The sequence below is a fragment of the Pantoea sp. EABMAA-21 genome (assembly GCF_030053335.1).
Classification (GTDB): domain Bacteria; phylum Pseudomonadota; class Gammaproteobacteria; order Enterobacterales; family Enterobacteriaceae; genus Pantoea; species Pantoea communis.
Window position 1 is genome coordinate 400,445 of sequence record NZ_JASGBX010000001.1, and the last position, 115,343, is coordinate 515,787.

106 protein-coding genes, 1 tRNA gene and 6 pseudogenes (2 of these 113 running past the window's edge) are annotated in these 115,343 nt (G+C 52.3%); 55 read left to right on the plus strand and 58 right to left on the minus strand.

The genetic code is table 11. The annotated features are described in order from the left end of the window. From QMZ65_RS01855 to QMZ65_RS01880, 6 genes are all read right to left on the minus strand, one after another. Window positions 1–520: the 5' portion of an ABC transporter ATP-binding protein gene (locus QMZ65_RS01855; protein WP_097116989.1), read on the minus strand. It extends 500 nt beyond the left edge of the window; only the first 520 of its 1,020 coding nucleotides appear in the window; its start codon is at window positions 518–520; the stop codon falls past the left edge of the window. Window positions 521–531: 11 nt separating this feature from the next. Then, window positions 532–1,440: an oligopeptide ABC transporter permease OppC gene (oppC, locus tag QMZ65_RS01860; RefSeq protein WP_034828835.1), complete on the minus strand. Its 909-nt coding sequence runs from the start codon at window positions 1,438–1,440 to the stop codon at window positions 532–534. Between the two features lie 15 nt (window positions 1,441–1,455). Then, window positions 1,456–2,376 carry an oligopeptide ABC transporter permease OppB gene (gene oppB / locus QMZ65_RS01865; RefSeq protein ID WP_034828832.1) on the minus strand — a complete coding sequence of 307 codons (921 nt, stop codon included), beginning with the start codon at window positions 2,374–2,376 and terminating at the stop codon, window positions 1,456–1,458. Window positions 2,377–2,457: 81 nt separating this feature from the next. Further along, complete coding sequence (oppA, locus tag QMZ65_RS01870; RefSeq protein ID WP_283215276.1) at window positions 2,458–4,095, minus strand: oligopeptide ABC transporter substrate-binding protein OppA; 1,638 nt, start codon at window positions 4,093–4,095, stop codon at window positions 2,458–2,460. Between the two features lie 159 nt (window positions 4,096–4,254). Beyond that, entirely contained in the window at window positions 4,255–5,889 is a 1,635-nt protein-coding gene (locus QMZ65_RS01875) for an ABC transporter substrate-binding protein (protein ID WP_283215277.1), read from the minus strand. A gap of 574 nt (window positions 5,890–6,463) precedes the next feature. Beyond that, window positions 6,464–7,111, minus strand: coding sequence for a YchE family NAAT transporter (locus QMZ65_RS01880; protein WP_058959822.1), 648 nt, complete (start codon window positions 7,109–7,111; stop codon window positions 6,464–6,466). Between the two features lie 444 nt (window positions 7,112–7,555). On the opposite strand from QMZ65_RS01880, the gene adhE reads away from it, so the two are divergent. Further along, window positions 7,556–10,234, plus strand: a complete 2,679-nt coding sequence (gene adhE / locus QMZ65_RS01885) for a bifunctional acetaldehyde-CoA/alcohol dehydrogenase (protein WP_283215278.1) — start codon at window positions 7,556–7,558, stop codon at window positions 10,232–10,234. A gap of 51 nt (window positions 10,235–10,285) precedes the next feature. Here the strand turns inward: adhE and tdk are convergent, their stop codons facing one another. Continuing rightward, on the minus strand, window positions 10,286–10,906 hold the full coding sequence (gene tdk / locus QMZ65_RS01890) for a thymidine kinase (RefSeq protein WP_034828884.1): 621 nt from the start codon (window positions 10,904–10,906) through the stop codon (window positions 10,286–10,288). Between the two features lie 417 nt (window positions 10,907–11,323). Here tdk and hns point away from each other — a divergent pair, with 417 nt between their 5' ends. Then, the gene (hns, locus tag QMZ65_RS01895; RefSeq protein ID WP_283215279.1) at window positions 11,324–11,731 is read left to right on the plus strand and encodes a histone-like nucleoid-structuring protein H-NS; all 408 of its coding nucleotides are present in this window, start codon (window positions 11,324–11,326) and stop codon (window positions 11,729–11,731) included. A 96-nt stretch (window positions 11,732–11,827) separates the two neighbouring features. On the opposite strand, the gene QMZ65_RS01900 is transcribed toward hns, so the two are convergent. The 5 genes from QMZ65_RS01900 to rssA all read right to left on the minus strand — a co-directional run bounded on the left by QMZ65_RS01900 (window position 11,828) and on the right by rssA (window position 17,340). Beyond that, window positions 11,828–12,835: an NAD-dependent epimerase gene (locus tag QMZ65_RS01900; protein WP_058959823.1), complete on the minus strand. Its 1,008-nt coding sequence runs from the start codon at window positions 12,833–12,835 to the stop codon at window positions 11,828–11,830. Window positions 12,836–12,849: 14 nt separating this feature from the next. Next, window positions 12,850–14,190, minus strand: a complete 1,341-nt coding sequence (locus QMZ65_RS01905) for a UDP-glucose dehydrogenase family protein (protein WP_034828819.1) — start codon at window positions 14,188–14,190, stop codon at window positions 12,850–12,852. A gap of 23 nt (window positions 14,191–14,213) precedes the next feature. Continuing rightward, window positions 14,214–15,122, minus strand: a complete 909-nt coding sequence (gene galU / locus QMZ65_RS01910; RefSeq protein ID WP_034828817.1) for a UTP--glucose-1-phosphate uridylyltransferase GalU — start codon at window positions 15,120–15,122, stop codon at window positions 14,214–14,216. 193 nt (window positions 15,123–15,315) lie between these two features. Continuing rightward, window positions 15,316–16,332 carry a two-component system response regulator RssB gene (gene rssB / locus QMZ65_RS01915; RefSeq protein WP_034828815.1) on the minus strand — a complete coding sequence of 339 codons (1,017 nt, stop codon included), beginning with the start codon at window positions 16,330–16,332 and terminating at the stop codon, window positions 15,316–15,318. Window positions 16,333–16,434: 102 nt separating this feature from the next. After that, window positions 16,435–17,340, minus strand: coding sequence for a patatin-like phospholipase RssA (rssA, locus tag QMZ65_RS01920; RefSeq protein WP_283215280.1), 906 nt, complete (start codon window positions 17,338–17,340; stop codon window positions 16,435–16,437). Between the two features lie 96 nt (window positions 17,341–17,436). Between rssA and QMZ65_RS01925 the strand changes: the two genes are divergently transcribed. The 4 genes from QMZ65_RS01925 (at window position 17,437) to xthA (ending at window position 19,949) form a co-directional block, all read left to right on the plus strand. Continuing rightward, window positions 17,437–17,892 carry a YchJ family protein gene (locus QMZ65_RS01925; protein WP_058959826.1) on the plus strand — a complete coding sequence of 152 codons (456 nt, stop codon included), beginning with the start codon at window positions 17,437–17,439 and terminating at the stop codon, window positions 17,890–17,892. Window positions 17,893–17,949: 57 nt separating this feature from the next. Further along, window positions 17,950–18,798, plus strand: coding sequence for a formyltetrahydrofolate deformylase (gene purU, locus QMZ65_RS01930; RefSeq protein ID WP_034828882.1), 849 nt, complete (start codon window positions 17,950–17,952; stop codon window positions 18,796–18,798). 143 nt (window positions 18,799–18,941) lie between these two features. Then, window positions 18,942–19,026 (plus strand) — tRNA-Tyr (locus QMZ65_RS01935). A 110-nt stretch (window positions 19,027–19,136) separates the two neighbouring features. Continuing rightward, window positions 19,137–19,949: an exodeoxyribonuclease III gene (gene xthA, locus QMZ65_RS01940; protein ID WP_034828809.1), complete on the plus strand. Its 813-nt coding sequence runs from the start codon at window positions 19,137–19,139 to the stop codon at window positions 19,947–19,949. Between the two features lie 33 nt (window positions 19,950–19,982). Here xthA and QMZ65_RS01945 read toward each other — a convergent pair whose 3' ends face one another. The 4 genes from QMZ65_RS01945 to QMZ65_RS01960 all read right to left on the minus strand — a co-directional run bounded on the left by QMZ65_RS01945 (window position 19,983) and on the right by QMZ65_RS01960 (window position 23,972). After that, window positions 19,983–20,237 carry a YnjH family protein gene (locus tag QMZ65_RS01945; RefSeq protein ID WP_236699723.1) on the minus strand — a complete coding sequence of 85 codons (255 nt, stop codon included), beginning with the start codon at window positions 20,235–20,237 and terminating at the stop codon, window positions 19,983–19,985. A 41-nt stretch (window positions 20,238–20,278) separates the two neighbouring features. Then, window positions 20,279–22,201, minus strand: coding sequence for a DNA topoisomerase III (locus QMZ65_RS01950; RefSeq protein ID WP_283215281.1), 1,923 nt, complete (start codon window positions 22,199–22,201; stop codon window positions 20,279–20,281). Window positions 22,202–22,223: 22 nt separating this feature from the next. Beyond that, complete coding sequence (gene selD, locus QMZ65_RS01955; RefSeq protein ID WP_283215282.1) at window positions 22,224–23,267, minus strand: selenide, water dikinase SelD; 1,044 nt, start codon at window positions 23,265–23,267, stop codon at window positions 22,224–22,226. A gap of 153 nt (window positions 23,268–23,420) precedes the next feature. Then, complete coding sequence (locus QMZ65_RS01960; protein ID WP_034828801.1) at window positions 23,421–23,972, minus strand: NAD(P)H nitroreductase; 552 nt, start codon at window positions 23,970–23,972, stop codon at window positions 23,421–23,423. A 169-nt stretch (window positions 23,973–24,141) separates the two neighbouring features. On the opposite strand from QMZ65_RS01960, the gene sppA reads away from it, so the two are divergent. From sppA to pncA, 3 genes are all read left to right on the plus strand, one after another. Then, window positions 24,142–26,001, plus strand: coding sequence for a signal peptide peptidase SppA (sppA, locus tag QMZ65_RS01965; RefSeq protein WP_283215283.1), 1,860 nt, complete (start codon window positions 24,142–24,144; stop codon window positions 25,999–26,001). A gap of 85 nt (window positions 26,002–26,086) precedes the next feature. Continuing rightward, window positions 26,087–27,100: an asparaginase gene (gene ansA, locus QMZ65_RS01970; RefSeq protein WP_034828797.1), complete on the plus strand. Its 1,014-nt coding sequence runs from the start codon at window positions 26,087–26,089 to the stop codon at window positions 27,098–27,100. A 16-nt stretch (window positions 27,101–27,116) separates the two neighbouring features. Then, window positions 27,117–27,725 carry a bifunctional nicotinamidase/pyrazinamidase gene (gene pncA / locus QMZ65_RS01975; protein WP_034828795.1) on the plus strand — a complete coding sequence of 203 codons (609 nt, stop codon included), beginning with the start codon at window positions 27,117–27,119 and terminating at the stop codon, window positions 27,723–27,725. Window positions 27,726–27,760: 35 nt separating this feature from the next. Here the strand turns inward: pncA and QMZ65_RS01980 are convergent, their stop codons facing one another. Beyond that, window positions 27,761–28,042, minus strand: coding sequence for a YeaC family protein (locus tag QMZ65_RS01980; RefSeq protein WP_045816085.1), 282 nt, complete (start codon window positions 28,040–28,042; stop codon window positions 27,761–27,763). Window positions 28,043–28,044: 2 nt separating this feature from the next. Then, entirely contained in the window at window positions 28,045–28,455 is a 411-nt protein-coding gene (gene msrB / locus QMZ65_RS01985; RefSeq protein WP_034828790.1) for a peptide-methionine (R)-S-oxide reductase MsrB, read from the minus strand. Between the two features lie 338 nt (window positions 28,456–28,793). On the opposite strand from msrB, the gene gapA reads away from it, so the two are divergent. Both gapA and QMZ65_RS01995 read left to right on the plus strand, forming a co-directional pair. Further along, window positions 28,794–29,792, plus strand: a complete 999-nt coding sequence (gene gapA, locus QMZ65_RS01990) for a glyceraldehyde-3-phosphate dehydrogenase (protein ID WP_034828788.1) — start codon at window positions 28,794–28,796, stop codon at window positions 29,790–29,792. Window positions 29,793–29,865: 73 nt separating this feature from the next. Next, window positions 29,866–30,741, plus strand: a complete 876-nt coding sequence (locus tag QMZ65_RS01995) for a D-hexose-6-phosphate mutarotase (protein WP_211728429.1) — start codon at window positions 29,866–29,868, stop codon at window positions 30,739–30,741. A gap of 21 nt (window positions 30,742–30,762) precedes the next feature. Here the strand turns inward: QMZ65_RS01995 and QMZ65_RS02000 are convergent, their stop codons facing one another. Next, window positions 30,763–31,611, minus strand: coding sequence for an aldo/keto reductase (locus QMZ65_RS02000; RefSeq protein WP_097116973.1), 849 nt, complete (start codon window positions 31,609–31,611; stop codon window positions 30,763–30,765). An 84-nt stretch (window positions 31,612–31,695) separates the two neighbouring features. Beyond that, a complete protein-coding gene (locus tag QMZ65_RS02005; RefSeq protein WP_058959835.1) occupies window positions 31,696–32,445 on the minus strand; it encodes a MipA/OmpV family protein in 750 nt (249 codons plus the stop codon). Window positions 32,446–32,852: 407 nt separating this feature from the next. Between QMZ65_RS02005 and yeaG the strand changes: the two genes are divergently transcribed. The 6 genes from yeaG to QMZ65_RS02035 all read left to right on the plus strand — a co-directional run bounded on the left by yeaG (window position 32,853) and on the right by QMZ65_RS02035 (window position 41,581). Then, entirely contained in the window at window positions 32,853–34,787 is a 1,935-nt protein-coding gene (gene yeaG / locus QMZ65_RS02010; protein ID WP_034828773.1) for a protein kinase YeaG, read from the plus strand. A 91-nt stretch (window positions 34,788–34,878) separates the two neighbouring features. Continuing rightward, entirely contained in the window at window positions 34,879–36,156 is a 1,278-nt protein-coding gene (locus QMZ65_RS02015) for a YeaH/YhbH family protein (RefSeq protein WP_034828771.1), read from the plus strand. 230 nt (window positions 36,157–36,386) lie between these two features. After that, window positions 36,387–38,114 carry a potassium/proton antiporter gene (locus QMZ65_RS02020; protein WP_283215284.1) on the plus strand — a complete coding sequence of 576 codons (1,728 nt, stop codon included), beginning with the start codon at window positions 36,387–36,389 and terminating at the stop codon, window positions 38,112–38,114. A gap of 77 nt (window positions 38,115–38,191) precedes the next feature. Next, entirely contained in the window at window positions 38,192–38,425 is a 234-nt protein-coding gene (locus tag QMZ65_RS02025) for a DUF1480 family protein (protein ID WP_034828766.1), read from the plus strand. 377 nt (window positions 38,426–38,802) lie between these two features. Then, the gene (wbaP, locus tag QMZ65_RS02030; RefSeq protein ID WP_058959838.1) at window positions 38,803–40,269 is read left to right on the plus strand and encodes an undecaprenyl-phosphate galactose phosphotransferase WbaP; all 1,467 of its coding nucleotides are present in this window, start codon (window positions 38,803–38,805) and stop codon (window positions 40,267–40,269) included. Between the two features lie 118 nt (window positions 40,270–40,387). Beyond that, window positions 40,388–41,581, plus strand: a complete 1,194-nt coding sequence (locus QMZ65_RS02035) for a multidrug effflux MFS transporter (protein ID WP_211728428.1) — start codon at window positions 40,388–40,390, stop codon at window positions 41,579–41,581. Here the strand turns inward: QMZ65_RS02035 and dadX are convergent. Next, window positions 41,574–42,644 carry a catabolic alanine racemase DadX gene (gene dadX, locus QMZ65_RS02040; protein WP_283215285.1) on the minus strand — a complete coding sequence of 357 codons (1,071 nt, stop codon included), beginning with the start codon at window positions 42,642–42,644 and terminating at the stop codon, window positions 41,574–41,576. The two genes, QMZ65_RS02035 and dadX, sit on opposite strands and share 8 nt — an antisense overlap. Window positions 42,645–42,665: 21 nt before the next feature. Next, window positions 42,666–43,967, minus strand: a complete 1,302-nt coding sequence (locus QMZ65_RS02045) for a D-amino acid dehydrogenase (protein ID WP_034828758.1) — start codon at window positions 43,965–43,967, stop codon at window positions 42,666–42,668. 501 nt (window positions 43,968–44,468) lie between these two features. On the opposite strand from QMZ65_RS02045, the gene QMZ65_RS02050 reads away from it, so the two are divergent. Next, the gene (locus QMZ65_RS02050; protein WP_097116914.1) at window positions 44,469–46,004 is read left to right on the plus strand and encodes a SpoVR family protein; all 1,536 of its coding nucleotides are present in this window, start codon (window positions 44,469–44,471) and stop codon (window positions 46,002–46,004) included. A 37-nt stretch (window positions 46,005–46,041) separates the two neighbouring features. On the opposite strand, the gene fadR is transcribed toward QMZ65_RS02050, so the two are convergent. Next, on the minus strand, window positions 46,042–46,761 hold the full coding sequence (fadR, locus tag QMZ65_RS02055; protein ID WP_034828755.1) for a fatty acid metabolism transcriptional regulator FadR: 720 nt from the start codon (window positions 46,759–46,761) through the stop codon (window positions 46,042–46,044). A 316-nt stretch (window positions 46,762–47,077) separates the two neighbouring features. Here fadR and dsbB point away from each other — a divergent pair, with 316 nt between their 5' ends. Next, window positions 47,078–47,611, plus strand: a complete 534-nt coding sequence (dsbB, locus tag QMZ65_RS02060; protein WP_034828752.1) for a disulfide bond formation protein DsbB — start codon at window positions 47,078–47,080, stop codon at window positions 47,609–47,611. A gap of 39 nt (window positions 47,612–47,650) precedes the next feature. Here the strand turns inward: dsbB and ycgN are convergent, their stop codons facing one another. The 3 genes from ycgN to QMZ65_RS02075 form a co-directional block, all read right to left on the minus strand. Next, window positions 47,651–48,097, minus strand: coding sequence for a cysteine cluster protein YcgN (gene ycgN / locus QMZ65_RS02065; RefSeq protein ID WP_034828749.1), 447 nt, complete (start codon window positions 48,095–48,097; stop codon window positions 47,651–47,653). 65 nt (window positions 48,098–48,162) lie between these two features. Continuing rightward, window positions 48,163–48,822, minus strand: coding sequence for a fumarylacetoacetate hydrolase family protein (locus QMZ65_RS02070; RefSeq protein ID WP_283215286.1), 660 nt, complete (start codon window positions 48,820–48,822; stop codon window positions 48,163–48,165). Between the two features lie 267 nt (window positions 48,823–49,089). Next, on the minus strand, window positions 49,090–49,365 hold the full coding sequence (locus QMZ65_RS02075; protein ID WP_058959843.1) for a YcgL domain-containing protein: 276 nt from the start codon (window positions 49,363–49,365) through the stop codon (window positions 49,090–49,092). A 153-nt stretch (window positions 49,366–49,518) separates the two neighbouring features. Between QMZ65_RS02075 and minC the strand changes: the two genes are divergently transcribed. From minC to minE, 3 genes are read left to right on the plus strand one after another with little or no spacing between them, the layout of a single operon-like run. Next, window positions 49,519–50,229: a septum site-determining protein MinC gene (minC, locus tag QMZ65_RS02080; protein WP_034828744.1), complete on the plus strand. Its 711-nt coding sequence runs from the start codon at window positions 49,519–49,521 to the stop codon at window positions 50,227–50,229. Window positions 50,230–50,262: 33 nt separating this feature from the next. Then, a complete protein-coding gene (minD, locus tag QMZ65_RS02085; protein WP_034828743.1) occupies window positions 50,263–51,075 on the plus strand; it encodes a septum site-determining protein MinD in 813 nt (270 codons plus the stop codon). A 3-nt stretch (window positions 51,076–51,078) separates the two neighbouring features. Further along, the gene (minE, locus tag QMZ65_RS02090) at window positions 51,079–51,354 is read left to right on the plus strand and encodes a cell division topological specificity factor MinE (protein WP_034828741.1); all 276 of its coding nucleotides are present in this window, start codon (window positions 51,079–51,081) and stop codon (window positions 51,352–51,354) included. Between the two features lie 54 nt (window positions 51,355–51,408). On the opposite strand, the gene rnd is transcribed toward minE, so the two are convergent. From rnd to yoaA, 5 genes are all read right to left on the minus strand, one after another. Next, window positions 51,409–52,530, minus strand: coding sequence for a ribonuclease D (gene rnd / locus QMZ65_RS02095; protein WP_283215287.1), 1,122 nt, complete (start codon window positions 52,528–52,530; stop codon window positions 51,409–51,411). A 98-nt stretch (window positions 52,531–52,628) separates the two neighbouring features. Further along, complete coding sequence (gene fadD, locus QMZ65_RS02100) at window positions 52,629–54,305, minus strand: long-chain-fatty-acid--CoA ligase FadD (protein ID WP_283215288.1); 1,677 nt, start codon at window positions 54,303–54,305, stop codon at window positions 52,629–52,631. A 207-nt stretch (window positions 54,306–54,512) separates the two neighbouring features. Further along, the gene (locus QMZ65_RS02105) at window positions 54,513–55,109 is read right to left on the minus strand and encodes a Slp family lipoprotein (RefSeq protein WP_283215289.1); all 597 of its coding nucleotides are present in this window, start codon (window positions 55,107–55,109) and stop codon (window positions 54,513–54,515) included. Window positions 55,110–55,168: 59 nt separating this feature from the next. Beyond that, window positions 55,169–55,867: a tRNA (adenosine(37)-N6)-threonylcarbamoyltransferase complex dimerization subunit type 1 TsaB gene (gene tsaB, locus QMZ65_RS02110; RefSeq protein ID WP_283215290.1), complete on the minus strand. Its 699-nt coding sequence runs from the start codon at window positions 55,865–55,867 to the stop codon at window positions 55,169–55,171. A gap of 52 nt (window positions 55,868–55,919) precedes the next feature. Beyond that, a complete protein-coding gene (gene yoaA / locus QMZ65_RS02115) occupies window positions 55,920–57,830 on the minus strand; it encodes a DNA repair helicase YoaA (RefSeq protein ID WP_283215291.1) in 1,911 nt (636 codons plus the stop codon). 123 nt (window positions 57,831–57,953) lie between these two features. Between yoaA and QMZ65_RS02120 the strand changes: the two genes are divergently transcribed. Further along, a complete protein-coding gene (locus QMZ65_RS02120) occupies window positions 57,954–58,298 on the plus strand; it encodes a RidA family protein (protein WP_097116882.1) in 345 nt (114 codons plus the stop codon). Window positions 58,299–58,310: 12 nt separating this feature from the next. Here the strand turns inward: QMZ65_RS02120 and QMZ65_RS02125 are convergent, their stop codons facing one another. Next, window positions 58,311–58,496 carry a YoaH family protein gene (locus tag QMZ65_RS02125; RefSeq protein WP_034828730.1) on the minus strand — a complete coding sequence of 62 codons (186 nt, stop codon included), beginning with the start codon at window positions 58,494–58,496 and terminating at the stop codon, window positions 58,311–58,313. Between the two features lie 110 nt (window positions 58,497–58,606). Between QMZ65_RS02125 and pabB the strand changes: the two genes are divergently transcribed. From pabB to pdeD, 4 genes are all read left to right on the plus strand, one after another. Next, window positions 58,607–59,965 carry an aminodeoxychorismate synthase component 1 gene (gene pabB, locus QMZ65_RS02130; protein WP_283215292.1) on the plus strand — a complete coding sequence of 453 codons (1,359 nt, stop codon included), beginning with the start codon at window positions 58,607–58,609 and terminating at the stop codon, window positions 59,963–59,965. After that, a complete protein-coding gene (locus tag QMZ65_RS02135; protein WP_097116881.1) occupies window positions 59,966–60,535 on the plus strand; it encodes a CoA pyrophosphatase in 570 nt (189 codons plus the stop codon). A 191-nt stretch (window positions 60,536–60,726) separates the two neighbouring features. After that, window positions 60,727–62,091, plus strand: a complete 1,365-nt coding sequence (locus QMZ65_RS02140) for an L-serine ammonia-lyase (RefSeq protein ID WP_058962469.1) — start codon at window positions 60,727–60,729, stop codon at window positions 62,089–62,091. Window positions 62,092–62,310: 219 nt separating this feature from the next. Beyond that, a complete protein-coding gene (gene pdeD, locus QMZ65_RS02145; RefSeq protein ID WP_097116880.1) occupies window positions 62,311–63,873 on the plus strand; it encodes a cyclic di-3',5'-guanosine monophosphate phosphodiesterase PdeD in 1,563 nt (520 codons plus the stop codon). Between the two features lie 460 nt (window positions 63,874–64,333). Here the strand turns inward: pdeD and QMZ65_RS02150 are convergent, their stop codons facing one another. Next, window positions 64,334–65,899 carry a TerC family protein gene (locus QMZ65_RS02150; RefSeq protein WP_283215293.1) on the minus strand — a complete coding sequence of 522 codons (1,566 nt, stop codon included), beginning with the start codon at window positions 65,897–65,899 and terminating at the stop codon, window positions 64,334–64,336. 511 nt (window positions 65,900–66,410) lie between these two features. Between QMZ65_RS02150 and manX the strand changes: the two genes are divergently transcribed. The 4 genes from manX (at window position 66,411) to QMZ65_RS02170 (ending at window position 69,645) form a co-directional block, all read left to right on the plus strand. Further along, window positions 66,411–67,376 (plus strand): PTS mannose transporter subunit IIAB, encoded by a 966-nt coding sequence (manX, locus tag QMZ65_RS02155; RefSeq protein WP_160833635.1) that lies wholly within the window; start codon window positions 66,411–66,413, stop codon window positions 67,374–67,376. 57 nt (window positions 67,377–67,433) lie between these two features. Next, window positions 67,434–68,234, plus strand: coding sequence for a PTS mannose/fructose/sorbose transporter subunit IIC (locus QMZ65_RS02160; protein ID WP_034828717.1), 801 nt, complete (start codon window positions 67,434–67,436; stop codon window positions 68,232–68,234). Between the two features lie 14 nt (window positions 68,235–68,248). Next, on the plus strand, window positions 68,249–69,094 hold the full coding sequence (locus tag QMZ65_RS02165) for a PTS mannose transporter subunit IID (RefSeq protein ID WP_038646579.1): 846 nt from the start codon (window positions 68,249–68,251) through the stop codon (window positions 69,092–69,094). A gap of 92 nt (window positions 69,095–69,186) precedes the next feature. Further along, window positions 69,187–69,645, plus strand: coding sequence for a DUF986 family protein (locus QMZ65_RS02170; RefSeq protein ID WP_058960161.1), 459 nt, complete (start codon window positions 69,187–69,189; stop codon window positions 69,643–69,645). Here the strand turns inward: QMZ65_RS02170 and rlmA are convergent. The 5 genes from rlmA to QMZ65_RS02195 all read right to left on the minus strand — a co-directional run bounded on the left by rlmA (window position 69,642) and on the right by QMZ65_RS02195 (window position 72,787). Further along, complete coding sequence (gene rlmA, locus QMZ65_RS02175) at window positions 69,642–70,448, minus strand: 23S rRNA (guanine(745)-N(1))-methyltransferase (protein WP_160833636.1); 807 nt, start codon at window positions 70,446–70,448, stop codon at window positions 69,642–69,644. The two genes, QMZ65_RS02170 and rlmA, sit on opposite strands and share 4 nt — an antisense overlap. Before the next feature lie 139 nt (window positions 70,449–70,587). Next, window positions 70,588–70,797 (minus strand): transcription antiterminator/RNA stability regulator CspE, encoded by a 210-nt coding sequence (gene cspE, locus QMZ65_RS02180; RefSeq protein ID WP_034828712.1) that lies wholly within the window; start codon window positions 70,795–70,797, stop codon window positions 70,588–70,590. 83 nt (window positions 70,798–70,880) lie between these two features. After that, entirely contained in the window at window positions 70,881–70,955 is a 75-nt protein-coding gene (locus tag QMZ65_RS02185; protein WP_128599124.1) for a DUF2627 domain-containing protein, read from the minus strand. Window positions 70,956–71,482: 527 nt separating this feature from the next. Next, window positions 71,483–72,493 carry an MBL fold metallo-hydrolase gene (locus tag QMZ65_RS02190; RefSeq protein WP_283215294.1) on the minus strand — a complete coding sequence of 337 codons (1,011 nt, stop codon included), beginning with the start codon at window positions 72,491–72,493 and terminating at the stop codon, window positions 71,483–71,485. 18 nt (window positions 72,494–72,511) lie between these two features. Next, window positions 72,512–72,787 carry a YebO family protein gene (locus QMZ65_RS02195; RefSeq protein ID WP_034828707.1) on the minus strand — a complete coding sequence of 92 codons (276 nt, stop codon included), beginning with the start codon at window positions 72,785–72,787 and terminating at the stop codon, window positions 72,512–72,514. A 218-nt stretch (window positions 72,788–73,005) separates the two neighbouring features. Here QMZ65_RS02195 and QMZ65_RS02200 point away from each other — a divergent pair, with 218 nt between their 5' ends. Further along, a complete protein-coding gene (locus QMZ65_RS02200) occupies window positions 73,006–73,242 on the plus strand; it encodes a YobH family protein (RefSeq protein WP_034828706.1) in 237 nt (78 codons plus the stop codon). Window positions 73,243–73,278: 36 nt separating this feature from the next. Here the strand turns inward: QMZ65_RS02200 and kdgR are convergent, their stop codons facing one another. Further along, complete coding sequence (gene kdgR, locus QMZ65_RS02205) at window positions 73,279–74,070, minus strand: DNA-binding transcriptional regulator KdgR (protein ID WP_034828705.1); 792 nt, start codon at window positions 74,068–74,070, stop codon at window positions 73,279–73,281. A 193-nt stretch (window positions 74,071–74,263) separates the two neighbouring features. On the opposite strand from kdgR, the gene QMZ65_RS02210 reads away from it, so the two are divergent. Next, window positions 74,264–75,646, plus strand: a complete 1,383-nt coding sequence (locus QMZ65_RS02210) for an MFS transporter (protein ID WP_283215295.1) — start codon at window positions 74,264–74,266, stop codon at window positions 75,644–75,646. Between the two features lie 52 nt (window positions 75,647–75,698). On the opposite strand, the gene htpX is transcribed toward QMZ65_RS02210, so the two are convergent. The 4 genes from htpX to msrC all read right to left on the minus strand — a co-directional run bounded on the left by htpX (window position 75,699) and on the right by msrC (window position 80,135). Continuing rightward, on the minus strand, window positions 75,699–76,580 hold the full coding sequence (gene htpX, locus QMZ65_RS02215; RefSeq protein WP_038646563.1) for a protease HtpX: 882 nt from the start codon (window positions 76,578–76,580) through the stop codon (window positions 75,699–75,701). 218 nt (window positions 76,581–76,798) lie between these two features. Then, window positions 76,799–78,838 (minus strand): carboxy terminal-processing peptidase, encoded by a 2,040-nt coding sequence (gene prc, locus QMZ65_RS02220; protein WP_034828701.1) that lies wholly within the window; start codon window positions 78,836–78,838, stop codon window positions 76,799–76,801. A 19-nt stretch (window positions 78,839–78,857) separates the two neighbouring features. Then, a complete protein-coding gene (gene proQ, locus QMZ65_RS02225) occupies window positions 78,858–79,538 on the minus strand; it encodes an RNA chaperone ProQ (protein ID WP_034828699.1) in 681 nt (226 codons plus the stop codon). Window positions 79,539–79,634: 96 nt separating this feature from the next. Further along, window positions 79,635–80,135 (minus strand): free L-methionine (R)-S-oxide reductase MsrC, encoded by a 501-nt coding sequence (gene msrC, locus QMZ65_RS02230; protein ID WP_038646557.1) that lies wholly within the window; start codon window positions 80,133–80,135, stop codon window positions 79,635–79,637. A gap of 217 nt (window positions 80,136–80,352) precedes the next feature. Between msrC and yebS the strand changes: the two genes are divergently transcribed. From yebS to rsmF, 3 genes are all read left to right on the plus strand, one after another. Next, window positions 80,353–81,597, plus strand: coding sequence for a membrane integrity lipid transport subunit YebS (gene yebS, locus QMZ65_RS02235; protein WP_097116874.1), 1,245 nt, complete (start codon window positions 80,353–80,355; stop codon window positions 81,595–81,597). Continuing rightward, window positions 81,566–84,199 carry a PqiB family protein gene (locus tag QMZ65_RS02240; RefSeq protein WP_283215296.1) on the plus strand — a complete coding sequence of 878 codons (2,634 nt, stop codon included), beginning with the start codon at window positions 81,566–81,568 and terminating at the stop codon, window positions 84,197–84,199. The genes yebS and QMZ65_RS02240 overlap by 32 nt, the downstream gene beginning before the upstream one ends. Window positions 84,200–84,274: 75 nt before the next feature. Beyond that, on the plus strand, window positions 84,275–85,699 hold the full coding sequence (gene rsmF, locus QMZ65_RS02245; RefSeq protein WP_283215297.1) for a 16S rRNA (cytosine(1407)-C(5))-methyltransferase RsmF: 1,425 nt from the start codon (window positions 84,275–84,277) through the stop codon (window positions 85,697–85,699). 2 nt (window positions 85,700–85,701) lie between these two features. Here rsmF and QMZ65_RS02250 read toward each other — a convergent pair whose 3' ends face one another. Further along, window positions 85,702–86,349: a metallophosphoesterase gene (locus QMZ65_RS02250; RefSeq protein ID WP_034828689.1), complete on the minus strand. Its 648-nt coding sequence runs from the start codon at window positions 86,347–86,349 to the stop codon at window positions 85,702–85,704. Window positions 86,350–86,600: 251 nt separating this feature from the next. Between QMZ65_RS02250 and QMZ65_RS02255 the strand changes: the two genes are divergently transcribed. The 3 genes from QMZ65_RS02255 to QMZ65_RS02265 all read left to right on the plus strand — a co-directional run bounded on the left by QMZ65_RS02255 (window position 86,601) and on the right by QMZ65_RS02265 (window position 88,189). Beyond that, on the plus strand, window positions 86,601–87,332 hold the full coding sequence (locus QMZ65_RS02255; RefSeq protein WP_283215298.1) for a class I SAM-dependent methyltransferase: 732 nt from the start codon (window positions 86,601–86,603) through the stop codon (window positions 87,330–87,332). A gap of 189 nt (window positions 87,333–87,521) precedes the next feature. After that, window positions 87,522–87,848, plus strand: a complete 327-nt coding sequence (locus QMZ65_RS02260; protein ID WP_283215299.1) for a DUF3761 domain-containing protein — start codon at window positions 87,522–87,524, stop codon at window positions 87,846–87,848. Window positions 87,849–87,910: 62 nt separating this feature from the next. Next, window positions 87,911–88,189, plus strand: coding sequence for a DUF6388 family protein (locus tag QMZ65_RS02265; protein ID WP_166932302.1), 279 nt, complete (start codon window positions 87,911–87,913; stop codon window positions 88,187–88,189). Window positions 88,190–88,231: 42 nt separating this feature from the next. On the opposite strand, the gene QMZ65_RS02270 is transcribed toward QMZ65_RS02265, so the two are convergent. Together QMZ65_RS02270 and QMZ65_RS02275 are read right to left on the minus strand one after the other, a co-directional pair. After that, complete coding sequence (locus tag QMZ65_RS02270; protein ID WP_166932300.1) at window positions 88,232–88,399, minus strand: hypothetical protein; 168 nt, start codon at window positions 88,397–88,399, stop codon at window positions 88,232–88,234. Between the two features lie 108 nt (window positions 88,400–88,507). Beyond that, a complete protein-coding gene (locus tag QMZ65_RS02275) occupies window positions 88,508–88,834 on the minus strand; it encodes a hypothetical protein (RefSeq protein ID WP_283215300.1) in 327 nt (108 codons plus the stop codon). A gap of 1,995 nt (window positions 88,835–90,829) precedes the next feature. Here QMZ65_RS02275 and QMZ65_RS02280 point away from each other — a divergent pair. Together QMZ65_RS02280 and QMZ65_RS02285 are read left to right on the plus strand one after the other, a co-directional pair. Continuing rightward, entirely contained in the window at window positions 90,830–91,885 is a 1,056-nt protein-coding gene (locus tag QMZ65_RS02280) for a DUF262 domain-containing protein (RefSeq protein ID WP_283215301.1), read from the plus strand. A gap of 1 nt (window position 91,886) precedes the next feature. Next, on the plus strand, window positions 91,887–92,813 hold the full coding sequence (locus QMZ65_RS02285) for a hypothetical protein (RefSeq protein ID WP_283215302.1): 927 nt from the start codon (window positions 91,887–91,889) through the stop codon (window positions 92,811–92,813). Window positions 92,814–92,854: 41 nt separating this feature from the next. On the opposite strand, the pseudogene QMZ65_RS02290 reads toward QMZ65_RS02285, so the two are convergent. Then, window positions 92,855–93,195 (minus strand): annotated as a pseudogene (locus QMZ65_RS02290) (phage portal protein); the annotation flags it as partial. Window positions 93,196–93,258: 63 nt separating this feature from the next. On the opposite strand from QMZ65_RS02290, the pseudogene QMZ65_RS02295 reads away from it, so the two are divergent. The 7 genes and pseudogenes from QMZ65_RS02295 to QMZ65_RS25315 all read left to right on the plus strand — a co-directional run. Further along, window positions 93,259–93,683 (plus strand): annotated as a pseudogene (locus QMZ65_RS02295) (phage tail protein). 38 nt (window positions 93,684–93,721) lie between these two features. Beyond that, a pseudogene (locus tag QMZ65_RS02300) lies at window positions 93,722–94,162 on the plus strand (phage virion morphogenesis protein). Between the two features lie 35 nt (window positions 94,163–94,197). Further along, complete coding sequence (locus QMZ65_RS02305) at window positions 94,198–95,145, plus strand: DUF4062 domain-containing protein (protein WP_283215303.1); 948 nt, start codon at window positions 94,198–94,200, stop codon at window positions 95,143–95,145. A gap of 92 nt (window positions 95,146–95,237) precedes the next feature. Then, window positions 95,238–95,852, plus strand: a pseudogene (locus QMZ65_RS02310) (phage baseplate assembly protein V). Continuing rightward, window positions 95,825–96,175 (plus strand): GPW/gp25 family protein, encoded by a 351-nt coding sequence (locus QMZ65_RS02315; RefSeq protein WP_283215421.1) that lies wholly within the window; start codon window positions 95,825–95,827, stop codon window positions 96,173–96,175. The pseudogene QMZ65_RS02310 and the gene QMZ65_RS02315 overlap by 28 nt, the downstream one beginning before the upstream one ends. Before the next feature lie 4 nt (window positions 96,176–96,179). After that, window positions 96,180–96,803: pseudogene (locus tag QMZ65_RS02320) on the plus strand (baseplate J/gp47 family protein); the annotation flags it as partial. 23 nt (window positions 96,804–96,826) lie between these two features. Beyond that, window positions 96,827–97,278: pseudogene (locus QMZ65_RS25315) on the plus strand (tyrosine-type recombinase/integrase); the annotation flags it as partial. A gap of 311 nt (window positions 97,279–97,589) precedes the next feature. On the opposite strand, the gene QMZ65_RS02335 reads toward QMZ65_RS25315, so the two are convergent. From QMZ65_RS02335 to copC, 3 genes are read right to left on the minus strand one after another with little or no spacing between them, the layout of a single operon-like run. Beyond that, window positions 97,590–97,937 carry a YebY family protein gene (locus tag QMZ65_RS02335; RefSeq protein WP_034828876.1) on the minus strand — a complete coding sequence of 116 codons (348 nt, stop codon included), beginning with the start codon at window positions 97,935–97,937 and terminating at the stop codon, window positions 97,590–97,592. A gap of 28 nt (window positions 97,938–97,965) precedes the next feature. Beyond that, the gene (gene copD, locus QMZ65_RS02340) at window positions 97,966–98,847 is read right to left on the minus strand and encodes a copper homeostasis membrane protein CopD (protein WP_283215306.1); all 882 of its coding nucleotides are present in this window, start codon (window positions 98,845–98,847) and stop codon (window positions 97,966–97,968) included. A gap of 3 nt (window positions 98,848–98,850) precedes the next feature. After that, complete coding sequence (gene copC / locus QMZ65_RS02345) at window positions 98,851–99,228, minus strand: copper homeostasis periplasmic binding protein CopC (RefSeq protein ID WP_097116865.1); 378 nt, start codon at window positions 99,226–99,228, stop codon at window positions 98,851–98,853. Between the two features lie 153 nt (window positions 99,229–99,381). On the opposite strand from copC, the gene QMZ65_RS02350 reads away from it, so the two are divergent. Continuing rightward, window positions 99,382–99,612: a DNA polymerase III subunit theta gene (locus QMZ65_RS02350; RefSeq protein ID WP_097116864.1), complete on the plus strand. Its 231-nt coding sequence runs from the start codon at window positions 99,382–99,384 to the stop codon at window positions 99,610–99,612. 7 nt (window positions 99,613–99,619) lie between these two features. Beyond that, on the plus strand, window positions 99,620–100,288 hold the full coding sequence (gene exoX / locus QMZ65_RS02355) for an exodeoxyribonuclease X (protein WP_038646533.1): 669 nt from the start codon (window positions 99,620–99,622) through the stop codon (window positions 100,286–100,288). Here exoX and QMZ65_RS02360 read toward each other — a convergent pair. Beyond that, entirely contained in the window at window positions 100,282–102,345 is a 2,064-nt protein-coding gene (locus QMZ65_RS02360) for a prolyl oligopeptidase family serine peptidase (RefSeq protein ID WP_211728418.1), read from the minus strand. The genes exoX and QMZ65_RS02360 overlap by 7 nt on opposite strands. A 127-nt stretch (window positions 102,346–102,472) precedes the next feature. Beyond that, on the minus strand, window positions 102,473–102,985 hold the full coding sequence (locus QMZ65_RS02365; protein WP_176505730.1) for a phenolic acid decarboxylase: 513 nt from the start codon (window positions 102,983–102,985) through the stop codon (window positions 102,473–102,475). Window positions 102,986–103,077: 92 nt separating this feature from the next. Between QMZ65_RS02365 and QMZ65_RS02370 the strand changes: the two genes are divergently transcribed. Further along, window positions 103,078–103,950, plus strand: coding sequence for a LysR family transcriptional regulator (locus QMZ65_RS02370; protein WP_097116861.1), 873 nt, complete (start codon window positions 103,078–103,080; stop codon window positions 103,948–103,950). A 17-nt stretch (window positions 103,951–103,967) separates the two neighbouring features. On the opposite strand, the gene QMZ65_RS02375 is transcribed toward QMZ65_RS02370, so the two are convergent. Further along, window positions 103,968–104,609, minus strand: a complete 642-nt coding sequence (locus tag QMZ65_RS02375) for a tellurite resistance TerB family protein (protein WP_058960179.1) — start codon at window positions 104,607–104,609, stop codon at window positions 103,968–103,970. A gap of 161 nt (window positions 104,610–104,770) precedes the next feature. On the opposite strand from QMZ65_RS02375, the gene purT reads away from it, so the two are divergent. Continuing rightward, window positions 104,771–105,949, plus strand: a complete 1,179-nt coding sequence (purT, locus tag QMZ65_RS02380; protein ID WP_097116859.1) for a formate-dependent phosphoribosylglycinamide formyltransferase — start codon at window positions 104,771–104,773, stop codon at window positions 105,947–105,949. Between the two features lie 81 nt (window positions 105,950–106,030). On the opposite strand, the gene QMZ65_RS02385 is transcribed toward purT, so the two are convergent. Together QMZ65_RS02385 and zwf are read right to left on the minus strand one after the other, a co-directional pair. Further along, window positions 106,031–106,669, minus strand: a complete 639-nt coding sequence (locus QMZ65_RS02385) for a bifunctional 4-hydroxy-2-oxoglutarate aldolase/2-dehydro-3-deoxy-phosphogluconate aldolase (RefSeq protein ID WP_034828669.1) — start codon at window positions 106,667–106,669, stop codon at window positions 106,031–106,033. Between the two features lie 185 nt (window positions 106,670–106,854). Beyond that, the gene (gene zwf, locus QMZ65_RS02390; RefSeq protein WP_034828667.1) at window positions 106,855–108,330 is read right to left on the minus strand and encodes a glucose-6-phosphate dehydrogenase; all 1,476 of its coding nucleotides are present in this window, start codon (window positions 108,328–108,330) and stop codon (window positions 106,855–106,857) included. A 373-nt stretch (window positions 108,331–108,703) separates the two neighbouring features. On the opposite strand from zwf, the gene QMZ65_RS02395 reads away from it, so the two are divergent. From QMZ65_RS02395 to QMZ65_RS02405, 3 genes are all read left to right on the plus strand, one after another. After that, window positions 108,704–109,549 (plus strand): MurR/RpiR family transcriptional regulator, encoded by an 846-nt coding sequence (locus tag QMZ65_RS02395; protein WP_097117252.1) that lies wholly within the window; start codon window positions 108,704–108,706, stop codon window positions 109,547–109,549. A 117-nt stretch (window positions 109,550–109,666) separates the two neighbouring features. Further along, window positions 109,667–111,109, plus strand: a complete 1,443-nt coding sequence (gene pyk / locus QMZ65_RS02400) for a pyruvate kinase (protein WP_038646525.1) — start codon at window positions 109,667–109,669, stop codon at window positions 111,107–111,109. A gap of 92 nt (window positions 111,110–111,201) precedes the next feature. After that, window positions 111,202–112,437: an MFS transporter gene (locus QMZ65_RS02405; protein WP_283215307.1), complete on the plus strand. Its 1,236-nt coding sequence runs from the start codon at window positions 111,202–111,204 to the stop codon at window positions 112,435–112,437. A gap of 25 nt (window positions 112,438–112,462) precedes the next feature. Here QMZ65_RS02405 and lpxM read toward each other — a convergent pair whose 3' ends face one another. The 3 genes from lpxM to znuA form a co-directional block, all read right to left on the minus strand. Continuing rightward, a complete protein-coding gene (lpxM, locus tag QMZ65_RS02410; protein WP_058960183.1) occupies window positions 112,463–113,440 on the minus strand; it encodes a lauroyl-Kdo(2)-lipid IV(A) myristoyltransferase in 978 nt (325 codons plus the stop codon). Between the two features lie 127 nt (window positions 113,441–113,567). Beyond that, entirely contained in the window at window positions 113,568–114,896 is a 1,329-nt protein-coding gene (mepM, locus tag QMZ65_RS02415) for a murein DD-endopeptidase MepM (RefSeq protein WP_034828661.1), read from the minus strand. A 14-nt stretch (window positions 114,897–114,910) separates the two neighbouring features. Next, on the minus strand, window positions 114,911–115,343 hold the 3' end of the coding sequence (znuA, locus tag QMZ65_RS02420) for a zinc ABC transporter substrate-binding protein ZnuA (RefSeq protein ID WP_058960184.1). Its footprint extends 539 nt past the window's final position; only the last 433 of its 972 coding nucleotides appear in the window; the start codon falls outside the window, past its right edge — the gene reads right to left on this strand; the stop codon is at window positions 114,911–114,913.

The window sequence follows — 115,343 nt, forward strand, 5'->3', positions numbered from 1 at the left end:
TGCCGCCAGAGAATTCATGCGGGAACATCTTCATGCGCTTGCGCGCTTCCGGCATTTTCACCGCATCCAGCATACGCACGGATTCTTCAAACGCCTGCGCGCTGCTCATGCCTTTGTGCAGCTTCAGCACTTCCATCAGCTGCTCGCCGACGCGCATGTACGGATTGAGCGAGGTCATCGGGTCCTGGAAAATCATCGCAATCTGCTCTGCGCGCAGCTTGTTCAGTTTGTTCTCCGGCAGGTTAAGGATCTCTTCACCGTTGAATTTTGCCGAACCGCCAATGCGACCGTTTTTTGCCAGCAGGCCCATCAGGGCGAAAGCGGTTTGCGACTTGCCCGATCCCGATTCGCCGACGATACCCAGGGTTTCGCCGGCACGAAGTGAAAAGTTAAGATCGTTGACTGCGGTGACATCACCATCGTGGGTGCCAAAGGTGACGCGCAGGTCTTTAACGTCCAGCAGCAGGTTACTGTTTCCCGCACGTGCAGCCATTGCTGGCTGAAATTCATGTATGGTCATCGGGAAACTCCTTAACGATCTTTCGGGTCGAGGGCATCACGCAGGCCATCGCCGATAAAGTTGAAACAGAACAGCGTGACCACGAGGAAACCCGCCGGGAACATCAACAACCAGGGCGAGACTTCCATGGAGTTGGCGCCGTCACTCAGGAGTGCGCCCCAACTGCTCAGTGGCTCTTGCGTACCCAACCCGAGGAAACTGAGGAAGGATTCAAACAGAATCATGCTGGGCACCAGCAATGAGGCATAGACCACCACCACACCCAGCACGTTCGGTACGATGTGACGCAGCACGATATTGAAGGTCGACACCCCACCCACTTGCGCCGCTTCAATAAACTCTTTGCGCTTCAGGCCCAGCGTCTGACCGCGCACAATACGCGCCATATCCAGCCACGACACCATGCCGATCGCCACAAAGATCAGCAGGATGTTACGACCAAAGAAGGTCACCAGCAGGATCACGAAGAACATGAACGGGAAGGAGTTGAGGATTTCCAGAATACGCATCATCACGGAGTCGATTTTACCGCCGAGATAGCCCGCCAGTGAACCATACAGCGTGCCCACCAGCACCGCGATCAACGCGGAGGCAATGCCGACCATCAACGAGATACGACCGCCAATCGCCACGCGCACCAGCAAGTCACGTCCCGATGAGTCGGTACCAAACCAGTGGCCTGATACCGTATCCGGAGCGGCTGACATCATGGCCCAGTCGGTGTCATCATATTTAAACTGCGACAACACCGGCGCTAATATCACGAACAGGGTAATCGCTAACAGCACCAGCAAACTGATCAGCGCAGCGCGGTTATGGATGAAGCGGCGACGCGCATCCTGCCACAGGCTGCGCCCTTCGACTTCCAGTTTTTCACTGAAGGCATCCAGAGCTTCGCTGTTTTTCTTACTTAACATCATGGGCGAACTCCACCATCAGTAACGGATTTTCGGATCGATGACGGCATACAGCACATCCACGATCGCATTGAACAGAATGGTCAGCACGCCGACCAAAATGGTCAGACTCATCACCAAAGAATAGTCACGGTTCAGGGCACCGTTAACAAACAGCTGGCCGATACCCGGCAGACCGTAAATCGATTCGATCACCATTGAACCGGTGATGATGCCGACGAATGCCGGCCCCATATACGAGAGCACGGGTAACATGGCAGGTTTCAATGCATGACGCAGTACGATACGGCGCAGCGGCAACCCTTTGGCGCGCGCGGTGCGAATAAAGTTGGAGTGCATCACTTCAATCATCGAACCACGCGTAATACGCGCGATGCTGGCGATATAGGCCAGAGACAGCGCCACCATCGGCAGCAGCATGTAATTCCACTGCCCACCGTTCCAGCCACCGCCCGGCAGCCAGCGCAAGGTAATCGCAAAAATCAGCACCAGCAGCGGTGCGACGACAAAGCTGGGTATCACGACGCCCGTCATGGCGACCCCCATTACCGCGTAATCCCACAAACTGTTCTGTTTGAGCGCGGCAATGACTCCTGCCGTCACGCCAAGGATCACTGCAAGGAAGAAGGCGGCGAGGCCGAGTTTGGCCGAAACCGGGAAGGCATGGCCGACCAGATAGTTAACGGAATAATCTTTGTACTTGAACGATGGACCAAAATCGCCGTGCGCCAGCTGCACTAAGTAACTGACGTACTGTTTGCCGATCGGATCGTTCAAATGATATTTGGCTTCGATGTTCGCCATCACTTCAGGCGAGAGCGTGCGCTCGCCGGTAAACGGACTGCCGGGTGCCAGTCGCATCATAAAGAAAGAGATGGTGATCAGGATGAAGAGCGTCGGGATCGCTTCCAGAAGCCGACGCAGGATGAATTTTAACATTGCCGTACCTACCAGGCTGTTGCTTCACAAAGTCAAAAAGGCGGCGCTACAGCGCCGCCACTGTCGATAGCCTGAGTGCTATTAATGTTTAATGATATACAGGTTTTTATCGAGGGTTTTATCCAGCGGATCATTACCGGTGTAACCGCCCACGTACGGTTTCACCAGACGCGCATTCACGTAGTAGTAAACCGGCACGATGGTGCTGTCTTTATCCAGAATCTGCTCAGCTTTCTGGTAATCCGCGACACGGGCTTTATCGTCCACCGCTTTCACCGCGTCGTGGATCACTTTATCGAAGTCTGCGCTCTTATAGTGCGAGGTGTTACTGCTGCTATCAGACAGCATGATGTTCAGGAACGAGGTTGGCTCGTTATAATCTGCACACCAGGCCGCACGAGAAACATCAAAGTTGCCCTGATGACGGGTATCCAGGAAGGTTTTCCACTCCTGGTTCTCCAGCTTGATGTTCACGCCAATGTTCTTTTTCCAGATCGAAGACGCGGCGATAGCCAGTTTCTTATGCAGATCTGAGGTGTTGTACAGCAGGTTGAAGGTCAGTGGCTTATCAGCCGTGTAACCTGCTTCAGCCAGCAGTTTTTTCGCTTCTTCGTTACGCTTGTTCTGATCCCATTTGAACCAGTCTGGCGGCAGCAATTCCATGCCGTCGGTGGCTGGCGGGGTAAAGCTGTACGCCGGTAACTGCCCCTGCGCCAGCACCTTATTCACCATGATGTCGCGATCCAGACCCAGTTTCAGCGCAGTACGCACGCGCGGATCGGTGAATGGCGCTTTCTGGTTGTTGATTTCATAGTAGTAGGTGCAGAGATACGGCTTCACCATCAACTCTTTGCCGTTATCACGCTGCAGTTTTTTGAACAGCTCGATCGGCATGTTGTTATAGGTGATGTCACTGCCGTTCTCAGAGAAGTAACGGTTCACGTCACTGACTTCTGAGTTGATCGGCAGGAAGGTCACTTTGTTCAGTACGGTGTGCGCGTTATCCCAATATTCCGGGTTACGTACGAGGGTGACACGTTCGTTGATGACGTGTGATTCCAGTTTAAACGCACCGTTGCCCACCCAGTTTTGTGGCTGCGTCCACTGATCGCCAAACTTATCGATAGCAGGCTTATATACCGGTGACATCACGGAGTTGATCAGCAGCTTGTAGAAATAAGGTACCGGCTCGCTGAGGGTCACTTCCAGCGTATGGTCATCAATGGCTTTCACACCCAGATCGGTGATCGGTTTATTACCGGCGATGATGTCATCAACATTCAGGATGTGGCCGTATTGCGGATAGCTGGCGTAAGGAGAAGCGGTTTTAGGATCCACTAAACGCTCCCAGCTATAGACGAAATCTTGTGCCGTGACTGGCTCGCCATTGGACCATTTGGCATTTTTGCGCAGATGGAAAGTCCAGACTTTAAAATCTTTGTTTTCCCAGCTTTCTGCCACGCCCGGAATCGGTTTGCCATCGCTGTCGCTAATGATCAGACCTTCGTAGAGATCGCGTGCGATGTTGTCTTCCGGCACGCCTTCAATTTTATGCGGGTCAAGCGATTGCACTTCATCGCCATTACCACGTACCAGCTCCTGTTTTGCTGCCAATTCAACGCCTGCTGGCACTGCGGCCAAAGCAGCATTCCCTGCCAGTGCGCTGATTGCTGCAAGAACGCCTGCAGCAATCAGGCTTTTTTTCGTGATGTTGTTCATTACTTAGCTCCAGTTTTATTATCGTCACCGGGTCAGTGAACTGCCCGGCGTACCCCGTTTCCGGGAGATCTCTGCCTGTCTGAACAGAGACCACTACCACCCTTCAGGGTTTACCACGTTAATGTGCCGTCCGACTGTAGCGCCGGTTCCACACATTACTCAATGTTTCTTTATGTAATAGTATTTCAATGCCAGCATATCCTGCGGATCTTTACCGGTAAAACCGCCTACCCAGGGTTTCACCAGACGCACGCTGACCCGATAGTAAACCGGCACGATGGGTGAGTCCGTATCCAGCTGCGCTTCCGCCTGCTGATACAATGCGGCACGGTGTGTGTTATCGGCAGCCGTCAGAGTTTGCGCCATCAATTTATCGAAGGCATCGCTGTGATAGAACGCGGTGTTAATCGAGGAACCACTCAGCAGCATATTGAGGAAGGTTGAGGGCTCGTTATAGTCCGAGCACCAGGTAGCGCGCACCACATCGTATTGCGCCTGATGACGCGTCTCCAGCAGCGTTTTCCACTCTTGATTTTGTAGCGTCACCTCGGCACCGAGGTTCTTTTGCCACATCGAGGCGGCGGCGATAGCCTGCCGTTTATTCTGCTCAGAGGTGTTATACAACAACGTGAAACGCAGCGGGTGCTGAGCATTAAAACCGGCATCGGCCAGCAGTTGTTTGGCACTGGCGTTACGTTCGGCCTGGGTTTGCTTCGACCAGGCAGGGGCTTCAGGCGAGATGCCGTGCGTAAATGGCGGCGTCAGCGCATAGGCGGGGATCTGCCCCTGCCCCATGATCTTGTCGGCGATGATGTCACGATCAAGCGTCAGCTTCAGGGCTGTACGGACTCTTGCATCATCGAACGGCGCCTTTTTGTTGTTCATTTCATAGTAGAAGGTGCAGAGTAAAGGGCTGACTTTGACCTGATTACCTAAATCCTGCTGCAACTTCTTGAATAAATCCGGTGGCACCACGCTGTTGGTCATATCTGTGCCACCGCTGCGATAGCGATTGATATCACTGTTCTCGGAGCTAATCGGCAGAAAAACGCCCTCATCAATCACGCTTCGCGCGTTATCCCAATATTGCGGGTTACGCTTCAGAACGATCTTTTCATTCACTACCCAGTCAGCTAGCGTGTAGGCACCATTTCCCACATAGTTCTGCGGTTGGGTCCACTGCTCGCCGAATTTTTCAATCGCCGCGCGGTACACCGGCTTCATCGCGGTATGGGCCAGCATGTCGACAAAATAGGGAACAGGCTCAGTGAGTGTCACTTCGAGGTGATGCGCATCAATCGCTTTCACGCCCAGTGAATCCGGCGAGGCTTTGCCCGCCAATATGGCGTCGATGTTGGCGATATGGGCAGCTTGCAGATAACTGGCATAGGGTGAAGTTGTTTTCGGATCGGCCAGACGCTGCCAGCTGTAAACGAAATCTTGCGCGGTGACGGGTTCACCGTTGCTCCAGCGCGCATCTTCACGCAGGGTGAAGGTCCAGATACGCCCCTGCTGGTTGCTCCACTGCTTTGCAACGCCAGGCACAATCTGACCATTGTTATCGGTCTCGACCAGCCCCTCTAACAAATTGCGGATGACATTAGATTCGGGAACCCCTTCCGTTTTTTGCGGATCGAGCGAGGACACTTCACTACCGTTATTGATGACAATGCGCTGTGTTGCAGATAATTGCGTCCCTGCCGGGATGTCAGCCGCCTGACTATGAGAGATAAAACCTACCAGACAAAGCGCCAGAGACGTACGCGCAACTTTTTTCGCTACCATGCTCTTCATCAACAAATATCAACCTTAAATAAAACCTGATAGCGAGTAAGCAAGAAGCGTACACATTTGTCGCGAACAGGAAAAAAATTTGTGATGAGCCGAAAATTATCAGAACCGATGCCCGCACGCCAAAGCTAAACAGCAAAAATGTTAGCTAATTCTCTTTTATCATGTAGATCGCGACAGGAGAAGTGTTAATTTTCATACTGAAATATTATTCAACCATATGTTTTATAAGCAATAAGTCAATATTTCGTCGATTTTATCGCCAATAAAGCCCTGTAATCCGCTATTTTACTGTTAATGCTGCCAAACTCTCAGCTAACAATATGAAACGTTATTTGAGGTGATATAACTTCCGAATAGTTACTGATTAAAATGAATATGGCAGTGAAATATACTGTGATAATTATCACATATATTTGTTGATGAACTGGCGCGGGTAGGAAAAGTAGTAGCAAAAGTGATGATAGTCAGATCAAATTAAGCCAGGCGAATAACCTCACCCTATTGGTGCAAAATACTAGCCCATTGCACCAATATGGATCACAAAAGTTATTTTTTAACTGAAAACACCGACAAATTAATTCAGCAAACCCGGAAATATCGCCTTCATCCCGGTGACAACAAACTCAATCCCCAGTGCCATTAGAAGCAATCCCATGATTCGGGTAATCACGTTAATGCCTGTTTGTCCTAAAACGCGCACCATTAAAGGGGCAGCTCTAAACAATAACCAACAGCAGAGCGCGAAAATCGCAATGGCGATAGTGAAACCGAGCAGGTTTATCCAGCTGTGGTAACGCGTGCTCCAGACGATAGTCGAACTGATCGCACCCGGGCCGGCCATCAAGGGCAAGGCCAGTGGCACCACACCAATACTTTCACGAATCGCGGTCTCTGACTTTTCCTGCTTGTTTTGCTTATCCTCGCCCAACTTGCCGCTGATCATCGACATCGCGATGGTTACCACCAGAATCCCCCCGGCGATACGGAATGAGTCAATGGAGATGCCGAAGAGATGGAGAATAGCGTCCCCGAGGAACAGCGAGGTCCAGAGAATGATCGCTACAGCCAGATTTGCCGTGAAGTTGGTTTTATTCCGCTCAGCGACCGCCTGATAGCTGGTCATGCTGATAAACACGGGGATGATCCCCACGGGATTGACCAGGGCAAATAAGCCGACAAAAAACTTAACGTAGCCGGAAAAATCAAGTAGCACGGGGTTCACGGTGAGCTCCACGAAGGTAGTGTTTCAAATCGCGCTTAATGTAGTGCATAAGCCGGAGGGAAAACCAGTAGGTTAAGCGGAAATATATGCTGCTATTTCCCCTTACTTCCAGTTTATTCCTCTGCGAACGATGGCTCGTCGCCCACCTCACGTCATCTCCATCAACTAAAACCGCTTAATGAGTTACTTTAGTTGCTAAAGTGGGTGCTGAAAGGTGTCAGCTTGGCTCCGGATTGATCCACATCAAAATTTGCCTACCTCATCAGGGGTAATCTTACCCCATCGAAACTATTGATACAGGCGTCAGCATCTTATCCTGGAAACCCTTTTAGTAAGCAACGGAAATCTACTCGCCACTCTGAACAACGTATAAGCATAGCGCGACTATACTTTCCGACTCAGGCTTGCTTACTAAAAGAGTTTAACTTCCTTCAGGAGAGCACTATGGCCGTTACAAATGTTGCCGAACTTAATGCACTGGTTGAGCGTGTTAAAAAGGCACAGCGTGAATACGCCAACTTTAGTCAGGAACAAGTTGATACCATTTTCCGCGCTGCTGCACTCGCCGCTGCTGATGCCCGCATCCCTCTCGCCAAAATGGCCGTCGCCGAGTCCGGCATGGGCATCGTTGAAGATAAAGTGATCAAAAACCACTTCGCTTCTGAATATATCTACAACGCCTATAAAGATGAGAAAACCTGTGGTGTGCTGGATACAGATGACACCTTCGGTACTATCACCATCGCTGAGCCAATTGGCCTGATTTGCGGTATCGTCCCAACCACTAACCCGACCTCTACCGCCATCTTTAAAGCGCTGATCAGCTTAAAAACCCGTAACGGTATCATTTTCTCACCACATCCACGTGCCAAAGATGCCACCAACAAAGCAGCCGACATTGTGTTGCAAGCTGCCATTGCGGCTGGTGCGCCGAAAGACATCATTGGCTGGATTGATGTCCCTTCAGTAGAGCTGTCCAACCAGCTGATGCACCACCCTGATATCAACCTGATTCTGGCCACCGGTGGCCCAGGCATGGTAAAAGCCGCATACAGTTCCGGTAAACCGGCGATTGGTGTCGGTGCCGGTAATACGCCAGTGGTTATCGATGAAACCGCCGATATCAAACGCGCAGTCGCTTCTATCCTGATGTCCAAAACCTTCGATAACGGCGTCATTTGTGCGTCAGAGCAGTCTGTCATCGTGGTGGACTCGGTCTACGATGCGGTTCGCGAGCGTTTCGCCAGCCACGGCGGCTATCTGCTGCAGGGCAAAGAGTTGAAAGCCATTCAGGATATCATTCTGAAAAATGGTGCACTGAATGCCGCTATCGTGGGTCAGCCTGCGGCAAAAATTGCTGAACTGGCGGGTATTAGCGTCCCTGCGACCACCAAAATTCTCATCGGTGAAGTGAAGCTGGTGGATGAATCTGAACCCTTTGCCCACGAAAAACTGTCGCCAACTCTGGCGATGTATCGTGCGAAAGATTATTACGATGCGGTGGATAAAGCAGAGAAACTGGTGGCTATGGGCGGTATCGGCCATACCTCTTGCCTGTACACTGACCAGGACAACCAACACGAGCGCGTGCACTTCTTTGGCGACAAAATGAAGACCGCCCGTATTCTGATTAACACACCAGCTTCGCAAGGCGGTATTGGCGACTTGTATAACTTCAAACTTGCGCCATCGTTGACGCTGGGCTGTGGTTCCTGGGGCGGTAACTCAATTTCTGAGAACGTCGGACCTAAACACCTGATCAACAAGAAAACCGTGGCCAAGCGAGCTGAAAATATGTTGTGGCATAAACTTCCGAAGTCTATCTACTTCCGTCGTGGTTCACTGCCGATTGCCCTGGAGGAAGTCGCCACCGACGGTGCTAAGCGCGCCTTTATCGTCACTGACCGCTTCCTGTTTAATAATGGCTATGCCGATCAAGTCACTCACGTGTTAAAAGCGCACGGCATCGAAACTGAAGTGTTCTTTGAGGTGGAAGCGGACCCAACACTCAGCATCGTACGTAAAGGTGCTGAGCAGATGAACAGCTTCAAACCCGATGTGATTATCGCCCTGGGCGGCGGTTCCCCGATGGATGCCGCGAAAATCATGTGGGTGATGTACGAACATCCTGAAACCCACTTCGAAGAACTGGCGCTGCGTTTCATGGATATCCGTAAACGTATCTACAAGTTCCCGAAAATGGGCGTGAAAGCGCGCATGGTGGCCATCACCACCACTTCCGGTACCGGTTCTGAAGTTACACCATTTGCGGTAGTGACTGACGATGCCACAGGCCAGAAATATCCTTTAGCGGATTATGCACTGACGCCTGATATGGCGATTGTGGATGCCAATCTGGTGATGGATATGCCTCGCTCACTCTGTGCGTTTGGTGGTCTGGATGCGGTAACTCACTCGCTGGAAGCCTATGTCTCTGTGCTGGCTAATGAGTACTCTGATGGCCAGGCGCTGCAGGCGCTGAAACTGCTAAAAGAGAACCTGCCGGCCAGCTATCGTGAGGGGGCGAAGAATCCAGTGGCGCGTGAACGTGTGCATAATGCGGCTACAATCGCCGGTATCGCCTTCGCCAACGCCTTCCTCGGTGTGTGTCACTCCATGGCGCATAAGCTGGGCTCGGAGTTCCATATTCCGCACGGTTTGGCCAACGCCCTGCTGATTTGCAACGTCATCCGTTACAACGCGAATGACAACCCAACCAAGCAGACAGCTTTCAGCCAGTACGATCGCCCACAGGCACGTCGTCGCTACGCTGAAATTGCCGACCATCTTGGATTGAGTGCACAGGGTGACCGCACTGCCCAGAAAATTGAAAAACTGCTGGCATGGCTGGAAGAGATGAAAACTCAACTCGGTATCCCAACCTCTATCCGTGAAGCTGGCGTGCAGGAAGCCGATTTCCTGGCGAAAGTCGATAAGCTGGCAGACGACGCGTTTGATGACCAGTGTACCGGTGCGAATCCGCGTTATCCGCTGATTGCTGAATTGAAGCAAATCATGCTGGATACCTTCTATGGCCGCGAATTCTCTGAAGCTGAAGGCCCAGTGGCTGAAGCCGCCGATGATAAAACGGTGAAAATCGAGAAAAAAACCAAAAAAGCCTAACCGGCTAAAAACAAAAAACCCGCTGCGGCGGGTTTTTTTATCGCTAAATAATCAAGCGTGCGGAGATTGCGCACCATAGATAGCTTTTAACGATCCTTCATCAATCGCCTGTTTATAGTGTTTACGGCAGACAGAAATATATCGCTCATTGCCGCCAATCACCACCTGCTCTCCTTCGCTGAACGGTTTACCGTTGGCATCAAGGCGCAATACCATGCTGGCTTTACGACCGCAATGGCAGATGGTTTTAAGCTCAACCAGTTTATCTGCCCATGCCAGTAAATATTGACTGCCGGTAAAGAGCTCGCCGCGAAAATCTGTGCGTAATCCATAACACAATACGGGAATATCCATATTGTCGACCACATCCGATAACGCCCTGACTTGCTCACGTGTCAGGAACTGACTCTCATCCACCAGCACACAATGAACCGGTTGCTTCGCATGCTCCCTGGCTATTTCCTGATTTAATTGTGTCGCAGCGTTATATAAAAATGCAGGAGACGAAAGACCAATCCGCGAGCTTACCTTGCCCGCACCAAAGCGGTCATCAATCTCGGCGGTATACACCAGAGTGCGCATGCCGCGCTCCTGATAGTTATAGGAGGACTGAAGCAAAGCAGTGGATTTACCTGCGTTCATCGCGGAGTAATAAAAATAAAGTTGGGCCATATGCAGAATCTCATCGCAGCACAAATCTGATGGCGCGCAGTCTACCATAAACAAGTAAACCTGTAGCGATGCATTATTTTTATCATTTGCTCAAATTAACGACAATGGCAGGTACGTGATTCATCATCGATGTTAAAACAGCACTTTTTGGCAAAGGACAATCTATGCTGAGAATTTATTCAGCATTATTACTGCCAAAGTGTAAGGATTAGCACAACGTCACGGTGGCAAACGCGGATAATCAAGGCTTCAGATCTAAGCGCTAACGGTAAATATATTTGTAAACCGTAATACAATGTGATTTCTGGTTTTTACTTAACGTTTTACTTTTTAATCTGACTATTGCAGTTATTTTCTAGCCCCACTATTATGAGTCGGCAGAACAACTCCCATTTATTATATTTTGAGATTAGGACAATGAGCGAAGCACTTAAAATTCTTAATAATATCCGTACATTGCGCGCGCAAGCTCGGGAATGCACTCTGGAAACACTGGAAGAGATGCTGGAAAAACTCGAGGTTGTGGTCAATGAGCGTCGTGAAGAAGAAACTCACGCGCAGGCTGAAAATGCTGAACGTAACCGCAAACTTGAACAATACCGTGAGATGCTGATTGCAGATGGTATCGATCCAAACGAATTGTTACAGGCACTTTCTGAGACCAAAGCACCGGGAAAAACCAAGCGTGCTGCACGTCCTGCCAAGTATTCTTACGTTGATGAAAATGGTGAAAACCGTACCTGGACTGGTCAGGGTCGTACACCAGCCGTGATTATAAAAGCGATTGAAGAACAAGGTAAACAACTGGACGATTTCCTGCTGTAATTTTCCAGTGCTTCGAATTGTGAATAGCGCTAACGTGAGTTCACTTTACACCGGGTAAGAAAAAGGAAGCCGCTGGCTTCCTTTTTTAATGCGTCTTTATTGCTGATAAAAGCGACGATACCAATCAACAAAGTTCTGCACGCCCTGCTCAACCCTGGTTTGCGGACGGAACTGAATCGCATCATATAATGGCTGAGTATCCGCACTGGTATTGAGCACATCTCCCGGCTGCATCGGCAGCATATTTTTCTTCGCTTCAATGCCCAACGCTTTTTCCAGTGACTCGATATAGGTCATCAGGCTGGTCGGCTGGCTGTTGCCGATATTGTAAACCCGGTATGGCGCAGAACTGGTGGCCGGCGATCCCGCTTCCACGGTCCAGTTTTCATCAGCCTGCGGAATCACATCCTGCATACGCACGATAGCTTCTGCAATATCATCAATGTAAGTAAAATCTCGGGTCATTTGCCCACGGTTATAGACGTCAATTTGCTCACCGGCCAGCATTGCGCGGGTGAATTTGAATAACGCCATATCCGGACGTCCCCACGGACCGTAAACAGTAAAGAAGCGCAGACCGGTGGTGGGCAACTGGTACAAATGGGAATAAGTATGCGACATCAATTCGTTGGCTTTTTTGGTGGCCGCATACAGAGAAATAGGATGATCAACAGAGTCATCCGTTGAGAAAGGCATTTTTCGGTTTAGCCCATATACTGAGCTGGATGACGCATACAACAGGTGGCCAACTTTATGATGGCGGCACCCTTCGAGAATATTGAGGTGGCCAATGAGATTGGCATCGGCGTAAGCGTGTGGGTTATCAATTGAATAACGAACGCCCGCTTGCGCACCCAGATGGATCACGCGATCAAATGCATGATCTTCGAATAATGAAGAAATGGCCTGGCGATCTGCCAGGTCCATTTTCAGGAAAATAAACTCGGGATGCTGGAGGATCTGGTCTAAGCGCGCTTGTTTCAGGCTGACATCGTAATAGTCATTCAGGTTATCGATACCGACGACCTGGTGACCGGCGGCCAGCAAACGCTGACTCACGTGAAATCCAATAAAACCTGCCGCACCGGTAACCAAAAACTTCATACATCCCTCATTTATTACACAATTTGAATTGATGCTCCGCGGCCGATAGCGTAATACGTAAAGCCGCGTTTGCTGATACGCTCCGGATCATACAGGTTACGACCATCAAAAATCACGGGTTGTTTTAACGCGGTTTTGATAACGTCGAAATCTGGCGCACGGAAGTTCTGCCATTCAGTACAAATCACCAGGCCATCAGCACCTTGCAACGCCGCTTCTTTGGTACCGGTCAGCTTCAGGTCGTCGCGGTGGCCATAAATACGCTGCGCTTCTTCCATTGCTTCCGGGTCAAATGCCTGAATGGTCGCACCCGCTTCCCATAGCGTTTCCATCAGCACACGGCTGGAGGCTTCACGCATATCGTCGGTGTTAGGTTTGAACGCAAGACCCCAGAGAGCAAAGGTTTTGCCACGCAGATCGTCGCCAAAATGACGCTTGATGAAGCTCGGCAATTTGTTCTTCTGTGAATCATTCACATCTTCTACCGCCTGCAACAGACGCGGTGTGTAACCAATCGACTCAGCAGTACGAATCAGCGCCTGCACGTCTTTCGGGAAGCACGAACCACCGTAGCCACAGCCAGGGTAGATGAAGTGATAACCAATGCGAGAATCTGAACCAATCCCCTGACGGACTTTCTCAACGTCGGCTCCCAGACGTTCTGCCAGGTTAGAGATTTCGTTCATGAAGCTGATTTTGGTCGCCAGCATGCAGTTCGCTGCGTACTTGGTCAGCTCTGCACTGCGGATATCCATCAGAATCATGCGATCGTGATTGCGGTTGAATGGCTCATAAAGCTCACGCAACAACTCAACCACGTCGTCGTTATCAGTGCCCACCACGATGCGCTCAGGACGCATGCAGTCGTTTACTGCAGCCCCTTCCTTAAGGAATTCAGGGTTAGAAACCACATCAAACGGGATGTTCACATCACGTTTTTGCAGCGTCTCGGCCATTACTGCACGCACACGATCAGCCGTTCCGACAGGGACGGTAGATTTATCGATCACCACTTTATGATCGTTCATGTGCGCTGCAATTGTCCGCGCAACCGCAGTCACATATTTCAGATCGGCAGAACCGTCTTCATCCGGCGGCGTACCCACAGCAATAAATTGCATGACACCGTGGTTAACACCCTCTTCTGCATTGGTGCTGAACTTCAGGCGACCCGCTTCATAGTTAGACATCACCAGCGGCGTCAAACCCGGTTCGAAAATCGGAATATGGCCTTTTTTCAGGTTTTCGACTTTCTTTTCATCGACATCAATACAGAGAACGTCATGTCCGACTTCGGCTAACACCGCAGCCTGAACCAGACCGACATAGCCGATACCAAATACAGTGACTTTCATTGAATTATCCTGTGTTTAATGAATTACTTTTTGTTGCCTACAGCGCCTTCCAGCCATTGAGTAAAGTCTTTACCCAGTACTGGATGACGAACGCCATACTCAACGAAAGCCTGCATATAACCCAGTTTGTTACCGCAGTCATGGCTTACACCGGTCAGGTGATAGGCTTCAACGGTCTCTTTTTCCATCAGCATGGCGATGGAGTCAGTCAGCTGAACTTCGCCGCCAGCACCTGGAGGGGTTTTTGCCAGCAGTGGCCAGATATCAGCAGACAGCACGTAACGACCCACAACTGCGAGGTTAGAAGGCGCTTCAGAAGCTTTAGGCTTTTCAACCACACCCACCATTGGCGCGCTCTGGCCTGGCGCCAGGTCAGCACCTTTGCAGTCAACGACACCGTAAGCGGTCACATCAGCAACCGGCTCTACCATGATCTGGCTGCGGCCGCTTTCTTCGTAACGCGCCAGCATTTCTGCCAGGTTGTCTTTGGTTGGGTCAGATTCGTACTCATCGATGATCACATCTGGCAGAATCACGGCAACCGGCTCATCACCGACCAGCGGATGTGCACACATCACTGCGTGGCCAAGGCCTTTCGCAATACCCTGACGCACCTGCATGATGGTCACGTGTGGAGGACAGATAGACTGGATTTCATCCAACAACTGACGCTTAACGCGTTTTTCCAGCATGGATTCCAGCTCAAAACTGGTATCAAAATGGTTTTCGATGGCGTTTTTAGAAGAGTGCGTAACCAACACGATTTCGTTAATGCCCGCAGCAATACACTCATTCACGACATATTGGATCAGCGGCTTATCGACCAGCGGTAACATCTCTTTTGGAATAGCTTTAGTAGCAGGCAGCATACGCGTACCCAGACCTGCAACCGGGATTACCGCTTTTTTTACTTTAGACTTATAGGCAGACATCTAAATACCTCTCTTAATAGGCCGTTCAAGTTAATACTTGATATGTCGGTTTAAAAACGAAATGAGTATATCAGTTACTATCAGACGGATTTATCCTGGATGGAGCTAATCCGCGGAATTTAAGACTATTACCCAAGTGTAAAGCTTACCCCTGGCCCTGTCTCCAGCCCGCAAAAAATATAAATCCAATCGCTTATTCTTCAGCCGATAACATCAGCCGTAGCCTGCCACCCGCGCCCCACACATGGCACTGCCAGGCATCAGCGCGTTGACTGATCTGATTGAGGTGCGTACTGCCCATAGTACCAAGCGGCACGCCATTACTGAGTTGAATCTGATGGGTGTTAATGTGCAATGTGGCGTTGAGGCCAGCGGAGACCAGAATCAGGTTTTTCAACTGACGGTGGTAGTACCCCACCAGCAAGGGGAACTGGCCACTGAGATTGGCCTGGCGTAACAGCATATTGACCTGGCGCAGCAGGCCGTTTAACTCCGGCAAGCGCTGCTTCTGTCCGGAAAGTTGTTCCTGTAACAGACCATTAAACAGCGCGCGCAACAGTAAGGCGGCCAACACGCCATTATCGCCTGCTCGGGTCACATCAAGACAGTAAAAGGCCAGATCCTTGTCGGACAACGCGGCAATATCCAGCACCAGCCCTGGCTGTTCGGCCATGGTCAGTTGGCGATAGTTAATGCGGCAATTGGCGATGGTTTGCTGAACCGGAGGTTGCAACTGCTTCAGTAACTTAGACGCAGCTAAAGGATCGCGAACCAGTGCATCCCAATCCTGAAACAGCTGTTCATCTTCCTCAACTTTGGAAGTGAACATTGAAGGATAAAGGCACTCATAAACAGCTTCACGAAAACGTTCGAGGTTTCTGAGCGGCTTAAGCAGAACATCCTGAACCCCAAGGCGCAGGACATGCGCAATATCAGCCATGTTCTGCGTGGCGGAGATGATCAAGATTGGCACGCTATTACCGCGGCTGCGGATACGTTCGACGAACTGAAGCCCCCCCATGCGCGGCATCTCCAGATCGCAAATCACCAGATCCACGGCTTGAGCCGACAGCAAGGTTAAGCCATCGAGGCCATCTCCCGCTTCCAGCGTGCTGGCTCCCAGCCCCACCAACATAGTGTCTAACATCGAACGGAAAACGACCTCATCTTCGACAATGAGTATCTTTTTGCCGATTAGTGGTTTTTCCATTCTCTCCCCCTGCGTACCAGATATTTCAATAGTGGTTCATAAAACGCAGTTGCGCCTTTCAGAATTGACTGAAGTCGCACTGCCTGAGAATGAACAACCTGATTATCTGCCTCGGACCAGCGGTAATAGTTCATCCATTTTTTTCTCGACGGCGGCTTTACCTGCCGCAATGGCTTCTTGTGCACGATGAAAATCCAGTGTGGATATCTGCGGACAAAACGGTTGAATCAGCACATCCGGTGGATCGCCCGCCATACGATTACGTTTAAGGCGGTTTTCCAGAATCTGGATGGATGTGGACATGATCTCCATGGCGCCCGGCGTTTGATTGGCCCGGCGGTGCGTCAGACCCAGTATGCGCTGGCGCAATTTTTTGCCCCAGCTTAATGCCTCAGCCGCAGCCTCTTCTTCGCCGCTCTGAGGTGTCACCGATAATAAATCCTGCTGCATTAAATGCGCGTCATGCTGTAAATCCACCGCGATGACAATGTCGGCGCCAAGGGCTCGTGTCAGAGATATCGGCACCGGATTGACCACGGCACCATCCACCAGCCAGTAACCATTGTAGCCAACAGGTGGTAATAAGCCTGGCATACTACAGGACGCACGTACTGCCTGATGCAAATCGCCTTCGGTTAACCACAACTCACGGCCGGTACTTAAATTCGAGGCCACCACGCCAAAGGGTTTATTGCACCCCTCAATCAATTCATTGGGGATCAACTGACGGATGTGGCTGAACACGCGGTCACCGCGCAGCAAACCACCACGCTGCCACGACAGATCCATCAGACGGATTACATCCCAGTAGCGGAATGCGCTGACCCACTTTTCCATCACTCCCAGCCGATTATTGACGTACGCCGATCCCACCAGCGCGCCGACAGAGCAGCCTGCAACCACATCTATTTCAATGCCGGCACGCTCCAGCGCATTAATCACACCAATGTGCGCCCAACCTTTGGCGGCACCTGAACCCAGGGCCAGCCCGATCCTCACCTTTCTCATCGCACCTCGTGATTAGTCTGGTACGTAGCATCCCGCTCAGCAGTCGGCTACCATAGCGCACACTTTAATTAACTTTAATCACTCACAGGAGATGACGTGTCTGAAAAGTGCCCCTGCTGCAGCGGAAAGCAGTATAGCTTATGTTGCCAGCCCTTTCTGAGCGGTCAGGCATTCCCTGCCAGCGCTGAACAATTAATGCGTTCACGCTACACCGCTTATGTTGAAAAGAACGCGGGTTATCTGGCTGCGACCTGGCACTCCAGTAAGCGTGTGGCCGACCTTGAGACGTTATTATCTGAAAGTTTTTCCGGCACTGAGTGGCTGGGCTTGAATGTAACCCGTTGTAATCATGGAAGCCACGAGAATGAAGCCTTTGTGACCTTTTTTGCGCGTTACCGCGAAAAAGAGCGCACTTCGGCCATCTATGAATGTTCACGCTTTCTCTGTGAGGATCAACGCTGGTACTATATCGACGGAACGGTGCCCGAGCTGGGGCGCAACGATCGCTGTCCTTGTGGCTCCGATAAAAAATACAAAAAATGTTGTGGTTAATCTGGACAGATGCACAACGGCTTTACCATTCATCGCTTTGACAGGACTCTGATCGAGATGCAAGCGCAAAACACGCAACGAAAAGTTTTACGGACCATTTGCCCTGATGCGAAAGGTCTGATCGCCAAGATCACCAACATTTGCTACAAGCATGAACTCAACATTGTGCAAAACAATGAGTTTGTCGATCACCGTACCGGGCGCTTTTTCATGCGCACAGAGCTGGAAGGGATTTTCAACGACAATACCCTGCTGGCGGATCTCGACAGCGCGTTACCGGTAGGTTCGGTGCGGGAACTGCAGAGCGCTGGCCGTCGTCGTGTGGTGATTCTGGTGACCAAAGAGGCGCATTGCCTGGGCGATCTGCTGATGAAATGCGCGTTTGGTGGTCTCGATATGGAGATTGCCGCCGTCATTGGTAACCATGAAACGCTGCGCTCGCTGGTTGAACGTTTCGATATTCCGTTTGTTCTGGTCAGCCATGAAGGCCTGACGCGTGAAGAGCATGACAACCGCATGGGCGATGAAATTGATCGCTACCAGCCGGATTACGTGGTGCTGGCCAAATATATGCGCGTGCTGACGCCTGCTTTTGTGCAGCGTTACCCGAATCAGATCATCAATATTCACCACTCGTTCCTGCCTGCCTTCATCGGCGCGCGTCCTTACCATCAGGCTTACGAGCGTGGTGTGAAAATTATCGGTGCTACCGCGCACTACGTGAATGATAACCTCGATGAAGGTCCGATCATCATGCAGGACGTGATCAACGTCGATCACAGCTACACCGCAGAAGAGATGATGCGTGCCGGTCGTGATGTCGAGAAGAATGTCCTCAGCCGCGCGCTGTATAAAGTGCTGGGTCAGCGCGTGTTCGTTTACGGTAACCGCACCATCATTCTGTAAGCGTCCTGGCGCTGAATTGTGCAACTCTTCAGCGCCACGGATGAAAAGTGGGCAAACGATTCATATTTTTGTTTTCAGCGCTTTACAGTCAGAACGCATTTGGTATCATGCGCCCCGCTTTCAGGCACATTATTCAGGCCAGTGGCGGGATTCCCGAGCGGCCAAAGGGAGCAGACTGTAAATCTGCCGTCATCGACTTCGAAGGTTCGAATCCTTCTCCCGCCACCATCGCTTTTCCTATTGCTTACATCGTTATTTCCCCCCGATTCAATCCATGACATTCTAACGAAAACTCGTTACCATCCCGGCATACTTTTGCGGATAAGAATGGCAGCGAAATGAAATTCATCTCTTTCAACATCAATGGCTTGCGCGCACGCCCTCATCAACTTGAAGCCCTCGTCGAACAGCATCAGCCAGACGTCATCGGCCTGCAGGAAACCAAAGTTCACGATGACATGTTCCCGCTCGAAGACGTCAGCAAGTTGGGTTACAACGTGTTTTATCATGGTCAAAAAGGCCACTACGGCGTCGCGCTGCTGACCAAAGCGCAGCCTGTTTCGGTACGTCGTGGTTTTCCCGGTGATGATGAAGATTCACAACGCCGCCTAATCATGGCGGAAATCCCCAGCCCGATTGGCGACATCACCGTGATTAACGGTTACTTCCCGCAGGGTGAAAGCCGTGACCATCCAACTAAATTCCCGGCGAAAGAGAAGTTCTACCGTGATTTACAGGATTATCTGGAACAGCAGTTGGCGGTTGATAAGCCGGTGCTGATCATGGGTGACATGAATATCAGCAGTACCGATCTTGATATCGGCATTGGCGAAGATAACCGCAAGCGCTGGCTGCGCACCGGTAAATGCTCATTCCTGCCAGAAGAGCGTGAGTGGATGGATCGCCTGTTGCATTGGGGGCTGGTCGATACCTGGCGCGCGAAATACCCGGAAACGGCTGACCGTTTCTCCTGGTTCGACTACCGTTCAAAAGGTTTTGATGATAACCGTGGTCTGCGTATCGACCTGTTGCTGGCCAGTCAACCGCTGGCAGCGCGTTGCATTGAAAGTGGCATTGATTACGAGATCCGCAGTATGGAAAAACCATCGGATCATGCACCTGTCTGGTCGACGTTCAATCTGGAAAAATAAGTAAACTGCGTGGCGTGAGAACGCCACGCACCTTTACTTGATGATTTTCCAGATAAGCGGGTTAGTGCCCATCACTTTCTCATCACGCCCACACTGCAGCAGCACGCCTTCCGCTTTCACTACTGCCCCTTCAGAGTAACTGCGATTCTCATAAGTGCAGCACTGCAGACAGTTGCTCTGCTGATTATTCTGTCCCTGTGTCCAGACTTCCGGTGGCATATCCACCACCACATCCGTATTGCCCGTGCGACTGTTTTCCGGCTGGCGGTTCGCCAGCGCCGAATTCATGCACAACAGCAGCCCGCTAAGCGCTAATAGGATATAACGCATCACTCTGTCTCCTTGGTTTTACGCCGGGTCGATTTCGGTTTTGCTTTACGTTTAGCGGCCGGTGCGGCAATGCCTCTAAATGATTGCAACGAGGGTCGCTGACGCGCTTCGCCAATTAACCCGATCAGCGTGGCAACCAGCGGCTGCATAAACTCATCGTAGCGGCAGGCCTTTTCACTGATGCGTGTTAATGTCGATTCCCATTGAGCCGTCATATCTGGTCGGGCCGCCATTTCTGGTAACGCATGGATCAGCGCCCTGCCCGCGTCCGTAGAATGAATATAGCGGCCTTTCTTCACGAGGAATGTCCGGCGGAACAATAATTCAATAATGCCGGCTCGCGTCGCTTCCGTCCCTAAACCATCGGTCGCACGCAGCACTTTCTTTAGTTCTTTATCCTGAACAAAGCGCGCGATGCCGGTCATGGCGGATAACAGGGTGGCATCGGTAAACGGGCGCGGCGGCTGCGTCTGCTTGGCATGCACCTCACCGCGCTCACACAGCTGCTCATCGCCCTTTGCCACCACCGGTAAAGGCGTGCCATCGTTCTCTTCATCGCGTTCTTTACTGCCGAGTAAGGCACGCCAGCCCGCTTCTGCCAGAAAACGCGCTTTGGCAACAAACTTGCCCCCGCCAATCTCGAGATCGATAACGCATTTGCGAAAAACCGCGTCTGGGCAAAATTGCATCAGATACTGACGTGCCACCAGGCCGTAAATATTGGCTTCATTCTCCGTGAGGTTCACTTTACTGGCGCGGGCGGTAGGGATGATCGCGTGGTGCGCATCCACCTTTTTATCATCCCAGCAGCGGTTCTTCTGATCAGGGTTAAAATCCGTAGGCGGTGTCAGATTGGGTTGGTGCGCCTGTATCGCATTCAGCACCGCATGCCGTCCGGCAAAATGTTCATCCGGCAAATACCGGCTGTCTGAACGCGGATAGGTAATCAACTTATGGGTTTCATACAGACGCTGGCAGCAGTCCAGTACGTTTTGCGCACTCAGGCCGAAACGCTTTGCCGCCTCGATCTGCAGGCTGGAGAGCGAAAACGGCAATGGTGCGGTATCAGATTCCCGTTTGTCGTTATAGCCTGTCACTATCGCCGGCTTACCGTTGATGCGCTCTAAAACATGATCGGCCAGCGAACGGTGTAACAGGCGACCTTCCTCATCCTGCCAGGGTTCGCAGGCGTCGCTGGGTATCCAGCTGGCAACAAAACGCTCATCTTTCGGCGTCACGATATGCGCTTTCACTTCGAAGTAATCTTTAGGAATGAAGTTTTCGATCTCTTCATCGCGACGCACCACCAGACCGAGCACCGGCGTTTGTACGCGTCCGACCGACAGCACACCATCATAACCGGCATTGCGGCCTAACAGCGTCCAGGCACGGGTCATATTGATGCCGTAGAGCCAATCTGCGCGGGCGCGGGCCAATGCGGAGACGCAAAGCGGGATAAACTCGCGATTCTCACGTAAACGGCTGACTGCTCGCTCCACGGCGGAGGGGTTGAGATCGTTAATGAGACAGCGCTGCACTTTCTGCCGCTTTTCCGGCGCGAGTTGCAGGTAGTCCAGCACTTCATCCACCAACAGCTGACCTTCTCGATCCGGGTCACCGGCGTGTACCACTTCACTCGCCTGTTGCAGCAAACCCTCAATCACTTTGAGTTGCTTAGCCACCGACGGACGTGGCTGTAAACGCCACTTTTCCGGAATGATCGGCAGGTCGGCAAGATTCCAGCGCGCATAGCGGCTGTCATAGCTGTCCGGCTGCGCCTGTTCCAGCAAATGCCCGACACACCAGGTGACCATCTGATCGTTGCCACAGGCAATAAAACCGTCACCGCGTCGATGCGGTTTCGGCAGTACATCAGCAATGGCACGCGCCAGGCTGGGTTTTTCAGCAATAAACAAACGCATGTCTGGCGTCGTTCCTTCTACGTCAATTCACGACGGTAATTAATGGACAGGAAGGATCGGCAGCGAAGAGTTCACCCACCGCCGTCGCCTGCACGCCGGCCAATATTGCGCAGCGCTGGAAGGCTTCGACCTCGCTGGGTTGCACCGCCACCAGTAAACCACCCGAGGTTTGCGGATCGCACAGTAACGCGCGAGTTGCATCGTCCATCGCGGAAATCAGGGCGCCATAGCTGGCAAAATTGCGCTGAGTGCCGCCGGGCACGGCACCTTTGGCGATATACTCATCGACACCGGGTAAGCGCGGAACCTGTTTGGCGTGGATTTCCGCACGCAAACCTGATCCCTGGCAAATCTCACTCAGATGTCCCAGCAAGCCAAAACCGGTGACATCGGTCATGGCGCTGACGCCATCCAGTTTGGCGAACTCGGCACCGGCTTTATTCAACTGACACATCACCTCCGCCGCTAATGACTGGTGTTCTGGCAGCAGAAGGCCTTTTTTCTCGGCGGTGGTCAGGATGCCAATTCCCAGCGGCTTGGTGAGAAACAGCTGGCTTCCTGCCTGCGCGGCGCTGTTCTTTTTCACCCGCGCCACATCAACAATTCCCGTGACGGCCAGGCCAAAAATCGGCTCCGGCGCATCGATCGAATGCCCACCCGCCAGCGCAATACCAGCAGCCTGACAGGCCGCACGACCGCCTTCAATGACCTGCTGAGCCACTTCCGGGCTCAGCACGTTGACCGGCCAACCCAGGATGGCAATCGCCATAATCGGTTTGCCGCCCATGGCATAAATATCACTGATAGCGTTGGTGGCGGCGATACGGCCAAAGGTATGGGGATCATCAACAATCGGCATGAAGAAGTCGGTGGTGCTGACTACCGCTGTGCCGTTGCCAAGATCGTATACGGCAGCATCGTCACGTGTTTCGTTGCCCACCAGCAACTGGGGGTCATGAAAAGGGGTCAGCTCACTATGAAGAATGGTTTCCAGTACCTGCGGCGAAATTTTGCAGCCGCAGCCAGCTCCATGGCTGTATTGCGTCAGACGAAGAGGTTCACTCATGGCGGGTTCCTTATGCGCTGAACAGAAGGCTGTATGTTAGCCTGGCTGTCAACCGGTGGTAAGTGTTGCGCGGTTTAAGCTCGATCTTTCGCACACGCGGTGTGCAATCTTTGCAACACGCCTCACCCTGCCGAAGAAACCCGCCGATGTCTGTCAGAAATAACTGACAAATTGCGCGGTGTCCGGTGCGACTACTGTGGTATTCGCTTTGAGTTGCGGTGTACCGAGATACAGGAATCCGACAATCGCATCCTGCTCGCGGCAACCAAAGGCTTCGCGCACTGAAGGATGGTCGGTCCATGGACCGCTGCGCCAGATACCGTTAAAGCCCTGCGCCACCGCGGCCATTTGCATCGCCATCACGGCACAACCTGCTGAAACCAACTGTTCCCAATGCGGGACTTTGGCATGCTCTTCACAGTGCGCCACAACAGTGATAATCATCGGCGCTCGAAACGGTGCGGTGGCGGATTTTTCAATCGCCTTTTCATCGAGGTTGCTGTCACGCGCCGCTTGTTCAAGCAATTTACCAAAACGCTCACGCCCTTCATTCTCTACAATGATAAAGCGCCACGGCTGCAACGTACCATGATCCGGTGCACGTAAGCCTGCGTGCAAAATGTTCTGCAAGACTTCGCCCGCTGGTGCCGGTTCTGCCAGACGCGAAGCCGAGCGGCGGTTAATTAATAAATCCAGTGCATCCATCATTATTCTCCCGTGAATAAAAAGCGTGGGCTAATCCTGGCACAGCAAGATCTTTTGTAACAGTCTGGCGCGATTTCCTGCTGACATTTCGCACGCTGCTCTTTAGGATGAACCCGACATCGGGGCAGACCGCGTGGCGACTGCCCTGTTACGTGAATATGGAGAGTTTATGCGCACATTGTGGCGAATTATTGCTGGCCTGTTCCGCTGGAGCTGGCGGGTGTTGAATTTTATTCGGGAATTCATTCTTAATTTATTCCTCATCGTCTTAATCCTCGCCGGTGTCGGTATCTGGTTACAGCTTTCCAGCGCCAACAGCAGCGAACCGGTGCAACAGGGTGCACTCAAGGTGGATTTAAGCGGTGTATTAGTGGATAAACCTTCCGTCAGTAATCGCCTGAGTCGCATCAGCCGTGAGTTGCTGGGCGCGAGCAGCGATCGCCTGCAAGAGAATTCATTGTTCGACGTGGTGGATGCGGTTCGTCAGGCGAAAACTGACAAAAACATCACCGGGATCGTGCTTGATTTGCGTGATTTTGCTGGCGGCGATCAACCCTCATTACAATATCTGGGCAAATCGCTGCGTGAGTTCCGTGATGCGGGCAAACCGATATACGCCATTGGTGATAGCTATAGCCAGGCGCAATACTACATCGCCAGCTATGCCACCAAAATTTATCTGTCACCGCAGGGCACCGTTGATCTGCATGGCTTTGCTACCAATGGGTTGTATTACAAATCCCTGTTAGAGAAGCTCAAAGTCAATTCTCATGTGTTCCGTGTGGGCACCTACAAATCTGCCGTCGAGCCTTTCCTGCGTGACGATATGTCTCCGGAAGCACGTGATGCGGATAGTCGCTGGATCGGCCAGCTGTGGCAGAACTACCTGAACACCGTTTCCGCAAATCGCCAGATTACCCCGAATCAACTGTTCCCGGGAGCAGCCGGCGTCATCAGCGGATTGCAGGCTGTTGACGGCGATACCGCAAAATATGCGCTGGACAGTAAATTGGTTGATGTGCTGGACAGCCGTGCGGCTGCTGATCAGGAACTGGTGAAAACCTTTGGCTGGGATAAAGCCAATAACGATTATCGCAACGTCAGCATTTACGATTACACCGTAAAGCAGCCTCAGCAGGATCAGGATGGCAATATTGCGGTGATCTTCGCCAGCGGTGCGATTATGGACGGTGAGGAAACCGCCGGAAACGTGGGTGGCGATACCACCGCTTCGCAGATTCGCGATGCGCGTCTCGATCCGAAAATCAAAGCGATTGTACTGCGCGTCAACAGCCCAGGTGGCAGCGTGTCGGCATCGGAAGCGATTCGTGAAGAGTTAGCCGCAGCCCATGATGCCGGCAAGCCAGTGGTGGTCTCAATGGGCGGCATGGCGGCTTCAGGCGGCTACTGGATCTCGACGCCAGCAGACTACATTGTGGCCGCACCCAGCACCTTGACCGGTTCAATCGGTATTTTCGGCGTGATTAACACGGTTGAAAATAGCCTGAACAGTATTGGTGTGCACACGGACGGCGTGGCCACTTCTCCGCTGGCTGACGTTGCCACCACCAAAGCCCTGCCGACGGAAGTGCAGCAATTGATGCAACTGACCATCGAAAACGGCTATCGTAACTTTGTCGGACTGGTCGCGAAGTCGCGTCATAAAACGCCAGAACAGATCAATGATATCGCTCAGGGCCATGTCTGGACCGGCAGTGATGCTAAAGCCAATGGCCTGGTGGATGCGTTGGGTGATTTTGACGATGCCGTGGCGAAAGCGGCTGAGTTGGCAAAAGTCGCCAAGCCGAAGCTTAGCTGGTATCAGGACGACCCCGGCATGATTGACCTGCTGCTAAATCAGATGAATGCCTCTGCACAAGCGATGCTGCCAGCAGCACTGAAGGTGTGGCTGCCCGCGCCGATGCTGGACGTAATGAGTGCAGTGAAAGATCAGCCTGGCCTGATGAACAATCTTAATGATCCGCAAAATCGCTACGCCTTCTGCCTGAACTGCGGCAACGTACGCTAATCTTTACAGCCCGGCCGCTGGTCGGGCTGCTTTTCGCTGTTAATCCCCTTATACTGCGCGTTTTACGGCAAGTCTGAGTTCTTCCATGCAAAAGAAAAATATCTATGTAGCCTACACGGGCGGTACCATCGGTATGCAGCGCTCCGCGCACGGCTACATTCCGGTTTCCGGCCACCTGCAGCAGCAACTGGCCAACATGCCAGAATTCCATCGGCCTGAGATGCCGAATTTCACCATCCACGAATATCAGCCTCTGATGGATTCGTCAGACATGACGCCATTGGATTGGCAATCGATTGCTGATGACATTAAACAGAATTACGACAGCTATGATGGTTTTGTCATTCTGCACGGCACCGACACCATGGCATTCACTGCCTCGGCGCTGTCATTCATGCTGGAAAACCTGGCGAAGCCGGTAATCGTAACCGGCTCGCAGATTCCACTGGCAGAATTGCGCTCAGATGGTCAGCAGAATTTACTCAATTCGTTGTACGTGGCCGCTAATTATCCGATCAATGAAGTGGCGTTGTTCTTTAACAACACGCTGTTCCGTGGCAATCGCACCACCAAAGCCCATGCCGACGGCTTCAACGCCTTCGCTTCACCGAATCTCCCTCCTTTGCTGGAAGCCGGTATTCACATTCGTAAACTCAATACGCCGCCGGCACCACAGGGCCGCGGCGAGTTGATTGTGCATCCGATTACCCCACAACCGATTGGCGTGGTTACCATTTACCCCGGGATCTCTGCCGATGTGGTGCGTAACTTCTTGCGCCAGCCGGTGAAAGCACTGATTCTGCGCTCTTATGGTGTCGGCAACGCGCCGCAAAATGCAGAATTCCTGGCTGAACTGCAGCAGGCGAGCGAACGTGGGATTGTGGTGGTGAATCTGACGCAATGCATGTCCGGAAAAGTGAATATGGGGGGCTATGCCACCGGTAATGCGCTGGAACATGCGGGGGTGATCAGCGGTTTTGACCTTACCGTTGAGGCTACATTAACAAAACTGCACTTTTTGTTGAGCCAAAACCTCACCAACCCGGAAATTCGTGCCAGAATGCAACAGAATTTACGCGGCGAACTGACCGACGACTGATACGGAGCGAGATGTAATGAAGCGGGCATTGATAATCATCGATATTCAGAACGATTTTTGCCCCGGCGGCCCAATGGCGGTGCGCGAAGGCGACCAAACGGTTGCCGTTGCCAATCGCTACGCACGCGAGTTCCGCGATCGGGGAGAATGTGTAGTGGCATTGCAAGACTGGCATCCGGCAGATCATGGCAGCTTCGCCTCCGTCTCTGGCGAACCAGTGTATACCCTGGGTGAATTGAACGGTCTGGCGCAGATTTGGTGGCCCGATCATGGAGTCGAGAACTCAGTGGGGGCGGATTTCCACCCAGAACTGGACCGCACACTGATTGATGCGGTGTTCCATAAAGGGGGCGACGCGGATGTGGACAGCTACAGTGCTTTCTTCGATAACGGCCATCGCCGCAAAACGGAGCTAGACAGTTGGCTGCGTGAACGCGACATCAGCGACCTGGTGATGCTGGGGCTCGCTACCGACTATTGCGTCAAATACAGCGTGCTGGATGCGCTGGAGCTGGGCTACAACGTTGAAGTGGTGAAAGAGGGTTGCCGCGGCGTCAACCTGAATCCTGATGATAGCGATATTGCCATCGAACAGATGCAAGCTCAGGGTGCGGTAATAATCTGAAAATGAGGGCTGGTGAAAACCAGCCCTTCTGCGTTCTAGTGCAGGTTAATGCGCGTGATGTCCGGCTCGATACCGAACTCTTCCTTAAGCTGCTTTTTCGACTTCATCACCATCTCCCCCCCTTTGCCAATGGTCATATGCTGCGGGTCGTCGTTGTGACGCGCCTGCCACAGCATCACCAGCTGCAGGCAATTATCGCGCTGCTCTTGCGTCAGCGCGACACCGTCCGGCCATTTACCGGTTTCCACTGCGGTGGCGAGCCGCTCGTAGACTTCCGGCGTCATCGCCGCCAGCATGGCTTCCAGTTCTTGCTTCATGCTCAGCCCTCTTGTTGCTTGCCCTGCTCATCGGTAAAGCTCAATGAGGCAGAGTTAACGCAGTAGCGCTCACCGGTAGGCTGCGGGCCATCGGGGAACACGTGGCCGAGATGCGCATCGCAATTGCCACAGCGAATTTCCACGCGGTGCATGCCGTGGGAATCATCTTCCAGATAACGAATCGCTTCGTCGCTGTAAGGCTGGTAAAAGCTCGGCCAGCCGCAGCCTGAATCATATTTAGAGTCGGAGAGGAACAGCGGTGAATTGCACACTAAACAGTGGTAGATGCCCTCCTGCTTGTTGTGCAGTAGCGCGCCACTGAAAGGAGGTTCCGTGCCGCGATGCTGTGTGACATAGCGCTGCATCTCAGAAAGCTGCGCGATTTTTGCCTCGGGTGCGGTGTCTTTAGCCATTTTGAGTTCCGGAGTGTCATTCTGTAAAAATCGACTAGTATTCTAACAAACGAACAACATCATCATGGTCTTTTTTCGTGCGAACCCGTTCGCCACGACTGCCACAGCGCAAAATTGTGACGTCGATCACCCTTTGCAAAAGTCATCCCTTTTCGGTCGGTATTCGGCGTAACATAGGCGCGCAATAAGGGTGCTGCGTAAGCGATTGCGCAACCAATTATTCCTGGCGTTGGAATTGACCTGTCGCAACAATTGACACGATTCCGCTTGACGCCTGGTAAGGTTTTTGTAATTTTACAGCCAACCTTTTATTCACTAACAAATAGCTGGTGGAATATATGACTATCAAAGTAGGTATCAACGGTTTTGGCCGTATCGGTCGCATCGTTTTCCGTGCTGCACAGCAGCGTTCTGACATCGAAATCGTCGCGATCAACGACCTGCTCGACGCCGATTACATGGCTTACATGCTGAAGTATGACTCTACGCACGGTCGTTTCGACGGCACCGTAGAAGTGAAAGACGGCGCGCTGATTGTTAACGGTAAGAAAATCCGTGTTACCGCTGAGAAAGACCCGGCTAACCTGAAATGGGACGAAGTGGGTGTTGACGTTGTTGCAGAAGCAACCGGTATCTTCCTGACCGACGAAACCGCTCGCAAACACATTCAGGCTGGTGCGAAGAAAGTGGTTCTGACCGGTCCTTCTAAAGATGCGACCCCAATGTTCGTTCGTGGCGCTAACTTTGAAAAATATGCTGGCCAGGATATCGTTTCTAACGCCTCTTGCACCACTAACTGCCTGGCACCACTGGCTAAAGTGATCAACGACCACTTCGGTATCGTTGAAGGTCTGATGACCACTGTTCACGCCACCACCGCTACGCAGAAAACCGTTGATGGCCCGTCTCACAAAGACTGGCGCGGCGGCCGCGGCGCAGCTCAGAACATCATCCCATCTTCTACCGGTGCTGCTAAAGCAGTGGGCGTGGTTCTGCCAGAGCTGAACGGTAAACTGACCGGTATGGCGTTCCGCGTTCCTACCCCGAACGTGTCTGTTGTTGACCTGACTGTACGTCTGGAAAAACCAGCCACTTACAAAGAAATCTGTGCCGTGATCAAAGCTGAATCTGAAGGCAAGATGAAAGGCGTTCTGGGCTACATCGAAGACGACGTTGTATCAACTGACTTCAATGGCGAAACCCTGACTTCAGTATTCGATGCTAAAGCCGGTATCGCACTGAACGACAACTTCGTGAAACTGGTTTCATGGTACGACAACGAAACTGGCTACTCACACAAAGTTCTGGATCTGATTGCACTGGTTGCTTCTAAGTAAGCGACTGGCGAAACAGACAAGGGGTGACTTCGGTCGCCCCTTTTTTTCATTTGGAAGAAGAGAAGGTCTGACGATGCAAGATACGCTTTATAGTTTACCAGTGGTGAATCAGATCACCCCTTACCTGTCTCAGCGCCAGGTGGGCGATTTGCCGATCGTGGTTGTGAGCCATCCTAAAGTTCGTGCGGCGATCGCGCTGCAAGGCGCGCATCTGCTCTCATGGCAGCCCAGCGGCCAGCAACCGGTGATCTGGTTGAGCGATAAGACGCCGTTTGCCGCAGGCAAAGCAATCCGTGGAGGCGTGCCGATTTGCTGGCCTTGGTTTGGTCCGGCAGGTGAACCGGCGCATGGTTTCGCCCGTAATCAACCCTGGACATTGACTGCACACGATGAGAACGAAGATGCCGTAATGCTGACGTTCACACTGGAAAGCAACGCGCAAACGAAGAAGCTGTGGCCGCATGATTTCACCCTGCTGGCCCGTTTTCGTATCGCCGAACATTGTGAAATTGAGCTGGAAGCCTGGGGCGATTACCAAGCCACCGCAGCCTTGCACACCTACTTCCAGATCGCCGATATTGCTCAGGTGGAAGTGAGTGGCTTAGGAAATAGCTTTATCGACAAGGTGAACGCTAACACGGTAGGCAGTTTGGCTGATGGCAAGCAAACCTACCCTGACCGCGTCGATCGGATTCACACCGCCGCCGAAGATTGCAGTGTGATTCACGACATCGCAGGAAAACGTCAGATTGGAGTGTATCACCATTATCAAAGTGACGTTGTCACATGGAATCCAGGCCCAGAATTGTCCTGCAGCATGGCGGATATGCCTAATGAGGGTTACAAAACTATGGTCTGCGTGGAAACGGCTCGCATCAACAAGCCGATGAAAAGTGCCGGTGAATCCCCTGCTCGCCTCGGTACCACCCTGCGCGTGCGCAATAAGTAGGTTTGCGGCGCAGATGCGCCGCTATACCACGTCTAAGCCCGTTTTATGTTGCGGTGCTGGAAACGCCCGGTCAATGACCGCCAACTCTTCAACACTCAAATGCAGGTCTAACGCAGCCGCATTTTCCGCCACGTGTTGTTGGCTGCTGGCCTTGGGAATGGCGATCACGCCTGGCCGACGAATCACCCACGCGAGCAGTAATTGCGCCACGCTGATGCTCTTCTGTTGTGCAATTTGGTGCAAATGGGGATCTTCAAACAGTGACTGACGTAAACGTCCCGCCTGTGCCAGAGGGCAATACGCCATGATCGGCATATCACGTTGCTGGCATGCCGCTAACAAATCGTATTCGATTCCTCGTGATGCCAGGTGATACAGCACCTGATTGGTAGCGCAGTTTTCACCGCCCGTCTCACTCCACAGTTCATGCAGATCGTCCGTGTCGAAATTGGATACCCCCCAATGCCGAATTTTTCCCTGCTGCTGTAAGGTTTCCATGGCGCGAATGGTCTCTTCCAGTGGCACATTGCCACGCCAGTGCAGTAAATAAAGATCAAGATAATCGGTCTCTAAGCGCTGTAAGCTGCGCTCGCAGGCCTCTATCGCATCCACTTCCCCGGCATTCCACGGATAGACTTTTGACACCAGCCAGGCCTGATGGCGGCGTCCGCGTAGCGCTTCGCCCACCACCTCTTCCGCCCCGCCTTCGGCGTACATTTCTGCGGTATCAATCAGTCTCAGCCCCAGATCCAATCCAGCCTGTAACGCCGAGACTTCCTGACGACGCAGCGCTGCATTCTCCCCCATATACCAGGTTCCTTGCCCAATAGCGGGTAAAGTTGATTCTCCACGGAATTGAATCGTCTTCATTACGCCTCCTGATGCGCCATGATGGGGCGCGTTATTGGTGCAATGTAATAAAAACGCCTCATTACGAGGCGCCATGTAAAACCATTAGAAGCTGTAGCTGATGCCGGTCCAGAGAGTGAACTGACCACTTTTGTCCACCATTGGACTGTCTTTGATTTCGCTATCAAAGCGGGTGTAACGCCCGGACAAACTGGCATTCCAGCTATCGCTAATCTGGTAGCTGGCATTCATTTCCACATAAGGAGACCAGCTGTCATCCGGTTGATATTCAGCAATACCTGTCCGCGCGCTTTCGTGCGAAGACACGCCATAGTAGTAGCGGTTTTGATTGGCGCTGTTCCACATTGCACCGATGCCTGGCGTCAGGCTGAACGCGCCAAAATCGAAGCGATACAGATAGGTAAGATCCCAGATGATGCCATTACTGTTGTTCAGCACATCGCCCAGCAGAGCGGTACGCACGATACCCCAATCGGCAACATGGCGATAGGTGGCACCTGCCATCAGAGTCATCCGGCGCTTATCCAGAGCCTTCATGTCACCCAGATCGTTATCCTTGGGATCATACTGTTGCGGTGAACCCAACAGGGTTAATGACAGTTGATCCTGCTGGTCTTTCCACAGGTAGTAGCCGCCCTGCAAGCTACGGAACCAGAAGTTTTCGCCTTCATAATTGATGACCGGGATGGGGATGTATCGGTCCTGTCCACCGCGATAAGGTGACTGGGCATAAATAACCGAAGCCCCGAGAGATAAGGGTTCTGCATGAGTGCTGAACGCCGCAAAATAACAAGGGACAACACAAGCAAGCGCTTTAAGTTTGAATTGGTTCACAATTTAATCAGTCCATTAATATAACAATCACACGCAGAGTCTAACTAAAATTTCGCGCTGGGTTAACGTTAAATCAGGGATGTTTATCACCCATGCGGAATAGTCTGAAGCAGGCTGCAGTGGTAGACATGCAAACGGAATGCCTTAGTGCTTATGAGACTTTGTTATTGATATATCGCTAAATAAGGAGAAAAGTGGCGGCAGATTTTCTGAATGCCTTCTACAGTTAAAAGTAAGCCGAGACTTTTTGTACGAGCAGAGTAACCATAAGAATTGTGTATCCCGATAAAAAAACGTCAGGTTGGCATAAGGGTTGCTGTACTCAATAAAGAATATCTTCCGGGAGCTGCAAACGTATCTAATTTCGCTCCTTTACCTGTGCTAAAAACGAAAGGACGGGCATCGCTATGAATATATTCGATCACTATCGTCAGCGTTATGAAGCTGCCAAGGACGAAGAGTTCACACTGCAGGAATTTCTCGCAATCTGTAAGCAGGATCGCAGTGCATACGCCAACGCTGCAGAGCGACTATTGATGGCTATCGGTGAGCCGGTGATGGTTGACACGGCGCAGGAGCCACGCCTTTCCAGAATCTTCTCTAACCGCGTCATGGGACGCTATCCCGCCTTCGAAGAGTTTTATGGTATGGAGGAAGCGATTGAACAAATCGTCTCCTACCTGAAACACGCTGCGCAAGGCCTGGAAGAGAAGAAACAGATTCTCTACTTGCTGGGGCCGGTCGGTGGCGGTAAATCGTCACTTGCTGAGCGTTTGAAAGCCCTGATGCAACGCGTACCGATCTACGTGCTGAGCGCTGATGGCGAACGCAGCCCGGTCAACGATCATCCTCTATGCCTGTTCAACCCGCAGGAAGACGCCAATATTCTTGAGAAAGAGTATGGCGTGCCGCGGCGTTACCTGGGCACCATCATGTCGCCGTGGGCAGCAAAACGCCTGCATGACTTCGGCGGCGATATTACCCGCTTTAAAGTTGTCAAAGTCTGGCCTTCTATCCTGGAACAAGTGGCCATCGCCAAAACGGAACCGGGTGATGAGAACAACCAGGATATCTCTGCATTGGTCGGTAAGGTGGATATCCGCAAACTGGAAAACCACGCGCAGAATGATCCCGACGCTTACGGTTACTCGGGCGCACTCTGCCGCGCGAACCAGGGCATCATGGAATTCGTCGAGATGTTTAAGGCACCGATTAAAGTGCTGCATCCATTGCTGACCGCCACTCAGGAAGGTAACTACAACGGTACTGAAGGGATCTCTGCCCTGCCGTTTAACGGCATCATTCTGGCGCACTCCAACGAGTCAGAATGGGTGACTTTCCGTAACAACAAGAACAACGAAGCGTTCCTGGACCGTGTTTACATCGTCAAAGTGCCTTACTGCCTGCGAGTGTCGGAAGAGATTAAAATCTACGACAAACTGCTTAATCACAGTGAGCTGACGACGGCGCCATGTGCACCAGGCACGCTGGAGACCTTAGCGCGCTTCTCTATCCTGTCGCGTTTGAAAGAGCCGGAAAACTCCAGCATCTATTCAAAAATGCGCGTCTATGATGGTGAAAGCCTGAAAGATACCGATCCAAAAGCGAAATCATGGCAGGAGTATCATGACTACGCTGGCGTGGATGAGGGCATGAACGGCCTTTCGACCCGTTTCGCGTTCAAGATTCTGTCGCGCGTGTTCAACTTTGACCATGCCGAAGTGGCGGCCAACCCGGTACATCTGTTCTACGTACTGGAGCAACAAATTGAGCGCGAGCAGTTCCCGCAGGATCTGGCAGAGAAATACCTTGAGCACCTGAAAGGTTATCTGATTCCGAAATACGCGGAGTTTATTGGCAAAGAGATTCAGACCGCCTATCTGGAGTCTTATTCAGAATACGGCCAGAACATCTTCGACCGCTACGTAACCTACGCCGACTTCTGGATTCAGGATCAGGAATACCGTGATCCCGATACCGGACAGTTGTTTGATCGTGAATCATTGAACGCCGAGCTGGAAAAAATCGAGAAACCTGCCGGGATCAGTAATCCGAAAGATTTCCGTAACGAGATCGTCAACTTTGTGCTGCGTGCCCGGGCGCAAAATAGTGGACGTAATCCCAACTGGACCAGCTACGAAAAACTGCGCACGGTTATTGAGAAGAAAATGTTCTCCAATACCGAAGAGTTGCTGCCGGTGATTTCGTTTAATACCAAGACCTCAACGGACGAACAGAAAAAACACGATGATTTTGTCGATCGCATGATGGAGAAAGGCTATACCCGCAAGCAGGTACGCTTGCTGTGCGAATGGTATCTGCGCGTGCGTAAATCGTCTTAATCGTTACCTGTAAGCTACGCGGCGCCGCGACGCCGCAACAGGAGGCCGGAGTGGTTCCGGCCTGGCTTACACTGTAGTTTGGGGGATATGTATGGCCTATTTTATCGATCGGCGTCTGAACGGTAAAAACAAGAGCGCGGTCAATCGGCAGCGTTTCCTGCGCCGTTACAAGTCGCAAATCAAGCAGTCGATCTCCGAGGCCATCAACAAGCGGTCGGTCACCGACGTGGAGAGTGGCGAATCTGTCTCGATTCCTATCGATGACATCAATGAGCCCATTTTCCATCAGGGACGCGGCGGCAGTCGCCATCGCGTGCATCCGGGGAACGATCATTTCGTCCAGAACGACCGCATTGAGCGCCCACAAGGGGGCGGTGGTGGCGGTGGCAGCGGTCAGGGCAACGCCAGTCAGGACGGTGAAGGTCAGGATGAGTTTGTCTTCCAGATATCGAAAGATGAATATCTTGATTTGCTGTTTGAAGATCTTGCCCTGCCAAATCTGCGTAAAAATCAGCATCGCCAATTGAACGAATATAAAACGCACCGCGCGGGCTTCACCTCAAATGGGGTACCGGCCAACATCAGTGTGGTGCGTTCGCTACAAAATTCACTGGCGCGTCGTACTGCCATGACCGCCGGTAAACGCCGTATGCTGCACGAACTGGAAGCCACGCTGACGGAAGTGGAGAACAGTGAACCGGCTCAGTTGCTGGAAGAGGAGCGGCTGCGCAAAGAGATTGCCGAACTGCGGGCACGCATTGAACGCGTACCCTTTATTGATACCTTCGACTTACGCTACAAAAACTTTGAGAAGCGCCCTGAGCCTTCCAGCCAGGCGGTGATGTTCTGCCTGATGGATGTTTCCGGTTCCATGGACCAAGCCACGAAAGACATGGCGAAGCGTTTTTATATTCTGCTCTATCTGTTCCTGAGCCGAACCTATAAAAATGTGGAGGTGGTGTATATCCGTCACCATACGCAGGCGAAAGAAGTCGACGAGCAGGAGTTCTTCTACTCGCAGGAAACCGGCGGCACCATTGTCTCTAGCGCATTGAAGTTAATGGATGAAGTGGTTAAAGAGCGCTATGACCCTGCGCAGTGGAATATATATGCGGCACAGGCCTCTGATGGTGACAACTGGGCGGATGACTCTCCGTTATGTCATGAGATTCTGGCCAAACATATTTTGCCGGTTGTACGTTATTACAGCTACATTGAAATCACGCGCCGTGCGCACCAGACGCTGTGGCGTGAGTATGAACATCTGCAAGCCATGTTTGATAACTTCGCGATTCAGCACATCCGCGAGCCAGAAGACATTTACCCAGTATTTAGAGAACTTTTCCACAAACAGGTGGCAGAAGCCTGAACATCAAGCCGGTCATTGACCGGCTTTTTCTTTTCCGCGCCACCGCTCATTCGCCTGAAATCCCCGCTGATTTTTCACACAATTTTAACGATCTATGGGATAGCGCTCCGCAGATTGAAAAAATATGCAATTAAGCGCTGACAAGCTATTGATAAGGCATTATCTTTTCACCTTGTCTGTGTGAATCCCCCGCAGTTTGTCATTTCCGCTTGTACCGCAGGAGAACGCCGTTGAATGCCAGCATGATTTACAGTTTGTTTATTATTGGTTCCGTGCTGGTCGCAGCAAGTATTCTTCTGAGTTCATTCTCGTCACGGCTTGGCATCCCTATTCTGGTAATCTTCCTTGCGTTAGGCATGTTGACCGGCGTTGATGGGATTGGCGGCATCGCTTTTGACAACTACCCGGTGGCGTATCTGGTTTCTAACCTCGCGCTGGCGATTATTTTGCTGGATGGCGGCATGCGCACCAAAGCCAGCTCATTCAAGGTGGCACTGGGGCCCGCATTATCACTCGCCACGGTCGGTGTGATGATAACCGCCGGTTTGACCGGTTTGGCTGCAGCCTGGCTCTTTAAACTCGATTTGATGCAAGGTTTCCTGATTGGCGCGATTATCGGTTCCACCGATGCCGCCGCCGTCTTCTCGCTGCTGGGGGATAAAGGGCTTAACGAACGTGTCAGCTCCACGCTGGAAATTGAATCCGGCAGTAACGATCCCATGGCGGTATTCCTGACCATCACGCTGATTGACATGATCCAGCAAGGCCAGTCAGGCTTAAGCTGGATGTTTGTGGTACATCTGGTGCAACAGTTCGGTCTCGGTATTGTACTGGGGCTGGGCGGCGGCTGGGCACTTCAGCAACTGATTAACCGTATCAATCTGGCGCAAGGTCTCTATCCCCTGCTGGCGTTAAGTGGCGGCATCATTGTGTTTGCACTGACGACGGTGATGGAAGGCAGCGGTATTCTGGCGGTTTACCTGTGTGGCTATCTGCTGGGTAACAGCCCGATCCGCAACCGTCACGGTATTCTGCAAACCTTCGATGGTATGGCGTGGTTGAGTCAGATCGGCATGTTTATCGTGCTCGGCTTACTGGTGACGCCATCTGATTTGTGGCATATCGCCGTTCCTGCCATGATTTTATCTCTCTGGCTGATTTTGGTGGCGCGTCCGCTTTCAATTCTGGTGGGCCTGTTGCCATTTAAAGGTTTTACCGGCCGCGAACGCATCTTTATCAGTTGGGTTGGCCTGCGTGGCGCAGTACCCATCATCCTCGCGGTGTTCCCGATGATGGCCGGGCTGGAAAACGCCAAGCTCTACTTCAACATCGCCTTCTTCGTGGTTCTCGTGTCGTTGATGCTGCAGGGCACCTCACTGGGCTATGCGGCCAAACGCGCCAAAGTGGTGGTTCCCCCTACTGCATCACCTATCAGCCGCGTCGGACTGGACATCCACCCTGAAAACCCCTGGGAGCAGTTTGTTTACCAACTTAGTGCTGATAAATGGTGTATTGGAGCCGCGCTGCGTGATTTGCAGATGCCACGCGAAACGCGCATCGCTGCCCTGTTCCGCGATAACGCGCTGATGCATCCCAACGGTAGCACGCGCCTTAAAGAGGGCGATGTGCTATGTGTGATTGGACGTGAACGTGATTTGCCCGCTTTGGGTAAAATGTTCAGTCAGTCTCCACCCGTCGCGCTCGAGCAACGCTTCTTTGGTGACTTCATTCTGGATGCCGAGGCACGTTTACGCGATGTGGCGCAAATTTATGGGCTGGAACTTGATGAAACCACCAACGATCAGCAATCCCTCGGTCAACTGGTGATGGGCCTGCTGGGCAGTACACCGGTGGTGGGCGATCAGGTGGAGTGGAACCAATTGACCTGGACCGTGGCGGAGAAAGAGGACAACCAAATCGTTAAAATTGGCGTACGTGTCATGGAAGACAAGGAGTAATCCTAACCGCGAATACGCCAAAACTGCGCGTGAGCGACTATGATCACTGTTCCACCCAGCACAAACGGGAGAAGCGCATGGGACACGTGGTAAAGATTGGTCGTTACGAGATCGTTGATGCAGAACTGAATGCTGAAAAGCTCGATACCATCAGCATTCCCTGCAATACCAACCCCGGCCTGAGTTACCAACTCGATGGCTGGGATCATGAAACCAGCGTGCCGGCGTGGATTGATGGCGAGCCCGTCGATCTGCAGATCGGACACTATGACAAGCAACAAGACCGCTGGGTATTAAAAAAACCCGCCTGATGTACCCCCGCCGCCATCCGCTTCGTATGGCGGTCATTCCTAAAAGCAGTCTTAAAATGAAGCGTTCTATCTGTGTTTTTTTTAGTTTTAACCATGTATTTCAATTAGCTAACTCACTATTTCACGCAGCATTTATTTCCTTTTAAGACTATTTCCATATTAACTCTGTCAAATAACTCCTGCATACTCTTAAACGTTGCTGCAGCTTTTCGTGACGTACATCACGTCTCAAACGGCCCTTTCCATGCAGCGCTTATGGCAGCATTGACTTATATCGCACTGAAAAATTATTTCTTTTTATTTTCGGTGGACAACTCCTGAGCGCGTACTTGATTCTGGTCAGGCCATCTTTTACTTAAGAAAAGAGAGCAGGTTTTATGGCAAGTACATTGGTAATGAATGATGCAACCCGCTCGTGGAGCGGATTGCGTAAAAATCTCATCGCAAAAGTCGCTTTAAGCTTTTCGGATTTAATTGCTCTGAATCTGGCTTTGTTTTTATCTGCAGCAACCGTTCAGGGTATTTGGGGAGAACTGGACACCTTTATTCCGCCGCAGCAGATTGAGTACCGCTTCATCGCTCAATTAGGGCTTTCTGTACTTTGCACCGCGTGGTTTTGGGTGCGCATGCGTCATTACACTTACCGCAAACCGTTCTGGTTCGAGTTAAAAGAGATTGTTAAAACCCTGTTCGTCTTCTCGCTGCTGGATTTGGCGCTGATTGCCTTCTCCAAGTGGGATTTTTCGCGCATGGTTTGGGTGTTTAGCTGGACTTACGCACTGCTACTGCTGCCGCTGATGCGTGCGGTGGTCAAGCGTGCCATTAACCGCGCAGGTCAGTGGCAGAAAGAGACCATCATCATTGGTTCAGGCAAGAATGCCATGGAAGCTTATGCAGCCCTGCAGAGTGAGGAAATCCTCGGCTACAACGTCCAGGCTTTCATCTCACTGGAAGATGAGCACCACCCTGAGAACGTGAATGGTGTACCCGTGATCACCTGGAAAGACATCAACTGGCAAACGATGGATCGCGACAACACGCAATTTATCGTCGCCACTGAGTTTGAACAGCAGGTGGTGCGCGATAAATGGCTGAAGTTCCTGTCCAAAATGAAGTGCCGCTCCATCTCCGTGATTCCAACCCTGCGCGGTGTGCCGCTGTATGGCACTGATATGTCATTCATCTTCAGCCACGAAGTGATGATCCTACGCGTCAGCAACAATCTGGCGAAACGCTCATCCCGCTTCCTCAAGCGTACTTTCGATATCGTGGTGGCATCACTGTTGCTGCTGTTCCTTGCCCCGGTATTTGGTCTGCTGTGTGCGATGGTGAAACGTGATGGCGGCAATGCCATTTATGGACATGAACGCGTTGGGCAAGACGGTGTGAAGTTTAAATGCCTGAAGTTCCGTTCGATGGTCACTAACTCCCAGGAAGTATTGCAAAACCTGCTGGCGACCAGTGAAGAAGCGCGTGCCGAATGGGATCGTGATTTCAAACTGAAGAACGATCCACGCATCACCAAAATTGGCGGCTTTCTGCGTAAAACCAGTCTCGACGAATTGCCGCAGTTGTGGAATGTGATTCGTGGTGAGATGAGTCTGGTGGGACCACGTCCGGTTATCGAAGCTGAGCTGGAACGCTACGCAGGGGATGTCGATTATTACCTGATGGCGAAACCAGGCATGACGGGGCTGTGGCAGGTGAGTGGTCGTAACGACATCGACTACGACACCCGCGTCTATTTCGATTCCTGGTATGTGAAGAACTGGGCGTTGTGGACCGATATTGCCATTCTGTTCAAAACCGCAGGCGTAGTGTTACGCCGTGACGGCGCTTACTGATCCTACCCTCGAGGCGATGTCTGTGTTGGTCCAGCAGACATCGCTTTTTTATTCCTTTCTTTTTCCCGGCTAAGTCATTACCCTTCCCGCTTGTTTAACAGGACGTTTCTGGTTTCAGATGCAAAAATTTACCCTGCTGCTTTTAAGCCTGGTGCTGCTGGCACCGCTCGGCATCGATCTTTACCTTCCCACTCTGCCGCAAATCGCTGAAGGCCTGAACAGCCCGGTCAGTTTGATTCAGATTACCATTCCGCTGTTCTTACTGGTGATGGGCATCGGCCAACTGGTGACCGGACCTTTGGTGGATAATTTTGGCCGTAAGCCGATTGCGCTGATTGGCCTGGCACTCTATATCGTGGGTAGCGCTGTGGCTGCGACCGCCACCGTATGGCCGGTGTTCTTCCTCGCCCGTTTGATTCAGGGCTGCGCGGTCTGTTGCAGTGCTGTGGTGGCCTTCAGTGGCGTGCGCGATCGTTTAAGCGGTGATGAAGCCGCACGCGCCTATGGTTTCCTGAATGGTGCACTGAATATTGTGCCGGCACTGGCGCCACTGCTGGGCGGCATCCTTGCTGAAGCCTATGGCTGGCGTGCGCCCTTCTGGTTCCTGTGTGGCTATGCTGCCATGATTGGTTTGATCGTGGTGTTCTGCCTGCCGGAAACCCGTCCTGCCGATACGCTGCGAGTTAAAGGATTGCCGCTGGCGCAGTACGCGTCTATTGCACGTGAACCGCGTTTTCTTGCCTTCGCCTTTGCCAATGCGGGCGCGCTCGGCATGGTGCTGACTTATGTGTCACTGGCACCCCACGTGCTGATGACGGAAGGGGGTCTGACGCCCCTGCAATTCTCCTTTGCCTTTGGTGCTAACGGCTTTTGGATCATGCTGGTGAGTGCGTTTGTGAATAAGACCATCCGTAAAGCCGGACGCCCTTTCTGCCTGGCGATGGGCTTCGTCACCATGCTGATGGGTGCCATTCTGCTGCTGGCGGGAATGACGCTGTTGCCTGCCGTATGGCAGACACACTGGGCGCTGTATATGATTCCAGTGGCGGTGTCGGTTGCGGGACTGGCCTTTACCGTTGGCCCCGCCACCAGCTACGCATTAGAGCCGTATCAGCAGCAGGCCGGCGTTGCCGCGGCATTGCAGGGCTTTATTCAGATGGCTTGCGGCGCAGGTGGCAGCCTGATGATTGTCGCGTTACCGGTCGCCGAGAAATCCTCACTGGCCTTAATGATGCTTTTAGGTGCAGCGCTGGCCCTGATTGCCTGGCGCTGCAGTAAGAAGATGCACGGCAGCGTGACCGCGCTTAAATAACCTCAACCGGCACACGGGGCGCGAGCGCACACATCAGCTCGTAACCCACCGTGCCGGCGGCTTTCGCCACCTCATCGATTTTCACCTGATTGCCCCACAGTTCCACTTTGGAACCAATCCCGGCCTGCGGGCACGGTTCGAGGTCAATCATCATCATATCCATTGATATCGCGCCCAGCGTCTGGGTACGAATTCCGTCGACGCTCACCGGCGTGCCGGTTGGCGCATGACGCGGATAGCCGTCGGCATAGCCACAGGCCACAATTCCGATAAGCTGCGAGGACGTAGCGTGATAGCGATAGCCATAGCCCACACCATCGCCAGCACTGAGTTGCTGCACACCAATGATTTCACTGTTTAAGGTCATTACCGGCTGCAATCCGGTACTGGCAATGTCCTGCCAGTCACCACTCGGCGATGCGCCATAAAGAATGATGCCTGGGCGCACCCAATCAAAGTGCGCTTCTGGATGCCACAAGGTGGCAGCAGAGTTGGAGAGCGAGCGTAGGCAATCCAAACCTTCGGCAGCCAGTTCAACGCGCTTCATCGGCTCGATCAGACCTTCCGGATTTTCCGCGTCCGCAAAATGCGCCATCAGCGTCATCTCGCCGACGTTGGGCAACGCACGCAGTTTCTGCCACGCAGCCTGCACCTGTTCCGGACGGAAACCCAGACGATTCATGCCGCTGTTCATCTTCAGATAGATATCAACTGGCGCAGAAAGTGAAGCTTTGGCCAGCGCCTGAATCTGCCAGTTGCTGTGCACGCTGGTAGTCAATCTATAGCGATCAATCAGCGTCAAATCTTCCGCATGGAAGAAACCTTCCAGCAACAGAATCGGTTTTTTCCAACCCTGCTCACGCAACAGAATCGCTTCTTCCATATTCAACAGCGCGAAACCATCGGTCTCTGCCAGACTTTGCCAGACACGCGCGATACCGTGCCCGTATGCATTGGCTTTGACCACTGACCAAACCCGCGACTGTGGTGCAGCCTGCCGTACAATCGCCAGATTGTGGCGCAGCGCCTGTTGGTTAATGGTGGCGCCAGTAGGACGTGACATGCTTGTGCTCTCCCTGAGGTCTCAACGCGCCGCGTTAGCGTTACGCAACGGCGATGAATGGGGTTCGAAACCCGGCAGGTAGCGCAGTACTGACAAATCGTCTGCGGCAATCGCCGGTTTCTGACCGGAAATCAAATCAGCCAATAGCTGACCGGAACCACAGGCCATGGTCCATCCCAGCGTTCCGTGACCGGTGTTGAGATAGAGATTGGACAGCGGCGTACGCCCGACAATCGGCGTGCCGTCCGGCGTCATCGGACGCAATCCTGTCCAGAACGTGGCCTGTTCAACAAAACCGCCTTCAGGATAGAGATCGCTGACCACCATCTCCAGCGTTTCACGTCGTGCAGGCGTCAGTTTGGTGTTAAAACCAACAATTTCCGCCATGCCTCCCACGCGAATGCGATCGTCAAAGCGCGTGACCGCCACTTTGTAGGTCTCATCGAGGATGGTGGACACCGGCGCAGCGTCGGGATTCTTAATCGGAATGGTGAGGGAATAACCTTTAAGCGGATAAACCGGAATTGAGACAATATCTTTCAGTAACGCGGTCGAGTAGGAACCAAAGGCCACCACATAGGCATCCGCTTTAACCACCTCATCACCACACTTCACACCGTAAATGCGATTGCCTTCACGCAGCAGTTGATCAACCTGAGTGTCATAGCGGAAGGTGACACCCGCAGCGGCTGCCATCTCGGCCAGGCGCTGCGTAAACAGCTGGCAGTCTCCGGTTTCATCGTTCGGTAAACGCAGCCCACCGGTCAGTTTGTGTGCGGTCGTGGCCAGCGCCGGTTCAACGCTGTGGAGCTGGTGTGCTTCCAATAGTTCGTATGGCACGCCGGCTTCTTTGAGCACGGCAATATCTTTGCTGGCGCTCTCAAACTGCTGCTGAGTGCGGAACAACTGCAAGGTGCCACCCTGCCGGCCTTCATAGGCGATACCGGTCGAGGCGCGCAATGCTTTCAGGCAATCACGACTGTATTCCGCGATACGTACCATGCGTCCTTTGTTTTCCTGATAATGGCGCATGTCACAGTTACGCAGCATGTTCCACATCCATTCCAGCTGGAACTTGCTGCCATCGAGGCGGACGGCCAATGGCGCGTGACGCTGGAACATCCATTTTACCGCTTTCAGTGGCACGCCCGGTGCCGCCCAGGGCGCCGCATAACCTGGAGAGATCTGGCCAGCGTTGCCGGCACTGGTTTCCAGCGCTGCCCCCGGCTGGCGATCAATGACCGTCACCTCATGTCCAGCCTGCGCCAAATACCAGGCACTCGCCACTCCCACGACACCACTTCCAAGAATCACTACGCGCATAAGCCCCTCGCCGCGGCAAAAGCATAATCAACTATGAATGCTGCCTGAATCAGCATAACCAGACAGCACTTCTTATCTTATATTCGACAGACATATTTCACATGTTTTTCACCTTCCTGCACACAGAAATCATGAGCTAGTGCAAAAATCAGGATTTTTTATGCCATAAAACCATTAATCAGCAATTTATTATGCGCAAGGGAGTGCTTTTCTCTTTTTTCAGGAGAAAGCGCCGCAGTCATACAATGCACTTATAAACAGAACTTTATTCTGCAACTTAGATAAAAACCAACAGTTGTCATCAGTAATGACTTAAGCGACGATTTTTGAATGATTTTCTGCCAAAAGAATTCGATTGAGTTCCGGTTTCGGATAAGCGACAGTGGACTATCATTGAAGTGTTCGCTCAGTTTTATTGGGCTGTCTTTCTCAGGATGAAGCCTTAAACGATCGTGACAGGTGACACTCCGTTGCCTGCCGCTTGCAAAACAGAGGTGCGCTATGACGACAATCTTTGACGAGCCAACCCGGAGCAGTAAACGACTCAGTGATGGACCCGACTGGACCTTTGAACTGCTTGATGTTTATCTGGCAGAAATTGACCGTGTAGCGAAAAGCTATGGGCTTGATACCTATCCGCATCAAATCGAAGTCATCACCTCCGAACAAATGATGGATGCCTACTCCAGCGTGGGTATGCCGATTAACTACGCCCACTGGTCGTTCGGTAAAAAATTCATTGAAACCGAACAACGCTATAAACATGGCCAGCAGGGCTTAGCGTACGAGATCGTCATCAACTCCAATCCTTGTATTGCCTATCTAATGGAAGAGAACACCATGACCATGCAGGCGCTGGTGATGGCGCACGCGTGCTATGGGCACAACTCTTTCTTTAAAAATAACTATTTATTCCGCAGCTGGACCGATGCCAGCTCCATCGTCGATTACCTGTTATTCGCGCGTAATTACATCACCGATTGTGAAGAGCGATATGGCGTCGAAGAAGTGGAGCGGTTGCTCGACTCCTGCCATGCTCTGATGAACTACGGCGTGGATCGCTATAAACGTCCGCAAAAGATCTCGCTGCAGGAAGAGAAAGCGCGGCAAAAAAGCCGTGAAGAGTATCTGCAAAGCCAGGTAAACACCTTATGGCGCACCCTGCCGCGTAAAGAGAAGGAGTCTGTGCACGTGGAAGCGGCGCGCTATCCTTCGGAACCGCAGGAAAACTTACTCTACTTTATGGAAAAAAACGCCCCGCTGCTGGAGTCCTGGCAACGCGAGGTGCTGCGCATCGTGCGCAAGGTCAGCCAGTATTTCTACCCGCAGAAACAGACCCAGGTGATGAACGAAGGATGGGCGACGTTCTGGCATTACACCATCCTCAACCATCTCTACGACGAAGGGAAAGTGTCGGAACGTTTTATGATGGAGTTCCTGCACAGCCACACCAATGTGGTGTATCAACCACCGTATAACAGCCAGTGGTATAACGGCATAAACCCTTATGCTTTGGGCTTCGCCATGTTCCAGGATATCAAGCGTATCTGCCAGTCACCGACGGAAGAGGATCGCTACTGGTTCCCGGATATTGCGGGTTCCGACTGGCTAAAAACGCTGCACTTTGCCATGCGCGAGTTTAAAGATGAGAGTTTCATCAGCCAGTTCCTGTCACCCAAAGTGATGCGCGACTTCCGCCTGTTTACGGTAATGGATGACGATCGCAATAACTTCCTGGAAATTGCCGCGATCCACGACGAAGCAGGCTATCGTGCCATCCGCCAGCAGCTGTCAGCACAGTACAACCTGAGCAATCTGGAGCCTAACATTCAGGTCTATAATGTGGATCTGCGCGGTGACCGTTCGCTGACCTTACGCTACGTGCCACAGCAACGTGCGCCTCTGGATAAAAGCCGCCGCGAAGTGCTGAAGCATGTGCATCGGTTGTGGGGTTTCGATGTGATTCTGGAACAACAGAACGAAGATGGCAGCGTTGAGCTGCTGGACCGCTCGCCAACACGTGGACCCGCACTGTAAACATAAAAAAACCGGACTGTTAAAGTCCGGTTTTCTTTTAGCGCTTGCTGGCTAAATCATCGGGCATGCTTTTTTGCATGCTGTGCCAGATCTCTCCACTGCGACGACCATACTCACGTACCGTATCGACAATCTGGTCCTGCGTGGGATTCGCACTGCACAAATCCGCCAGTTGACGATAGAAGCTACGAGCCTGCTGACGCGCCTCGGGATTAGAGAAGTAGTGGCGCCCCACGCGGGTGTACAGCCCTTTCAAACCGTTCAGGATCAAACCATAAATCGGGTTACCGGAGGCAAAGGCCAAACCACGGAACACGCGATAATCCAGTTCGGTGTAGGCTTCTGCTTTATCCTCTTCGCTCAGTGCAGTTTCCAGCACCTCGCGCGCTTTGTCCGGATGATGGCGCAGTGCGCGGCTAATAAAAATCGATGCGATATTGGTACGCACCGACAGCAGATTATCAATCAACTGCGGTACGCTATCGTGATCGAGGCGGGCAAGCGTTTCGAGAATGTTTAGACCGGAGGTTTCCCAGAAATCATTCACGCGCGTGGGTTTACCATGTTGAATGGTTAACCATCCATCGCGTGCCAGACGTTGCAAAACTTCACGCAGCGTAGTGCGTGTAACGCCAATCAGTTCAGAAAGCTCACGTTCAGCAGGCAGAATAGACCCCGGCGGAAAGCGACTGTTCCAGATGCTTTCAATAATATACTCTTCAGCAAATCCTGCGGGGCTTTGCGCCTTAATCACCATAGCATTTATTTCTCATTGCTTTCTTTGTCGTAATGGCACTCATCATACCAGAGCGGCTATAGCGGAAATAGACTGACAACCTATTAAAAGCGCGCGCTGGCGCAAAATTCAGCGGTGTTTTTAACCGGTCAGACGGCAACGCACTCGTTTGCGTGGTATGGACCTTCTGCCACCTCCGCTTGATCAGTAAATGCGCTTTTTATGGCCTGGATCAGGCTTAAGTCATTTTTGTACATGATTTTTTCCCCTTACCTGGCTGGCACGGTTACGCTTTTGGTTTACACTGCGAAGCATTAATGGTTACAGGATAAGCAATATGTTGCGATATTTGAATCAATGCTCACGAGGACGCGGGGCATGGTTATTGCTGGCTCTGACAGCACTGGCTTTTGAACTGACTGCACTCTTCTTTCAACACGTCATGGGACTGAAGCCCTGCGTGATGTGTATCTACGAACGTTGTGCGCTGTTTGGCGTCATGGGCGCAGGTATCGTTGGCGCGTTCGCCCCGAAATCCCTACCACTGCGCTGGGCCGCTATCCTGATTTGGCTTTACAGCGCTTATAAGGGATTAATGCTTTCGATTGAACATACGAATATTCAGCTGCACCCGAATCCGTTTGTTACTTGTGACTTTGCCGCACGCTTCCCGACCTGGCTGCCGTTGGATAAATGGCTGCCATCAGTATTTGTCGCCAGCGGTGATTGTGCCGAACGCAGCTGGACATTCCTGACCTGGAGCATGCCACAATGGATGATCGTCATCTTTGCCGCGTATCTGCTGGTTGGCGCACTGGTGCTGATTGCCCAGCCGTTTAAGCCAAAACGCCGCGATCTGTTTAGCCGCTAATCAAAATAAAACAGGCAGCTCTCGCTGCCTGTTTTCACGTCAACCGTTACGGTCGGGTCGATCGATAATGTGATCTTCCCAGTCGCGTACTTCACTTTCCCGCACCGCAATGTAACGCACCGAGATACGCTGCGCATGCATCGCCTTTTTCGAACCGGCCACCAAGGGATGCCAGGCAGGCAATGTGCCGCCTTCGCCTAACAGACGATAGGCGCAGGTACGCGGCAGCCAGTTAAAGGTTGTGAGGTTTTCACGCGTGAGCTTGATGCAGTCCTCTTCGTACTCAAACCGGCGCTCATAGTTACGACACTGGCAGGTTTTAATATTCAGCTGATTGCAGGCCACATTGGTGAAATAGATTTCATCGGTATCCGCATCCTGCAACTTGTTCAGGCAGCACTGGCCGCAGCCGTCGCACAGTGATTCCCACTCTGCATCGTCCATTTGGTCAAGGCGTTTTGTCTGCCAGAAAGGTTGTTCAGTCATGATCGCGGTCCGGGTTGTGCAATAAGACCGCACCTTATAAAGGGTTAGGTGCGGTGATGCAAGTTTTACAGTACGCGGGTGGTAATTCCGTGACCGGCCAGCGAGATTTCGAGTTTATCGCCACATTGCATTGGCCCGACACCTTCCGGGGTGCCCGTCAGGATCACATCGCCGGCGCGCAGCGTAAAGTACTGGCTCATGTAAGCAATCAGCGGCAGGATTTTGTGAATCATATCCGCCGTGCTGCCATGCTGGCGCACTTCGCCATTCACCACTAGCTTCAGTTCAGTATCCTGCGGGTCGCCGCTGAATTCAGAAACTGGAATGAAACCTGACAGCGGGCAAGAGTTATCGAACCCTTTGGATTTTTCCCACGGCTGACCGGCTTTTTTCAGCCCCGCCTGCACATCACGCAGCGTCAGGTCCAGGGCCACACCATATCCGGCAATCGCTTTCACCACATGCTCTTCCGTTGCCTGCTTCAGCGTGGAGCCTATCAGCACCGCCAGTTCCACTTCGTGATGCACTTCGCCGAAGTTGGCTGGAATCGAAAGCGGCTGGCGCAGATCGCACACCGCCGTTTCCGGTTTGATAAACACCACCGGTTCTGTCGGCGTGGCACTGCCCATTTCCTTGATGTGCTTCGCATAGTTGCTGCCCACGCAAACCACTTTGCTGACGGGATAATCCAACAAAGCGCCCTGCCAGTTACGATGCTGATACATGCTGTTCCCCTGCATTAGTTGTGTTTGATGCCAGTCTGACTGGCGGATAGGTCAGGTTCAGTGCCGGAACGCGGCAAGCTGAGGAGGATTATATTAGCGGTTTTATGGCAGCAGACGTGGCGGAAATTGTCAAAAGTCGTTAATCATACGCAACAAACAGGATCACAACCTGGAATTATTGCCCGCAATAATGCTTTAAAGCGGGCGAATAATTAATGCAAATAACACTGAGGATTTTTACAGGGAATATTTACAGATGAATCCGAATTAAACTTTTTTACTCTGATCAAGATGAATGTTGAGCAGACTTTCAACCGGTGGTGGGATCTGTAAATAATAGCCTTGATCGCTCAAACCTTGCTTAACTTTATTGATATCTGCATTAGCCAGTTTGTCGCGTTTGTCCAGTGATAGCACCATTGCTAGCTGGGGTTTACCAAAGCCACGCAGCAGTTCTTCCGGAACGCGCGAAAAATCGTCTTTTTTTTCAACATAAAGATAAGTTTGTTCACGTTGCGGGCTTCTATAGATCACACAAAACATATTTTTTACTCGAATTAACCTATGGCGTCACTTGCCTGAATATAGCAGTAACTATAACATGCTTGCAGAACTTCGAATATTGACCGTTTGATGTTAATGACGATTTTATCGGCGTACATCTTAGGGTCGTAAAACAGGACTGAGTCAGGACAGATGTCGCAAACGCCAATCGAATTCAAGGGAAGCAGTTTTACCCTGTCAGTGGTTCATCTGCACCATTCGCAACCCGAGGTGATTCGTCAGGCGCTGCAGGACAAAATCGACCAGGCACCTGCGTTTTTGCAGAATGCACCGGTGGTGCTCAACGTGTCAGCACTGAACGGTGACATCAACTGGAAACAGATGCAGCAGGCGGTCATCGCCACCGGTTTACGCATTGTCGGTGTCAGCGGTTGTAAAGATGAAGCCCTGAAAAAGATGATTGCCCGTGCAGGCTTGCCGGTGTTGTCAGAAGGCAAAGAGAATCGCAAGCGTGCGGAAGCGCCAGTGGTTGAAGAAGCCCCGCCTATTCTGGCGCCGGTCGCTGAAACCGCCAGCAAAACCCGCATCATCAATACGCCAGTGCGCTCAGGCCAACAAATTTACGCACGGAATGCCGACCTTATCGTCACCAACAGCGTCAGCGCCGGTGCCGAACTAGTGGCGGACGGCAATATTCATATTTACGGCATGATGCGTGGTCGTGCGCTGGCGGGTGCCAGTGGCGAACGTGACAGCCAGATTTTTTGTACCAACCTCGCAGCCGAGTTGGTCTCTATTGCCGGGGAATATTGGATCATGGATCAGATTCCGGCGGAATTTTTTGGTAAAGCCGCGCGCCTGTGCCTTAAAGAGGGCGCGCTCACCATTCAGACACTTTATTAGGCCCCTTTTCTTTCGTTAAGGAAATCAACATTTATGGCACGCATCATTGTAGTTACATCGGGTAAAGGGGGCGTTGGCAAGACCACGTCAAGCGCGGCCATCGCAACCGGTTTAGCGCAGAAGGGCAAGAAAACTGTCGTGATCGATTTTGATATCGGTCTGCGTAACCTCGACCTGATCATGGGCTGTGAACGCCGTGTGGTTTATGACTTCGTCAACGTCATCCAGGGCGATGCAACCTTGAACCAGGCACTGATTCGTGACAAGCGCACGGAGCAACTCTATATCCTGCCTGCTTCACAAACACGTGATAAAGATGCGCTGACCCGCGAAGGCGTGGAAAAAGTATTAAACGACCTGGCCGCGATGGAGTTCGACTTCATCGTATGTGATTCCCCTGCGGGGATCGAAACCGGTGCGTTGATGGCACTGTACTTTGCGGATGAAGCGATTATCACCACCAACCCGGAAGTCTCTTCCGTGCGTGACTCCGACCGCATCCTCGGCATTATCTCTTCTAAATCGCGTCGTGCTGAAAATAGCCAGGACCCGGTGAAAGAGCATCTGCTGCTGACACGTTACAACCCAGGCCGCGTGACGCGTGGCGACATGCTGAGCATGGAAGACGTGCTGGAGATTCTGCGTATACCACTGGTGGGTGTGATCCCGGAAGATCAGTCGGTACTTCGTGCTTCTAACCAGGGTGAGCCGGTCATTCTCGACGCTAACTCTGACGCCGGTAAAGCTTACGCTGATACCGTAGATCGCCTGCTTGGCGAAGAACGCCCCTTCCGCTTTATTGAAGAAGAGAAGAAGGGTTTCCTGAAACGCCTGTTCGGGGGATAACCAATGGCATTATTAGATTTCTTTTTATCCCGTAAGAAGAACACAGCCAACATAGCCAAGGAAAGGCTGCAAATTATCGTAGCCGAGCGCAGAAGGGGCGACAGTGAGCCCCATTATCTGCCGCAACTGAAGCGCGATATTTTGGAAGTGATCTGTAAGTACGTGAAAATTGACCCGGATATGGTGACCGTTCAGCTGGATCAGAAAGGGGACGATATCTCCATCCTGGAACTCAACGTCACACTGCCGGAGACGGAGACGGAAGACGTTCCTAAATGATTGTAGCGGGTTCCTGATTTTCCCCTGCGTTGTGCGCAGGGGAAACCATTCCGCTTATAGCGCCTGCAGGATCTCGTCGATTCGCTTTTGCAGCAATTCACCACGCCAGCCAGTCAGTAATTCTGGTGTACGGCATCCGCTTTTCAAGCCCCAGTATACGCTTAACACCTGATTGATTTGGCGACGTGAAGCCAATAGCTCCTGACTGAAACCCGTCTCTTCGCTTACCTGTAACACCAGCGCTTTGATAGCTTTAAATGCCTGTTTGTAATGCGGATGGTCAATCAGATTGGGCAACGGTTGTGGCAAGGTCGCTTCATCCTGAGCCTGAGCTTCCGCCACCAGCGCCACCATCGCTTTCCCGTGGAAGCGAATCTCGTGACCGTTCAGGCCCAAATGATCGAGCTCACCCAGGCTACCCGGCATAAAGCGCGCCACTTTCCACAGATTCTCTTCACGCACCACAAAATTCACGGCCATGTCTTTCTGACGGGCGATGTTCAAACGCCATGCCGCCAGGCGTTGCAGCGCTGCTAACTGGCGCGGTCGCAACTGCCATGCGTTGGTGATGTCGCGCCATGCATCCTCTGGCTGTAAAACGTCAAGACGACGCTGGCAAAGATTATCGCATTCGCTCAGCGCGGCAGCCATGTTGCCTGCGGCTTGCGTCTGCTCAACTAACTGATGGGCAATCGGCAGAAGATAAGCGACATCTGCTGCGGCATAGTCGCATTGACGCTCAGTGAGCGGGCGCGCCAGCCAGTCAGTACGGGATTCGCTCTTATCCAGTTCGATTTGGTGAAAGTGATTAACCATCGAAGCGAAGCCCCATGACAGCGGCTGCCCAGCGAAGGCCGCCAGGATTTGGGTATCGATCATCGGATCAGGCAGGCATTTAAAACGATGCAAGAAAACTTCAAGATCTTCGCCACCGGCGTGCAGGAACTTCGTCACCTGCTTGTCTTGCAGCAGTGCGATGAACGGCGTCCAGTCACTGATGTTGAGCGGATCGATCAGAACCAGTTGTTCACCATCGAACAGCTGGATCAGACCCAACTGCGGATAGTAAGTGCGCGTGCGCACGAATTCAGTATCCAGCGCAACGGCATTATGCTGGCGCGCTTGTTCGCACACGGCAGCCAGCTGGCTGTTTTGGTCGATCAGGGTGTAATTCACGTATTCATTCTCGCTGCGGCACACTTCGCGCAGCGCTCCATGTTAAAAGCAATAAAAACGCCGGACTGAGCCGGCGTTAACCTGGAGAGAAAGGCAGCTTACTGCCCTTCTCGCTTCGCCTCGTCACGCAATTCGCGGCGCAAAATTTTGCCCACGTTGGTCTTCGGCAGCTCGTCTCTAAACTCGATAATCTTCGGCACTTTGTAGCCGGTGAGCTGACGGCGGCAATGATCCAGCACTTCCTCTTTCGTCAGTGAAGAATCCTTTTTAACGATGCACACTTTCACCGCTTCACCGGAAAGGTCGCTGGGAACGCCGATTGCGGCGGCTTCGCGCACTTTCGGATGCTGCATCAGCACATCTTCGATTTCGTTAGGATACACGTTAAAGCCTGACACCAGAATCATGTCTTTCTTACGATCGACGATGCGAATAAAACCTTCGCCATCAACGGTAACAACATCACCGGTGTGCAGCCAGCCATTTTTCAACACTTCTTCGGTAGCATCCGGTCGCTGCCAGTAACCGACCATCACCTGTGGACCACGAATACAGAGTTCACCCGGTTCACCTGGCGCCACATCGTTATCTTCGTCATCGACGATACGCACATCCGTGGAGGGTACAGGAAGACCGATGCTGCCGGTGTGGCAAGTGATGTCATACGGATTGACCGATACCAGCGGTGAACATTCAGTCAAACCATAACCTTCGAGCAGATAATGCCCGGTGAGTTTTTCCCAACGCTCAGCCACGGCCTTTTGCACGGCCATGCCGCCGCCAGCAGAAAGACGCAGCGTGGAGAAATCGAGCTTATTAAAGTTTTCGTCGTTGAGCAGCGCGTTAAACAGCGTATTGACGCCGGTAATGGCGGTGAACGGGAATTTGCTTAGCTCTTTGACAAAACCGGGGATATCACGCGGATTGGTGATCAGCAGGTTGGTACCGCCGAGATCGAGAAACAGCAGGCCGTTTACCGTTAACGCAAAGATATGGTAAAGCGGGAGTGCCGTGACCACCTGCTCTTTGCCTGCACGCAGCAGTTTGCCATAGGTGGCTTTGGTCTGCTCCAGGTTTGCCTGCATATTGCCGTGAGTTAGCATCGCGCCCTTGGCGACGCCGGTGGTGCCGCCGGTGTATTGCAGGAATGCCAGGTCACTGTTAGTCAGCGTCGGACGCTGGTAAGTCATCTGCGCACCCTGCTGCAACGCGCTGCGGAACGGCACCGCACCGGGCAGATGGTATTTCGGCACCAGCTTCTTCACATACTTCACCACGAAGTTGACCAGCGTGGCTTTGACCGGGGCAAGTTGGTCACCCATGCGCGTCAGCATCACGTGCTTGATCGGTGTTTCCGCGACGACTTTTTCAAGCGTGTGGGCAAAGTTGGACACAATGACAATCGCACTGGCACCGCTGTCATTCAGCTGATGTTTCAGCTCACGCGGCGTGTAGAGCGGGTTAACGTTGACCACCACCATACCCGCACGCAGCACGCCAAACAGCGCCACCGGATATTGCAGCAAGTTTGGCATCATCAGCGCCACGCGGTCGCCCTGCTTCAGGCCCAACCCTTGTTGCAGCCAGGCCGCAAAGTCGCGACTTTGCTTATCCAGCTGACGATAGGTCATCGGCTGACCCATATTAATAAACGCCGTTTGATCGGCATACTGCAATGCTGCGTGCTCGAAAAGTTCGACCAAAGAGGTATAACGGTCCGCATTAATCTCCGCAGGAACATCTGCCGGATAGCGTTTAAGCCAAACCTTATTCAAAGAATCACCCCGATATTCTTGTTGCGTAGCCATCGCCGCCTCTGCAATCAGTGTTGTTAACAATATTTTAACTGATTGTACCAGTTTGCCTGTTTCGGCATTTTCAGGTTGCGAAGCGCATCACTAAATTTCGCGCATCGGTTGCGCGCCCAATAAAAAAGCCCGGTCGCGAGCACCGCGACCGGGCCGTCAAATAATGAAGATGAATTATTCGGTCAGGATAGTTTCCACCTGCGCGGGACCGGTATTCATGTTCATCCCCCAATAAGGATTAGGCCCCCAGTAACCCGGATGACGACGCGTTGGCCCATACCAAATCCAGGGATCGATAGGCTGCGGTGGCGTCATCACCTGCTGTGTCAGATGCCAGCGCTGATAGCCACGGACATCCACCACCACAAAGTTGTAGCTGGCTTTACCAATTTCACCTTTTTCGGTGCCTTTGATATTACCCAGTACCGTGACGTACTGATTGTTCAGATCCACCGGATCAACAAAACCGCGAATGTCGGCAAAGATACGCCCAACCGATGCGGAACCTAAACGCGGCCGCGCACTGTCATCCAGCGGTTGGGTGGCGATCTCCAGGCGCGTCACGCCCGTCAGATTGGTGACTTTCACCACTTTACCGCCAAAACGTGACTCCTGGCCGACATACAGCTTAGGCGCATTCATCACGCGTAATAAATCTTGCTGTGGAAGTTGAGAACTCCCTTTAATGGAATCTGGCACCGAAACGCAGCCGCTGAGCAACAGCGCGCAGGCTAACAGAGCGCCAGACATCCCTTTACGACTTATTGGCATAGCACTTCTCCTGTTATTTCTCAGTTAGACTGGGCGCTTACGGAATAGTTGCGTGGCGCTTAACGGCCTGGCAACTTTTTCCATGCCACTTCATTACGCAGGTAAACCGGCTCGGCATTCTCCACCGCTACCGACTCACCGCGCTGCCAGGCACTCAATGCCAGCGGCAGCATATCCTCCGCTGCTGGCAGAGTTACTTCTGTGGTCATTAAGGTTGCGCCCGTCGAGCTTAACAGATGCGGATAAGCCGCCCAGCCGGTGCCGACCGTTGCCCACTCGCCGCTTAGCTGGCCGATGCGCGCCTGCACATCTTCGGGTTTCAAAACGGCTTCCGAGTCCGCACCTTGCCATTCACCGTTAGCATCACGCTGATATTCGGCCCAGTAAACTTCGCCCATGCGCGCGTCGATGGCAGCCAGCACGCGGTTAGCGCCGGTTAAGCGCCATGCGCCCTGAGCCATAGTCGCGAGAGAAGAGACGCCGATCATCGGCAAGTTCGCACCCAGCGCCAGCCCTTGCGCAATACCAATGCCAATGCGCACGCCAGTGAAACTACCCGGTCCACGGCCGAACGCCAGCACGTCAAGCGCGGTCAGATCCAGCTGCTGCGCCTGCAACAGCTCTTGTACCAGCGGTAAGATGCGTTGGGTGTGATCGCGCGGGGCGATTTCAAAGCGGGCATCGATCTGCTGCTGATTGAGCAGCGCGGCAGAACAGGCTTCTGTCGCCGTGTCCAGAGCTAAAATTCGGGCGGACATAACAACCTCTGAAAGTCAAAATGGCGCGCATCTTAACACAGCCTGGCACAAATTAGTGCTTCTCTGGCTGGCGGACGAAAGCGATGGCACGCTGTAAATCGCGGGTACGCGGCGTGGGTGGCAGACTATTGAGGAATAACCCACCGTACGGGCGCGACACCAGGCGCTGATCGCAAATCACCAGCACGCCACGGTCTTCCGTGTCGCGGATTAAACGGCCAACGCCCTGCTTCAGGGTGATCACGGCATCCGGCAGTTGCACATCATTGAAGGGATCGCCACCGCGTAAACGGCAATCTTCCATGCGCGCTTTCAGCAACGGATCTTCCGGCGAGGTAAACGGCAGCTTATCGATAATCACCAATGACAGCGCATCACCTCGCACATCAACGCCTTCCCAGAAACTGCTGGTCGCTACCAGTAAGGCGTTACCGGCCTCAAGGAACTGCTTCAGCAGCTGGCCTTTACTGGTTTCTCCTTGCAACAACACCGGCAAAGTCATCGAGGCGCGGAATTCGGCGGCCAGTTCGCGCATCATCTTGTGCGAAGTACAGAGGAAGAAGCAGCGTCCTTTATTGGCATCGATCAGCGGTTTCATCATCTGTGCCAGCTTACGGGCACCGCCGGGTTGATTGGGTTCCGGCATATTGCGAGGCACACATAACAGCGCCTGCTGGGTGTAATCGAAAGGACTGTCGAGAATCATGGTGGTGGCTTTGTCGACGCCCAATCGGCTGGAGAAGTGGCTCATCTGCTCATTCACCGCCAGCGTGGCGGAGGTGAATACCCACGCCGCTTTACGGTTATCCATCACTTCACGAAAACGTTCGGCGACCGATAGCGGGGTTAACGCCAGCGTAAAGTGGCGGCTGGTGCATTCATACCAGTAGCTAAAGCCGGGTTCATCAATGGCGCGCAGACGTTTAAGGCGAGTGCGATATAACGCGGCGCGCTCAAACGCCGCATCCAGCAACGCCGAGCGCCCCAGCGACAATTTAATCACGTCGTAGCAAAGCTCCAGCGCATCATCCAGCAGGGTCAACATGCGCATGATGTTGTTGTCGCTTAGCAGGTCACGCAGATTGCCGCGAAAACCCGGCTCGCCGAGCGTTAAACGGAAATCCTGCGCGCACTGTGCCAGACGGTCGGCTGATTTCTGTAGCTGCTGCACGTCGCGCACCTCAGTGCGATAGGCAATAATGATGTCTTTGGCGAGGTCCTGCAGTTGGCGGCTCGAAAGCTGCTGACCAAAGTACTGACTGGCGATATCGGGTAGCTGATGCGCTTCATCGAAGATCATCACATCAGCCTCAGGAATCAGCTCGCCAAATCCGCCCTCTTTCACGACAAGATCGGCAAGGAACAGATGGTGGTTCACCACCACCACATCGGCATCCATGGCTTTTTTACGCGCTTTCACCACAAAGCAATCTTTGTAGAGCGGGCAATCGCTGCCAAGGCAGTTATCGTTAGTGCTGGTGACAAAGGGCCAGATCGGACTGTCTTCGGCCACGTCGGAACAGCTGCTGACATCGCCATCCGAAGTTTGATTTGACCAGCTGCGCACATTAATTAAATCCCCGAGCGCCTGCACGGTGAGATCGCCACCGGTTTGATTCTGCTGCTCCAGACGTTCGAGGCATAAATAGTTGGAACGCCCCTTCAGCAGGGCAGTTTTACCGCTGAACTTCAGGGCACGAGCGATGGTGGGCAAATCGCGGTTATACAGCTGATCCTGTAAGGCTTTGGATCCGGTCGAGATAATGACCTTTTTTTTCGCACGCAATGCGGGTGCCAGATAGGCATAGGTTTTACCGGTACCGGTGCCGGCTTCGACCACCAGCTCACCGCCCTTCTTCACCGTTTCCATGACCGCTTGCGCCATTTCACGCTGCGCGGCACGCGGTTTGAAACCTGGAATAGCCTGCGCCAGCGCGCCATCTGCTGCAAAATCGTCTGCCACACATCCTCACCGATTGGTCAAAAACACTGTAATTATGTCAGGATTCCCCTGAGGCGACCACAACAGATGACAGCGCCCTACTGGATATGGCAGGCTAGCGCAGCGAAATAACAGGAGAACACCATGACCATTACGCGTATTGATCCCGCACCCCGCATGTCAGAAGCCGTTGTGCATAACCAGACCGTCTATTACACCAGCGTGCCAGAAAATCTGGATGACGATGCCGAAGCGCAAACCGCCAACGCGCTGGCGGTGATTGACGCGATTCTGACCCGAGTCGGATCAGACAAAAGTAAGATTCTTGATGCCACAATTTTCCTGGTCGATAAAGCTGACTTTCCGGCCATGAACCGTGCATGGGATGCGTGGGTTTCACCTGACAACGCGCCAGTGCGTTGCACCGTGCAAGCCGAGTTGATGAATCCGAAGTACAAAGTGGAAATCAAAATCATCGCCGCACTGTAACCCTTTCGGGCGTTATTCGTCTTCTTCGTCGTCTTCGAACATCGCCCGAATCGATTCACCCTGATAGCTCTGACGGATCTCGTGTGCCACTTGCGCAATCGCCTGACCACTCGCCATGCCACCCGCCATCAATTCCTGGATACGTTCCACAGCTTGCTGCTGCTGTTCATGAGATAAAGCCGGAAGACCTGTAAACATTATTTGCTCCTGGTGCAAAAGGGGACGCATTATTCCATGAGGAACAAACAGGTGCCAGCGACAAAAAAATGTGCCAGGCTACGCGCCTGCTTGTTGGATTAATTAGCCCGATGATCGTAAAAACCCTTAACCTGAAGTATACGCCGGATGCGCTGTTGCACCGTTTTTCTGCGCTTGCTCATCGTCCCTGGGCGATGTTGCTCACCTCTGGCAATGCCAACCACGCCGATAATCGTTTTGACATTTTAACGGCGGATCCCCGTGCCACGCTTACCACGCGCGGCGAGATGACGGAAATCGACTGCGACGGCAAGGTGATCCTCTCCGCCGATGATCCACTGCACCTGGTGCAGCAACAGTGCGAAATGCTGGGCGCGACTCCACTGTTTGATGCTGATCTGCCTTTCCAGGGCGGCGCGCTGGGTTTGTTTGGTTATGATCTGGGACGCCGCTTTGAAATCTTACCGCAGCGCGCTGAGCAGGATCTGACAACGCCGGATATGGCAGTCGGCATCTACGATTGGGCTTTGATCGCGGATCATCATCAGCAAAAACTCACCCTGATTTCACTCACCGATGCCGGGCAACGCTGGCAGTGGCTGCAGGCGCAGGCGATTCCGCAGCCTAAAGCTTTTGCGCTAACCAGCGACTGGCAGTCAAACCTTAGTTTTGATGAATACGCCGCGCGTTTTGCACAGGTTCAACATTACATTCAGGCCGGTGATTGCTATCAGGTGAATCTGGCGCAACGCTTTCAGGCTCGCTATCACGGCGATGAGTGGCTGGCCTTTTTACGACTCAACCGCGACAACCGTGCGCCTTTTAGTGCTTTTATCCGCTTACCTAAAAGCGTCATTCTCAGTCTGTCACCGGAACGCTTTCTCTCGTTACAGCAAAAGGGGATTGAAACCCGTCCGATCAAAGGCACTTTGCCACGCTTAGCCGATCCAGAAGCCGATCGCTTGCAGGCTGAGAAACTGGGCCATGCGGAAAAAGATCGCGCCGAGAACCTGATGATTGTCGATTTGCTGCGCAATGACATTGGCCGCGTGGCAGAACCTGGTAGCGTTAGCGTCCCTGAGTTGTTTGTAGTGGAACCTTTCCCGGCGGTGCATCATCTGGTGAGCACAGTACGAGCGCGACTACCTCAACATCTCGGCGCAACCGATCTCCTGCGCGCCTGTTTCCCCGGCGGCTCCATTACCGGTGCACCAAAAATTCGCGCGATGGAGATTATTGAGGAACTGGAACCGCAGCGCCGCAACGCCTGGTGCGGCAGCATCGGTTACATCAGCCTGTGTGGTCGCATGGATACCAGCATCACTATCCGCACGTTAATCGCTGAAAATCAGCATCTTTATTGTGCGGCAGGTGGTGGCCTGGTGGCGGATAGCGATGTGGAGCTGGAATATCAGGAGACCTTCCACAAGGTCAATCGTATCTTGCCCAGCCTGAGCGGCGAGGTTTAAATGAGCCTGACGCTCGACCAGTTCCTGAACCGCTTTGTCATGCAACCCCCTGTGAGTGCGCCCAAAAGCGTTATCAGCGGGCGGCGAGCGGCCGTGTTGGTACCGGTGATCGACGGTGCTGAACCGGGTTTACTGCTGACGCGTCGCTCATCACACCTGCGGAAACACGCGGGCCAGGTCGCGTTCCCCGGCGGCATGCAGGATGCAACGGATGATTCGCTGATCCACACTGCACTGCGTGAGGCCGAAGAAGAAGTCGGCATTCACCCCGCTCAGGTTAGCGTCGTGGGTGTGTTACCGCCCGTGACCAGCAGCACCGGTTTTGCCGTCACGCCGGTAGTCGGCATTATTCCAGCGGACCTGCCTCTCAATATTAATCCTGACGAAGTGGAAAGCACCTTCGCGATGCCGCTGGCAGAAGCCCTGCGTCTCAGTCGCTACAGTGGACTCAGCTTGCGCCGTGGTCATCGTCAGCATCAGGTGTGGTTATCGTGGTATGAGGATTATTTTATCTGGGGCATGACCGCCGGTATTATTCGCGCATTAAGTCAGCAAATCGCCCTTCCCTGAGTTCCGCGCTGCATGTTACTTCCGCCATAAACTCGATCCACTTTACAACCGCAGAATGGGATAACTATTTCTGTGGCTTATAATTAGTTTATTTCATGCGAAAAGCTGCTCGCTGAGTCACGCGGACGATTACTATTAGCCGCATAAACGGCCTCAGCCGTACAGAATAAGATTTGTGAGGAGTGTCACCGGTGATTAGTGTTTTTGACATGTTCAAAGTGGGCATTGGCCCATCCAGTTCACATACCGTAGGTCCGATGAAAGCGGGCAAGCAGTTTGTTGATCTGCTGGCCGAACAGGGAAAATTGCAAGACGTGACGCGCATTGCCGTCGACGTCTATGGCTCGCTGTCGCTCACAGGTAAAGGTCACCATACCGATATCGCCATCATTATGGGGCTGGCCGGCTTTGAGCCCGCCACCGTGGATATCGATAGCATTCCCGCTTTTATTAAAGACGTCGAGCAGCGCGAGCGCCTGCTGCTGGCGAACGGTGCACGTGAAGTCGACTTCCCACGCGAAGGCGGCATGGTGTTTCGCAGTGAAAATCTGTCGTTGCATGAAAACGGCATGACGGTTTTCGCCTTTGCCGGCGATCTGTTGATCCTGACCAAGACCTACTACTCGATTGGCGGCGGATTTATCGTTGATGAAGAGCATTTCGGCCAATCCGTACTGGATGAGGTCTCGGTGCCGTATGCGTTCAACTCTGCCAAAGAGTTGTTGAGCCACTGCCATGAAAGTGGATTGTCCCTTTCCGGTTTGGTGATGAAGAATGAGCTGGCGCTGCACAGCCGTGAAGACATATATGCCTATTTCGGCAACGTCTGGCAAACCATGCAGGCCTGTATCGATCGCGGCTTAAATACGGAAGGCGTATTGCCGGGTCCACTGCGCGTGCCGCGCCGCGCTGCCTCGTTGCGTCGTTTACTGGTTTCTTCTTCCAAGCACTCCAATGACCCGATGAACGTGATTGATTGGGTCAACATGTTTGCCCTGGCGGTCAATGAAGAAAATGCCGCCGGTGGACGGGTGGTCACCGCGCCAACCAACGGCGCCTGCGGTATCGTCCCTGCGGTGCTGGCCTATTACGATCACTTTATTGAGACCGTGACGCCGGACATCTTCATCCGTTACTTCCTGGCCTCGGGTGCCATTGGCGTGTTGTATAAAATGAATGCCTCGATTTCAGGTGCTGAGGTGGGCTGTCAGGGCGAAGTCGGTGTGGCCTGTTCGATGGCTGCCGCTGGCCTGGCGGAGTTGCTCGGCGCCAGCCCGGAGCAGGTGTGTGTCGCCGCTGAAATCGGTATGGAACATAACCTGGGATTGACCTGTGACCCGGTGGCAGGTCAGGTGCAGGTGCCGTGTATCGAACGTAATGCTATCGCCTCAGTGAAAGCCATCAATGCTGCGCGCATGGCGTTGCGCCGTACCAGTGAACCACGTGTTTCACTGGATAAGGTGATCGAAACTATGTACGAAACTGGTAAAGACATGAATGCCAAATATCGTGAAACCTCACGCGGTGGCCTGGCGATCAAAGTTCAATGTGATTGACCAGGTGTGTTGAAAAAATAATCAATTAGATTTTTTTCTGCATCTCACGCTACCTCCCTGTGAGTAAACCAGATACATTAATTTGCGCGCGGCCCTTAGTGGCCGCGCTGTTTTTTAGTGCCGCTTTTTTTCTCTGCGGTGCGCTAAACCTGGCCGCCTCAATGCCGATAACCTACACGTTAATTTGGCTTCAATTTTTGTTTTGCAAGGTGGTTACTGATGCTCATTCCCCAGCAATTTGTCGGTCAATTTCGCCGTAAGCGTTTGCTTATCGCGTTGGTGATCGCGGCGCTGGTTCTGATTCTCACGCTGACTTTTCGTTATATCGAAGAGAAATCGCGTATTGAGCAGCAGTCCCTGAATTTTGCCAGTCGCGCCATTGAGCGCTTTGACCGCATGTTCTCCCCGCTGGATGTCTCCGCCAACAACACGCTTGGGCTGGTTGGCGTGCCTTGCGCACAAGTTCGCTATCCGTTAATCGAAAAGATTTCTTCATTGCAGACCGTGCGCACCATCCTGCTGGTGCAGGATGACAGTATTTACTGCTCCAGTATTTACGGCCCGCGCAATATTTCGTTTAGCCAGACCTATCCAGAGTTGGCGATTAATAATCAGCGCATGATGCTGACCACCGATAATTATCTGCTGAAAGGCTCACCGGTCTTGCTGCTGTGGACACCCAAATCGCTGGATAATCGCGATGGGCTGCTGCAGGTTATCAATGTGGAATTGATGACGAATTATTTGCTAGAGCCACAGTTACCCTGGGTCGAACGGGCCATTTTTAATGTCGGCGGACAGAGTCTGGAATATGGCAATCCGCTGATTGAAGAGACAGTGCCATCGGAAGATGAAGTGGCTTTTGATCAGGCTTCACTGCGTTACCCCTACAGCATTACCTTGTATGGCCCTTCTCCAGCGCGTCTGGCGTTGCATACGCTTCCTTCACAGCTACCGTTGGCGGTGCTGCTGAGTTTGCTGATGGGCTATATCGTTTGGTTAGCCACCGCGAACCGCATGAGCCTCAGCTGGCAAATCAGCTATGGCATTACCGCGAATGAATTTATGGTGTATTGCCAGCCGCTGATTAACGCCAAAAGTGGTGAGTGCGATGGCATGGAGTTGTTGCTGCGCTGGCACAATGCGCGTCAAGGCTGGGTTGCGCCGGATGTGTTTATCCCGCTAGCTGAGCGTCAGAACCTGATAGCACCACTGACGCGCTTTGTGTTAGCCAAAGTGGTGGATGAGTTGCCTAACCTGCCGCAATGTTCTTCTTTCCATATTGCGATTAACGTTGCCGCCAGCCATTTCCGCGATCGTGCGATTGTCGAGGATCTGCAAAGTATCTGGTGGCCCGCTAACCCGCTGCCGAAGCTGGTGGTCGAGTTGACCGAGCGCGATGCGCTGCCGGTGATTGATCAATCTGTGGTGTCGCAGTTGCATGAGATCGGCGTGCGCCTGGCGATTGACGATTTCGGTACCGGACACAGTTCCCTCGCCTACCTGAAAGACCTGAAGCCGGACGTGCTGAAAATTGACAAGATTTTCACTGCGGCTATCGGCACCGACGCGATTAACGCCACGGTGACAGATATGGTGATTTCGCTGGCGCAGCGTTTGAACATTGCGTTAGTGGCTGAGGGCGTGGAAACCGCGGAGCAGGCACACTATCTGCGTGAGCGCGGCGTGGATCATTTACAGGGCTATTATTACGCCCGTCCAATGCCCATCGAAGATTTCCCTGTGTGGCTGGAGCAGCATCAGGCGCATTTGAGGGCCTGATGTTGGGTAGGGTTGTTGTGTCTGATGCTGGGTTGGGTTGGATTGCTCTGTTTGATGGTGCGTTCGATTGCTGTGTCTTAGGGTGCGTTCCAGCCAGTAAAGGGGGATGTTCCGTAAAGACGGCGTGAATACATCCCTGTAGCCTCGGACGCCGCATCCCTGCGGCGTACGCTTTACTCCTCATCCCCCTTTACCGGCTTCATGTGGCATTTTTGCGGTCTGCATAGCGCTGTACCTGGAATGGGTCAATCGCGTTGTGCGTTCAACCTATTCGTTCATTACCTATTTCTCAGTGTGAGTGTGAAAGGTGCCAACGCCATTTATGGCGAACCACTTACTGCTTAATCACATCCCCTCAGTGAGTGAATAAAATGTGCCAACGCTATTTAGGACGGGTCACAGAAATAAAAAAGGCCGATATCGTGGATATCGGCCTTTTCGATGACAATTAACTTAGCGCTTACGCCTCATGCTCTTCATCTTCATGCGGCTTATCTTTGGTTACGCGCACCAGGTCGATACGATAATCCGTAGCCTCAATGATTTGGAAGTGCAGCGGCGGCAGGTCGATGATCTCACCAGGCTGCGGCAGTTGGCCTTTCTGGGCAATTAACAGACCCGCCAGCGAGGCATGATCTTCTTCCCGATCCACCAGCTCATGGTGGTCGAGCAACTGCTGCAGTGAGTGCAGATCGGTACCGCCCTTCACTAACCAGCCATCACCATCCGCGATAATATCGGGCGTTTCATCTTCATCCGGGAACTCACCGGCAATCGCTTCCAGCACGTCCAGTGGGGTAATCAAACCTTGCACCACACCAAATTCGTTGGTGACGATGACAAAGCTGCCTTTAGCGCGGCGCAGCACGCCCAGCAGGTTGATCGGATCCAGCGTTTCAGGCACCACTATCGCCGGAGTGGTAGCAGCAAACGTCGCCACGTCCATACCATGCTCCAGCGCCACCAGCAGTTCTTTAGCACGCACCACGCCGATGATCTCATCCAGCTCACCGCGACATACCGGGAACAAACTGTGCGGCGTGTCGAGGAGCTGAATACGGATTTCATCCACCGGACGTTCAGCATCAACCCATGAGATATTGCCGCGTGGCGTCATGATGCTACGAATGGAGCGCTGTGACAGCGTCAACACGCCGTTGATCATATAACGCTCTTCGTCTTTAAATGCTTCCTGTGGCATCGCCTGCGTCAGCGCAGCTTCTTCAGTGGTCACCAGCTGATGACGCTGGCGACCGCCCATCAGGCGCAAGATCGCTTCAGCCGTACGTTCTCGCATCGGCCGATGTTCCTGATGGCGAATAAAGTTACGACGCGCAATTTGGTTGAACAACTCAATCACAATCGAGAAGCCAATTGCGGCGTACAGATAGCCTTTCGGAATGTGGAAACCGAAGCCTTCCGCCACCAATGACAAACCAATCATCAGCAGGAAGCTTAAGCAAAGCACCACGACCGTCGGATGGGCATTGACGAAGTTGGTCAACGGCTTCGAAGCCAACAGCATCACACCCATGGCAATCACCACGGCGGTCATCATCACCGGCAGATGGTTGACCATCCCCACTGCGGTAATCACCGCATCAAGCGAGAATACTGCGTCCAGCACCACAATCTGGATCACCACGGCCCAGAAGCTGGCATAACCTTTGTTGCCCTGATGTTCCATGCCGCGGTTTTCCAACCGCTCATGCAGTTCCATGGTTCCCTTGAATAACAGGAACAAACCACCGAACAACAGAATTAAATCTCGCCCGGAAAAACTGAAATCGCCTACGCTGAATAGGGGTCGCGTCAATGTCACGATCCAGGAAATCAGCGACAGCAGGCCCAATCGCATCACGAGAGCGAGTGACAGACCAATCAGACGCGCTTTATCACGCTGTTTCGGTGGCAACTTGTCCGCCAGGATGGCGATGAACACCAGGTTGTCGATGCCGAGAACGATCTCCAGCACGATCAGCGTTAGCAAACCCGCCCAAATTGAGGGGTCGAAGAGAAATTCCATCAATGACTCCTTACAACACAGAGGGGCGAACGAGATTGAGCCTGCGCGGTGAAGCGAGACGAGAGATCGTTAGCAAATGAGGTCACGCTGAAGAGCGTTGTAGTGTGCGCCAGAAAGCGCTGAGAACATGTTGAGCGACGTCGGTGACGGTCCATATAGGTGAGCTGAAGCCCGATACTCCTGAATATTAAACAGAACGCTAATGTATCAGTTACATCAACAACGTCAAAAAATTTTATTACATTTACAAACAACTGCACAAACGCAGGAATAACGAACATAAATGCAATTTTGCAGCGTTACGCTCGAAATAGCTGACAAACATCACATAAATTATTTTTTCGCACACTAAAATAAATCGCGACCTTACTGCTGTGCAGCGGACAGTTTCGGAACATTTATTGATGCGACTCTTCATCTTAGACCCAAACGATCCACCTGAATCAACAACGGTAATTCTCAATGATTCCCGGCAATGCCAGAGAATCTCTCATGCGAACGGAGGTAGCAAGTGACCATTGCTATTGTAATTGGTACACATGGCTGGGCGGCAGAACAGCTGCTTAAAACAGCAGAAATGTTGTTGGGTGAGCAGGAAAATGTCGGATGGATTGATTTCGTGCCCGGCGAAAATGCAGAAACGCTAATCGAAAAGTATCAGGCGAGACTGGCAGAACTCGACACGTCGAAAGGCGTGCTGTTCCTGGTGGATACCTGGGGTGGCAGTCCATTCAACGCGGCCAGCCGCATTGTGGTGGATAAGCCGGATTATGACGTCATCGCCGGGGTGAACATCCCGATGCTGGTGGAAACCCTGATGGGGCGCGATGATAATCCATCCTTTGAGGAATTGATTCATATTGCCGTGGAAGCCGGCCGCGAAGGTGTTAAAGCCCTCAAGACCGAAACCCCTACCCCGGAAGCTGCAGCACCCGTTGCCGCACAAGCCCCGGCGCAACCGCAAAAGCCTTTGGCACCAGGCGAGCACATGAAGATCGGCCTGGCGCGCATCGATGACCGTTTAATTCACGGCCAGGTGGCAACCCGCTGGACCAAAGAGACCAACGTGACTCGCATCATCGTCGTCAGTGATGAAGTGGCTAATGACCATGTGCGTAAAACGCTGCTGACGCAGGTGGCCCCTCCTGGCGTGACCGCACACGTGGTGGATATTGCCAAGATGATCCGCGTGTGGAACAACCCGAAATATGGCCGTGACCGCGTGATGCTGCTGTTTACCAATCCTACCGATGTGGAACGGATTGTTGAACAAGGCGTGGATATCAAGTCGGTCAACATCGGCGGCATGGCATTCAAACAGGGTAAAACCCAGGTCAACAACGCAGTTTCGGTCGATCAGAAGGACATTGAAGCCTTCCGTAAACTGAATGAACGCGGTATTGAGTTGGAAGTGCGTAAAGTTTCAAACGACCCAAGACTGAAAATGATGGACCTGATTGCCAAGGTCAATCAGTAGTTCGCTTTTGCCTGCGCTGGCGGGCGAATACTTGAGACCTTGCTGAGGAGAAAAGCAATGGAAATAACCACGCTACAAATCATCCTGATATTTATTGTGGCTTGTATTGCCGGGATGGGATCGATTCTTGATGAGTTCCAGTTCCACCGTCCACTGGTGGCCTGTACCTTGATTGGTGCGGTTCTGGGTGACATGAAAACCGGTATCATCATCGGTGGTACCCTGGAAATGATCGCGCTGGGCTGGATGAACATCGGTGCGGCGGTTGCACCCGATGCGGCACTGGCCTCCATCATTTCGACCATTCTGGTTATCGCAGGTGGCCAAAGTGTTGGTGCGGGTATCGCACTGGCGATTCCACTGGCGGCAGCCGGCCAGGTTCTGACCATCATCGTCCGTACCATCACCGTTGCCTTCCAGCACGCTGCCGATAAGGCCGCCGAGAAAGGCAATCTGAGCGCCATCAGCTGGATCCACGTCTCCGCACTGGTATTGCAGGCGATGCGTATTGCAATTCCAGCCCTGATTGTGGCGATTTCAGTGGGTACCAGCGTGGTACAGGAACTGTTGAGTTCAATTCCAGAAGTGGTCACCAACGGTCTGAACATCGCCGGTGGCATGATCGTGGTGGTCGGTTACGCGATGGTCATCAACATGATGCGCGCAGGCTACCTGATGCCGTTCTTCTATCTGGGCTTTGTGACGGCGGCCTTCACCAACTTCAACCTGGTTGCTCTGGGCGTGATTGGTGTGGTCATGGCGGTGCTGTATATCCAGCTGGCGCCGAAATATAACCGTACAGCAGGCGCGGCCGCTGCCGGCCCTGCACACAATGACCTCGACAACGAACTCGACTAGGAACAGGTGAAATCATGGTTGATACAACTAACACGCAAAAGAAACTCACCCCGAGCGATGTCCGTGGTGTGTTCATCCGCTCTAACCTGTTTCAGGGTTCATGGAACTTTGAACGTATGCAGGCGCTGGGCTTCTGCTTCTCAATGGTGCCGGTGATTCGTCGCCTCTATCCTGAGAACAACGACGATCGTAAACAGGCGATTAAGCGTCATCTGGAATTCTTTAATACCCATCCATACGTGGCAGCACCGGTGCTCGGCGTTACCATGGCGATGGAAGAGCAGCGTGCTAACGGCGCGGCGATTGATGATGCCGCGATTAACGGCATTAAAGTCGGCCTGATGGGACCGCTGGCGGGGGTGGGCGACCCGATCTTCTGGGGTACCGTTCGCCCGGTGTTTGCTGCACTCGGTGCCGGTATCGCGATGAGCGGCAGCTTGCTCGGTCCCCTGCTGTTCTTCATTCTGTTTAACGCCGTGCGTATGCTGACGCGTTATTACGGTGTGGCGTATGGTTATCGCAAAGGCGTGGATATCGTCAGCGATATGGGTGGCGGCTTCCTGCAAAAGCTCACGGAGGGGGCGTCGATTCTCGGCCTGTTTGTCATGGGGGCGCTGGTCAACAAGTGGACACACGTGAACGTGCCGCTTGTGGTGTCCCGCATTACCGATCACACCGGCAAAACCACCGTGACCACCGTTCAATCGATCCTCGATCAGCTGATGCCGGGCTTAATCCCGCTGCTGCTGACCTTCGGCTGTATGTGGCTGCTGCGCCGTAAAGTTAACGCACTGTGGATTATCGTGGGCTTCTTTGCCCTGGGTATCTTTGGTTACTGGATCGGCCTGCTCGGTCTGTAATCATCTCGCCGGGGGCTTCGGCTCCCGGCAGTTTTCAGCGAAGTTACCTGAGCGCCAACGTTGAGGTAAATTCGGTTGAGGAAGAAAATGTAATGTCACTGACTGACGCTCTGATTGCCCTGCTGATCATCGCTTTCGCCCTGTTCGCAATTTACGATGACGCTATCCTGCCGCGGCGCAAGGGGCCGACCAAATTGCGTGTCGCGCTGCGTCGTCGCCATAAGATCGACAGCGGCATTTTTATCGTGTTGCTGCTGATTTTGCTGTGGAATAACGTCAGCAACCATGGCCCGCAGCTCACCACCACGCTGCTGATGGTGCTGTGCTTTATGGCAATCTGGCTGTTCTGGCTACGCACGCCGAAACTGTTGATGAAGACAGAGGGACTGTTCTTCGGCAGCGTGTGGATCGACTATCGTCGTATTCAAAGTATGAACTTGTCTGAGGATGGCATTTTAGTCATGCAACTGGAACAGCGTCGCCTGCTGATTGCTGTGCAACAGCTCGACGACCTGGAACGTATCTACAATACGCTGGTGGAAGCGCGTTAAGTGCGCTGCCATAGCGTCAGCATGAAGTCGGCATCGCAGCTAAAGCTATCGGCTGCCACCAGCTGTTGCCAGACTTCTTCGCGCGCGCGCCAGGCAAAAGGCGTCATCTGCAGCAAGCTCACCGCTTCGGCCCCATTTAACGTCATCTCATAACGCAGATTGTGTTGCCCGACCTGGCTAAAACCTTCGTAAGCCTTTTCTTCTGCCGCGTGCAGCTGCACTTCACGATAAATCAGCGCCTTGAACTGCTGCAGATGATGTGGACCCGGCGTCACCGTCAGCAGATAGCCGCCCGTTTTCACCACCCGGTTCAGTTCGGTTTCATTACAGGGAGCATAGATGCGCACAATGCCCTCCAGCGATGCATCAGCAAAGGGTAAACGCTGGCTGGAGGCGACACAAAATTTCACCGTGCGATAACGTTTAGCCGCCATGCGAATCGCCGCTTTCGCCACATCCAGGCCAAACAACTGCGCCTGCGGAAGGGCTTCTGCCATTGCTGCGGTGTAGTAACCCTCGCCACAGCCAATATCCAATACCTGTGCCGCCTGGCCATTCAGGCGCTGTGCCAGATGTTGCGCCACTGCATCGCGTAATGGCTGATAGTGGCCGGCATCAAGAAATGCGCGACGTGCCAGCAGCATTTCCGCACTGTCACCCGGTTCCTTTGAGCCTTTATGCTGCACCGGCAACAAATTAACGTACCCTTCTTTAGCCTGATCGAATTGGTGACCTGCATCGCAGCGGAAGCTGTTGGCTTGCTGGTGCAAATGTTGCTGGCAAAGGGGGCAAATCAAAGACATAGACAACTCCGGGTTCACGATTCGCGCGCAGTTTACCCTGATCGTCTGGCAACAGAAAGGATAAAAGAAAAGCCCCGGTCAGAGACCAGGGCTTTACAATTCGTGTCAGCGGCGCATGGCACCGAGTCTGAGAACGAAATCAGATAGCAGTAACGTTTACTGCAGCTGGACCTTTCTGGCCGTCCTGAATTTCGAACTCAACAGCCTGGCCTTCAGCCAGAGTTTTGAAGCCGTTACCCTGGATTGCAGAGAAGTGTACGAATACGTCTTTGCTGCCGTCAGCAGGAGTAATGAAACCAAAACCTTTAGACTCGTTGAACCACTTAACCTGACCTTTAATCTTTGCCATTTTTGCAAATTCCTTTGATTGTTAATATTGCCCGAAGGCAGTCTTACAGATAAACCAGAGACGTTACTGAATGAGGCACTAATTTAAGGTTCGGCAAGGAAGCGGAATTCAACGTCAACGTCTTTACTCGTAACTTCTTTACTGAAGATGCCATACATAAACAGAACTGTACCTCGTTTGACCCAAGAGTCGTTATCACATATCCGCAAATTAATGGCAAGCCATTTTTAAACGGTGATCGACATGACGCACATAATTGGCCGTTGCTCTGCACTCTTCTGCCATTAGCATATTGACAGATGACGGAATAACTGCACAAAAAAATGTTATATGTCAGAGTAGTTAGCGCCAGTACTTACATTAGTCAAGCGTAGCGACGCAATCTAAACCAGCACAATTAAAGCGGTCAAGGCTACGCAAAAAGTATTGCATTAATATGGCATTGATAAAATATTTCGCCAAAAAATTAACGTGGAATGCAACATTCGTGCGCTGAGCAAAAGTTGTACAACCCGATTTATTAAGTACAAGTCATTAATTGTTTTGCACCAAAATCAGGAAAATATAAGCGCTCTTGCCCCAAATATTTGCACGCTCGTTTTGGCGGTTATCTTATTTTTAACTAACGACTCTACAATTAAATGTTAAAAAAACGCACTGCGACGCTTGATTTAACAAATCGGGCTTAGGACACATCTGAATCACTATTCTGCAAGCTTCGGCTGGTGCCTATTCTCCATGGCATAAAGCGTGAGTCCCCTTCTCCCGCGGATTGCATTGCTTGCGCCAAAGCGGCAGGAGGTTCATCTAAAGGATCATCCGCCAGTTCAAACACACCCCAGTGGATCGGCAGCGTTAACGGACGCCCTATCGCCTGCCATAAACGCACCGCCTGATCGGGGTCCATATGTTGACCGCGCATGCACCATTTTGGTGCATAAGCGCCAATGGGCAACGCGGCAAGATTAAAGGGCCCGAGACGTTCAGCAATTTCTAACAGGTTTTCGCTATAGCCACTGTCACCTGAAAACCAAAAATTCACACTCTGGTTTCGCACCACCCAGCCACACCACAGTGAGCGATTACGATCCCAGAAAGTTCGCATGCTCCAGTGCCGCGCGGGTACGGCAGTCAGCGTCACTCCTGCGATATCAATGGATTGCCACCAGTCGCGTTCGGTGACATGACGCACGCCACGTTTGCGACACCAGGTTCCCATACCCAGCGGCACAACAAATTGCGCATCCGGGAAACGACGTGCGATGCGCTTTACCGTAGGTCGATCGAGATGGTCGTAGTGATTGTGCGAAATCAGTACCACGTCGAGATGTGGCAACTGTGCAATATGGAGCGGAGCGGGCGTTTTACGCTGTGGTCCAGCAAACGGCAGCGGTGAAGCACGCGCAGAGAGTGCCGGATCGATGAGAATATAGCGGCGATTGAGCCGCATCAACACGGCGGCATGACCTAACCACCAGACGCGATCGTCATCACCGCCCAGATCGCTTTCCTGATACCAGCGGGCAATGAATGCCGGATAACCGGCCTGAGGCGGCAGCGGCAAATGGTCCGCTTTGCGCTCCCGCCGCCAGCGCTGCAAATCCCCTGGCTGGCGCAATTCCGGTTCCGGATTGCGGAAACCTTCTGGCGTGTGATGCGCCAGCGTTGCGTCGTACCAGGGATTTTGCCAGGCCATTACTGCTCCATCATGTGTTTAACGTTCTGGAATCATACGGATGAAGTCGCGCTGTTCTACGGCGTCTTCTTCCTCCTGCTGTTTTGCTGTGGCAGGTTGAGCATCCGCCAGGCGGCGCAACAATGCATTCTGTTTTTTCTGCTCTTCCAGCAGAGCTTCCAGCAAACGAATCTGTTCACTGGCGCGCATGCTGGCCCGGTTAACGAAGAACCAGGCTATCAAGGCCACAACAATAATGATGGCCAGTACACCATAACTGAACAGCGGACTGGTATTTGCGGCTAACTCGTTCATAACTGCCTCTATTGTCAAACATAAAACACTTACACCGCCGCTGATTCTACTCGTTGTGTGCGGAAAAGATAATGGTTGCCGGTGGAAAGCAGATTATCCCGCATCTTGATGGCTTTCAGTTATCTCTGATCGATTTCATGAGCAGGACGCGTCATGCTGCTACTATAGAAATCGCAGCGACTTCAGGATAGCTGCGTTGTGTATCACAAGGAGATAAAATGAAACTATTCATTCGGGCGATAATCGTGGTGGCAGTGGTATGGTTAGGGATGCTGTTTACCGGCTATGGCGTACTGACCGGAAGCAACAAAAACGCCGCTGGACTGGGCTTACAGTGTAGCTATCTCACTGCACGCGGCATGATCACCGCGCAATATCTGCATACCGACAGCGGTATTGTGGGTGTCACCGATTGTCCACTGCTGAAGAAAAGTGGCGAAGTGGTAGATAATTAGTGACTCAAACGGGCTGGCGACAGCCCGTTCTGCTATTCAGAATGGGTAGTCGTGGTAACCCAACTGGTCGGAAATATTGCGCGCGGCACGATGCAGCATCGCCACATACTCGTTTTTTGCTTCTTCAGAGAATCGGATTGTCGGGAACGAGATGCTCAATCCCGCGATCACCACGCCGAAGCGGTCGAAAACCGGCACAGCGATACAGCGTAAGCCCTCTTCCTGCTCTTCATTATCTTCACCGAAACCCTGCACTTTTACCTGATCTAATACTTCAAGCAGCGCTTCAGCACTGACGATGGTGTTGGCGGTACTGCGACGAAACTCGACTTCGCTCAGGATTGCCTGAACTTCAGTGCGATCGCGCCATGCCAGTAACACTTTACCGATGGCGGTGGTATGCAGCGGGTTACGACGCCCGATGCGCGAGTACATGCGCAGGTTATACAGCGAATCAATTTTATGGATATAGACAATGCTGTCTTCTTCCAGCGCACCCAGGTGGATGGTTTCTTTGGTCAAACGCGACAGTTCTCGCATTTCGACATCGGCACTACGAATCAGGTCGACGTTTTGTAGTGCCCTGGCACCCAATTCAAACAGCTTTAGCGTCAGCGAATATTTTTCACTTTCCCCTTCCTGCGCGACGTAACCCAATGATTTCATGGTTTGCAGAAAGCGGTAAACCGTGCTTTTTGACATCATCACGCGTTGCGACAGCTCGGTGATACCATGATCACGATCTTCGCCTAACGCCTGCAAAATGCCGAACACTTTCATTACCGAAGAGACGGAGTCTGGCTGTTTATCGTTATCGCTGCTCGCCATTGCGCGTATCCTTTTTTGACGGTGTTTCAAAAAAAACGGAACAGAAGCGCCAGTATATGCGTTTCAGCCCAACGGCGGCAACGACTGGCAATCTGCGACACATTCCTTCGTAATTTTTTGTCAATGAATGCGGTGCTTTCCGTCACAAAATTGATTAGCATGATGATATTCACTTCCTTCATTTATTTCATTTATGTCCCCTACAGTCTCTCAGGATGGATTACCTGTTCCGCAGCGGTACGGCGCGATTATCACTATTGCGTTAGGCATCATGATGGCAGTGCTGGATGGCGCCATTGCTAACGTTGCGTTACCCACCATTGCACGCGAACTGAATGCCAGTCCGGCGGAATCAATCTGGATTGTTAACGCCTACCAAATCGCCATTGTTATCTCGTTACTGTCGCTCTCCTTTCTGGGCGATATGCTGGGTTATCGCCGTGTTTATCAGGTAGGGCTGGCGTTGTTTATCGCCACTTCACTGTTCTGCGCCCTCTCCTCTTCACTCAATATGCTTACCGTGGCGCGTATCCTGCAGGGTTTTGGCGGCGCGGCACTGATGAGTGTTAACACAGCGCTGATTCGTATTATCTATCCGCAGCGTTTTCTCGGCCGCGGTATGGCGATTAACTCACTGATCGTCGCAGTGTCGAGCGCTGCGGGCCCAACGGTGGCAGCCGCGATTCTCTCCATCGCCAACTGGAAATGGTTATTCCTGATCAACGTGCCGCTGGGCATTGTGGCACTGTGGCTGGCGCTGCGTTTTCTGCCAGATAACACGCAGAAAGCTAAACAGCAGAAATTCGATGTTCCCAGTGCCATCATGAACGCCCTGTTCTTTGGCCTGCTCATATCGGCCCTCAGCGGGTTCTCACAGGGGCAGGATCACTGGCTCATTCTGGCGGAAGTCGTCGCACTGTTGTTGGTGGGCGTGGTGTTTGTTCGTCGCCAGTTGGCAATGCCAGTGCCGCTACTGCCGGTGGATTTGCTGCGCATCCCCATTTTTTCGTTGTCGATGTGCACTTCGATTTGCTCGTTCTGTGCGCAGATGCTGGCTATGGTTTCGCTGCCATTCTTCCTGCAAAACGTGCTGGGACGGGATGAAGTGGCAACCGGGTTGCTGCTCACACCCTGGCCGCTGGCCACCATGGTGCTGGCCCCCATTGCTGGCCGGTTGATTGAGAAGGTCCATGCGGGATTATTGGGTGGCCTGGGGCTGGCAATGTTTGCGGCGGGTCTGTTCTTACTGGCACTGCTGCCTTCACAACCCACCGATATTGATATTATCTGGCGAATGATGCTTTGCGGTGCGGGCTTTGCCCTGTTCCAGTCTCCAAATAATCACACGATTATCTCCTCTGCCCCGCGCCATCGCAGCGGTGGCGCCAGCGGTATGTTAGGGACGGCGCGTTTGGTCGGTCAGAGCAGCGGTGCAGCATTGGTTGCATTGATGTTCAATCTGTTTAACGACAGCGGAACACATGCATCACTGGTTCTGGCGGGTAGTTTCGCCACGGTGGCAGCCGTCGTCAGTATGTCTCGGATGACGCAATCGAGTCAGACGGTGAAGTCATAAAACAACAAAGGTGCCCAATTGGGCACCTTTGTTTATTGCAACAGCCAAACCATTATTTCAGATAGTCACCGTTACGCAGCGCTTCAATACGCTTATCGAGCGGCGGATGCGACATAAACAATTCGCTCAACGATTTGCTTTTGCCGTTAATGCAGAATGCCATCATGCTGCTTGGCTCCTGCGGCTCGTAGCTGGTTTTCAAACGCTGCAGAGCGGCAATCATCTTCTCGCGGCCCACCAGTTTGGCTGAACCTGCATCCGCGTGGAATTCACGGTGACGTGAGAACCACATGGTGATGATGCTGGCGAGAATGCCGAACACCAGTTCCAGCACGGTCGCGACCGCAAAATAGACCAGCGGGTTACCGTTGCTGCTCTCTTCACCGTCACGGTTACCCGACAGGAAGCCCGATGCTACCTGCGCGATAATACGCGAAATGAAGATCACGAAGGTGTTCACCACACCCTGAATCAGCGTCATGGTGATCATGTCACCGTTAGCGATGTGGGCGATTTCGTGCGCCAGCACCGCTTCCGCTTCATCACGGCTCATGTTCTGCAGCAAGCCGGTCGAGACCGCAACCAGTGAGGCGTCACGACGCGCACCGGTAGCAAAGGCGTTAATATCTGGCGCGTGATAGATCGCCACTTGCGGCATCGCAATGCCGGACTGTTGAGCCTGGCGACTGACGGTATCCATCAGCCAGCGTTCTGTCTCGTTACGGGGTTGTTGAATCACTTCACCGCCGACGGAGCGCAACGCCATCCATTTAGACATCAGCAGTGAAACAAACGCACCGCCAAAGCCAAACAGACCTGCCATAATCATCAGACCCTGAACACTGCTTGACTGAATTCCTGTCAGACTCAGAATCAGTCCGAATACCAACATCACCGCCAGGTTGGTGACCAGGAAAAGCGCAATACGCATCATAAACGTTAATCTTCCTCAGTTGTGCTCGCGCTCATGCGCGGATATACATCCTATGTCCATTGCGCAGGTTTTCAAGCAACCTTAATCTTTAAGTGTCTAAAAAGACATAACTTTACATTTGGTAATGATGTGCGCAATTCTGCCCATTAGCCACAATGAACAATACCTTTGGTGCAAAAAAAAACACCGCCGGAGCGGTGCTTTTATTCAGCGAAAATTTATTTCGCGCCTTCGGCAGCAGGCTGGGTTTTCTCCAGCTGTGCCATGTCGTTGGCAATTTTCACGGTTTCGTCCAGATACGGGTCTGGCTCTTTGTAGTCTTTCGGCAAATCTTCAATGCTCTTCAGCGGGGCTTTGCCTTCCGCCTGGTAGCGCGCGTTAATGCGTTCCAGACGCAGTGCATCATCTTCGTGGTTCTCTTTCTCACGTTGAGCAAGATTGAGCGACACAATATTGCGTTTATCTTTCATCGCGTCAAAGCGCGCAATATCTTTCATGATGTACTGGAACTCGCGATCTTTAGCGATACGATCGGCGTGCTCTTTGGTCAGCTGCGGTACCAGCGCGGTGATATCACCGGTTTTGGTGTAAGTCGCGGCATTCACGCTATCCCATGGCAGCGCGTTGTCCTCGAACTTCTCACCGGTTTCCGCCGCTTCTACGCCAGTTGGCATCAGCAGGTCCGGCGTGACGCCTTTACGCTGAGTACTGCCACCGTTAATGCGATAGAACTTCTGGATGGTGTATTGCACTGAGCCCAGCGCCGGCCATTCCGGACGCAGCATCTGATCGTAGATGCGGTTCAGTGAACGGTACTGCTGTACGGTGCCCTTACCAAAGGTTGGTTCACCGACGATCAGTGCGCGACCGTAATCCTGCATCGCAGCGGCGAAGATCTCAGAAGCCGAGGCACTGAAACGATCGACCAGCACCACCAGCGGACCTTTGTAATAAACGATACCGTCGTTATCGCTGTCCTGGCGCACGCGACCGTTGTTGTCACGGACCTGCACCACTGGGCCACTTGGGATAAACAGACCCGACAGTGATACGGCTTCGGTGAGCGCACCGCCGCCGTTGGTACGCAAATCAATCACGATGCTGTCGACGTTCTGCTTCTGCAGTTTTTGCAGCTGCACTTTCACATCGTCAGTCAGGCCAACGTAGAAGCCTGGAATATCCAGTACGCCGACTTTCTCTTTACCGACGTTATGTACGGTGCCTTTCACCGCGCGATCTTCAAGACGAATCTTTTCACGCGTCAGTGTCACGGTGCGGGTTTTGGTGCCCTTGCCAGCAGGCAGGATTTCCAGGCGCACTTTGCTGCCTTTCGGTCCTTTGATTTTGGACACCACATCATCCAGACGCCAGCCAATCACATCTTCCATTGGCTTGCCTGGCTGAGCAACACCGACAATACGGTCGCCCACGCTGATGGATTTGCTTTTCGCGGCCGGTCCGCCAGCCACCATAGAGTTGATGACCGTGTAATCATCGTCCATCTGCAGCACGGCACCGATACCTTCCAGCGACAGGCTCATCTCGGTGTTGAACTGTTCGGTGTTACGCGGTGAAAGATAGTTGGTGTGCGGGTCGATTTCATGCGCAAAGGCGGTCATCGCCAGCTGGAACACATCTTCACTGTTGCTCTGCGCCAGGCGACGAATGGCAAAGTTGTAACGCTTAGTCAGCGTTTCACGAATCTCTTTGTCATCTTTACCGGCCAGTTTCAGGCTCAGCTCATCATATTTAACTTTGGCATCCCACAGCGCGTTCAGCTCATCGCTGTTTTTCGGCCAGGGTGATTTTGCACGGTCAATGTCGATGGTGTCATTGCCGGTGAAATTCATCGGGCGATTCAGCACGCTCAGCGCATATTGATAGCGCTCGAAGCGGCGTTTCTGCGCCAGATTGTAGAGATCGTAGAACACATCCAGCTTACCGCTGCGCAGTTCATCACCCAACGTGGTTTTCTTATCGGCGTATTGCGCGATGTCTGAAGCCAACAACACGTTATGGTTGTAGTCGAGCAGATTCAGGTAGCGATCAAAAATTTTCGCAGAGAAATCCTGATTCAGATCGAACTGACGATAGTGAGAACGGGTGAAACGCGAAGTGACGCGTTCACTGACGGTAGGATGCTGCGGGTCTTCATGTAACTGTGGAATCTGGTCGGCGCGGGTAATGTTATCTGCGCCAAAGGTGGGGCCTGCTAACAGCAGGCCCGCGATCATACCGATCTTTAAAATGTTGTTCATGCCGAGGTCAGCCTCCGTTTCAGAACTGCAAGTGTTCTGCGCGCACAATCATTGCCATGCCGGAAGCGAGCTGCACCCGAACGCCATCCTTGGTGATTTCAAGAATGGTGGCGTCCATTGCACTTTTGCCTGCTTTAACTTTGATGTTCTGGCCGGGTTGCAAAGTTGAGGTATCAGTGACAGGTTTAGCTCGCGGTGGGCGCGGTGCAGCAGGACGTTCTGCTGATGCGGCACGCGGTGCCTGTGGACGAGGCTTGCGAGGTGCTTCGCCTTCAGCCGCTTTGCGAGGAGCAGGTTTACGAGGACGACGTTCAGCGGTCTCTTCACCGGCTTCGCGTTTCTTCGCTTTTTGCTGATCGCGCTGCGCCTGAACGCGCGCTTTAGCTTCTTCCAGCTGCTTGCGCGCATGTTCAACGTGTTGTTCGTCCAGCACGCCACAGGCGTTGCCATCAAGATCAACACGGATTGCACCCGCTTTAATGCCGTACAGGTAACGCCAGCTTGAGGTATAAAGGCGCAAGGCTGAACGCAGTTGCGTCTTGCTCAGGCTGTTTTCACCCTGAACGCGCTCAACCAGATCCTGGAAGATACCGATTTTAAGCGGACGCGCTTCACCTTCGGCGCTAAAACATTGCGGAAAACGTTCCGCCAAAAAGGCGATCACTTCTTTACTGCTATTCAACTTAGGTTGATTTTCCATGAAATTTCCTGATTACTACGGGTTTGCCGACCAGAGCAGGCATGAACAGGCGACATTATAATGACAACATCGCCAAATGCTATGTGATCCAGTCGATTAGCTGCGTGACAGTTGAATAAATTTTTCGATGTCACTGCCCGCCAGCACTTCACAAAGCCCGTCGGTAAGGGCCACCAGCCCCGCTTCATCCTCACTATCAAAGCGAGAATAAACCGTACTATCAATGTCTAGCACACCGACAACGGTGCCATTCACTTTCAGAGGAATCACGATTTCAGCGTTGCTGGCCGCATCACACGCGATATGACCAGGGAACGCATGCACATCCTCAACGAGCTGTACTTTATCCTCTGCAATCGCTGTGCCACAAACCCCTTTGCCCACCGGAATGCGTACGCAGGCAATTTTGCCCTGGAACGGGCCCAGCACCAGCGTATTTGGCTCGGTGAGCAAGTAGAATCCTGCCCAGTTCACGCCTTCCAGGCGTTCAAACAACAGCGCACTGCAATTACCCAGTGCTGCCAGGAAAGAGGTTTCGCCCGCTAACAGTGCACGGACATCGCGATTTAAATCCTCGTAAAAGGCTTTTTTGTTCATTGTTTAACCATAACTCGTCACTGTCGTGAGCTTGTTGTCACTCAGTTGTTAAAATAAGCACTAATAATCCAGCCCCATCAGGTGAATCATTGTGTTAGTTACTATACCCTTAGCAGTCGGTGGTTAAGACTATTCTTGTACCACTCCCTATTGCAGTCAGAATGCTCTGAACAGCATGCCGGTAAACGTAACGAACGATGGGCCACTTGCGTCACCTATGAAAATTCACGCTATCAGCCAGACGTTGCCCCACGCACGTTATCAGCGTTGTCCGCAATGCGATACCCTTTTTTCCTTACCGGATGTGAAATCGCATCAGTCGGCGCATTGCCCGCGCTGTCATGCAAAAATTCAAAGTGGCCGCGATTGGTCAATGACGCGACTCACCGTAATGGCCGTGACCATGATCGTGTTGATGCCCTTCGCCTTCAGCCTCCCGTTGGTGGATATTCGCTTGCTCGGCATGCGCATCAACGCCAGCCTGGTGGAAGGCGTGATCCAGATGGCGCAGCAGGGCAACGTGCTGACGGCCTCGATGGTGGCGTTTTGTACCATTGGTGCACCGGTAACCTTAGTCGCGGGCATCTGCTATTTATGGATTGGCAACGCCCTCGGGATGAACCTGCGTCCGGTGTTGCTGATGCTGGAGAAGCTCAAAGAGTGGGTGATGCTGGATATCTATCTGGTCGGTGTGGCGGTCGCCTCTATAAAGGTGCAGGATTACGCCGCGCTGGAAGTCGGCTATGGCCTGGTGGCCTATATCGCGCTGACGGTGCTGAGCCTGCTGACGCTGATTCATCTCAACGTGGAAGAGCTGTGGGAGCACTATTATCCGCAGGCTGTGCCCACCACACCTCCGGAACAGTGGCAGGTGTGTCTGAACTGTCATCAAACCGGCATGCCGGACGATCGCGGACGTTGTACACGTTGTCACACCCCGCTCGATTTCCGTCGTCGCCACAGTTTGCAGAAATCCTGGGCCGCACTGATCGCTTCGATTGTGCTACTGATTCCCGCTAATCTGCTGCCGATTTCAGTAGTTTACGTTAATGGCGCACGCCGTGAAGATACGATCTTCTCCGGCATTCTGGGTCTGGCTTCCGGAAACATCCCGGTGGCGGCGGTGGTATTTATCGCCAGTATCCTGGTGCCGTTTACCAAAGTGTTAGTGATGCTGACTTTGCTGGTCAGCATCCATTTTAAGTGTGAACAGGGCTTAAAAACCCGCATTCGACTGCTGCGTGCCATCACCTGGGTGGGACGCTGGTCGATGCTGGATCTGTTCGTGATTGCGGTCACCATGTCATTGGTGAATCGCGATCAACTGCTGGCTTTTACCATGGGACCTGCCGCCTTCTACTTTGGCGCGGCAGTCATCCTGACCATTATGGCTGTAGAGTGGCTTGATAGCCGCCTGATCTGGGATGCACATGCAACAGGAAACGCCGACTACACCGACTAGCGCGAACCTGCGTAACAAACGCAAGTTTTCGCCGTTCTGGCTATTGCCCATTATTGCCCTGCTGATTGCTGGCTGGCTGTTATGGACCAATTACCAGGAGCGCGGTACCACAATTACCATCAACTTCCAGACTGCGGACGGCATTGTGCCAGGCCGCACGCCTATTCGTTATCAGGGCGTGGAAGTGGGAACGGTGCAAGGTATTGTGCTGAGCGATGATTATCACAGCATCCAGATCAAGGCCAGTATCAAGAGCGATATGCGCGATGCGCTGAAGGACAATACGCAGTTCTGGCTGGTCACGCCGAAAGCCTCGCTGGCAGGTGTTTCTGGACTGGATGCGCTGGTGGGCGGTAACTATATCGGCATGATGCCGGGCGGCGGCAATCCGCGTGAGCACTTCACCGCGCTGGATACCCAACCGAAATATCGCGTTAACACCGGCGAATTGCTGATCCATCTGCACTCTCCCGATTTGGGTTCGCTGAACACCGGGTCGCTGGTCTACTACCGCAAAATCCCGGTGGGACGCGTGTATGACTACAGTATCAACGGTAATACTGATGGCGTCACGGTCGACGTACTAATTGAGCGTCGTTTCGTCAATCTGGTGAAAAAGCAGAGCCGCTTCTGGAACGTGTCCGGCGTAGACGCTGACGTCAGTCTGAGCGGTGCCAAAGTGAAGCTGGAGAGCCTGGCCGCGCTGGTGAATGGGGCGATTGCCTTCGATTCTCCGGAAGAAGGTCAGCAGGCTAACAGCGACGAAAACTATCAGCTCTACCCCGATCTGGCGCGCAGCCAGCGTGGCGTGCAGATCAGTCTGGATTTACCGAGCGGCGATAACCTCAAAGCGAATAGCACGCCACTGATGTACCAGGGTCTGGAAGTCGGTACCTTGACCAAACTTAATCTGTTGCCGGGCGGCAAAGTCACCGGCGAACTCACCGTGGATCCTTCGGTGACGAGCCTGATGCGCAGCGGTACACGCATTGAAATGCGGGCGCCCAAACTGAGCCTGACCGACACCAATCTCAGCAGCTTGCTGACCGGTAACACCTTCGAACTGGTACCGGGCGAAGGTCCCGCGCAGGATCACTTTACCGTGCTGCCTGCGAGCGAAACCCTGCTGCAAAAACCGGATGTTCTGACGGTAAAACTCAGCGCGCCGGAAACCTACGGTATTGATGGCGGTCAGCCGGTGATGCTGTACGGCATGAAGATTGGGCAGGTCATTTCGCGTCAACTGGATGAGAATGGCATTAGCTTTGCGGTGGCCATCAATCCGGAATATCGCCATCTGGTGCACGCGGACAGCAAATTCATTGTGAATAGTCGTCTCGACGTGAAGTTTGGTCTCGATGGAATGCAGGTGCTGGGTGCCAGTGCGCGTGAATGGGTAGACGGCGGCATACGTCTGGTGCCGGGTGCGAAAGGCAATCCTTCCGCCCGTTATCCTTTATTTGCCGATGCTGAGCGTGCGCAGGAAGGGATTATCGGTGACCAGCCGCCAACCACACTGAAACTGACCGCCAACAGCTTGCCAGATGTGCAGGCCGGTTCAGTGGTGCTGTATCGTAAATTCCAGGTGGGTGAAGTGGTGGACGTGGTGCCGCGCGCCGATGCCTTTGAGATTTCCATCCACATTGAGCCGCAATACCGCAAATTGCTGACCAGCGAGAGCGTATTTTGGGCCGAAGGTGGTGCGAAAGTGCAACTTAACGGCAGCGGTTTAACGGTGCAGGCTTCGCCGCTCAACCGTGCGCTGAAAGGGGCGATCAGTTTCGATAACCTCACTGGCGCGCAAGCGGCGAAAGGCGTGAAACGCGTACTCTATGCCTCTGAAACGGCTGCGCGTGCAGTCGGCAGCCAGATCACCTTGCATACCTTTGATGCCAGCAAGCTGGCTGCGGGCATGCCGATTCGTTACCTCGGCATTAATGTCGGCCAGGTCGAATCACTGGCATTGAGTAAAGACAATAATCAGGTGGTGGCGAAAGCGGTGCTTTATCCCGAGTATGTGCAGGACTTTGCGCGTATCGGCAGTCGTTTCTCGGTGGTCTCACCGGAAATTTCGCCAGCGGGTGTTAATCATCTGGAGACCTTGCTGCAGCCTTACCTCAATGTCGATCCCGGCAAAGGGGCTCAGGCACGTACCTTTGAGTTGCAGGAGAGTACCATCACCGATTCGCGTTACCTCAACGGACTCAATATTTATGTTGATGCTACCGAAGCCGGTTCGCTGTCGTTGGGTACCCCGGTGCTGTTCCGTGGGGTAGAAGTGGGGACGGTAACCGGTACCTCGCTGGGCAACATGGCGGATCGCGTACAGATCGCGCTGCGCATCAGCAAGAAGTATCAGCATCTGGTGCGTAATAACTCCGTGTTCTGGCTGGCGTCTGGCTATAACCTCGACTTCGGTCTGATTGGTGGGGTCGTGAAAACCGGTACCTTCCAGCAGTTCATTCGTGGCGGCATTCAATTTGCTACACCGCCGACGGTGCCGCTGGCGCCACAGGCGGGCGCAGATAAACACTTCCTGTTGCAGGATGAAGCGCCGAAAGAGTGGCGCAGTTGGGGAACGGCGATTCCGGATCCCAATTAAGCAATCGGGCAGCCTGCGGGCTGCCCGTTTTATTTGCACGTGTTACACTTCGCGCTAAATTTGATACCCCGGTAAATGTCCGTGTCCGATCGCTTTCCTGAAGATTTCCTTGCGCTGATGCGCACCAGCCTGGCTGACGAAAATGAACTGCAGCGTTTCCTGGCGATTAGCCAGCAGCCGCTGCGCCGCAGCCTGCGCGTCAATACGTTGAAAATCAGTGTGGAGGCGTTTTTAGCACGCACCGCGCATTATGGCTGGCGCTTAACGCCGGTTCCCTGGTGCGCTGAAGGATTCTGGATCGAGCGGGAAGATGAGACATTGCCGCTGGGCAGTGTGGCCGAGCACCTGAGCGGTTTGTTCTACATTCAGGAAGCCAGCTCAATGCTGCCGGTCACCGCGTTGTTTGATGCCGCGCCAGAAGCACGCAAGGTGATGGATGTGGCCGCTGCACCCGGTTCCAAAACCACGCAAATGGCCGCGTTGATGCGCAACGAAGGCGCGATCCTCGCCAATGAATATTCAGCCAGCCGTGTAAAAGTGTTGCATGCCAATATCAGCCGCTGTGGCGTCAGCAATGTGGCGCTGACGCACTTTGATGGTCGTGTGTTTGGTGCCGCCCTACCTGAGCAGTTTGATGCCATCCTGCTGGATGCGCCCTGCTCCGGCGAAGGTGTGGTGCGTAAAGATGCCGACGCCCTGCGTAACTGGACACTGTCCAGCACTGAAGAGATTGCCGCAACTCAGCGTGACCTGCTCGACAGTGCGTTTCATGCCTTACAGCCAGGCGGCACGTTAATTTATTCCACCTGTACACTGAACCAGATTGAAAATCAGCAGGTCATCGCCTGGCTGCAGCAGCGCTATCCCGATGCAGTAGAAATCGTGCCGTTGCGCGACCTGTTTGACGGTGCCGAGCGTGCATTGACGCCGGAAGGCTTCCTGCATGTCTTCCCACAGATTTTCGACAGTGAAGGCTTCTTTGTCGCACGCCTGCGCAAAACGGCCAGCATCCCGGCGCTGCCCGCGCCCACCTATAAAGTGGGTAAACTGCCCTTCTCGCCTGCCAGCCGCAAGCTGGTTGCTGAAGTGCAACAGGCGGCTGCTAAGGTGGGGATTGAGTGGGATGAGCAGCATTCGTTGTGGCAGCGTGATAAAGAACTGTGGCTGTTCCCGGCTGCGCTGGAAAACTGGCTCGGCAGAGTGCGGTTCTCCCGCATCGGTCTGAAGCTGGCAGAGACCTTCCCGAAAGGCTATCGCTGGCAACATGAAGCGGTGGTTGCCCTGACTAAACCGGGCAGCGCACTGGATTTCGAATTGACGGAAACGGAAGCAGAAAGCTGGTATCGCGGCCAGGATATTCATCCTGATACCGCACCAACTCGCGATGAAGTGATTGTCACCTATCAGCAGCAGCCATTGGGTTTAGCCAAGAAAGTCAGTAACCGCATCAAAAACAGCTATCCACGCGACCTGGTGCGCGACGGGCGTTTGTTCCGTTAACTCTATTGAAGCTGAACCAGCGTTAAGCGATTACCGAACACTGCGCCGGTGTCGATGTAATGCTGGTTCGCCACATTGAGCGGCTGTTCCAGTGGCGTGTGGCCGAAATAGAAATCGCTCGCACCGTCAATACTGGCGGAAGCGCCACGATGATGGCGGCCGAGACGATCGCGGCTCCACACCACCTGATGCCAGTCCACGTCCTGACCCAACTCATAATGGCTGGCTGGATAGTCGGCATGGGCGATCACCACCACGCGGTCGGCTAACTCCAGGTGCAAAATCAGCGGCAGATCGGCACAGCGTTTCAGCGCATGGCGCGCCGCAATTAAATCCGCCCCTTTTAATTGCCAGAACCAGTCACCGCCGTTCATCATCCACAGCATAGGGTCTTGCCCTTCCAGCGCCGACAACGCCATCTGTTCATGATTACCGCGCACACAGCGAAACCATGGCTCCTGCAACAGCTGTAAGCAGCCGGGGCTGTCGGGACCGCGATCGATCAAATCCCCTACCGACAGCAGCAGGTCTCGCTCTTTGTCGAAGTCATGCAGAATGAGCTGCGAGTCCAGTTGAGCGCGGCAACCGTGCAAATCGCCCACCACCCAAATGTTACGCCACGTTTTGGCACTCACCGTTTGGTAAAACATGTAATCTTTCCCGGTTGACTGGAAGTTTAGTGAACCCGGCATAAAGTATAGTCCGGTGAGATGAAGCCAGGGGAGGGAGCAGCGTGAGCAGCCGTAAACAATTTATCGGTGTACTAGTGTTTATATTTCTCGGCAGCCTGTTGTTGCTGGAATCGCTGGCGCGTTTGGTGCATCTGCTGTTTGTGGGCTAATCGCTGTTTCCTGTCGCGCTAAACACCTAAACTCCTTTCGATTCATATAAAGGAGCCAATATGAGCCAGAACATTTACGATAACCCTACCTTCTTTGCCGGTTATGCTACTTTACCCCGCTCGGTGGAAGGATTGGATGGCGCACCTGAGTGGCCCGCATTGCGAGCGATGCTGCCCGATCTGAAGGACTTGCGCGTCGTTGATTTAGGCTGTGGATACGGCTGGTTTTGCCGTTACGCGCAGCAGCATGGTGCCCGTGAAGTCCTGGGGATTGATGTCTCAGAAAAGATGCTGGCGCAAGCGACCGCCATGACTTCTTCACCGAACATTCGCTATCAACGTGCGGATTTAGACACTCTGCAGCTCGATAAAACCTATGATCTTGCCTACAGCTCACTGGCATTACATTACCTGAGTCACATCGAGCCGTTATTCACCACCCTGTTCGATGCATTAAAACCTGGCGGTATGCTGATCTTCTCCTGCGAACACCCTATTTATACCGCTCCGCTTCAGCAGCAGTGGATTGTCGATGATCAACAGCAGCGCAGTTGGCCGATCAACCATTACCAACAGGAAGGTGAGCGCATCAGCAATTGGTTTGCCGATGGCGTGAAGAAGCAGCATCGTAAATTAGCCAGCTGGATTAATGCGTTGATTGGTGCCGGATTCGAGATTGTGCATCTTGATGAATGGGGGCCTGCCGATGAGCAGGTAAAGCAGAATCCGGGCTTAGAAGAAGAACGCGACCGTCCGATGATGTTTTTATTGTCTGCCAGAAAACCTCAATAAATTTCAAAAGCGGCTGCGTCCTGCAGCCCTGATGAAAGTCCCGTCCGGCGCTTATCTCCGGCGCTCATTAAAGGCGTTAGCTCTGTGCGGGACGGCGATCACTTTATCAATCCAGACAATTCCGAACAAGTTAAATGATATTAACTATCATTCTCATCATTGCTTTTTTACGCTTCGCTTACATTAGTGATGTTTATTTTAGCTTTCTTCCTTCCTGCCGATAACGTCCTATCCTCTTTCCTTCTTTATGAGAATATGAAAACGCTTTCTGTTATCACACTTATGCTGTTGCTTGTCAGCATGCCCACTCACGCCAAAAAGCATGTTGAACTGATCGAGCAAGGCAATTACATCAACAGCGAAGGACAATCGATTCATCGTCCCGCACATACGCAAAATAATGATGTTCCCGATGGCGCAACCGCTCGGTGTCGCGATGGGTCATACAGTTTCAGCACCCATCACCGCGGGACCTGTTCTCGCCATGGTGGCGTTGCGGAATGGCTGGCATCTTAAGCCACACGCAATAAGCAGCATGTGCCAGGCTTAAAGGACACTATTTTCTTAAGGAGTGAGCAATGAAAGACTATTATAAAATCGATCTGGAGCTTTTTATGCAAAATAACGTGGACTTGATTCGCGAAATAAAAAGCAAAGCGCCGGTTTATGCGGATGAGTTGGGATTAGAGGTGGTGCAATATATTAACCGTGAAGTGAAACGAGCCCATTTGGATTATATCGAAAGCCTCGGCGTGCGCGATCCTTATGAATATTACATCTCGCAACATGAAGAAGATCGTCAGCTGGCTGACACGCTAATTGCTCAGCATCGTGCCGCTTTACACCACACCGCTTAGCCAACTGATTTGCCACACAAGCCGTGTGGCAAACGGTGTTCTTTAATGCGAGAGAAAGAATATCGCCAGCAGGAAAAATACCCATAATCCGGCAAAGGTCGCAAAGCCGACACGAGGCGTTTTCGTCCGACCGACTACCACACCGATAAAGATGCTTAGTAGCGTTAAGGTGCCAATCATTACCCAGAGAAGATATTGCGCATTTGCCATGAAGGATCCTTATTAATCGGCAATAAAAACAGTGCGCACTCTTATACCATTTTTCACGCTAACTGGCTGCTGTTAAATGTCCGCATCTTTCGTGCTGGCTTGAATTCATTACGCCGTTGGGTGACTGCAACGCACGGCTTTTAATTGTTCCAGCTCATTTAACCGTGCCGAGGCATGCTTGTTGGCGCTAGCCTTAGCGATACCGTTGCCGATGCCAAAATCGCCGATGAAACCAATCACCGTCAGCGCATCAAACTCACCGGTTTTGTCAATCTGCTGCTGCACACTGTGGGATTTCGCAATTTCCTGATCCAGTGCCGCACAGTTGTAGGTTTGCGCTTCTTCATCACTGACTTTAGGTGATTGCGGGTATTGCTTCAGCGCACAGCCGCTGAGCAGCAGGATAGTGGTGAACAGTACAGCAGGTTTGAACATCTCAAGACTCTCGTTTGGGCTGGCAGGGTTGGCGTATTGCTGAGAGGAAATGTAGCACGTGAAGCGAGGCGCGATTGGGTGAATAACTGGGCGATTTGCGGGTATTTTGCGCAAAGATTGGGTTAGGATTGCGGGATGGCGGGATGGCGGGATGGCGGGATGGCGGGATGGCGGGATGGGAAATTGATTCGGAGATTAAGATTTAGAGCAAATTTCGGGCAATTAAGGTAAAGAGCTAAATTTATTTATTGAAATCAATCATGTAAATAAAGACCCAATACTTTATCACTCCATTACTTATCAATAACTTAACTGAGAATGTGGCGATTGAATGGCTACAGCGCCATTCAAGAATGCGCTGTAGCTTTTGCAAAGTCTTTAATTGTTTTTATAAACGCATTCGTGAGTTATAAATTTCATTTTTTCATTATCTCTCTGTGCAATCAAAACATGTTCATCATTGAGAAATGCCACTTTGCCGGGAGGCAAACCGATACAAGGTGATTTATCATACATTTCGAAAGTGTAAATAAATGCCTGCGACTTCGAGTATAAATATTTAGTATAATCATTAAGTATGCTATGAAAAAATGAGTAAAAAAAGACGCAATAGATACCAAGTGACAACACCTGAATAAGTTTAGTTGTTTTATACAAAAAACTTCCATCTCGAGGTTCATAACCAGGAAAAATTATCTTTTTCAAATTATTATCATAAACAAAAAGTATGAACCCCCATATAGGAAACGTTATAAAGATCGCAGTGTAAATGACCAGCATTATAGCTGCAGTCATTAACGGTATGATCGCTATAGATATTAATATCAATGCGTGAGGAAAGTTCGAAGGTGCAACTGTCGTTATATCGTTAATTACGACTCCTGCAATGGACAAAGAGACATTAGTGCATAGAGTAAATCCAATTAGTAGTAAGACCTTACCTACAGTGAATGAATAAAACTTTTTATATATATTTACAGATTCGAATACTACAATTGAACTCCAATAAATAAGAACAATAATAAAGTAAACCTTTCTTTTTTCAGCACCAAAGAAAAAACAACCAACAGAGAAAAAAATCATAATCATTATAAAATTAAGATATAACCTCTGCCGGATATCGAGCCTTTTATAAATTTCAGCAACCTTAGTAAAGGATCTTTTTAACCTGCTACCATTGGGCATAACTACTCCATGTTATTTAAATGAGGTATTAAAATAAGAATAAAAGAGATACTGCGTTATGCATACTCAAAAAGCAAACAGCCAGAACGCATTTGACTTAGTACAATCTCAAAATTTTATTGCCAATGTCGCCACGATTTTAACGCCTGCCTTTCGAGAGATGGTTAGTGACGGGGTGATAGGCGCAAGCTGTTGGCGGCTTTGCAACGATTTAATGCATTAGCAGCTGATACACTAAACAAGCAAAGCGATCAAGAAATCATCATTTAAGTGCATCGATACCATGCGAATCTTTACGCTTTCCTGATAGTGAAGCACTGTTTATATATACAGTACAAATTTGAAAGGGGAGTTAATTCGCTGATGGTATAAGGTAATCAGAGCGAGGCTGTTGCACGAATTCAATTTATTGCCGATGTTTCACTTGTTGTACATTGCAAAGAAGATGAACTAAAAATGGCACTGCCGATGAACAGTGATATGGCCGGAACGATAGACACAGCGATTTATCAGGATGCTATTTACCGACAGGCGGAATGATATCTGCGTGCTTACTGCCCTGCCCTCAGCCACCGTTTTGGTGATTTTTTTCATGGTGCAGTTAAGCGCATTTGTATGCATGATTTAGCATGATCCAGATAGGGATCGCCGATCGCTGTAACACCCGTAGCTGGCGCGGGTTCATGTGGTGCATGCATCTGCATGAAAAGCGATGTTTAAAGCGGGTAGGCGTGGCGGGAATAGCATTGCGCGTCAGTACGTTTTATGGTTTTATCTCATCATAAAAAATCAAACATAAAGGAAGATGATATGTCATTTAAAAGCATAGAATTGAAATTTTCTCAAGCTCAGGATGAGTTAGTACTTCAGCACTCGGATCTATCGTTAAAGTCCGTGACAGATATGATTGATATTGGCTCAATCGATATTAGTCCTAAATATCAGCGTCGAGAACGATGGTCAGAACAAGAAGAATCAGAACTCATAGAATCTTTTTTGCTGAATATTCCAATACCTCCTATCTACTTGGCAGAAGATCAGTATGGAATATATTCCGTAATCGACGGAAAACAAAGACTTACAGCTATACATAGATTTTTAACAAACAAACTAAAATTGCAAAAACTTGAACTCTTTAATGAACTTGAGGGAAAGTTTTTTAAAGAGTTGCCTTTATCATTGGCGAATGCCCTTGCAATTAGACCCTATTTAAGGGTTGTCACATTACTCAGACAATCAAACCCAGAGCTAAAACATGAAGTTTTTCTTAGGTTAAACAAAGCTGGTGTGCCATTAAACTCTCAGGAAATAAGAAACGTAGCATTTCGTGGTGAAATGAATGATATGTTATTTGATGTTTCTGAAAACATCAGTCTCAGAAAAATGCTTAAATTTTCAAAAACATCACCTATGTATAGAGAAATGATTGATGTTCAGTATGTTCTTCGCTTCTTTACCGTAAAAAGTTTTTGGGACGTTTTTCCTGGAAATATGGATAAAGCAATGGATAACTTCATGTCTGAGCATGCAAACGCGCCTAAGATAATCATTGATAGAATGAAGGATGACTTTCTTAGAAGTTTAGCATTTTGTGAAGCTGTTTGGGGTGATGATTCTTTCAAGCGACTGGATAAAAGCACCCGTGTTATACAGGGAATGTTTGATGTTCAAATGGTATGCCCTAGTATGCTTAATACGGCAGAGTATACCAATGCTATTAATAACCCCCAAGTAGTCAGGGACGCACTTAAGAATGCCCTTGATAATGATCCGGAATTTCTTCATTCAGTTACTCAGTTCACTTCAAACCCAGCTAACGTAAATTATAGGATTGGCTGTTTTTCCAACATATTAAAGAGTATTTGACATGTCGGCGAAAGATAAACTTATTTCAAGGATGAGCACGTTAGAAGCAACACTTCTTTTACCTGTTTTGGTTAATCAGACAAATGGAAGTAATTTACAGAATAGTAGCGCCACTCTGTTAAGAAAAGGGTTAGGGATCGTAATATTTAATATTTTAGAAGATTTCATTAAAGAAAGAGCAACAGAAATGTTTTCATCTATTTCTTCTTCTCTGACAAACTTCAATCTATTGCCTGAATACATGCAAGAGGCGGCTACATTGGGTGCTTTAAAAGGAGTTGCGGCAAAAGCTGCATTAGAGAAAAAAACTCAGGGGAACTGGCTCGGATTGATACAACAAGAGGCTATGCATATAAATTCAACATCATTAGTTAACGGATTTACAATCTCAGGTCTTTCATTGATGGCTGTAGGTTCTAACGTATATGTTGAAGATATACCAAATGCAATGAAATGTCTGAACATTGAAGGTGGGTGGGAAACACTACAGAAAATATCAAATTTGACAAATGGGGGTATTCCAAGCCTGAGACAATCATTCATGAACATTTCCTCCAGAAGACATAGCGCTGCACATGTAGCTAATTTTGACTATGAACTTGGATGGTTAAATGATTCTGTTAATGAAATCTACGCTATAGCATCTTCTTTTGATGTAGCCCTCACAGCTCGCTGCCGGGAATTAAGTGCAAACCCTTCAGTAGCCTTAGTTAAAGCTCCAATTCACAACATAATTAAATGTAGATTTCTTGTTCATAACGTTCAAAAGAATTATTATAGCGAAAAAAACTCAATCACCTCACGGTCGATAAAAAATTGGCCAAATTTCAATACCGCCATTCAAACTATTGCACCAAAATGCTTACCAAGAAAAGAATATTTAATAACTTTAAATTCTCAATCGAGAATTACGAATTGGTTTAGTTGATAGAGCGTTCAAAAATAAAATGCTCTATCATTAATTCTAAATCATACCTCTTGAACATATTGAGAAAAAGTTAAGACTGCATTGCAAATCCATTGATTTAACTCTTTCATTCTCTCCTGGAGCGGCGACAGCTCATTCCTCACAAACACCTGCGCCGCATCCCCAAATCCGCCCGTACTGTCCGGGATAATCCCCATCATCTGCAGCGGTACGCGGTGCGCTCTCAACAGGTAGTCACGACTCGCCTTCTTGATGTTAAAGAAGTCATCCCTTGTAGCCACTTCACTCAGCGGCAAAATCTTGTGCCGTCCAGCTTCCCGTTGGGCGCGTACATGAACAGGTTGCGGAAGTTGCCGATCTCTTTTGTGTCGCGCATCGCCTGACCGTCAGCTCGCGCCGTGCGGGCTGCAGGTCGAAATCATCAAACAGTGCCAGGAACAACAGGATGCTGAAACCCAACCAACTGCGCAAAGCGCTGACCGCCAGCCTGCCACTGCTGCAGCGAAATCCTGACAGCCTGAACGTGTATACCGACAATGGGCGCATTGTCTCAACGCTCGCCATCTCGCTGTCGTTTGAGTATCATTAACGGCTGAACATAGTTATCACCAACTACACCGGGGATATCGATGTGCTGGTTGTGCCGATGCTGGAATGGCTGCGGTGAACGAGCCGGACATGATGGCGACGAAAGAAAAGCAGCAGACCGGATTAACCTTTAAAGCAGATGTGATCAGCTATACCGCCAGCGACATTAGCATTGATTTACTTCTGAGCGAGCGCGTGATTGTTCAGCGCATTGGCGACGAGTTGCACGTCAGTCACCTGAATGAAAATCCGCTGCCGGAAAATGACCACCGCCCGTTATAGTTTTATGCCCACGGCGTGCTAATCACCGAGCTTGACCCATGAATGAATTACAGATGGTCAGTGACCAGCTGTATGCGCTTACTGGCAACCTGTCAGCCCCGGCCCGCAAAGAAATGGCGCGCAATATCGCAAAGAAGCTGCGCGCCAGCCTGCAACAGATTATCAAACGGTAGCAGGCCCCTGACGGCACGCCGTTTAAGCCGCATAAGACGCAGCCTATTCGCAGTAAAAAGGGTCGTGTGAAGTGTGAGATGTTCACCAAACTCCGCACATCAAAATATATGAAGGCGCAGGAAACATCCGACGAAGCGGTGATCGAGTTTACCGGTCGGGTGCAGCGTATGGCGCGCATCCATCATTTTGGCTTGAAAGATAGGCCAAAAATAAATATAAAAGAGGTACAGTATAGCCCCCGCCCTTTGCTTGGTTTTAAAGATGAGAGTGTAGAGTCTGTAAGACTTTTCATTATCGAGGCCTAAGCGAAATAAGCTTCCATAAATTTGAGTTAATTTAAATGGCAAAGCCAAGAATTTTCATCAGCTCTACCTTTTTTGATCTCCGCTCCATGAGGGCTAGTCTTGAGAGATTTGTGAAAGAAATGGGTTATGACCCGATTCTTTTTGAACGAGGTCATATACCTTGGGGTAAGGAAGACCCGCTGGAATCTTCTTGTTATAGGGAAATTCATACGTGCGATGTATTAGTTGCAGTAATAGGCGGTAAATTTGGCACGCAATCTCGTAATAATGAATCATCAATTACGCAGAATGAAATAAATGAAGCCTTTGAGAAGGGCAAGCAGGTCTATTTGTTTGTAGATAAATCCGTTCACGCAGAGTACCATACTTATCAAAAAAATAAGCACCTGGAAGGATTTACGCCTATATCTGTAGATAATAATAAAATCTTCGATTTCATTCATGATGTTTATAATATGGATGTAGGTAACCCCGTTGAACCATTTGAAACAGTAGAGGATATTATTAGGTATCTCAGGGAACAATGGGCTGGGCTTTTCCAAAGGTTATTAGTTACAAACTCTCGAAAGTTGGAAGGGGAATTAATTAGTGACATTAAAACCAGCAGTGAAACATTACGAAGCTTGGTGAATGTCCTTGTGAAGGAAAAGAAAAATCCAGCACAAGTAAATGATATTTTAATGCTTCATCACCCAGCATTTGAAGCAATTAAAAAGGCGGCAGGAATTACTTATCGTGTTGTCTTTTATAATCTTGAAGAGCTGAGCAATTTACTCGCTGCTAGAGGATTCGTCCTCGACGAGGATTTCTCGCCAGATGGCTTTCATGACTTCGATAATCATAAGGCTAAAAAAGGAATCCGTGTGGATCAAGAAATATTTGAAAATGGAGCCCTCAAGGTCATGACTCCTGCCGATTGGAGAAGTGAGTATGTCAAAATCATTACTCTAAATCCTCCATCTGATGATGATATCCCTTTCTAACTCAATGAATCAGCCATGCACTCTATGTTTACTTATTAATGATTAAACAGACCTTAACTGCTATTGATGCCGCAGGATAGCAATCTTGCGGCATGAACGAACAACTCTCCGAAATCCTGCGCCTGATGCGCAACCTGATCCGCATTGGCACCATGTCCGCCGTAAAACTGGACGACGGGTTATGCCGCGTGGATACAGGAAATAACACCACTGACTGGCTTCACTTGCTGATCGCTCGTGCGGGTAAAACCCGTTCGTGGAATGCACCGTCAGTGAGTGAGCAGGTACTCGTTTTATGTTTGGGTGGTGAGCTGGATACCGGTTTTGTACTGCTTGGCATTTTCTCAGACAGCAATCCTGTGCCATCGGCGTCGGCTGACGCACTGCACTGGTCGTTTCCGGACGGTGCGGTGATTGAGTATGAACCGGCAAACGGGGCGCTTATAGCGACCGGCATTCAGACGGCAACCATTTAGGCGGCAGTGCAAATCCTGCTGGATTCCCCGCTGGTTGAGTGCACAACGCTATTGAAAACCGCGCAACCTGAAGTGACTTAAGGCGGGAAAATGACCGGCGATGTTGAACACAGTGGCGGCAAGATTAGTTCTAGTTGTGTCGTTGTTGACGACCATGAACACGGCGGCGTGCAGCGCGGTGGCAGCAGAACGGACGGCCCGCAATTACAACCGCAAAATATATCGGCATGAACCGTAAAACCGGCAAAACCCTTACCGACCTCGATCACATCAGTCAGTCGATTCGCGACATTCTGATGACGCCGGAGGGCACCAGCTTAATGCGCCGAGAATACGGCTCGCTGCTGTCGGCGCTGATTGACCATCCGCAAAAAGAATCACTCCGCCTGCAGATTATGTCGGCCCATTATCTGGCGTTGCTGCGCTGGGAACCCCGCGTCAAATTTACCGCCATTAATTTTGAGCCGGAATTTGACGGCACCATGTTATTTGAGCTGACCGGTAACAGAACCGACACGCTGCAGCCTTTTTCACTAGCCGTTCCTGTGAGCTGAGAACATGGCAACTATTGACCTGAGCCAGTTACCCGCGCCCGACGTGGTGGAAACACTGGATTATGAAGTGCTGCTGGCTGAGCAAAAAGCCACGCTGATTTCGCTGTACCCCGAAGAACAGCAGGCGGCTATTGCGCTGACGCTGGAGTCTGAGCCCGTTGTTAAGGTGCTGCAGTAAAATGCCTATCGCGAAGTGAACCTGCGTCAGCACATCAACGAAGCTGCGCGTGCCGTCATGTTGGCTTATGCGATGGACGGTGACTTAGACCAGGTTGGTGCTAACAACGGCGTTGAGCTCCTGATTATCACACATGCTGACGATACCACGATTCCGCCCACAGCGGCTGTAATGGAGGCTAACGACGTTTTTCGCGCCCATATCGCGGGGGCCTTCAAAGGGCTGAGCGTAGCGGGGCCGACGGGCGCATATGAGTATCACGCCCGTAGTGCAGACGGACGCGTGGCTGATGCATCAGCCATCAGCCAGTCACCAGCTGTTGTCACGGTCACCATACTGGCTCGCGAGAGTAATGAAATCGCTGCAGATGATTTGCTGGCTGTGGTCAACGCCGCGCTTAATGATGAAATCGTGCGCCCCGCTGCTGATCGGGTAATCGTGCAGTCGGCAATCAACAACTAACATTGATTATTAAGATATACCTCTCAACCGGTTGTCGTTGGAATGATGCTGTAGCACTTAAGGCGTCGTAAATATCCCCGCTTAAAATTACGTTCATCAATACCAATGGCAAGCGCAATCGCACCGTCCCGATAAGCAAAGAGCTGCATGACGAGTTGAAGGATAAATAAGGCAAGTTTTTCGAAGAGTATTAGCGCCAGTTCTATCGGGTGATCCGCCTCGCCGGAAATGAGCTGCCGGAAGGTCAAATGAGCCACGTTCTACGTCATAGCTTTGCCAGCCACTTCATGATGGCCGGGGGCAACATACTGGTGCTGCAGCGCTTTCGTGGGCACTCAGATATACGTATAAGTATGCGCACTTCGCGCCTGATCATCTGGAAGATGCGATTCACTGCAATCCCCTGTCGATTATGGCTGGCAAAAGTGGCGAAAAATTGGCGGCGGAAGTTATAACAGGGTAGAACGGAGTGTAATAGGATGGGCTGTAACTCATTAATAATCGGATAAGTTATTGATGTTAAATGCTAAAAAAAAAAGACCCAATACGATTCCTGTATCGGGTCCAGGGAAATGGCTCTTTGAGAGCCGTGCGCTAAAAGTTGGCATTTTGAAGGCGAGTTCGCCTTGCCATTTAAAGGTAGTCCAAGGGTGATTATTTTCCAGCCAACCGTCACGATGCGGTCAGGAAGCTGCCAACTCTGTGATCGTGCTGACACATCGGAAAAGCAAGCGTAGCGGCAAAACTGTGCGCTACGCCCGAATTTTGCAGGGATTACTTACCGCACAATTGCTGCGCGCGATCAACGATCGGTTGCAGGCTCATTTTCTGGCCAGGATGCGCTTTGTCTTCCGCCACGATGGTATCGATGGATTGCAGTGTGCCCTTGCCGGCATCAGCGCGTGCTTGGGCTTTATCATTCAGCGGATACTGCAGCAAGGTGCTCGGATTGATGGCAAACAGCGCGCCGTCTTTCTCGCAGGTCAGCATCACCTCTTCGCGGGTGAATGGCCATTTGTCTTTGCCAATTTCAAAGCGGCTGACGGTAATAATCTGCGCGGCCATCGCCTGGCTGCACAGTGCCATCAGAATGCAGGCTGGAATCAATTTCTTCAGCAAAATATCGACCTCATTTTTCATTTATCACAATTCAGGCCGGAGACAGCGTAGCAAACACGCTGACCAATCCGACAACAACAATGGCCAGCAGCAGCTCAAGCTGCGTCAGGCGAATAAACTGCTGCGGCGCGTGACTACCCGCGACGCGAAAACCTGGCACCAGAACATAGCGATTGATCAGCGCAATGCCCACCATCATCATCACCAGCATCACTTTGACCACCAGCATCGCACTCCACAGCGTGGTGCCCCAATTGAGCGGTGTGCCGCCAATCAGCAGGCTGTTGATCAGCCCGGTGAGCAAAGCCAGTGCGACAGCCAGATGACCGTAACGCGAAAAGCGCATCATGCAGCGAATCGCATCGGTGCGATACGTAATCTGACGGGCTTGACGCATTAGCAATAACAGGGGCAGTAAGCCGCCAGTCCAGAACGCGGCGGCAATCAAGTGCAGCGCGTGATTGATCTGCTGCAGCAAGCCGGGTAAACCATCGCGCATCGCGGCGTGCCCGACGCCTGCCAGCGCCGCCAACTGCAACAGACCACTTATCAGCAAGAGCTGTTGGCGCAGTGTGCCACGCAGCAGCAAGGCCAGCGTGCTCAGCAGTGCGAACCCCAGTTCCCAGCACCACACCGCGCCAAAGCGCGTCGCTAAAACCGCCTGCCAGGTTTCCAGGTCACCAACATTGTGCCAGTCACCGCTCATCAAACCGGTTTGCGTGGCGAGCATTAACACCGCACTGAGCAGACTCAATAGCGCTGTCGTGACTAAAATTTTGTGCAAACGTTGCGCCAGCACCGGGCGATAACGCCGCGGTGCCAGCAGAGCCGTATAGAACGCGCTGCCAGCCAGCAATAGCACCGCAATAAAATGCAGGGCGCGCAGGACGATCCACAACGTACTCAGAACCATGGATTACTTCACGCTAAACGCGTAACTTCCCTTGGTTTTGTGACCATCTACCGACAACACATGCCAGTTCACCTGGTAGTTGCCCGACGGCAGCGGCTTGCTGATTGGCACGATCAACTGATCATGCTTTTTGTCGTTGAGTTTGGCTTTTTCCACGGCCATCGGCTGATTCTGCGCATTGAGCACTTCAACACCGCTGAAGGCAGGCTCAACATCTTCAGTGAAGGTCAGCGTCAGATTTTGTGGCGAGCTGTCGATTACCGCTTTATCGGCGGGAACCGGCGTTTTCAGGTGAGCATGTGCCAGTGCAAACTGACTGAAGACCAACGTGGATGACGCCAGCAACAGCGCCACAACCGGGTTTAACGCAGTTTTCTTCATCACTTCTTCCCTTTGCCATGCGGCGCTCTGCCGCAAACGTGGCAGCAGGATACGCCGCTGGCACAGACGTGTCGAGACTTGCGGTGCGATCCAATTTCCTTGATCCGTAAAAGGGAAACCATTACTTTTGCCCCTGTTTATCAGGAGAAATGCATGAGCCAAAACCTTGCCCTGTTGTCGCAGGAAGAGAAAGACAAAGTCAATGTCGATCTGGCCGCCGCAGGCGTGGCCTTTAAAGAGCGCTACAACATGCCCGTGATCGCGGAAATGGTCGAGCGCGAGCAGCCGGAAGCCCTGCGTGAATGGTTCCGTCAGCGCTTGATGGCCTACCGACAGGCATCGCTCAGCCTCTCTCGCCTGCCCTACGAACCTAAACAGAAGTAATTAATCTATGTTACGCGTTATCGATACCGAAACCTGTGGCTTGCAAGGCGGCGTGGTCGAAGTGGCATCGGTGGATGTGATCGACGGCCAGATCGTCAATCCAATGAGCGATTTGATTTGCCCGGACCGCCCTATCAGCCGTCAGGCGATGGCGGTGCATCGCATTACGGAAGCAATGGTCGCCGATAAGCCGACCATTGAAGAAGCGATTGGTCGCTATCATGGCAGCCCCCATTATGTGGCGCACAATGCCAGTTTTGATCGTCGTATGTTGCCGATCATGCCCGGTGAATGGATCTGCACCATGACGCTGGCGCGCCAGCTGTGGCCGGGCATTAAGTACGGAAACCAGGCACTGCGTCACAGCCTGAAGCTTGACGTTACGCCACCTGCTGAACTGCATGCGCACCGTGCGTTATATGACTGCTATGTCACCGCTGCGCTGCTGATCCGCATCATGGAGACCTCCGGCTGGAGCGTCAGTGATATGGTCGGCCGCTGTCAGCCCGCAGAAGTCAGCGGCGATGTGTTCCCGTTTGGTAAATATCGCGGACAAAGCATTGGCAGCATTGCGCGTAAAGATCCCGGCTACTTACGCTGGGTGCTGGAGAATGTGCGCGATTTGCGCCCACCGTTACGGCAGGCGCTGCGCAAGTACGTGAAAGTCGATCAATAATCGACGCGGTCTGGCAAGCTGCCCTGCGCCAGACCGATCAGGAAAGTAAACTCCTGCGCTACCCCTTCATAGGCTTTAAAACGCCCTGATTTACCACCGTGACCGGAATCCATCTCGGTACACAGCAGCAGCAGTGTATCGTTGGTTTTCAGCTCACGCAGTTTTGCTACCCACTTCGCCGGTTCCCAATACTGCACCTGGGAATCGTGCAATCCTGTCGTCACTAACAGATGCGGGTAGGCTTTCGCTTCGATGTTGTCATACGGGCTGTACTGCCGAATGATGTGGTAAAACTCTTCTTGCTCCGGGTTGCCCCACTCGTCATATTCGCCGGTGGTTAGTGGGATCGACGGGTCCAGCATGGTCGTCACCACATCGACAAACGGCACTTGCGCCACAACACCGTGGAACAGTTCGGGGGCAAGGTTCATCACACCGCCCATCAACAAGCCGCCCGCACTGCCGCCCATCGCATACAGCTGCTGCGGATTGCCGTAGCCTTTCGCCACCAGCGCCTGCGTCACATCAATGAAGTCGGTGAAGCTATTCATCTTCTTCTTCAGGCGACCATCGTCGTACCACTGCTGCCCCAGTTCGCCACCGCCGCGCACATGGATAATGGCGTAAACAAAACCGCGTTCCAGCAAGCTAATGCGACTGGTGCCGAAACTGGCGTCCATGCTACTGCCGTAGGCACCATAGCCGTAAGCCAGCAGTGGATTACTGCCTGGTTTGAAATGCTTGCGGTGATAGACCAGCGACACCGGCACTTCAGTGCCATCACGCACGGTGATCCAGTGGTGTTCGCTTTTGTAGTCGTCTGAGTTGAAGCCCGGCACCGGCGTCTGTTTCAACACCCGGCGATCGCCCGTCTCCATATTGAGCTCAAACAACGTGGTTGGCGTGGTCATGGATGAGTAGCCATAACGTAACGTGTCACTTTCCGGCGAAGGATTGTAGGCCAGCCAGGTGACGTAAGCCGGATCGTCAAAGGCGATCCCGATGCTTTCACCGCTTTCCCAGTTGATCTGGCGCAGCGTGTTGACGCCGCGCTGGCGCTCTTCCACCACTAGCCAGTGGCGGAACAGTTGGAAATCCTCCAGCACCACGTTATCGCGTGCCGGAATCAACGCCTGCCAGCGGTTCTCGGCCAGCCATGCGCTGCGATACAGGCCAAAGTTTTTGCCGTCGCGATTCGAGCGAATATAGAACTGGTGATTGTAGTGATCGATGCTGTATTCGTGATCACGGCGACGTGGACAGAACACCTGCGGCTGCGCATCCGGATACTCGGCATCAATCAGCTGGATCTCACTGGTGGTGGTGCTGTACATCGCAATCAGGATGAAGTGCTCGGAGGTGGTTTTGTGCACGCTGAGATGGAAGCTCTCATCCTGCTCTTCATACACCAGCTGATCGTCTGATTGCGGATGACCTAACTCATGGCGCCACACCTGATAGGCGAGCAGCGTTTTCGGATGCTTACGCACGTAGTACAGCGTGCGCGAATCATTGGCCCACGCCACGCTGGAAGAAGCATTGCTTAGCACTTCCGGATACCAACTGCCACTCTCCAGGTTACGGAAACGGATGCCATACTGGCGGCGCGACAGAAAATCTTCCGCCAGCGCCATCACCTGGTTGTCGGGTGAGATCGCCAGTGCGCCCATGGTGTAGAAATCACTGTGAGAAGCTCGTTGATTACCGTCGATCAGCAATTGCCAGGGTTCATTCTCTGGTGCGCTAATCGGCTGACGAAAATAGAGCGGATACTCGTTCCCCACCTCATAGCGACTTTGATAGCGATAACCGTTTTTTACGTAGGGGACGGAGTGGTCCTGCGGTGGAATGCGGTCGACAATCTCTTTTAATACCCGTTCCTGCAAAGGATCTTGCGACGCCATCATCGCTTTACCGTACGCATTCTCGGCGTGCAGATGTGCCAGAATTTCTGGGTTTTCACGCTCGTCATCGCGCAGCCAATAGTAGTTATCGGTGCGCGATTCGCCGTGCAGATTCATGACGTGGGGGATTTTTTTCGCTTGTGGCTGATGCATTCTGGCTCCTTTCCCTGAAAGACAACATTCAGCAAGCGTGGCACTTATCACGCGGGAAGCCAAGCAGCAGCGCACAGGAAGTGTAACGAAAGGAGCGCTTTTTCATGCGCCCCCTCGTCAAGGGTGGTTAACGCAACAAATTAGCTGGAAAATCAGCGGGCAATTCACTGGCCGCACAGGCGATGACCTCATCATTATCGGCACCACAATCTCGCACCAGTGTGATGGTGGCAAATTCGTCGATCACTTCAGTGGGATAAGCTGGACCCGCTTCGCGATAACGATTCATTTCGTTGAGATGTTCATTCTGGAAGCAAACCGTCTGCTGCGGGTTGTTCATCACCCAGCGGGGGAAGAAGATCGTACCGTGAAACAATCTGTCTCCCAGATTCGCGATCAAACTGACGTCAGTGCCGGTGGGTTCAGTCCAGGAAACTTTGTAGACCTCTTGCGCGACTCGCACAATATAGGCGCGCTGGTCCTTAACCCAACGATTACCCACCATCCCGCTATGAATACGATAATCAACGGTGCTGGCATTTTTAATATACAGCTCATAGTTCCAGCCATTGTCATAGGTATAGATCAGGTGTTTGCCAACAAATCCAGCCAAATCATTTTTATCGAAGGTACTCATAATGTGCTCTCCTTTGGTTTGAAGCCAGATTACGCCTTCACTTACCTGATGAATAACGCTATTTTTCGATAAAATTCATTCAAAATTTAGATGATATGCATAAATCAACGTTGGAACAGTGGAGCTTGTTAAATGAGGTGGTGCTGCGCGGCAGTTTCGCCAGCGCGGCTGAGTCGACACATCGCAGCCAGTCTTCGGTAAGCTATAACCTCGCCATGCTGCAAGAACGCCTTGAAGTCACCTTGCTGGAGACCAAAGGAAGGCGCACCGTGCTGACGCCTGCAGGCGAAAAGCTTCTGACGCAGGTCAGGCCACTGTTGAAAGCTTTCTACGCGCTGGAAAGCACCGCCAGCGCTATGCGCAACGGAGAGCGCAGCCGCATCGAACTGATGGTGGATAGCATCTTGCCGCGCGAGCATTTGTTCAGTGTGCTGAGTGAATTCCAACGTCTCTATCCAGGTACGCAGGTTAACGTCACCGAGGTGTTGGAAACGCAGATACCGGATAACAGCCAGGCGGATGTAATGGTATTGAGCCAGCGCCAGCCCGGGACAGGCCGGGGCGAATGGATGATGAATGTGGATTTCGTGGCTGTTGCGCACCATCAGCATGCGTTACATCAATTGAATGGTGCGGTTAGTGCTGAGCAGTTAGCGGAATATCCGCTGATCCGCATTGCCGATCATCAGCATTTTAGCGTACTGCAGGAGCACCATCAGGGAGAGATCTGGGCTTGTTCCACCATCGAGGCCGCAATTGAGGCGGTAATGCATCAGGTTGGTTATGGTTGGTTACCGGAGACCCGTATTCAGTCCGCCCTGGCGGCAGGAACATTGAAGATGCTGCCGCTGCAACAGGGCGTTCGTCGCGTAACAGCGCTGCATTTACTGATCAATAACGAGATCATTGTTATTGATGCACAGTTGCAAACACTGCTCGATCTGATGCGCAATAAAGCCTGGATATGATCCAGGCTTCAGCATCATTACGCCGCTTTCTCCGCCTGAATATCGCGCTGAATGCCGTCGCGCACATCCTGTGGGATCTTAAGGGCATCACCCAGTGCAGAGAGATAGCTGCGCTCCATAAAGTGATCCACATCGATGGCGGCACAGCTGAGGAAGTACAGTTCCAGCGCCTCTTCTTCGTTTTTCACATCGGCTGCCAGCCACTGAGGATCGAGTGGACGGTTCATCGCCTGCTGGATCAGCGTTTCCGCCTGTGAACCATAACCCGCCTGATGGATATTCTGCTCAATAGCGGCACGTTCGCGATCGTCAATATGACCATCGCTTTTGGCGGCGAACACTAACGCCGTCACCAAACGTTCAGCGCGCTGATCCACAGGTGTCTGCAACTGACCAAATTCCGGCTCATCCTGGTGCGTTTCACGCACACGCTGTTTGTATTTGTTCCATAGCACGGCGCCCGCTGCCGCACCGCCGCCGACCAGCAAGGCTTTGCCGCCATATTTGGTCAACAGGCTTCGTGTAGACTTGCTGGCCACCAGCAATCCCGCTAAACCACCCAGCGCGCCGGGTGCCAGCATATCGCTCAAACCACCGGCTTTGCCGTCGCCGCCCTTCTTCGCCAGCACCGACTGGATTTGCTGCAACCAATTGCTCATCGTTTAACTCCTGTTTAAGTTTCCGCGTTCCATGCTGCCGTAGCGAGTGTCAGGTAACGTCAGAGCGGGAAAAGTATGGCAAACCTGATGAAGGCGAATGCGTGAGTACGCAAACGTTTTCGTATATACTGCGCGCGCATTTTGACTGCTAAGGTGAAATTATGACGACTCTCGGAACCGCGCTGCGCCCTGCCGCAACGCGTGTGATGCTGTTAGGTTCAGGCGAATTGGGCAAAGAAGTGGCGCTGGAGTGTCAGCGTCTGGGTGTGGAAGTGATTGCCGTGGATCGTTATGCCGATGCCCCTGCGATGCACGTTGCACACCGTAGCCATGTGATCAATATGCTGGACGGTGATGCGCTGGCTGCGTTAATTGCGCTGGAGAAGCCGCACTTTGTGGTGCCAGAAATTGAAGCTATTGCCACTGAAAAACTGCTGGAACTGGAAGCACAAGGCCAGAAAGTGGTACCTACCGCGCGTGCTGCGCGCCTGACCATGAACCGCGAAGGTATTCGCCGTCTGGCGGCAGAAGAGTTGTCGTTACCGACTTCAACCTATCAGTTCGCTGACAGCAAAGAGAATTTCGTCGCAGCCGCCAATGAAATTGGTTTTCCGTGCATCGTTAAACCAGTAATGAGCTCATCGGGCAAAGGTCAGAGTTTCATCCGCGAAGCGAGCCAGCTGGATAAAGCCTGGGATTACGCGCAGCAAGGCGGACGTGCCGGTGCCGGTCGCGTGATCGTCGAAGGTGTGGTGAAATTTGATTTCGAAATCACCCTGCTGACCATCAGCGCAGTGGATGGCATCCATTTCTGCGCGCCGATTGGTCATCGTCAGGAAGATGGCGATTACCGTGAATCCTGGCAGCCACAGCAGATGACCGACCTGGCTCTGCAGCGTGCACAAGATATCGCCGCAAAAGTGGTGAAAGCCCTGGGCGGATACGGTCTGTTTGGCGTTGAGCTGTTTGTCTGCGGTGATGAGGTGGTGTTTAGCGAAGTCTCGCCACGCCCACACGATACCGGCATGGTGACGCTGATTTCTCAGGATCTGTCCGAGTTTGCTCTGCATGTGCGCGCGTTCCTCGGCTTGCCAATCGGTGGCATTCGCCAGTATGGCCCGGCGGCTTCGGCGGTGATTCTGCCACAGCTGGATAGCAACAATGTGCAGTTCGTGAACATCGAAGCGGCATTAGGTGCGGGACTGCAGTTGCGTCTGTTCGGCAAGCCAGAGATTGCTGGTCAACGTCGTCTGGGCGTAGCGCTGGCTACCGGTGACAATACCGATCAGGCGATTGCACGTGCCGTGGCGAGTGCCGCAGCCGTGAAAGTAGAGGGCTAATTCCCTCAGCTGCTGACAGCGAAAAAGGGCGGCCACCAGGCCGCCCTTTCAGTTCCAATGATTCGCACCCTGCCAGATGCGTTACTTCGCGCCTTCAACGGCTTCGCGAGCCAGACGCGTAATGCGATCCCAGTCGCCGCTTTCCAGCGCATCGTTCGGCACCAACCACGAACCACCAATACAGAGCACGCTTTTCAGCGCCAGGTAGTCACGATAGTTGGCCGGTGAGATACCGCCGGTTGGGCAGAAGCGCACCTGTGGGAAAGGACCGCCAATCGCTGACAGCGCTTTAACACCACCATTCGCCTCAGCCGGGAAGAACTTAAACTCACGCAGGCCATAATCCATACCCAACATCAGTTCAGAAACGGTGCTGATGCCCGGAATCAGTGGTACCGGACCTTCAACTGCGGCTTTTAGTAACGGCTCGGTCAGACCTGGGCTGATCACGAACTGCGCACCGGCATCAGTCACCTCTTTCAGCTGCTGGGTGTTAATCACTGTGCCCGCACCGACAATCGCTTCTGGCACTTCTTTGATCATCGCACGCAGCGCGTCCATCGCCACCGGCGTACGCAGCGTCACTTCCAGCACACGCACACCGCCGGCCACCAACGCTTTGGCCATCGGCACGGCGTGTTCCAGTTTATTCACCACGATCACCGGCACAACCGGGCCCGTAGTCATGATCTGTTCAGCTGTGGTTTTCCAGTTCTTCATCAGGTTTCCTTAGTGGCATCAGCCCGACTCGCATCCGGCTGTCAATGTTTGGGCTCTACCATACAAGATTGGCTGGAGCGGCGTCTATCGGATATCAAAAATTATTGAAACTCTGGTTCAATTTTAAGAAAAATGAATTTTGGGCACAAAAAAGCCCGCTCATTGGCGGGCTTAAATTTCAAGGCTTATTCAAACTCATTCCACGAACGGCCATCACGCGTAATCATCGCGACGGACGCCACCGGACCCCAGGTGCCAGCCTGGTATGGCTTAGGCGCTTCAGCATCGGCGTTCCATGCATCAATGATGGAATCCACCCAGCCCCACGCCGCTTCCACTTCGTCACGGCGTACAAACAGCGCCTGAATACCGCGCATGGTCTCCAGCAGCAGACGCTCATAGGCATCCGCCAGATGCGACTGGTTGAAGGTCTCGGAGTAGCTCAGATCCAGCTTGGTAGTCTGCAGTTTGTGCTTGTGATCCAGACCCGGCACTTTGTTCAGGATCTCGATATCCACCCCTTCGTCCGGCTGCAAACGAATGGTCAACTTGTTCTGCGGCAGTTCAGCATAAGAGTCTTTGAACAGGTTCATCTCTGGGTTCTTAAAGTACACCACAACCTCAGAGCATTTGGTCGGCAAGCGCTTACCGGTGCGCAGGTAGAACGGCACGCCCGCCCAGCGCCAGTTGTCGATATCAACACGGATCGCCACGAAGCTCTCGGTGGCGCTCTGCTTGTTCGCGCCCTCTTCTTCCAGATAGCCTGGTACTTTTTTGCCCTGCACGAAGCCGGCGGTGTACTGGCCACGCACGGTTTTCTCACGCACGTTGGTCTGGTCAATACGACGCAGCGAACGCAGCACCTTCACTTTCTCATCACGGATGGCATCCGCACTGAGATCGGATGGCGGTGACATGGCGATCATCGTGAGGATCTGCAACAGGTGGTTCTGGATCATGTCGCGCATCTGGCCAGCTTTATCGAAGTAACCCCAACGACCTTCGATACCCACCTCTTCCGCCACGGTAATCTGCACGTGATCGATGGTACGGTTATCCCAGTTATTCACGAAGATAGAGTTGGCGAAACGCAGAGCCAGCAGGTTCAGTACCGTCTCTTTACCGAGATAGTGGTCAATACGGAACACCTGGCTCTCTTCGAAGTACTTGCCAACGCTGTCATTGATCTCTTGCGAGGTCTCGAGCGAGGTGCCGAGCGGCTTCTCCATCACCACGCGCGCCGGTTTAGCATTCAGCTTGGCGGCGCCCAGTCCATCGCAAATGGCGCCAAAGGTGCTCGGCGGCATGGCGAAGTAGTTGATGGTGACACGATCTTTCTGGTCAAGCATCTTGCCCAGTTTGGTGAAATGCGAGGTGTCGTTAACGTCGAGGTTGCAGAAATCGAGACGGCTGCTGAGTTTATCCCACAGCGCTTCGTCGATTTTCTCCTTCATGAAGGTTTCCAGCGCTTCACGCACCACTTTGGTGTACGCGTCTTTGTCCCACTCCGCGCGCCCCACGCCGATGATGCGTGTGGTGTCGTGAATCTGACCGGCTTTCTCCAGCTGATACAGTGAAGGCAACAGTTTCCGGCGAGCAAGATCGCCTTTGGCACCGAAAATAACCAGATCGCATGCCTGGGCTGTTTGTGTTACCGCCATTTTCCTCTCCTCGTTGCAGGATATACCCGGTTTGAGCGTCCTCATCATCCCAGGTCCTTATTGTAATTTTCTTACAGCACAATGTACTTTTTTCCCCGCATCGGAACAACCCAGACGCGGTGTGGCATTAGCCATTACTTTGAACATGATGGCGAACAAAGGTGTGTTGTGGTGTGCGCTTTTCACGCTTTTTCTGTTTCGATGTTTGTCGGGATAAAACCCGGCAACGATCAAAGTATGACAAAAAAAACGCGCTTACATTTGTCCGCTGCTGCGTGCGAGGGTGTATTACACGGTATATTGTTGTGAATTGGCAGCGTTTTATCAGGTGATGAACGCGACGAAAGTGATTGAGGCGCATCGGGTTAACGACATGCTGGAACATATTCAGGCGCAACTTAACGCGCTGAGCAAATCAGAACGGAAAGTGGCAGAACAGATTCTGGCCGCTCCGCAGCAGGCAATGCACTCCAGCATCGCCACCCTCGCCCGCGCCGCCGACGTTAGCGAACCGACAGTGAATCGCTTCTGCCATCGTATGGGCACGCGCGGCTTCCCCGACTTCAAGTTACGCCTGGCGCAAAGTCTGGCGAAGACCCCGAACTGGGTCAGCCGCGATGTGGAAGAAAATGACAGCGTTGAAAGTTACAGCCACAAGATTTTTGATTCCGCCCTCGCCGGCTTAAGTCATGTGCGCCAACAACTGGATCTTCAGGTTATTGATCAAGCGGTTCTAGCCCTGACTCAGGCCCAAAAAATCGCCTTTTTTGGTCTCGGCGCCTCTGCGGTTGTGGCGCACGACGCGACCAATAAATTCCTGCGCTTTAATCTGCCGGTCATCTGGTCAGAGGATATTGTGATCCAGCGCATGAGTTGCATAAATAGTGGACCAAATGACGTTTTTGTTCTCATATCACATACTGGTCGAACCAAAAATATGATAGAACTGGCTCGCCTGGCGCGTGTAAACGCTTCCACAGTACTGGCTATCACCTCTCCGGGTTCACCCCTTGCGGCAGAAGCAACCCTCGCACTGACGCTCGATGTACCTGAAGATACGGATATCTACCTGCCGATGGTTTCCCGCCTTGCGCAATTAACCGTGGTTGATGTTTTGGCGACAGGTTTTACCCTTGAGCGTGGCGCGGCTTTCCGCGAAAACCTGAAACGGGTGAAAGAAGCGCTCAAAGATTCGCGCCTGGAAAAGCGGGTGCAGTAAAATAATTAACATCACATTCACAATGTGAGTCGAATCACAGCCCATCGATCATATAGAATATGCGATTACACCGTGTCCCCTTGAGAGTGACACGAACCTTTGTCAACGGAGTCCTTCATGTCAAGACGTCTCAGAAGAACCAAGATCGTAACTACCCTCGGCCCAGCCACCGATCGCGACAATAACCTCGAAAAAATCATCGCGGCGGGCGCGAACGTGGTGCGACTCAATTTCTCCCACGGTACCCCGGAAGACCACCAGATGCGCGCCAACAAGGTGCGTGAGATTGCCGCTAAGCTTGGCCGTCACGTGGCGATTCTGGGCGACCTGCAAGGTCCAAAAATTCGTGTTTCCACCTTCAAAGAAGGCAAAGTCTTCCTGAATGTTGGCGATCGCTTCCTGCTGGATGCGGATATGGGCAAAGGCGAAGGTGATAAAGAGAAAGTCGGTATCGACTACAAAGGCCTGCCAGAAGACGTGGTGCCGGGCGACATCCTGCTGCTGGATGATGGTCGTGTACAGTTGAAGGTGCTGGAAGTTCAGGGTGTGAAAGTCTTCACCGAAGTCACCGTCGGCGGCCCGCTCTCCAACAATAAAGGCATCAATAAACTCGGCGGCGGTTTGTCTGCCGAAGCGCTGACGGAGAAAGATAAAGTCGATATCATTACCGCCGCGAAAATCGGCGTGGATTACCTGGCCGTGTCATTCCCGCGAAATGGTGAAGACATGAACTACGCTCGCCGACTGGCGCGCGATGCAGGTTGTGATGCCAAACTGGTGGCCAAAGTCGAACGTGCAGAAGCCGTTGCGTCTCAGGAAGCGATGGATGATATCATTCTCGCCTCTGACGTGGTGATGGTCGCGCGTGGCGACCTCGGCGTTGAAATTGGCGATCCAGAACTGGTAGGGATCCAGAAGGCGTTGATTCGTCGTGCGCGTCAGCTGAACCGTACCATCATCACCGCCACGCAGATGATGGAGTCGATGATCACCAACCCGATGCCAACCCGTGCTGAAGTGATGGACGTGGCGAACGCCGTGCTGGATGGTACCGATGCCGTGATGCTGTCAGCAGAAACCGCTGCCGGTCAGTATCCAGCGGAGACCGTGTCTGCGATGGCGAAAGTGTGTCTCGGTGCGGAAAAAATCCCAAGCGTCAACGTGTCTAAGCACCGTCTTGAAGTGCAGTTCGACAACGTGGAAGAAGCGATTGCGATGTCCGCGATGTATGCAGCCAACCACCTGCAGGGGGTTTCTGCCATCATCACCATGACCGAATCGGGCCGTACTGCGCTGATGACGTCACGTATCACTTCTGGCCTGCCGATCTTCGCTATGTCACGTCACGAACGTACATTGAACCTGACTGCGCTGTATCGCGGCGTGACACCGGTTTACTTCGACAGCAACAATGATGGTGTAGCCGCCGCGCATGATGCAGTGAACCTGCTGCGCGACAAAGGTTTCCTCGTCTCGGGCGACCTGGTGATTGTCACCCAGGGCGACGTGATGGCAACCACCGGCACCACCAACACCAGCCGTGTTCTGCGCGTAGACTAAACGCTCACGCACCACTCACAGCTGCTGTAACAACATGGATAAACGCGACTGCCTGGCAGTCGCGTTTTTATTTTTTCTGACAAGGAGGCCAGATGGCCCGCTATCAACCGATTACCCAACTCACCGGACGGGTGCTGCTGTTCCCGCTCGCGCTGGTGTTGTTTGAGTTCGCGACTTACATCGCCCATGACATGATTCAGCCCGGCATGCTGCTGGTCACTTCTGAATTCAACGTCGGCCCGGAATGGGTGTCGACTTCTCTTACTGCTTATCTGATGGGCGGCGTGGTGCTGCAGTGGCTGCTCGGCCCGCTCTCGGACAAATATGGTCGCCGTCCAGTCCTGCTGTTCGGCATTCTGTTCTTTGCTGCGGCCTGCATTCTGACCACCTGGGTCACGAACATCGAACAGTTTGTCACCCTGCGCCTTATTCAGGGCATCAGCCTGTGCTTTATCGGTGCAGTCAGTTATGCCGCCGTGCAGGAAGCGTTTGATGAGGCTTTAGCGGTGCGCATGATGGCGCTAATGGCCAACGTGGCCCTCTTAGCCCCGCTGGCCGGTCCGCTGGCGGGTGCCGCCTGGTTGACCGTGGGTGAATGGCGCAGCATGTTCTGGCTGTTTGCGATTTGTAGCGTGGTGGCTTTTGTGGTGCTGTGGCGCATCATGCCGGAAACCGCTGGCGATCGTAGCCACTCCATTGCCCTGCCGAATCTGGCACGCGCCTATGGCCGTCTGGCTCGCGATCGTCAGGTGATGTATGGGTCTTTCGCTATTGGCCTGGTGTTTATTCCGATTCTGACCTGGGTTGCCCTGTCGCCCGTGATTCTGATGCATGACGAGGGCTTATCGCGCATGGAGTATGCGTTGCTGCAACTGCCAGTGTTCCTTGCCATGATTGCTGGCAACCTGACGCTGGGTAAACTGGCGGGTCGCGTTCCCATCGAGCAGCCGGTCAAATTCGCGGCGTGGCCGATTCTGCTGGGTTTAAGCATCTCGTTGCTGGCTAACCTGCTCGACAGCCATACCTACTTGCTGCTGACCGCAGGATTAAGTCTGTATGCCTTTGGTGCGGGCATGGTCAACGCCGGTCTGTATCGTCTGACGCTGTATTCCAGCAGCGAAGGTAAAGGCAGCGTGGCAGCCATGCTGGGAATGATCAGTATTCTGACATTGGCCATCGGGATTGAACTGGCGAAAGCTGGCTACTTCAGTGGTGGCACGCCTTGGTTCAGCGGCATCAACTTTGCGGCGGGTGTGCTGTGGTTTGGCCTGGTCACACTGTTCCTGCGTGAACGTATCCGGCGCAGCCACGTTGAAGCGGTAGAATAATCAAAGGGGCCAATCGGCCCCTTCGTTATTTCTTGCGAGGATAAAGCTCCTTACGCGCATAAGGTTCAATATCCCCTTCTTTACGCGTTTTCAGCAGCTTTAAAATCCAGGTGTATTGCTCTGGATGCGGCCGCACAAATATCTCAACTTCCTCATTCATTCGCCGCGCCAGGGTGTTATCGTCGGCATCCAGCAAATCGTCCATCGGCGGACGCACATAGATTTCCAGACGATGGGTCTCGCTGTTGTACACCGGAAACAGTGGCACCACGCGCGCGCGACACACTTTCATCAATCGGCCGACCGCTGGCAGTGTTGCTTTATAGGTGGCAAAAAAATCCACAAATTCACTGTGCTCCGGGCCGTGATCCTGGTCCGGCAGATAGTAACCGTAATAGCCCTGACGCACCGAGGCGATAAATGGCTTAATGCCGTCATTACGTGCATGCATGCGGCCACCAAAGCGACGGCGTACGGTGTTCCACACATAATCCAGCAGCGGATCGCTCTGATTATGGAACATGGCCGCCATCATCTGGCCCTCTGACGCCAGCAGCATCGCCGGGATATCCACGGCCCAACCGTGCGGCACCAGAAAAATCACGTTCTCATTGTTGGCCTGCAGGGCTTCGATAATTTCACGGCCGTGCCAGTCAACGCGTTGGCGCACACGAGCCGGATCGCGCATCCCCAACTCAGCCATCATCACCATCGCCTGTGGCGCGGTGGCAAACATACGATCAGCAATCTCTTCGCGCTGTGCTTCGCTTAACTCCGGCAGGCAATAATAGAGATTGATCAACGCACGACGACGCGCACTTTTTGCCAGCTTACCGGCAAACCGCCCCAATCCACCCAAAATCGGGTCGCGCACTTTGGCAGGCAGCATTGCCATGCCCGCCAGCGCACCAATCGCCAGCCAATTGCCCCAGTATTTCGGTTTTAAAAAAGAACGTTGAAAAACGGGAATAAATTCACTGTTATTTTTCTTTCGGGTTTCCATGCACTCGCCTCTGACAATGACGGGACAATGATAGTGACGGTGGTTAATTTTGCAATCATCATGCGTCAGATAGCAAAAAACCGACGAATAATTCGTCGGTTTTTTCACTATTGGCTACAGAAATGGGTTATTTCAGTGCCAGCTGTGGCAAATAACTCTTCACGTCCGCCAGATAGTTGCTGCGATCTTTGCCAGTCAGCCCTTCCATACGCGGCAGTTTCGCCGTGAGTGGGTTGACGGCCTGATTGTTGATCCACACTTCGTAATGCAGATGTGGCCCCGTAGAACGCCCGGTGTTGCCTGACAGCGCAATACGGTCACCGCGCTTCACTTTCTGTCCTGGTTTCACCAGCGCCTTACTCAGGTGCATATAACGGGTCATATACTGACGACCGTGACGAATGGCCACGTAGTTACCCGCCGCCCCGCCATTTTTGACCATCACCACTTCACCATCGCCCACGGCCAAAACCGGTGTACCGATCGGCAGCGCGAAATCGACACCCTTATGTGGTGCGATGCGGCCCGTTACCGGGTTAAGACGGCGCGGATTAAAGTTGGAGGAAACGCGATACTGTTTCACCGTCGGGAAGCGCATAAAACCACGGGCAAGGCCTGAGCCGTTACGATCGTAGAATTTGCCATCTTCCGCGCGGAACGCGTAGTAATCTTTGCCACCGGTACGCAGACGCACGCCGAGCAGCTGGCTCTGCGCACTTTTGCCATCCAGCATCTCGCGGGACATCAGCACGCTGAAATCGTCACCGGCGCGCAGTTTGCGGAAATCCATCTGCCACTGCATGGCTTTGATAACATTGCTGGTTTCAGCACTGGTCAAGCCTGCACGCTGGGCGCTGGCACCAAAGCTGCCACGCACTTCACCTTTCAGCACACTATTTTGCCACTCGCCCTTTTGCATCTCCTGCTGCATCTTAAAGCTGCCATTCGGCTGGCGCTCGTAAGTGCGGGTTTCACGGCGATCCACTTCCCAGGTAAAGTTTTGCAGTTGACCATCCGCATCCAACGTCCAACTGAGTTGCTGACCGACGCGCAGGTTACGGAAGTCTTTATCGCTATTGACTAACGCATTGATATCACTGAGATCAATACCGTACTGATTCAGTGCGCTGCTCAGGGTATCGCCAGAGGAAACGGTGTAATCGTGTTGATTCGGGTTGTCCTGCACATCTTTATCGATGTCATCGGCCGGAATCTCTTCTTCCGGTTCAACCGTGGTCTGATCAATCGGCTCACTGGCTTCGGGTAACAGCGTGCGCAGTTCGTTTTTGTCCAGCGTGATGTCTTTCACGATGGGGGCAACATCATGGGGATGATAAACGTAAGGCCGCCAGACAGCGACGGCCAACGTGATAACGGTTAATGATCCCAGCATAACGCGGTGGGGACGCGGCAAATTATTAAATGCGAGGGCGACAGAGCGGGCTATCTGCTGCACTTTTACTTATTCCTCTATGCTCCATTCAGGCAGCTCGCATACTGGCTCGACAACTGTGAGAGGAATTTCACATAGCTGTCTTTGGTTAAGCTGATTCCCATGCCCAGCGGGTCAAGTGTGCCTTTGCGCACGTTGGTTCCGCGAGACACGGCATCGATGACGGCCGGCCTGAATTGTGGTTCAGCAAAAACGCATACGGCTTTTTGCTCAACCAACTGTGTTCGTATTTGATGTAAACGCTGGGCGCCCGGTTGGATCTCAGGGTTGACGGTGAAATGTCCAGCAGGGGACAAACCGTAGTGTTTTTCAAAGTAGCTGTAAGCATCGTGAAAAACGAAATAACCCTTACTCTTAACGGGGGCAAGCTGCGCGCCAATATGCTTATCCGCATCTGCTAATTCTGCTTCAAACTGCTGCAGGTTCGCGTCAAGTTTGGCTCTGCTTTGC

Coding starts and splice junctions, on each gene's coding strand:
- oppB (WP_034828832.1), bottom strand. CDS start 2,376: ATGTTAAAATTCATCCTGCGTCGGCTTCTGGAAGCGATCCCGACGCTC.
- yeaG (WP_034828773.1), top strand. CDS start 32,853: ATGAATATATTCGATCACTATCGTCAGCGTTATGAAGCTGCCAAGGAC.
- tsaB (WP_283215290.1), bottom strand. CDS start 55,867: ATGTCCGCCCGAATTTTAGCTCTGGACACGGCGACAGAAGCCTGTTCT.
- msrC (WP_038646557.1), bottom strand. CDS start 80,135: ATGAACAAAAAAGCCTTTTACGAGGATTTAAATCGCGATGTCCGTGCA.
- prc (WP_034828701.1), bottom strand. CDS start 78,838: ATGAACAACATTTTAAAGATCGGTATGATCGCGGGCCTGCTGTTAGCA.
- rlmA (WP_160833636.1), bottom strand. CDS start 70,448: ATGTCTTTGATTTGCCCCCTTTGCCAGCAACATTTGCACCAGCAAGCC.
- QMZ65_RS02075 (WP_058959843.1), bottom strand. CDS start 49,365: ATGTTTTGTGTGATCTATAGAAGCCCGCAACGTGAACAAACTTATCTT.
- QMZ65_RS02280 (WP_283215301.1), top strand. CDS start 90,830: ATGTCATTTAAAAGCATAGAATTGAAATTTTCTCAAGCTCAGGATGAG.
- QMZ65_RS02270 (WP_166932300.1), bottom strand. CDS start 88,399: ATGGCAAATGCGCAATATCTTCTCTGGGTAATGATTGGCACCTTAACG.
- yebS (WP_097116874.1), top strand. CDS start 80,353: ATGAAAATTCACGCTATCAGCCAGACGTTGCCCCACGCACGTTATCAG.
- cspE (WP_034828712.1), bottom strand. CDS start 70,797: ATGGCAAAGATTAAAGGTCAGGTTAAGTGGTTCAACGAGTCTAAAGGT.
- QMZ65_RS02195 (WP_034828707.1), bottom strand. CDS start 72,787: ATGAACGAGTTAGCCGCAAATACCAGTCCGCTGTTCAGTTATGGTGTA.
- ycgN (WP_034828749.1), bottom strand. CDS start 48,097: ATGACTGAACAACCTTTCTGGCAGACAAAACGCCTTGACCAAATGGAC.
- QMZ65_RS02035 (WP_211728428.1), top strand. CDS start 40,388: ATGCAAAAATTTACCCTGCTGCTTTTAAGCCTGGTGCTGCTGGCACCG.
- htpX (WP_038646563.1), bottom strand. CDS start 76,580: ATGATGCGTATTGCGCTTTTCCTGGTCACCAACCTGGCGGTGATGTTG.
- pabB (WP_283215292.1), top strand. CDS start 58,607: ATGATCGTAAAAACCCTTAACCTGAAGTATACGCCGGATGCGCTGTTG.
- dsbB (WP_034828752.1), top strand. CDS start 47,078: ATGTTGCGATATTTGAATCAATGCTCACGAGGACGCGGGGCATGGTTA.
- gapA (WP_034828788.1), top strand. CDS start 28,794: ATGACTATCAAAGTAGGTATCAACGGTTTTGGCCGTATCGGTCGCATC.
- QMZ65_RS02045 (WP_034828758.1), bottom strand. CDS start 43,967: ATGCGCGTAGTGATTCTTGGAAGTGGTGTCGTGGGAGTGGCGAGTGCC.
- QMZ65_RS01950 (WP_283215281.1), bottom strand. CDS start 22,201: ATGCGTTTGTTTATTGCTGAAAAACCCAGCCTGGCGCGTGCCATTGCT.
- QMZ65_RS02000 (WP_097116973.1), bottom strand. CDS start 31,611: ATGAAGACGATTCAATTCCGTGGAGAATCAACTTTACCCGCTATTGGG.
- QMZ65_RS02240 (WP_283215296.1), top strand. CDS start 81,566: ATGCAACAGGAAACGCCGACTACACCGACTAGCGCGAACCTGCGTAAC.
- QMZ65_RS02370 (WP_097116861.1), top strand. CDS start 103,078: ATGCATAAATCAACGTTGGAACAGTGGAGCTTGTTAAATGAGGTGGTG.
- QMZ65_RS01980 (WP_045816085.1), bottom strand. CDS start 28,042: ATGAAGCAAGAACTGGAAGCCATGCTGGCGGCGATGACGCCGGAAGTC.
- ansA (WP_034828797.1), top strand. CDS start 26,087: ATGCAAAAGAAAAATATCTATGTAGCCTACACGGGCGGTACCATCGGT.
- QMZ65_RS02190 (WP_283215294.1), bottom strand. CDS start 72,493: ATGGCCTGGCAAAATCCCTGGTACGACGCAACGCTGGCGCATCACACG.
- QMZ65_RS01875 (WP_283215277.1), bottom strand. CDS start 5,889: ATGAAGAGCATGGTAGCGAAAAAAGTTGCGCGTACGTCTCTGGCGCTT.
- fadR (WP_034828755.1), bottom strand. CDS start 46,761: ATGGTGATTAAGGCGCAAAGCCCCGCAGGATTTGCTGAAGAGTATATT.
- QMZ65_RS01900 (WP_058959823.1), bottom strand. CDS start 12,835: ATGAAGTTTTTGGTTACCGGTGCGGCAGGTTTTATTGGATTTCACGTG.
- QMZ65_RS02250 (WP_034828689.1), bottom strand. CDS start 86,349: ATGTTTTACCAAACGGTGAGTGCCAAAACGTGGCGTAACATTTGGGTG.
- copC (WP_097116865.1), bottom strand. CDS start 99,228: ATGAAGAAAACTGCGTTAAACCCGGTTGTGGCGCTGTTGCTGGCGTCA.
- QMZ65_RS01995 (WP_211728429.1), top strand. CDS start 29,866: ATGCAAGATACGCTTTATAGTTTACCAGTGGTGAATCAGATCACCCCT.
- hns (WP_283215279.1), top strand. CDS start 11,324: ATGAGCGAAGCACTTAAAATTCTTAATAATATCCGTACATTGCGCGCG.
- wbaP (WP_058959838.1), top strand. CDS start 38,803: ATGGCAAGTACATTGGTAATGAATGATGCAACCCGCTCGTGGAGCGGA.
- proQ (WP_034828699.1), bottom strand. CDS start 79,538: ATGGAAAATCAACCTAAGTTGAATAGCAGTAAAGAAGTGATCGCCTTT.
- QMZ65_RS02170 (WP_058960161.1), top strand. CDS start 69,187: ATGTCACTGACTGACGCTCTGATTGCCCTGCTGATCATCGCTTTCGCC.
- tdk (WP_034828884.1), bottom strand. CDS start 10,906: ATGGCCCAACTTTATTTTTATTACTCCGCGATGAACGCAGGTAAATCC.
- QMZ65_RS02125 (WP_034828730.1), bottom strand. CDS start 58,496: ATGTTTACAGGTCTTCCGGCTTTATCTCATGAACAGCAGCAGCAAGCT.
- xthA (WP_034828809.1), top strand. CDS start 19,137: ATGAAATTCATCTCTTTCAACATCAATGGCTTGCGCGCACGCCCTCAT.
- oppA (WP_283215276.1), bottom strand. CDS start 4,095: ATGAACAACATCACGAAAAAAAGCCTGATTGCTGCAGGCGTTCTTGCA.
- QMZ65_RS02070 (WP_283215286.1), bottom strand. CDS start 48,822: ATGTATCAGCATCGTAACTGGCAGGGCGCTTTGTTGGATTATCCCGTC.
- kdgR (WP_034828705.1), bottom strand. CDS start 74,070: ATGGCGAGCAGCGATAACGATAAACAGCCAGACTCCGTCTCTTCGGTA.
- QMZ65_RS02105 (WP_283215289.1), bottom strand. CDS start 55,109: ATGCCAATAAGTCGTAAAGGGATGTCTGGCGCTCTGTTAGCCTGCGCG.
- QMZ65_RS02260 (WP_283215299.1), top strand. CDS start 87,522: ATGTTTATTTTAGCTTTCTTCCTTCCTGCCGATAACGTCCTATCCTCT.
- QMZ65_RS02275 (WP_283215300.1), bottom strand. CDS start 88,834: ATGTTCAAACCTGCTGTACTGTTCACCACTATCCTGCTGCTCAGCGGC.
- adhE (WP_283215278.1), top strand. CDS start 7,556: ATGGCCGTTACAAATGTTGCCGAACTTAATGCACTGGTTGAGCGTGTT.
- QMZ65_RS01905 (WP_034828819.1), bottom strand. CDS start 14,190: ATGAAAGTCACTGTATTTGGTATCGGCTATGTCGGTCTGGTTCAGGCT.
- QMZ65_RS02375 (WP_058960179.1), bottom strand. CDS start 104,609: ATGAGCAATTGGTTGCAGCAAATCCAGTCGGTGCTGGCGAAGAAGGGC.
- QMZ65_RS02025 (WP_034828766.1), top strand. CDS start 38,192: ATGGGACACGTGGTAAAGATTGGTCGTTACGAGATCGTTGATGCAGAA.
- exoX (WP_038646533.1), top strand. CDS start 99,620: ATGTTACGCGTTATCGATACCGAAACCTGTGGCTTGCAAGGCGGCGTG.
- QMZ65_RS01945 (WP_236699723.1), bottom strand. CDS start 20,237: ATGAATTCGGCGCTGGCGAACCGCCAGCCGGAAAACAGTCGCACGGGC.
- QMZ65_RS02265 (WP_166932302.1), top strand. CDS start 87,911: ATGAAAGACTATTATAAAATCGATCTGGAGCTTTTTATGCAAAATAAC.
- zwf (WP_034828667.1), bottom strand. CDS start 108,330: ATGGCGGTAACACAAACAGCCCAGGCATGCGATCTGGTTATTTTCGGT.
- minD (WP_034828743.1), top strand. CDS start 50,263: ATGGCACGCATCATTGTAGTTACATCGGGTAAAGGGGGCGTTGGCAAG.
- rssA (WP_283215280.1), bottom strand. CDS start 17,340: ATGAGAAAGGTGAGGATCGGGCTGGCCCTGGGTTCAGGTGCCGCCAAA.
- QMZ65_RS02015 (WP_034828771.1), top strand. CDS start 34,879: ATGGCCTATTTTATCGATCGGCGTCTGAACGGTAAAAACAAGAGCGCG.
- copD (WP_283215306.1), bottom strand. CDS start 98,847: ATGGTTCTGAGTACGTTGTGGATCGTCCTGCGCGCCCTGCATTTTATT.
- dadX (WP_283215285.1), bottom strand. CDS start 42,644: ATGTCACGTCCTACTGGCGCCACCATTAACCAACAGGCGCTGCGCCAC.
- QMZ65_RS02150 (WP_283215293.1), bottom strand. CDS start 65,899: ATGGAATTTCTCTTCGACCCCTCAATTTGGGCGGGTTTGCTAACGCTG.
- QMZ65_RS01960 (WP_034828801.1), bottom strand. CDS start 23,972: ATGGATGCACTGGATTTATTAATTAACCGCCGCTCGGCTTCGCGTCTG.
- oppC (WP_034828835.1), bottom strand. CDS start 1,440: ATGATGTTAAGTAAGAAAAACAGCGAAGCTCTGGATGCCTTCAGTGAA.
- QMZ65_RS02050 (WP_097116914.1), top strand. CDS start 44,469: ATGACGACAATCTTTGACGAGCCAACCCGGAGCAGTAAACGACTCAGT.
- QMZ65_RS02285 (WP_283215302.1), top strand. CDS start 91,887: ATGTCGGCGAAAGATAAACTTATTTCAAGGATGAGCACGTTAGAAGCA.
- QMZ65_RS02200 (WP_034828706.1), top strand. CDS start 73,006: ATGAAACTATTCATTCGGGCGATAATCGTGGTGGCAGTGGTATGGTTA.
- QMZ65_RS02395 (WP_097117252.1), top strand. CDS start 108,704: ATGCTGGAACATATTCAGGCGCAACTTAACGCGCTGAGCAAATCAGAA.
- QMZ65_RS02360 (WP_211728418.1), bottom strand. CDS start 102,345: ATGCATCAGCCACAAGCGAAAAAAATCCCCCACGTCATGAATCTGCAC.
- purT (WP_097116859.1), top strand. CDS start 104,771: ATGACGACTCTCGGAACCGCGCTGCGCCCTGCCGCAACGCGTGTGATG.
- QMZ65_RS02165 (WP_038646579.1), top strand. CDS start 68,249: ATGGTTGATACAACTAACACGCAAAAGAAACTCACCCCGAGCGATGTC.
- purU (WP_034828882.1), top strand. CDS start 17,950: ATGCAAGCGCAAAACACGCAACGAAAAGTTTTACGGACCATTTGCCCT.
- QMZ65_RS02135 (WP_097116881.1), top strand. CDS start 59,966: ATGAGCCTGACGCTCGACCAGTTCCTGAACCGCTTTGTCATGCAACCC.
- QMZ65_RS02210 (WP_283215295.1), top strand. CDS start 74,264: ATGTCCCCTACAGTCTCTCAGGATGGATTACCTGTTCCGCAGCGGTAC.
- pdeD (WP_097116880.1), top strand. CDS start 62,311: ATGCTCATTCCCCAGCAATTTGTCGGTCAATTTCGCCGTAAGCGTTTG.
- lpxM (WP_058960183.1), bottom strand. CDS start 113,440: ATGGAAACCCGAAAGAAAAATAACAGTGAATTTATTCCCGTTTTTCAA.
- pyk (WP_038646525.1), top strand. CDS start 109,667: ATGTCAAGACGTCTCAGAAGAACCAAGATCGTAACTACCCTCGGCCCA.
- galU (WP_034828817.1), bottom strand. CDS start 15,122: ATGTCTGCCTATAAGTCTAAAGTAAAAAAAGCGGTAATCCCGGTTGCA.
- QMZ65_RS02405 (WP_283215307.1), top strand. CDS start 111,202: ATGGCCCGCTATCAACCGATTACCCAACTCACCGGACGGGTGCTGCTG.
- minE (WP_034828741.1), top strand. CDS start 51,079: ATGGCATTATTAGATTTCTTTTTATCCCGTAAGAAGAACACAGCCAAC.
- msrB (WP_034828790.1), bottom strand. CDS start 28,455: ATGGCTAAAGACACCGCACCCGAGGCAAAAATCGCGCAGCTTTCTGAG.
- rssB (WP_034828815.1), bottom strand. CDS start 16,332: ATGGAAAAACCACTAATCGGCAAAAAGATACTCATTGTCGAAGATGAG.
- selD (WP_283215282.1), bottom strand. CDS start 23,267: ATGAGTGAACCTCTTCGTCTGACGCAATACAGCCATGGAGCTGGCTGC.
- QMZ65_RS02385 (WP_034828669.1), bottom strand. CDS start 106,669: ATGAAGAACTGGAAAACCACAGCTGAACAGATCATGACTACGGGCCCG.
- QMZ65_RS02350 (WP_097116864.1), top strand. CDS start 99,382: ATGAGCCAAAACCTTGCCCTGTTGTCGCAGGAAGAGAAAGACAAAGTC.
- QMZ65_RS02305 (WP_283215303.1), top strand. CDS start 94,198: ATGGCAAAGCCAAGAATTTTCATCAGCTCTACCTTTTTTGATCTCCGC.
- rsmF (WP_283215297.1), top strand. CDS start 84,275: ATGTCCGTGTCCGATCGCTTTCCTGAAGATTTCCTTGCGCTGATGCGC.
- QMZ65_RS02160 (WP_034828717.1), top strand. CDS start 67,434: ATGGAAATAACCACGCTACAAATCATCCTGATATTTATTGTGGCTTGT.
- pncA (WP_034828795.1), top strand. CDS start 27,117: ATGAAGCGGGCATTGATAATCATCGATATTCAGAACGATTTTTGCCCC.
- minC (WP_034828744.1), top strand. CDS start 49,519: ATGTCGCAAACGCCAATCGAATTCAAGGGAAGCAGTTTTACCCTGTCA.
- QMZ65_RS02255 (WP_283215298.1), top strand. CDS start 86,601: ATGAGCCAGAACATTTACGATAACCCTACCTTCTTTGCCGGTTATGCT.
- sppA (WP_283215283.1), top strand. CDS start 24,142: ATGCGCACATTGTGGCGAATTATTGCTGGCCTGTTCCGCTGGAGCTGG.
- QMZ65_RS02120 (WP_097116882.1), top strand. CDS start 57,954: ATGACCATTACGCGTATTGATCCCGCACCCCGCATGTCAGAAGCCGTT.